Genomic DNA, 115,343 nt, shown 5'->3' with positions numbered 1-115,343 from the left:
CTTTAAGAGTATAGAAACCTTCTTGGAAAAAGATATCTATAAAATTCCAGTACCGGAAGAACTTGGTGAAGCTCCAGAATTCAAACCACGTTCCAATGAAAGGTACAAGAAATATGGAAACAGTAACCATGGAAATGGAAAAGGTAATTTCCGAAACAAGAACAGAAAAGGAGGCAAGCGGTCACCTACTAAAAAACAAGAATAAAATGAAGCGGATTTATTCCGCTTTTTTTATTTTCAACTGTTTGTCAAAACCGATAGTTATATCTATTAAATTGTATACAGAACTTTCCGGAATACGAAGAGTCGCCTGATAATGATAACCTTTATTGTTTATTCCCAGAAAATTCATATCAGCGAGAATCATCTGGTTTAAAAGTTCCACGGAAAAGATATCAGAAAAATCCTTTTTGATAATATCCTTTCCATAAAGCATCTGTTTGCCTTTGTAAACACAGATATGTATTACATTGTCATAATAGACGTTATCAACGCCAATACCATTTTCCGAATAAGAAGTACAGATAACCTTCATTTGGGAAGGATTAATATAGACATATCCGCGATAACGTTTACCACCATACATCACTACACTATCTTTCTTTGTCACCTCTGTAGTACCCGGTATTACTTCCACTTCCTGTTTAATAAAAGATAACGTATCTTCCACATTCTCTGATTTATGCAATTTTACAATATCATCAGCTAAAGAATGAAACCAGAAATTATCCCCAGTCTGCCGGTCTATTTTGTAGGCTACAGTTTGATTACCATATATGTATATAGTATCATGGATTACTTTAAATGCCACAGGGATATTTTGTGGATTAGTATAATAAATCGTATCTCCCTCGATACGCAATAAAGGCATATCGGTTTCATCATCTATCCAAATACCCTGAAGCAGAGTTTTGGCAGTAAAATCTTCCTCCGCAGATTTTGTATCCTTACTGTTGCTACAAGCAAATAGCAGTATGATGGAACATACTGCTATGATAAACTTTTTCATTGTTGATTTCTTCTTTTATTTACCTATACAATGATAAGTAAATCCAAGTTCTTCTATTTCTTTTTTGTCGTAAATATTTCGGCCATCCAATATTACTGGGAGCTGCATCGTTTTCTTGATGACTGCCCAAGATGGCAAACGGAATTCCTTCCACTCGGTCACCAGCATCAAAGTATCTGCATCCCAAACAGCGTCATACATATCTTTAGCATAATAGATAACATCTCCTATTCTCCGACGACATTCTTGCATAGCAGCAGGGTCATAAGCACGTATCTTGCATCCCGCATTCAACAATTTATTTATCAAAACCAAAACCGGAGCCTCACGCATATCATCCGTTTCCGGTTTAAAGGCCAATCCCCATAAAGCTATTATCCTCCCCTGCAAATCACCATTGAAATATCTTTGCAACTTCTCGAACAAAATACTTTTTTGTCTTTCATTCACCTCTTCCACAGCACGAAGTACACGCATTTGATAACCATTTTGCTCAGCCGTCTTAATTAAAGCTTTTACATCCTTCGGAAAACATGAACCGCCATACCCGATACCCGGGTAGAGAAACTTACGACCTATCCGGGTATCCGAACCAATACCACTACGTACCATATTTACATCTGCCCCTACCAATTCACAAAGATTGGCTATGTCATTCATGAAACTGATACGGGTAGCCAACATAGAATTTGCCGCATATTTTGTCATTTCAGCCGAAGGAATATCCATAAAGATAACACGAAAATTATTCAGTAAGAACGGCTTATATAGTCTAGTCATTAGCTTCTTGGCACGTTCAGACTCCACCCCTACCACTACCCGGTCAGGGCTCATAAAATCATTAATGGCATTACCCTCTTTCAGAAACTCTGGATTAGAAGCCACATCAAACTCAATTTGTACATTCCGTTTATCTAATTCTTCCTGAATGGCAGCACGTATTTTCTTCGCGGTACCTACGGGAACTGTACTCTTGGTAACTACCAAAATGTACTTCCGCATGTTACGACCTATGGTACGTGCTACCTCAAGCACATAGCTCAGATCTGCACTACCATCTTCATCAGGTGGCGTACCTACGGCGCTGAACACAACGTCTACTTCATCCAAACAGTTTGCCAAAGAAGTGATAAACTTTAAACGCCCGGCTTTCATGTTCCTGTTTACCATTTCTTCCAATCCATTTTCATAGATAGGAATAATTCCTTTCTCCAGTGCTTCAATTTTTGCACAGTTTGTATCTATACAAACAACGTTGACACCAATTTCCGCAAAACAAGTACCAGTCACTAAACCGACATACCCTGTACCGACAATGGCTATTTTCATATCTTATTCGAAATAAACCGCATCTTTAAAAGACACGGCATGTCCGTCTTTTAAAGATAATAAAAGTTGTTCTTCTGTAACAGGCCAGTCTATACCTATCGTTTCATCATTGAAACGGATAGAAGCTTCAACCTGCGGAGCATACATATTATCTACTTTATATGTAAAAATCGCTTCATCACTCAACACCAGGAATCCATGGGCAAAACCACGGGGAATAAAAAACTGGCGTTTGTTTTCTTCGCTCAACTCTACACTGACATACCTACCGAATGTAGGAGATGACTTTCGCAAATCTACAGCAACATCCAAAACCTTACCTTTAATAACACGCACCAATTTAGCCTGACTATATTCACCTTTCTGATAATGGAGTCCACGCAACACGCCAAAAGAAGACTTCGACTCATTATCCTGTACAAAATGTACATCTCCTATATTAGCACGAAACTCTTCCTCCTTGAATGCCTCCATAAAGTAACCACGGTCATCGTTAAACACCTTGGGCTCAATGACCCAGACGCCATCAATCTCTGTTTGTATATAGTTCATTGTTTCAGAATGTTTTATGTACCTTCAGTTGAAATCCTAAATTATCACCATATATATCTCCCATGTCCAAGGCAAGAGATACATTAAAATCCCATCCTTTCCATTTTTTCGGAGAATAATAGAACGAAGCATACGCCGAAAAGTTCTCCAATATATCCAATGTCGGTCTACCCGGAGTTCCCCACGTCCTGTTATGACTCAGTTTTGCCACATAACGCCATTCAGAACTGATATCTCCGCTCCATCCTACGTGTACAGCTTTTACACGGTTATAAATAAAAGACAAGTTCCCGTCTTCATTATAAATAGGTGATGCAATCAATGGATTGGCTATCATCATCCCCCAATGTGACCAACCGGGATATAAACCATTATTATAATAATTGTCAGAACCTCCAGTCTTATGTACGGGACCTTCTGACGGTTCATGTAAACCATGCAACGGTCCGCTCATATTCGTCGTCTGCAAATACTCCAGTACAACCGCATTGATTGGGCGAAAATACCTGAAATTAAATTCAAGTCCCCATAAACCATCCCAACCGTTCTGTTTACCCATAGCAGAAAAGTCATCAAAATGATTATGCAGATAGGCACTAACCGAGAAGTCTTTACTCCGATAGGTCATTCTCAAATATTCGCTACCTAAGAAGTTTCCTTGATAAAACATATTGTCGTTGGCGGGCTTGTCTTCATCACCTGCCCCCGGAATGAACACTCTGAAATAATCTTTCAACTTGTTACCCAAATCCGTTTCAGTAGCTCCGATTACCTGATAACCACCAAACTGAGTATCCAGCGTCATTCCCAAATCGAATTGCCATTTGCCTTCAGGGATACCAACACGGATAAAACCTTCTTTATGATGATATTTGATACCTTTCGTATACCAATACCCCTCACCCACTTTCTTCTTCTGATAATTATCATCCGTAAACCAGCCGTATGATATTTCCCCTTTTATAGCCAATCGGGGAAGTATATAAAGATATTCGGGAATACCTACCATTATTTGAGGAATAGGGCGCGCATTTCCCGACCAAGTCATTCCACCGCTACTCAGTGTATTATTCAGCAAGTTTGCCCATCTTTCTTTACTTCCTGCAAACAAGCCGAGCCATTTGTAGCGTACATCCACATACGCCTGCTGAATATAAATATCCTTATCGCTTTTAAAGTTCATACCGACGGCTGTCACCATATCCAGTTTCTCTTCAAATTTCCACTTACCCAAGTTATGTTTATAATCCACGCCTCCCCGTATGTAGGTGTTATTATAAATAGAACCGAGTCCTTGCTGATTGCTAACTTGCCAAAGCGGGGTATTGTCTCCCGTATGTACGGTTGCTCCATATTCTACGAAAGAAGAAACTTGTGCTGTGGCAACACTGCCTCCGGCGAACATAAGAGCTAATAAACAAATTGAGATACGCATAATAATTGATAATGTGTAAAAACGATGCAAAATTAGGAAAAAAATCCAATATATCCGGTTTTGAAGCAAATGAGTTTCCAAATAGTATATGAGTTGATAAATTGTTAATAAGAAAAAGTACATGAAAGTGGCGTATTTCCGATTAATCCGCTACTTTTGTGACATGATTGAATTAGCACAACACATAGAAGTATTGTTATTGGAGAATGATTGTGTCATTGTTCCGGGTTTGGGTGGATTTGTCGCCCATTATACTCCGGCAGTGAGAGTGGTTGAAGAAAATATATTTCTGCCACCAACCCGTATCATTGGTTTTAATCCCCAACTGAAGATGAATGACGGATTGCTGGTGCAATCATATATGTCTGTTTATGGAACAAACTTCTCCGATGCCACTAAAATTGTAGATAAAACGGTAGAAGATTTGCTTGTTGTTCTCCATGATGATGGTAAAATTGATTTGCCTAATGTAGGTGAATTGCGTTATTCTATTTACGACACTTACGATTTTATTCCTTACGACAATAAAATAACTACTCCTTATTTATATGGCCTCGATAGCTTTGAAATACAAGAGCTGTCTGAATTGCAGAAACCTACCGGAAAAACAATTCCTTTCAATGTGCCAGCAGTAGCTGAAACGAAAAAGCGTAGATTTGAAATTGGAATTAAACGTTCTTATTTGGTAAATACTGTTGCCACGATTGCAATCATCGCATTATTTTTCTTTTTTTCCACTCCGGTAGAGAATACGGAAGTAATCGAAGCCAATTATGCGCAGCTTCTTCCCGACGAACTTTTCGAGAAAATAGAGAAACAATCATTGATTATTACTCCGATAGTGGTTCATCAACAGAATAAAAAAGCGACATCTTCTCAATCGAAGCTTTCTCAAACTCCAAGAAAAAAGGTGATTGTTCCGGTTGCCGTCAAAGAAGTTAAGATAAACCAACAACAATCTCCGACAGCTGCTCCTCAACTCAAGGAAACACAATCAACACAGCCCGTACAAGTTACCCAAAAGTATTATCATATCATTATTGCCAGCGTAGGTACCGAAAAAGATGCTGAAATGATGGCCAAAAGGCTGATTGAAAATGGTTTCTCTGGTGCAAAAGCCATCATTGGCGACGGCAAGATGCGTGTCAGCATTCAGTCTTGTGCCACACAGGAAGAAGCATACCGAGCTTTAAATAAAATTCGCCAGAATGCAGCTTACCAGAATGCCTGGGTATTGAAAAAATAACAGGAAGCGAATTATCAATTATCAACTTTCAATTAATCTGCCGCATGAAACGTATCCGTTGTCCCAAATGTGAGAATTATCTAACCTTCGATGAAACTAAATACAGCGAAGGGCAGTCATTGGTATTCGTCTGTGAACAATGTAAGAAACAATTCAGCATCCGTTTGGGAAAAACAAAGATGAAAGTTCCCCAAAAAGAAGAAAAACCGGATGAGACAGAATTTCGGGAAGCTTTTGGCAGCATTACCGTCATTGAAAATGTATTTGGTTTCAAGCAAATATTGCCTTTACAGGAGGGTGACAATGTGATTGGTCGCCGTTGTGTAGGAACCGTTATCAATGTACCGATAGAAACTTCGGACATGAGTATGGATCGCCGCCATTGCGTCATCAATGTAAAGCGTAATAAACAAGGAATACTGATTTACACACTACGTGATGCCCCTAGTCTGACAGGTACTTTCCTGAATAATGAGATTTTAAACGATAAAGACCGCATCCGCATTGAAGATGGTGCGATTGTCACTATCGGCGCCACCACTTTCATTCTGCGTGCGGCAGAGTAAGAGAACTTCCCTGACGATTTTTCCACCAATAGCGGATAAAAAGTACGCCGGTAAACATCAGTGCCAAAGACAATCCGGTGTAAAACACAGATATAAAAGCATCGGGAAATAAATGAAAAGAACGTATCATGATACCGAACGTTATCATAAAAGCCATAACGATCCATCCTTTTACATCAAAGAAAGAAAAAGGGCAATTCTTGTCTTTTTTCCGTTCAATCCGTCTAGTATGCTTGTAATAGAGCTTTTTAAATACAAATAAAAAGAACAGGAGGAACACAATCGTAGCCTCTCCTATCTTGAAAAGCCAGTATTCGGAATCGCTGAGCCATGTCACTATACCAATCCGCAGAATGTTGGCACCCGCTATAATCCATACGATACCGGCTGTAATAAGTAAAACTTTTCTATTGACTCCGTATTTCATGACTTTACTTTTAACTATATTATTAGCATAGGCAACAAAAGTATAAAAAATTTGTTCGCAAATTTGTCTTGAGCTATTTTTCTGTTCGTCAGACATATACATATACCTAAAAATGCCACGTCCTGGTACGTCTTGTACCAACGGTTGATACGTCTTATACCTTACTATGATACGGCACATCCCACACTAAGGTACAAGACATACCATAGCAAGGTATATTGAATACCAACCGAAGGTATATTGAATATCCTGCAAGGGTATCCTACTTATCCCGATAGACAAACGTCATTTCACCGAAAGAGTAATATTTTATCGGTGTCACCAATCATATTCTTCCGTATAGCGATCGAACTTCACCTCCCCTTTCCATCCATGCCTCCGGCATACTTGGCAGATGATTTCCTGTTGCTGCGGGGAGAGTCCCAACTGCTGATTTCGGTACCGATAATAGGGAGAATGCCTGAAAATACCCTCCAAGTTCGAATGAACGGCACGTGAAACACGGGCAGGCATATCGTCATATAAATGCTTAAAGCCCCATGCTACACGTATTTTCTTGTCGGTACGAAAAAATGGACACTCTTTCCCTTTTTCGGGATAGCAGAGAGGATTAACGACAGACACATGAGAGATCTGTTTCGTATTGTATTGCATCAGATTGTGACGCAGGCAATTTTCCGCCTGTGTGCATTGGTTATTGAGACACAAAATGTATCGGGCTAATTTTTCGTTAAAGCCAGAATTGTTTTCCATCATTTACTTGGATTTTGATAAATATCGTTTTATCCGGTAAAGTTAGATGAAATAATCTTAAATCTACAATGTCTTATTACAAAAATAGGGCAAGACTTTCACCTTACCCTATTATCCTACTCATTTATGTTCGGTTTACAAAATACTTTTCACCGTCTCCAACATACCTTTCTCCTGAATGGAGTTCAGGAAACCGGCAACCAGTTCCGTCAATCCCGGAATCGCGTTCAAGTCACCATGTTCGCCCCAGATAAGGTCTTTGGCAGCCAACACGCCTTCAGCTACCTTGCGGGTATCTCCGGTTGCCCACAAATCTTTCAGCAACTGCATGATTTCGGGTGCATCGTTCGGAACGATTTCGGCACCATCGGCACGGACACCACCCTTATAATAGGTGATGATAGCTGCAAGACCGAGTACCAGACCTTTCGGCAGTTCGCCTTTGCGTTCCAGATAAGTCTTCAATCCCGGCAGATCGCGAGTCTGGAATTTCGGGAAGGAGTTCAGCATGATGCTGGTTACCTGATGTTCAACGTACGGATTGTTGAAACGCTCCAATACGTCACCGGCAAACTTCTTCAGTTCATCCATCGGCAAGTTCAGTGTCTGCATCAGCTCATCGAACTGCACCTTATGGATATATTTACCGATTACCGGGTGATTGCAAGCGTCACGCACAATGTTTACGCCACTGAGGTATGCCACCGGAGAGAGTACCGTATGCGGGCCGTTCAGCAATGTAACCTTTCTTTCGTGGTAAGGAGCTTCAGACTTCACGAAAAGCACATTCAGTCCGGCTTTGTTTGCAGGAAACTCTTCCGCCAGTTGGCGCAAAGAGAGGTTTTCAGCAGCTTCGATAACCCACAAATGGAAGATTTCGGCCTGTACAACGAGGTTGTCCGCATAACAGATTTTCTTCTGGATTTGCGCAATCTCTTTACGTGGGAAACCCGGAACGATACGGTCTACCAACGTAGCGCATACATAGCAATACTTCGTAAACCAAGTCTTGAATTTTTCATAATCTGCACCGAAGTCTTCTTTCCACAATTCGATGTACTGGTAGATACATTCTTTCAGATGATGTCCGTTCAGGAAAATCAGCTCACAAGGCATGATGATAAGTCCTTTGGTCTTGTCACCCTTGAAGGTTTTGAAACGGCGATACAGCAATTGGGTCAGTTTGCCCGGATAAGAAGATGCGGGGGCATCGGTAAACTTACAGCTTGCATCAAAAGCAATACCCGCCTCCGTAGTGTTGGAGATGACAAAACGAATTTCCGGTTGGTCGGCAAGCGCCATGAATGCGGAGTTTTGTGAGTAGGGATTCAATGCACGGCTGATGCAATCAATACGTGTCAGGCTGTTCACGGCTTCGCCGTTCAACCGGCCTTGCAAGTTGACGTGGTAAAGGCAATCCTGACCGTTCAACCATTCAGCCATACCTCTTTCGATAGGTTGAACCACTACAACACTACTATTGAAATCGGTCTTCTGATTCATATTGTACACAATCCAGTCTACAAACGCGCGAAGGAAGTTACCCTCGCCAAACTGAATAATTCTCTCGGGAGATACAGACTTAGGTGCCGTCTGCTTGTTTAATGCTTTCATCTTAAAAAATGATTTAAATGATTGATATGATTATTTTTATTCAAATTCAAAGTAGAAATCGATGTTCTCTTTCATCAGGATGTCAATGGGCATATACTTCGCAACCGCCACCTCCTGTTTGAAAACGATATGATTGCACAAAGCTTTCACTCCGCAGTAACCCTGCAATCCAGGACGTTGACCGATAAGATAGTTCACTTCACCGGACTTCAGGTAATCCACATTCTTCTGCAAAAGGTCGTAGCCTACAAAACCATTCAGTTTCAGTCCTCTCTCATGCAGATAGTCTGCCACATGATAGATGCGGGAGTTGAATACCGCCCCCAACACAGCTTGCGGATGCCCGGCAAAAAAGCAATCCAATAACCGCTTGTTAATGGAAGCGTCTTCTTTATGCAGCACAACATCATGTACCGTCAGATGCTTGTAGTCTTCAGCAAGATATTGCATGAAACCTTCCATGCGGCGTTGCATCTGTATTTCTGCGGGACTGTTCCTCCGGTTATGCAGGAAAAGTACAAGTTCTTGCCCTTCCTCGTAATGGCGCATCAGGATTTTGGCGGCGATATACCCGCTCCTCCGGGAATCTTGTCCGATGTAGCAGAGCGCATGCGTCTGTTCTATATTGAAATCGATAAATGCGTAAGGTATCCCCTCTTGTTCTAGACGGGCAGTCAGTCTCAGCGTCTCTTCCCTGAAATTAGGAGCAATCAGGACGGCGTCCGCTTTCAATTGTTCTAACCCGGAACACGCTTCTTCGTAAGAAATCCGGTCGGCATGGTTGTAGTACAAATAATCTACCCCTACATTGAACGGTTGCAACTCTTGTGCCGCCCGATTAATTCCACACGAAACCGCATGCCAGTAATCATTCTCTATATAATAAGGTATAATGCAAACAATGTGATAGCGTTTCTTGGCAGCCAGCCCGATGGCAAACATATTGGGGCGATAGTCTATCTCATCAAGGACTTTCTTCACTTTTTCACGACTCGCAGGAGAAACGTCTCCCCGGTTATGGAGTACACGGTCTACCGTTCCGGCAGATACACCTGCCATACGGGCAATGTCTTTGATGGTATAATTCTTGCTTTCCATATCGCTGCCCTTTCAGGGTGATTAAGGTTCGATGTTTTAAAACTTAAATATTATAAATATTTGCCGCAAAGATACGAATTATTTTGTTTCTCCAAGTAAAATTTCTACTTTTGTGTTCGATAACGGTTAATAAAAGCAAAAACCAATATCATGCCTATTAGCTTTACAATCAATACTATATAGGTACTATAAACGGAAAGTAATTTTTTTAGATACTTAAAACACAAGAAGATGAAAAACTTTATGGACGAAAACTTCCTGTTGCAAACAGAAACTGCTCAGAAGTTGTACCACGAACATGCGGCTAAAATGCCGATTATCGACTATCACTGCCACTTAATTCCTCAAATGGTAGCAGATGATTATCAATTCAAGTCATTAACTGAAATCTGGTTGGGAGGCGACCATTACAAGTGGCGTGCCATGCGTACCAATGGTGTGGACGAACGTTACTGCACCGGAAAAGACACGACAGACTGGGAGAAATTCGAGAAATGGGCAGAGACTGTTCCTTATACTTTCCGTAACCCGTTGTATCACTGGACTCATCTGGAACTGAAAACGGCTTTCGGTATTGATAAGATATTAAACCCGAAGACTGCCCGTGAAATCTACGATGAATGTAATGAAAAGCTAAAACAACCTGAATATTCTGCCCGTGGCATGATGCGCCGTTATCATGTAGAGGCAGTATGTACTACCGACGACCCTATTGATTCTTTGGAATACCACATCAAGACACGTGAAAGCGGTTTTGAAATCAAGATGCTGCCTACATGGCGTCCCGACAAAGCAATGGCGGTAGAAGTTCCTGCCGATTTCCGCGCATACGTAGAAAAGCTATCTGAGGTAAGCGGGGTATCGATCTCCGGTTTCGACGATATGGTTGCTGCGCTGCGTAAACGCCACGATTTTTTTGCAGAACAGGGTTGTAAGTTATCCGACCACGGTATCGAAGAATTCTATGCGGAAGACTACACCGATGCTGAAATCAAGGCTATCTTTAATAAGGTATATGGCGGTACGGCATTGAGTAAAGAAGAAATCTTGAAGTTCAAGTCTGCCATGTTGGTTGTCTTTGGCGAAATGGATTGGGAAAAAGGATGGACACAGCAGTTCCACTACGGAGCTATCCGCAACAACAACAGCAAGATGTTCAAGTTACTCGGCCCTGATACGGGTTTTGACTCAATCGGTGAATTTACAACGGCAAAGGCAATGTCCAAATTCCTCGATCGCCTGAACTCAGCGGGTAAACTGACGAAGACAATTCTTTATAACCTGAATCCGTGCGCAAATGAGGTAATCGCTACGATGCTGGGTAATTTCCAGGATGGTACTATTGCAGGAAAGATACAGTTCGGTTCAGGCTGGTGGTTCCTTGACCAGAAAGACGGTATGGAAAAGCAGATGAATGCACTTTCCGTTCTGGGTCTACTGAGCCGCTTTGTAGGTATGCTGACCGATTCCCGTTCCTTCCTCTCCTATCCGCGTCATGAATATTTCCGCCGCACCTTGTGTAACCTTGTAGGCCGTGATGTGGAAAATGGTGAAATTCCTGCATCGGAAATGGAACGTGTCAATCAGATGATTGAAGATATCAGCTATAACAATGCCAAGAAATTCTTCCAGTTCTAAGACAGAGCAAAACAATATTTCTTTTTAGTTAAACATAGAAAGGAGTGTTGTCGGGCAAACAAGTCCCCGACACACTCCTTTTGCTATTCCGGTGAATGTTACAGGAAGTCCGATACTTCCCTGATACTTTCCAGACGGATATAATTGGGATGCTGTACTTCTCCTTCATGGTGCTCGTATTGCCAAGTTACATCATGGGATACATGGGCCGCATATCCGCCCAGTTCCAATACAGGAAGGATATCCGACTTAACTGAATTTCCAATCATCAGAAACTCTTGCGGCCGACAGTTTATATGAGCAAGTAATTTTCTATAATCTTCTTCCCTTTTGTCACTCATAATTTCAATGTGACAGAAATACTGCTTTAACCCGGAGTTCGTTATTTTTCGTTTCTGATCGAATAAATCCCCCTTTGTTGCCAATACCAGCCGGTACTTTCCCTGAAGTTCCGACAACACTTCTTGCACACCCTCCAACAAAGCTACGGGTTTTCCCAAAAGTTCCTGCCCCAGCCGGATAACCTCATCCACACAATGGACGTCGGCATTTCCCTCCGTCACCCGGCACATCGTTTCAATCATACTGAGCATCATGCTTTTCAACCCGTATCCATACATGTGCAGGTTTTTCATTTCAGTCCTGAACAACTCCTGTGAAGCGGAATCGGCAGACAGGTACGGACTCAGCAGGTTACAGAACTTCTGCTCAAATTCCTGAAAATAAAGTTCGTTTTCCCAAAGTGTGTCATCGGCATCAAAGGCTATAAACTTGATTTTATCTTTCATACATCCTTTATTTTAGGGTTATTGTTTATCTTTGCGTGCAAAGTTACGTCAGTATCCAATTATAAAAAAGGACAAATGTCCTGAAACCGCCAAATGTTACGAACCAATATTCAGTTTTTGTCATTTATCGAAGAGCTCTATAACGAACCGGAGCAGAAGAACATCGTTCTGAGAACTTATCCCAAAGAGACTCTTTTGTACAAACAGGACGAGATGCCCCATAGGGTTTCAATTCTTAAGGAAGGATTTGTGAAATGTTTCAACAGCAAAGAAAACGGTAAGGATTATATCTTTGAATTCTTGGGAAAAGGAGAAATTATTGGAGAAATTGAAGCGTTGCGCAACATAAAATGCCTGTGCAGCGTAGAAGCAGTATCTGATACCCAGGCTTATACATTTGCCACTTCCTACTTTAAGTCCTTATTGGAGAAGGAACATTCATTCAGTAATCTGCTTCTCGATGAACTGGCGGAACGTATTTACAATACCAGCAGCAGAGCCGCCTACCAGCAATTATATACCATAAAATACGCAGTCTCAAAGCTGATTGAATTACAAGCCAAGCAAAATCTCCAATTATCAAAATCAGATATGGCTTCTTATCTGGGAGTGGATATCCGAAGCCTAAACAGAGCCTTGAAGGAATTAAAAGATTGACTATCCCCTTTTCCCCATACCTTAAAAACTTTTCAGGAAATGGCTTTATCTCCTCATAATATGAGAAAAGATAAGGTCGTTGTTGGCTTTTATAAATTATTCATTAACTTTGCAACGTCTTTAGGAATGTTCTAATATATTTCTAAGGATTTATAACATAAATAGTTAGAAGCGTTTACCATATTATTCTCGTCAAAGGAAATCGCCAATTTCAAAAATGATGTGAGAGTAATAGGCAACAAAACGCTCATGCTCGTTGTATATATCCACATATATACTTGGGCGTGGGCTGTTGTCTTTATTATCTACATCTGGGTGTTTGGCGATACCTCTTTGACAGATAGTGGCAACAGTTCCCACGCTTTTATTGTAATATAGATGTTGCATCCGGGAACTGTGACATCGGGATATAAACAGAGATGAGAATCATTACATCAGTTGTCTGTACAGTGTTGCTTGTGTGCACGTTTTGTTCCTCCTGTTCGTCGAGCAGGCAGGTTTCGTATTTACAAAAGTTGGGAGAAGAATTGCACGATACCCTCCAGACTTACGATGCGCGCATCAAGCCTAAAGACTTACTAACCGTCTCTGTCAGTTGTTCCGACCCGGAAGCCGCCCTTCCCTTCAATTTGATAATACCTGTATCTCAGGTAGATATCAATCCCACAAACCTTGTTTCACAACCCACTTTACAAAATTATCTGGTGAATAATCAGGGGGAAATAACCTTCCCCGTATTAGGAACCTTAAAGGTGGGCGGAATGACCACACAAGAAACCTCGGAAATGATTATCGGCAAGTTGGAACGTTACTTGAAGGAAAAGCCTATCGTCACAGTGCGTCTGGTTAACTATAAAGTCTCCGTTATTGGTGAAGTAAGCCGTCCGGGAGTATACACAGTGAATAACGAACAGATAAATATCTTTGAAGCCGTAGCCATGGCAGGTGACCTGACCATCTATGGGAAACGGGATAACGTACGTATCATCCGTAATGAAGGCGGACGGCAAAAGCTCATCACCCTAAATCTGAATGACGAGAACATTATCTATTCCCCCGATTTTTATTTACGGCAGAATGACATCCTCTATGTGGAACCCAACCAGGCAAAAAAGCAAAGCGCCAATATCGGTTCATCGACCAATCTGTTGGTTTCAATCACATCCATCCTGATATCACTGGCAGGATTGATGGTTAATATTTTAAGATAGCATACCCATTATAACTAATACTTTGCAACATGGATACTCAACGCACAGATAATAATCAGATACAAGAACAGGAAATAGACCTGATTGAACTATTCTATAAATTATTGGCACATTGGAACTGGTTCTTGTTGGCTACCGTGATAGCCCTTGCCGGAGCTTATGTCTATGTACATGTCACCATACCCGTATATCAGGCATCCGCTTCTGTAATCATCAAAGATTCGGAAGGTGGTAATAAGGTGATCGATGAGTTGTTTCAAAATATCGTTTCAAACCCATTGGCTGCCTCACACACCGAGATAGAGGATGAAATGGAGATATTACGTTCGCGCTCCATCTTGTTACAAGTGATTGACGAACTGAATTTACACACCAAGTATAAGGTAAAAAACGGACTGTTCTATGATGAAACCATCGCTCCTCCTCTCCATGCAGAATTGGATAAGGCTTCTATGGATACCCTGCCCGGAACTTTATTGCTGCAAATAGAGAAAAACGGCAACCGTTATACTGTGAGCAGCGCTGTAAATGATATTTGTGTGACAGAAGATTTCACCGGCTTTCCGGCTTTTATTTCTACGCCTGCAGGGCATTGTACTCTGAGGCTACAACCGGGAAAGAGTTTCTCCGAAACCATGAAAATCATTATCAGCCGTCCTGTCGATGCCATGAATTACTATTCAAAGCATCTCACCGTTAATACCACTTCAAAGAACACCTCTATCATCAGCCTGACATTTACAGATACGGACAAAAAGCGTGCGGAAGCTTTTCTTGTCAAACTGATAGAGGTCTACAACCGGGATGCCGTGAACGACAAAAACAAAGTGACCGGAAATACCCTCCTTTTTCTGGAAGAACGGCTGGATAGCATCAGCTACGAACTGGGATTTGTAGAAAAGCATCTGGAACAATATAAAGAACGGGAACGACTGAGCGACCTTAAAACCAATATAACGCTGGACTTGAATACAAACAATGAATATGAAAAGAAACTGCTGGATGTGGAAACACAGCTAAACATGACTGTCTATATATACAACTACTTACAGGATGAAAAACATTTGTTTTCGTTGTTACCCGTAAATACCGGCATTTCTGATATGGAGCTTATGCGCCTAATCAACGATTACAATAAAGAATTACTGGAACGTGAACGATTATTGAATACGATGAAAGCGGATAACCCTACGGTAGTAAACCAGGATATCAAAATCAGCGCGCTAAGAAAAAATGTCATAAGTTCCGTTGCCGGAGTTAAGGATGGACTCAATATTGCCCGAAATGACATTTTGCGCAAGACGAACTATTTCAATACCCGCATCGGCAACATGCCGAAGCAGGAAAGGGAATTTAAGAACATAGACCGCCAGCAGCAAATAAAAGCCAACCTTTACTTGATGTTACTGGAGAAACGGGAACAGGCGGCTATTTCCCTGGCTGCCACCATGAGCAAGGCAAGAGTGATTGACGAACCTCTTTCAGGAGATACGCCGGTTGCTCCGCGCAACATGATAATATATGCCGGCAGTATATTTCTGACTTGGGTGGTAACTGCCGGAATTATCTTGTTTGGCGGGATATTCCGTACCCGGATTTCTTCAATGGCTGAGGTGGAGAGTACACAGCTTCCCGTAATGGGGGTGATACCTTATATGGAAGGTAAAGACAACTGTGTGAAAGACGGGCAAAACGGCATCCTGGAAGAGACATTCCGGCGTTTGCGCAGCAACTTGCGTTTTCTTACAGAAGAAGACGGTAAGAAGTGTATCTTGATGACTTCCACTGTCAGTGGAGAGGGTAAAAGCTTTATCAGCATCAATCTGGCACTCACTTTTGCTTTTCTGGGGTGTCGGGTACTCATTGTCGGACTGGATATCCGCCGCCCCAGACTGGCAGAATATTTCGGAATTAAGAGCCGGTTGGGAATGACCGGCTATCTTTCGGGTAATGATGTAAACCCGGAAGATATCATTTTCCCATCGGGTATGCACCCACTGTTGTTTGTGGCGCCTGCGGGAATCATTCCTCCCAATCCGGCAGAACTGCTGGAAAGACCGAAGTTAAAGGAAGCCTTTACCTATTTTCGCCAGCACTACGATTATATAATTGTGGACTCCGCTCCCGTAGGGTTAGTGAGCGATACCTTTTGCCTGGGTAAAGTGACGGATATCACCCTGTATGTATGCCGCATGAATTATACGTATAAGAATGCTTTGCCGGAAATCATAAAAATGCAACGTCAGGAACAGTTAAGCCGGATTTCACTGGTAGTAAACGGAGGTGAACTGACAAAAAAGAAATACGGATATGGTGGAAAACATGGATATGGCTACGGATACGGTTATGGAAATACTGATAAAAACCACAAAAAATAGTCAGGGATATTTCTTCAAAACCACCACTTTTTCTTTTTTGTAACCATATTTTCTCCGGAATAAACATCGCGGAATGTCTTATGTTCCTTTATCATACGGTAGATTATCCCCCAATCGGGAAGACCGCCCAAATTACGGTCGTCAATGAAAATATCCGCTTTCAACTTGCGCGAAAAGCCCTTGTCTTGCAGCTTCTCTTCGGGATAATCACGATTGACCGCGTAAAACTCCAGCCCCCTTTCCTTGCACCATGCCACGGCTTCCTCCAGAAGTTTACCCTCGCGCACACTCCATAAGATGAGCCGGTGCTGCTCTTGTCGCAACATTTTTAGAGTATCTATTGCAAAAGGTATTTCCTTACCAATGCGCGGATAATCGTGCTCTACGATGGTTCCGTCAAAATCTACCGCTATTGTCATATTTTTGTTATGAAAGATTATTAAACAAAGATACAATTTTTCCGGCGATTACATATAAAGGGGTTGCATATAATACCCTAAAAATGTATTTTTGCAATCATTTTTCAATCAAACCATATAAAAAACAACGTAAAGGATGACCCAATCACCCCAAACTACGTCCAAAGGTTTTAGTAAAGCCTTTTGGGTAAGCAACACAGTAGAACTGTTTGAACGCATGGCATATTATGCCGTCTTTATTATTCTTACCATCTATCTTTCGAGTATTTTAGGTTTCAATGATTTTGAAGCGAGTATGATTTCCGGTCTGTTCTCGGGCGGACTTTATCTGTTACCCATATTTACAGGAGCGTATGCCGACAAGATAGGTTTCAGGAAATCTATGATTATTGCCTTTTCCTTACTTTCAATCGGATATCTGGGCTTAGGACTGTTGCCCACTCTGCTGGAAGCGGCGGGACTGGTAGAATATGGTGAAACAACCCGTTTTTCCGGACTACCGGACAGTAACGACCGCTGGATGATTGTCCCCGTATTATTTATAATTATGATAGGCGGTTCATTTATAAAGTCCATCATTTCGGCCTCCGTAGCCAAAGAAACAACCGAGGCTACCCGTGCCCGTGGCTATTCCATCTTTTATATGATGGTGAACTTCGGTGCATTCACCGGTAAAACCGTCGTAGACCCATTACGCAATGCCATCGGAGATCAAGCCTATATCTATATCAATTACTTCTCGGGCACGATGACCATATTGGCGCTGCTCTCCGTTATCCTTTTATATAAGTCGGCACATACGGCAGGCGAAGGAAAGAGCATGCGTGAAATCGGTAAAGGTTTTCTGCGTATTATCACCAACTGGCGTTTATTAATTCTGATCCTGATTGTAACAGGTTTCTGGATGGTTCAGCAACAGTTGTATGCCACTATGCCCAAGTACGTAATCCGTATGGCGGGCGAAACGGCAAAACCGGGATGGATAGCCAATGTCAATCCATTTGTGGTTGTTTGCTGTGTCAGTTTCATCACTCGGTGGATGGCAAAGCGCACCGCCATTACTTCTATGAACGTAGGTATGTTCCTCATTCCGGTGTCAGCCTTGCTGATGGCATGCGGCAACCTGCTGGGTAATGATGTAATTACCGGAATGAGTAATATCACTTTAATGATGATTCTCGGAATTGTTGTACAAGCTCTAGCAGAGTGTTTCATTTCGCCCCGTTATCTGGAATACTTCTCTTTCCAAGCTCCCAAAGGAGAAGAAGGTATGTATTTAGGGTTCAGTCATCTACATTCATTCTTATCCTCAATCTTCGGATTTGGTATAGCCGGGGTTTTATTAACCAAATACTGCCCCGATCCCGCCTTGTTCCCAACCCGGGAAGCCTGGGAAACTGCCAGTGCCAATGCACATTACATCTGGTATTACTTTGCGGGTATTGGATTAATAGCGGCAATAGCTCTGCTGATTTTCGCTAAAACCACCGAATTCATCGACAAAAAGAAGAAAGCATAGTTACTTATATTGTATATTTTACGTATATTTGCCGTCACTTTTTCTAAAAGTGACGGCTTTTAATTTAGGAGATTAGAATGAAAATAAGATTTATAAGCCTTGCAAGTGGCAGTAGTGGCAACTGTTATTATATAGGCACTGAAAAATACGGAATACTTATAGATGCAGGCATTGCAGTACGTACTATTAAAAAAGGATTGAAAGAGGTAGGTATTGGAATAGAAACTATACGCGCAGTATTTGTCACTCACGATCACGCCGATCATATTAAAGCAGTAGGTGGATTAGGTGAAAAATTGAATATACCTATTTACACAACAGCACGTATTCATGAAGGTATCAATAGAAGTTATTGTATGACGGAGAAGTTATATTCATCTGTTCGTTATCTGGAAAAACAGCAGCCTATGCAGTTGGAGGATTTTTGTATAGAATCTTTTGAAGTTCCCCATGATGGTACAGATAATGTAGGTTACTGTATTGAAATAGATGGAAAAGTATTTTCTTTCCTCACTGACCTTGGAGAAATTACCCCCACCGCAGCTGAATATATCCTCAAAGCAAATTATCTGATATTAGAAGCTAATTATGACGAAGAAATGTTACGTATGGGCACTTACCCGCAGTACCTGAAAGAACGTATTACCAGTCGTACCGGACACATGAGCAATATTGCTACTGCTGAATTTCTTGCTGAAAATATCACGGAACATTTACAATATATTTGGCTTTGCCATCTAAGTAAGGACAACAATCATCCAGAATTGGCTTACAAAACCGTAGAATGGAAATTAAGAGAAAAAGGCATAATCGTAGGGAAGGATGTTCATTTATGTGCTTTGAAACGTACCACACCATCTGAATTATATATATTTGACTAAAAACGTCGATTTCATCGAAAAAATACGTTGTTTTGTTTGGTTGGATAAAATTAAAGGGGTACTTTTGCACCCGCAAATAAAAAAAATAGGAATGCACTCTTAGCTCAGTTGGTAGAGCAACTGACTCTTAATCAGTGGGTCCAGGGTTCGAGTCCCTGAGGGTGTACAAAAGGGACAATGTTTTTTGCTCCCTATTTTTTTATTTCTCTATATTTTATCATATCAATGAGACTACAAAATGGTAGAAATGGGCTATATCTTATTCTATATCTACTCCTTTCATCTGTAACATTTCAAAGTCTTCCTCCCGCATCCCAATATCATTCAATGATCGAGCCTCATTATGATCATTCAAATAAACTCTCGGTCTTTCTGTAAATAAAATATTAGTAACGGAAAGAGAGTCATTACGATAAGGAGTTTCTATCCCACCCAATTCCAACATAGTCTGAAAAAAAGAGATACTTGAAGAAATGTTCTTCTGTACATTTAACTGGATGGCCTGCTGGAGTTCCGGATAAGACTTCCGATAGCTGTCGGACATCCATATCAAAAAAGGAACGTGTATCTGATAATAGGATGGCACAGGCGACGCATGCAGAAAAAGATGACGATTGTCATCAAATATATCCTCTCCATGATCAGAAGTGTAAAGCATAGCAGCGTCTATATCCTGTTCCTGTAATAGATATATGAGACGGGCTAGAAAATTATCTGTATAACGAATGGAATTATCGTATGCATTTATCAGATTATCTTTAAATTTCACTTCTGCATCTACAGGAAAATCAGGTAAAAAGAAAGCACTATCCGACGGATAACGTTCACGATAATTAAAATGGGAACCATAAGTATGCAATACAATAAATTGCTTAGAAGTACCTGTACCTTTCGCCAATTCTACAGATACAAGTTTCAACAATTCATCATCGGATGGATTGTAGCTGGAATTAGGAATATCTTCTTTAATAAAGTCATAAGTATCAGCCTCTTTACCAAAAAAATCGATAAAAGAATGATTATAACGCTGATTAGATAAAAAAGCAGTCTGAAACCCCGCCTCTTTGAATGCAGTTATTATACTTTTTTGATGATAGATGGAGTCAAAAGTACAAGCACTTACAGCAGAAAGTAACATCGGAACACTTTTATGCGTTGTATTGGACTCCGTCAGTACATGATTAAACGCAGTCAGTCCAAAAACTTTAGAGAGTTTCGGATTAGTATCACGGTTATAACCATATATCCCCCAGTTATTTGCACGAGAAGTCTCTCCTACTACCATTACATAAACTTCTTTTTTTCTCATCGGATGAATAGAGCTTGCATGAAAAGTGAAATCTTTCGATGAGTCCTGATAGTTCTGTGTTAAAACAGTCCTCTGAAAAGCCAACTCAATGTTATAACATACATTGGCAGGATATAATTCTGATTTTAATTCATAACGGTTATCCATTAGGTAAGTGGCACATAACGACAATAATCCTATTCCTAATCCCACCCAGGCATGTTTCCGTTCTCTACATAAAAAATTCTCAGATAATTTCTTTTTCTTCACAATAGATACCATCGCCAAAATTAAAGCGGGAATATAAAGAATAGCGACAATTATGATAGCCGGAATCAAATTATCCAACAATTCCAAAGCTTCACTTGAGTTTGTCGTCACCAAGTTCAGAAACATATCGACTGCAATAATAGATTGCCCGAAAAGATATAACAATACAATCTGGAAAGCTCCCAAAAAGATAAACGGGAATAATACCCAAAATGTTCTGCTGCAATTCCTTGACCAAGTCATTACGAAATAATAAACTGATAATGGTAACAGCACATTACATATCTTTGCAACCAATGATATCTGTTCTGTAAAACAAAGTACTATATTAGGTACTATCAAAATTCCCAAGAACAAATAAAACAAGTGTTCTTGGTTATCAAACCATTTCTTTATTTCCTTAAAAAGCTTCATTGATATTAAATATAAAACCAGTCTGACGTTTTCCAAATCCTAAATCTAAACGTACATTTACTCTTTTCTTAAATTCCCAACGATAACCGAAGCCATAGTTCGGGAGAATATGTTTTAACTTGAATTCCAATATTTCCGGAAATATGGTTCCTGCTCCCACCCATACCACCACTCCGTTTCGTTTCCATACATGTTGACGAAGTTCCACTTGGGCATCCATAGCACACTTATCACGATAACGTCCCTCATAATAGCCACGCATGGAGTACGAACTTCCCAAAGTAGCCATTAACCCCCAAGGAGGGTCACCATAATTTAATAAGGTATGAAACTGCCCTGCTAATATTCCACCATTCCAAATAGAATGATAATAATTTGTAGTTAATTCCGTGCTACTGAATGCATACTTATTTCCAAGGAAATTAGGACTAAAACGCTGATCTATTCTTAAATAATAACCTTTATAAGCATTCGTCAGAAAGTCACGCGAATCGTATAGCAATGAAAAGCCCAAACTAAAACTAATTGTTCGTGAATTCATTCCTTCCCAGAGTTCTGGTTTCTCAAAATCATATCCTTTCACATAATCGAACTCTACCATAGGACCTATATAGAAATTCTTTACCATTTTAAACATAAAATCCACCTTAAACTGAGCCTGAAAACGATCGTATTTACTTTCATTCGTATTGTCCACACCATTGGCATACCCTATGCCCCAATATAGACTTGGGAACGAATAGAAATATAGATTATAATTCAAGCGGTATTTATCTTTCGGAAAAAGATGATTACCTCGAACTCCCAACAGATAAAAACCGACAGTTGATATATCACCATACAATGATACATTAGAAGGAGGCAAAATTGTATCTCTCCGCTCAGTCCGATAAAGTCCGGCCGCCACCAATCCAAGTCCTAACTTTGTATCACTAGAATAATGAGGTCCCCCAATAATACTGAAATCAAACTTCTTGTTCTTATCTCCTTTATTAGCATCATTAAAGTAATCGAGGATTTTCTTGAAGATTTTTTTCTTTGCAGGAAGTAAATCCTGAGCAGAAACAGACAAACTATCTACCGAAGTATACGTTTCTGCTAAAAGAGTTTGTGCATTAACAGATGATTCTGTTATCACCAACAATATCGAAAATATCAATCTCGCTAATTTTGTGCTCATTAGATAGAAAACTTCAGTGACAAAGTTAGTTTTTATTATTTTGATTACAACAATGTTACGTCTCTTTTTGTTTTCGTTTCTTCTGTTTTAATGTTTTAAAATTCCCTTTATAAATGAATAATTTATTTGATTTACAAAACTACATATTTATATATTATACAATCTTGCAATAGAACATTCTTTCGTTTTCAGTGTTTCTTTAATATGAACAATGAACGACTTGAATATGAAAACAGCAATGGATATCCCAGATAAAGAAGGACGAAAACGATTAGTAATCGTCGGTGGCGGTTTTGGGGGACTAAAACTTGCTAGAAAATTAAAAAGTAATAAGTTTCAAATAGTTTTATTAGATAAGAACAATCACCATATCTTCCAGCCTTTACTTTATCAAGTAGCTACAGCAGGTATCGAACCGAGTGCTATTTCCTTTCCCTTTCGAAAAATCTTTAAAAGACGAAAACATTTTCATCTACGGATTTGCGTAGCAGAACGCATTATCCCCCAAAATTCCCTATTGGAAACATCTATCGGTACATTAGCCTACGATTATCTGGTAATTGCTACTGGATGTGACACCAATTATTTTGGTAACAATGATATGGCTAAACGAACTATGGCTTTAAAAAATACTTCGGAAGCTTTGTTTAATCGTAACCAAATATTAGAGAGTTTTGAACATGCTCAAAATACTAGCGATAAAGAAGAACGTAAACGACTCATGACATTTGCGATTGTAGGTGGCGGAGCCACAGGTATCGAACTAGCAGGTGCTTTGGCAGAAATGAAGAAATTTGTGTTACCACAAGACTATCCCGATTTGAATATCAACGAAATGCGTATTATTCTGATAGATGGTGCTTCCCGACTTCTATCTGCTTTTTCAGAAAGATCCTCAGAAGACGTAACTGATTATTTGAAAAAACGGGATGTTGAAATCAAGCTTGATGTACGCGTCAACAGTTACGAAAACAACCTATTGATGTTAGGTGACAACACTTCTATAGAAACTAAGAATGTCTTTTGGGTAGCTGGCGTAAAAGCCAATAGTCTCCAAGGACTACCTTCTGAAGTTTACGATCTAGGAAACAGATTAAAAGTCAATAGTTTCAATCAGTTAAATGATTATCCTAACATTTTTGCTATTGGAGATACAGCCCTTATGACCTCTACTGAATATCCTAAAGGGTATCCGCAAGTGGTACAACCCGCTATTCAGCAAGCCAAAAATCTAATATATAATTTACATCGTATAGTAGACGGGTTACCTTTACGGACATTCGAGTATCATAATAAAGGTTCTATGGCAACCATCGGACGTAATCATGCAGTAGTAGAGCTTAAGAAACTACGTTTCGGCGGTTTTATAGCATGGATAATATGGTTATTTATTCACCTGATGAGCATCGTGGGTGTGAAAAACCGTCTATTTATCTTCACAGACTGGATGTGGAGTTATTTCACATACGACCCATCCCTACGTATTATCATCAAACCACTGAAACGGGAATAAACATTTACTCATAAAAATTTGTTATAATACTATATCAACTTAAAAACAAATGAATATGTTTTATCGATTTTTATTTCCTACCAGACCGAATGAAACTTATATATCATTAATCTTATTAATAGTCAGAATTATATTTGGTGTACTACTGATGAACCATGGTATTGAGAAGTGGTCAAACTATCAAGAACTGTCCACTGTATTTCCCGATCCACTGGGTATAGGCGGTCCCCTGTCTTTGGGATTAGCTATTTTTGGAGAAATGGCTTGTTCTATGGCATTTATAATAGGATTCTTATATAGATTAGCAATGCTTCCCATGATATTTACAATGTGTATAGCATTTTTTGTCATTCATGGTAATGATCCATTTGTGGTGAAAGAGCTTGCCTTCATATATTTAGTAACATTTGTCCTTATGTACATAATAGGGCCAGGTAAATTTGCCGTAGATCATTGGATTGCTAAATCTGTGTTAGCAAAAAGAGAGAAATAAACTACTTTTATTTTACAAATAGTACATTTTGTACTTTCTTTGTGAGGCATTTTAAGAAATATATATATATTTGCAAATGTTTAAAACTACTAATGAGATATTAATCTCAATAAACACAGTAAAATAAAGAAAGTGATTATGAAAAAGTTCAATTTGAAAATGGCTGCAACTGTAATGGTTTGTGGAGCTTTTCTTTTCAGTTCTTGTATTGGTTCTTTCGGATTGCATAGCAAACTGGTAAATTGGAACCAGGGTATTGGTAATAAGTTCGTTAACGAACTTGTGTATCTTGCGTTCAACATCATTCCGGTATATGGTGTATGTTATTTGGCTGATGCTTTGGTCATCAACTCTATTGAATTCTGGAGTGGAAGTAATCCTATGGCAAGTGTAGGTGATGTGAAAAAAGTGAAAGGCGAGAACGGTAACTACTTGGTAGAAACTCTCGAAAATGGTTATTCCATTACTAAAGAAGGTGAAACTGTCTCTATGGAATTAATCTATGATAAGAACTTGAATACTTGGAATGTCGTTACTGATGGTATAAGTACTGAGTTGCTGCAAATGAACAATAATGGTACTGCACAAATAACTTTACCCAATGGCGAAGATTTAACTGTTACTTTGGATGCACAAGGTGTAGCTGCTGCACGTCAAGCAACAATGATTAATACTTATTATGCCGCAAGATAAATAAAAATTAGAAATTGAAGGCTACACAATGCTAATGAATTGCGTAGCCTTTATTTTTTAATCTTCATTTTTCATCAATTTCTCACTTTTTTAGAACGGATATCCCACTGCAAAATGGAAAGCAAAATCTCGACTGAATTTTGGATGAATAATGGGATAACGATCCTTTCCTGTCTCATAAACTGGATTGATGGCTTTCATACCACCGTCAAAGCGCAGAACAAAAAAATCAAGATCCAGACGTAATCCCAAACCATATGCTACAGCTATCTGCTTATAAAATTTATTAAACTTAAATTTACCACCCGGCTGATCTTTATAATCACGCAATGTCCAAATATTACCCGCATCTACAAAGACGGCACCTCTGAATTTCCAAAACAGACGCGTACGATACTCTACATTTACATCCAATTTTATGTCCCCCGATTGGTTCATGAAATTTCTATCCCCAGGAAAAGCACCCGGTCCCAAATCACGGACAGACCATCCACGTACACTGTTGGCACCACCTGAGAAATAACGCTTTTCAAACGGAACAATAGTTGCGTTACCGTAAGGAATAGCAATGCCCGCTCCTACATGAAACGCTATGGAATTACGATTATCGATAACTACATTTTTTGCAAAATCAAAATCACCTCTGAGGTATTGTGCGAATGGGATACTTAAAAGAGAATACTCTCCTTCACCGTTCTTCTTCATATTCGCCATTTTAGCAAATACATAAAGTAAATTACCCGCAGACTCAAAATTGAAACGGATGGAATAAGAATTACCGATAACTGTGTTATTCATCAATGCTTGTCCAGCACTATTATACGTAAAGCCATAACCTGTACGTACAATCAAACGATCATCATAGTTATATTTCAGAATATAGTTCTGTTCATTTTCTAAATATTTCTCACGAAACTCATTTGAAATGGAAGGCATGTACAAATAGTTTATATCCAGAATATCAATACGGTGTTGTGCACGTTGTCGTTGCAATCCCCACTTATAGCTCCAGTTCGCCGACGCTACTATACGTGAAAACTCCGGACGTATCTGATAATTGTATTGTACACCAAACTCGGTAGTAGCACGAATTTTCCTTCTAAAGTCATTAGATAAAAACGGAAATAAAAAACGTGGAAAGTTAATGGTAGCCTCTGCACCCAACTCAGTATAGTCTTCATGGTTATATCCACCTTGTATACCAGATACGGCTTCGTAAGCCCCACGCAGTTTCACCATAAAGGTTTCCGAACTCTTGAACATATTCCGATTTTGGAATGAAACAGATGCAGCGGCTCCTAGATCACCTGCAGAGTTAGTTCCTTCTAACTCAAATGATACAGATTTGTGCTTGCTTTTTGTCAACATCACATACACATTCAGTTTAGAAGTATCTCCTATTTGAGTTTCAGAAAAACGGATATTAGTATATTTCAAAGCCTGCAAACGCCCAAAATTAGAATATGTACGTTGTACATCTTGCTCATTATACAAACTGCCAGGTACAATACGAAGATTATTGGTCAATACTTTAGGACGTAGATACAATTTATCTTTGTAGTAGATAGGAAACCCTTTATAGTGCACAGAATCATTAACTTCTATACTACTCAAAGCAGAAGCTTCTAAGACATTATAGTCTGTTATAAAATTCACCTTATCAATATAGTATTGACGATGATTTTGGGGTACATCATCATTACGTTGTTTATAAGGCAATAAATGCATGGTCAGATCTACCAGATAAGTATTTTTGACTGTATCTGCCGTATAAGAAATATATTCCTTATTGAATTTATAATAACCATTACGCAGAAGATTATCGGTAATACGTTGGCGTTCTCCATCCAACAAATTTACATCAAAAAACATTCCTTCCGACAGATATGTTGCTGCAGAATCATGACACATGTATTCCTTGATTTTATCATCTTGGATATCATATCTTATAGAACGTATCTTATAAGGTTTCCCACTCGTTACTCTATAAATCAATTTTAACTTTTTCTTTTTGATATGCCGCACAGGTTCTACCGTAGCCCCCATATATCCCATGTTTTGTACGGCTTTCCTCATTTCCTCACCGGAACGATTAGTTTCTTCCTCATTATAGATTACTGGAGCATCTCCTAACTTACGCAAAGTACGGTTTATCCAACGTGTAGAGTCACTTCCCGACCAGTTGTAAACATACAACTGAGTCTTCATCAAACTGAACCATTTGGAATTAGGATTTTGACGGACATACATGGAAAGACTGGAAGGTTTAATTTCCTTATTATCTGTCTGTATACGCACTTCATCCAACAAATACGAACCCTCCGGCACGTATTTCGTGGCAGAACAAGATGCTAATAAAAGTACGACGGTTACAAATAGTACGTAGCGGAAACCTTTCTTCATATTCTGTGATTGATTGCGCATAAACTGCTACAAATATAGTCCTATTTTTTCTGTTCTCGAAATAAAAACACCGGAAGAGTGGAGAGTTTTTGATTATATAGAAATAATCGTGTACTTTTGTCAAACTATAACATTTTACTTTTATGGCACTAAGTAAGAACCGTATTAAATATATTCGTTCACTGGAATTGAAGAAAAATCGTAAAGCAGAAAAGGTATTTCTGGCAGAAGGTCCTAAATTAGTAGGTGATTTACTGGGACATTTTAATTGCCGTTTTTTGGTAGCCACAGCTGAATGGATTTCAGCTCACAGGGAATTACCAATAGAAGAAGTGAATGAGGTTTCAGAAGAAGAATTATCTCGTGTCAGCTTTTTAAAAACTCCTCAACAAGTATTGGGAGTATTTGAACAACCGGACGAGATATTTGATGTATCAGTTATTAACCATTCTCTCTGCTTGGCATTAGACGATGTGCAAGATCCCGGAAATCTCGGAACGATTATCCGTCTAGCAGACTGGTTTGGAATTGAACACATTTTCTGTTCTCTTAATACAGTAGATGTTTATAATCCTAAAACCATTCAAGCTACAATGGGAGGTATTGCACGGGTAAAATTATATTATACGTCCCTACCAGGACTGATCAGTTCATTAAAAGACACTCCCGTATATGGTACATTTCTAGATGGAGAAAACATATACTCTCAACCCCTTTCCGCACACGGTTTAATTGTGATGGGAAATGAAGGAAACGGTATTAGCAAAGAAATAAAGCGACTCATCAACCGGAAACTGTATATCCCTAATTATCCCTCAAACCGAGAAACTTCTGAGTCATTAAATGTTGCGATTGCTACAGCAGTTGTTTGCGCCGAGTTCCGAAGACAGGCTGCATCATTGTAATATCAAAATTAGAAATATAGACAGCAGATAATTTTTCTTCTGTTTGTACAAGATAAATAGCACCGGGAAGCCATTCTATATCTTCCATTTCTTCTGTCAATGGAAAAACATTCACTACATACCCATTTTCCACTTCCACCACATGTTGTTTCAAACAATCATGCTTTGGGAAAATTATAAAATGGGAAGCATATCTTTTCATTACTTACTCGTATTTTTACGTAGTTGCGGACGCAGACGCAACTCATTCCGTCGAATATTCTTTTCCTCCACGCTTTTTATTTCCAAAGGCTTCACCGACTTTTCAGCAAGTGTATCTTTTTTAGCGTTCTCTACTGCTATACTATCTTTTTTAACATTGAACAACGTATCTGTCGCATGATAACGCATCAACGAAATTTGGTCTACTAATAAAGATTGAACGGTTTTCTGCATGGGATAATAAATAAAACCACGAACCTCTTTTATCTTTCCAAATGTATCGGCAGTCAGAGTAAGGGTTTCTGTTATCGGTTCTTTTATTTTCAGTAAATCATTAATTGTATCTTTATCATAAAGGATCTGCATCGCCATCAACGGAGCAAGCACACTATCCGGTTTACCGTTATTAAAACGGAAACGAACTGTCCACTTCAAAGTATCTCTATCCTTAAAGTTAGTATCAACAGGAAGAATAAAAGCAATCTTATTATCCAAAGGCATTCCTGTCAACTCATAAACATGCTGCCATATCCACACGTCAATGCTATCACCGGGTAGTGATTCTTTGGGTTTATTATCACGTAAAGCGATTAGATGATTAATGCCATCCCTCTGACTTTTCAGCCGTTGGTTCACCTTTTCATAAACTTTGGTAAGAACATCCGGATGACGAGCATACCATACCATCGAAGTATCAAAATCAGCCTGAGTAATGCCATGTTTCTTATAAACTGACTCAATGTACAATACTCGCTTATAACTCTCACCATAAGGAATATCCTCCCCTAGTGCCTTAGCTATGTGGAAGTCATAAAGCACGTTTTCCATCTTGGCGTCCGACAAAACAGTCTTCGGTCTTTTCACCTGACAAGCTGTCAAACAGAACACCAAAAGAATTATACTACACCATTGAAATCGTTTTTTTCCTTTCATGATTTACTCACAACATGATAGGCCTCATTCAAATATTTACTGTAAAACAACAATAAAGCTATAATACCACAACTTATGGCTGCATCAGCAAAATTGAAAATAGGGCTAAAGAAAATGAAATGGTTTCCACCAACAAACGGCATCCATTGGGGCCATGTTGTGTCAATGATGGGAAAATAAAACATATCCACCACTTTTCCGTAAAACAATGGAGCATATCCACCACCTTCAGGCATAAATGTAGCCAACTGCGAGTAGGTACTTTCATTGAATAGCACACCATAGAATATACTATCGATAATATTGCCCAATGCACCTGTCAGAACAAGAGAAATACAGACTATAAAACCTGTTTTCAGACCTTTCTTTATAAACTTATACAGAAACCAGCCTATTATTGCTACCGCAACGATACGGAATAAAGTCAGGAATAATTTTCCGAATATCTCCATGCCAAAAGCCATACCGTTATTTTCGGTGAAGTAAATATAAAACCAAGTAGGAGGTTCCGCATCCACTATACCGAATTTCTCATAAATCCACTTGATAACATTTTCACTCTGATGCCAATACATCTGTGTCTTGACAACCACTTTAATTACCTGGTCGACAATCAACACCGAAAATATAACGAGTAAAGCAATCCGCCCTTTCGTAAAAAATTTCTTCATCCTTATTTCTTGCCGTTGTTTTTAGCTTCTATGCTTAGAGTAGCATGAGGCACTGCACGCAAACGTTCAGCAGGAATCAACTTACCGGTTTCACGACAAATACCATACGTTTTATTCTCAATACGTACCAATGCAGCCTGAAGCCCCTGAATAAACTTAAGCTGACGTTGCGCCAAACGTGTAGTTTCTTCTTTAGACAAGGTATTGGCCCCTTCTTCCAAAACTTTATACGTTGGTGATGTATCATCGGTATCATTACCGTCTGCACCTGTCAGGCTAGCTTTCAATAATTCATAATCACGTTGAGCCAACTCTAACTTTTCCATAATAATGGCGCGGAATTCTTCCAATTCAGCATCCGAATATCTTGTTTTTTCTGCCATAACAATGTGTTTTTAGTAGTTATTCTTTTACAACACTTACATATAACTTGAAATCGTCGAATTCTAATTCCACACCATTTTCTACGTTATCTGCCAATGTCAATGAGATCCCTAATACTTGGTTACAAATATAATCTTTATATTCGTTTACCGCATCATCTGTTTGCGGATTTTTCGATAAAGTAATCTTTATTTTATCCGTAATCTCGAAACCGCTTGACTTACGGATATTCTGAATACGGTTTACCATCTCACGTGCAATACCTTCACGACGAAGCTCTTCAGTAACGGTAACTTCTAAAGCAACAGTCAATTTCCCCTCATTAGCAACCAACCATCCCGGAATATCCTCACTGAATATTTCCACATCGGAAGTTTCTATAACAGCTTCCATACCATCCAGGTTTAATGTATAAGAACCTTTTCTTTCCAATTCAGCAATAGCTTCCTGTGACATTTCCGCTACAGCAGTAGCCACAGCTTTCATTTGCTTTCCGAATTTTGGGCCAAGTTTCTTAAAATCGCACTTTACTTTCTTAACTAATATACCCGCAGCACCATCTACGAACTTGATTTCCTTCACGTTCACCTCGTTCATGATAAGCGCTTTCACAGCTTCGATGTGAGCACGCTGTTCTTCGTCCACTACCGGTATCATGATACATTGCAGGGGTTGACGAACTTTGATGTTTACTTTACGACGCAATGCCAACACCATAGATGTAACGTCTTGCGCCATCTGCATACGGACTTCCAGTTCCTTGTCAATCATTTCCTCCTTATATTCGGGGAAAGTGGCAAGATGAACCGAAACTACATTATCACGACCTGTTGCTGCAATCAAGTCCATATACAGCTTGTCCGCATAGAACGGAGCGATGGGCGACATCAATTTAGCAACAGTTTCCAGGCAGGTATAAAGCGTTTGATAAGCAGACAATTTATCTTGTGTAAACTCACCGCCCCAGAAACGTTTACGGTTCAGACGAACGTACCAGTTAGAAAGATTATCATTCACAAAATCAGAAATAAGACGTCCGGCTTTTGTCGGCTCATATTCATTGTAGCAAGTATCTACTTCTTTCACCAGTGTGTTCAGTACGGAAAGTATCCAACGGTCTATTTCCGGACGTTCCGACATCGGCACATCAGCTTCTTTGTATTCAAATCCATCCACATTGGCATAAAGCGAGAAGAATGAATATGTATTATACAGGGTACCAAAGAACTTACGGCGCACTTCCTCTATGCCGTCCACGTCGAACTTCAAGTTATCCCACGGTGAAGAATTGGTTATCATATACCAACGCAACGGGTCGGAACCATATTTCTCAATGGTAGAGAATGGGTCTACCGCATTGCCCAGGCGCTTGGACATCTTGTTGCCATTCTTGTCGAGCACCAAACCGTTAGAGATTACAGCCTTGTAGGATACACTATCGAAAACCATCGTAGCGATAGCATGCAACGTGAAGAACCATCCACGCGTCTGGTCTACACCTTCGGCTATGAAATCGGCAGGATACACCTGATGGCTATCCAGCAATTCCTTATTCTCGAACGGATAGTGAATTTGCGCATAAGGCATGGAGCCGGAGTCAAACCATACGTCAATCAAGTCCGATTCACGCTTCATCGGCTGTCCGTCTTTAGAAACGAGAACGATATCATCCACGTAAGGACGATGAAGGTCTATCTTATCATAGTTTTTTTCGGTATATTCACCCGGTTGGAAGCCATTGTCCTTGTAAGGATTAGATTTCATCAGTCCGGCAGCCACAGCCTTCTCAATTTCATTATAAAGTTCTTCTACAGATTCGATGCACTTTTCTTCACTGCCATCTTCCGTACGCCAGATGGGCAACGGAGTACCCCAGTAACGAGAGCGGCTCAGGTTCCAGTCATTCAAATTTTCCAACCACTTGCCGAAACGTCCCGTACCGGTACTTTCCGGTTTCCAGTTGATGGTCTTGTTCAATTCCATCATGCGCTCCTTGCAAGCAGTACTGCGGATAAACCAACTATCCAACGGATAGTATAATACCGGTTTGTCTGTACGCCAGCAGTGCGGATAATTGTGCACATGCTTCTCTATTTTGAATGCCAGATTACCGGTCTTCATCATCATGCAGATTTCAATATCCAATGACTCGGCAGCTTGTGCAGCCTGCTCATCGTACTTTCCGTCTATCGTAAATTGCGGATCATAAGCGTTTTTCACCCACTTGCCTTGATAGGCTTGGTAAGCTTCTACATCGACGCATGCCTTTACAAAAGCCTCATCCAGCTCATCCAATAAATAGAATTTACCGGTAAGGTCTACCATGGGACGGGTCTCTCCTCTCTTGTTAATCATAAACAAAGAAGGTACTCCGGCAGCACGAGCCACGTTAGCATCGTCGGCACCAAAAGTTGGGGCAATATGCACGATACCCGTACCGTCTTCAGTCGTCACATAATCGCCGGGGATTACACGGAAACCTTTATCGCTGACACTCCAATTGCCATCTTCGGTAACGTTGATAGGTTTCACCCACGGAATGAGTTGTTCGTATTCCATGCCTACCAAATCCGTACCTTTATATTCGGCTACCACCTTAAACGGTATCAATTTATCACCGGGCTTATAATCCTCTAATGCAAGTTCTTCCGCTTTTTTATTGAAGTGGGTATAGAGCAATGGCTTTGCCAATACTACGGTCATTTTCTCACCTGTATATCCATTGTAAGTCTGCACGGCTACATAGTCAATCTTCGGACCTACGCAAAGCGCCGTATTTGAGGGCAATGTCCACGGAGTAGTAGTCCACGCAATAAAATAAGGAGTACCCCACTCTGCCATTTCAGGCTTCGGATTCTTCATTTTGAATTGTCCTACTACCGTTGTATCTTTTACATCCCGATAACAGCCGGGTTGGTTCAGTTCGTGTGAGCTCAATCCCGTACCTGCAGCCGGAGAATAAGGCTGTATGGTATATCCTTTATAAAGAAGTCCTTTTTTATAGAGTTGTTTCAGGAGCCACCACAAGGTCTCGATATACCGATTATCGTAGGTAATATAAGGGTTCTTCATATCCACCCAATATCCCATCTTGTGCGTCAGGTCTTCCCATTCTTTGGTAAATTTCATGACGTCCTTACGACAGGCGGCATTATATTCGGCAACAGAAATAGTCTTACCAATATCCTCTTTTGTGATACCCAGTGCCTTTTCCACACCCAGTTCCACAGGAAGTCCGTGCGTATCCCATCCGGCTTTACGCTTCACTTGAAAACCTTTCATGGTTTTATAGCGGCAGAAAATATCTTTAATGGAACGAGCCATTACATGGTGAATACCCGGCATACCATTAGCCGAGGGAGGTCCTTCGAAAAATACGAAAGAAGGACAACCTTCACGTTCTGTCATACTCTTGGCGAAAATCTGGTTTTCGTCCCATTTCTTCAACACTTCCTTGTTTACTTCCGAAAGGTCAAGCTTTGAATATTCGGCAAACTTCTTACCCATCTTTTTATTTATGATTTAACTATTTACGATTGAAGATAATCTTTATACTTTTCACACATAAAAGGCTATCCTTCTTATTTTAAGGGTGCAAATTTACAAAAAAGTTAGAGAAAAGAGATTTTTGAATAAATATTTTTATAATACTCAGTCCTCCCACCGCTACTTTCAGCATCCCGTTCTCCGATGACCAAGGAAAAAGACGCCTAACGTTAAATCGTTCCATCATGAAGGAACAAAACTTTCTCCATGGAAGAATAAAACTTTTCTCGTGGTGGAATGATTTAATGTTAGACAACAAAGACACTGATCCCTCCAAAAAACAACCAGATATTTACTGTATGTACGCTTAATAATCCTTCTGAATAATCCGTGTAGTCTGTAGTGAGGAAAACTCTCTATCTTTTCATTCGCACTTCATACAGGTCTCCTCTCCTGTCTTTCAAATTACGAACACTTCCATAAGTATGGAGTTCATTCAACAAATCCAAATCAACATCAGAAACAAGAATCATTTCAGTATTCGGGGTTGCCTCAGCACGCTTTCCATCTGTAGGAAATGCAAAGTCACATGGAGTAAACACTCCGGACTGGGCATACTGGATATCCATATTGTGTACACGCGGCAAATTACCAACGCTACCAGCTATCACCACAAAACATTCATTCTCGATAGCACGAGCATGAGCACAAACCTTCACACGAGAGTAAGCATTCTGAGTATCAGTAAGAAAAGGTACGAACAATATTTGCATGCCTTGATCTGCCATAATACGGGAGAGTTCAGGAAACTCTACATCATAACAGATCAGTACACCGATTTTAGCACAATCAGTATCGAATGTTTGTAAAGACTTGCCACCACTCAATCCCCAGCTTTTTATTTCATCAGGAGTGACATGTAGTTTCTCGTACATTTCATAACTTCCATCACGACGACAAAGGAAACCTACATTATAAAGAAGTCCGTCTTCTTTGATAAGCGGCATACTACCTGTAATGATATTGATATTATAACTGATAGCCAATTTCACAAAACGTTCTCTAATTTCTTCGGTATAAGCCGCCAGTCCACGGATGGCCTGAGATTCGCCTTCATTGTTAAACTTAGCCATCAACGGAGCATTGAAATATTCGGGGAAAAGCACGAAGTCACTTTTGTAATCCGACACTGCATCCACAAAAAATTCAACCTGCTCAAATAAGTCATCGAGTGTTTTATAGGTACGCATTTGCCACTGTACCAATCCCACACGTACAGTAGTTTTAGGATTTACATATTCTTGCGTAGGTGCTTGATAGTAAATATTGTCCCATTGCAACAGGCAAGCATAATGCTTGGATTCTTCGTCATTAGGAAGATAATTACGCATTACCTTGCGTACGTGAAAGTCATTACTCAACTGGAATGTCAACACAGGATCGAATATCTCTTTCTGTCTTACCTTATCTATATATTCCTTAGGACGCATTTGGTCAGCGTACTTATAATAATTAGGGATACGTCCGCCAAACATAATAGCTTTTAGATTTAGTGTCTCGCAAAGTTCCTTACGGTATTCGTACATACGGCGTGCTAAACGCAAGCCACGATATTGGGGATGAATAAAAACCTCAATACCATACAATATATTACCTTTTGGGTTATGTGTATTAAAAGTTTCCTTACCGGTTACCTGCGCATAAGTATGATCGTTTTTTACATCATTATAATTCACAATGATAGAGAGTGCGCAACCAACAATCTTTTCATCTACTACCGTTACAATCTGTCCTTCGGGAAAAATACGAATTAACTTTTCTATCTGTTTGTGTGTCCAAAACACATCGCTACCGTCTGAATAGACGCGCGTAAATGATTGTGCCAACTGGTCGTAATCTTCTATTTGCAGATTACGTATTTGCACCTTATTAATTTTCATTTCATCCATTACTTTCTTGCTTCCTGATTAAAAAACATCGCAAAGTTACGGTTTATACCTACATGTTGTCTTCCAAGACTTGAATTTTCTTATTTCAAAAGAAAAAGGTGTAACCGATACATATCCAGATACACCTTTTTTCAGAATAAAACATCTGTTTTTTTATTTTCTATTCTTCCATAATTTGGTCATATCTTCCAATGTCTTGCCTTTCGTTTCAGGAACAAGTTTCCAAACGAAAATGGCAGCCACCACACAGATAATACCATATAAAACATAAGCAAACATATGCCCGAACTTATCACCCATTTCTCCGAGACGCATATTGTACATCGGTAGGAAAGTAGATGAAACAATGAAATTAAAAATCCATTGGAAAGCAACTGCTACAGCTACTGCCGCACCACGAATGGTATTCGGGAATATTTCTGCAATCAACACCCAGCAAATCGGTCCCCAGCTGAACATGAAAGAAGCGCTATAAATCATAATACTGACGACTGATATAATAGGTGGAAATCCTATCACAATGTTGCAAAGAGCCACACCGAATGCACCAATTGCCATACCGATAGAACCGGAAATAAGTAACGGCTTACGTCCCCATTTCTCTACAGTGAAAACAGCCAACAATGTGAAGAGAATATTAACAATCCCCATAAATACAGTCTGTACCATTGGAGTTGCCATACCCATTGTATCGAAAATACGTGGAGCGAAATAAAGTACAGCATTAATACCGACAGCCTGTTGGAATACACTCAACATAATGCCGATAAAGATAACCATCCATCCGTAAGTAAAGAGTTTTTCTGTCTTCTCTTCAGTAGTAACTTTAATCTGAGCCAGAATAACTTTTCCCTGGGCAAATCCGTTGATACGACTCAATACATTCAATGCCTTTTCATCTTTACCACACATAGCAAGATAACGCGGCGTTTCAGGAACGAATAATACCAATAATGCAAATAAGCCGGCAGGAACAGCTTCGCTGACAAACATCAGACGCCAACCTGTTTCAGTAGTCCAAGCGGCAGCTTCAGGGTTCATAATCTGATTTACTCCATTTACCAAATCAATAACAGGATTGACATGACTACCCAAAATCAAGAAATTTACAAAATACACCACCAACTGACCGAAAATGATAGCAAACTGATTCCAGGAGACCAATGTACCACGGATATTACTCGGTGCAATCTCTGCAATGTACATCGGGCAGATGGCTGATGCCAGGCCAACACCTATACCTCCCAACACACGATAGAAATTGAAAGCTATTAAAAGAGAATAAGACGGAACACCATAATCGAAAAATAAGAATTCCGGCCAATATGAACCTAATGCCGACAAAAAAAAGAGAATACCAGCCATAAAAAGAGATTTCTTACGACCAAGCCTGGATGCAAAGAAACCTGAAACAGCACTACCGATAATACATCCGATCAATGCACTGGATGAAGTGATGCCATGTATTGCGTCTGTATATTCAAAATCCGCTCCGATGAAGAAAGCCTGAAGTCCCTTTTCAGCACCGGAGATAACAGCCGTATCGTAACCGAAAAGCAAACCACCGATTACAGCTACAAGTACGATAGAAAAGAGATATATTTTGCTACCTTTTTCTGTATAATTCATAATATTGATTTAATTTGCAATTAACAATTGACGGTTGATAATGAAAGACTAAATAATTAAACCATTATAACCATATGGTAATTACTAATTATCCATTATCAACTATCTATTAATTTTAGCAATACATATTCACAATTGCCTCATACAATTCTTGTTTACCACTGATTTGTTTCGGTTCGCCATTGACTTTTGCATAAGCAACAAGATCCTCCAAGGTCAACTTACCCTCTTCAAACTCTTTACCCTTACCGCTGTCAAAGGATGCATAACGTTCTGCCAGCATCTTCTTATAGGGAGATTCTTCCAGCAACTTGGCCGCACTTTCCAATGCACGTGCCATAGCATCCATACCTGCGATGTGAGCAATGAAGATATCTTCAAGATCAGTAGAATTACGGCGAGTTTTAGCGTCAAAATTCGTACCACCATTGCCCAAACCACCGTTACGAATAATCTGCATCATGGCTTGAGTCAGTTCATAGTTATCAATGGGAAATTGGTCTGTATCCCAACCGTTTTGATAATCACCACGATTAGCGTCAATAGAACCCAGCATACCGTTGTCGACAGCCACTGCCAGTTCGTGTTCAAATGTATGACCGGCTAATGTTGCATGATTTACTTCAATATTTACTTTAAAGTCTTTATCCAAAGCATGAGCTTTCAAAAAACCGATAACAGTTTCTGTATCTACGTCATATTGATGTTTGGTTGGTTCCATCGGTTTCGGTTCAACCAAGAATGTACCTTTGAAGCCACGGGCACGGGCATAGTCACGGGCAATGGTCAGCATTTGTGCAAGATGTTCTTTCTCACGTTTCTGATCAGTGTTCAGCAAAGACATATAACCTTCGCGTCCACCCCAGAACACATAGTTTAAGCCACCTAGTTCAATGGTAGCATCAATTGCATTCTTAATCTGAACAGCAGCACGGGCTACAACATCAAAATCTGGGTTGGTAGCCGCACCATTCATATAGCGTTCATGACCGAATACATTGGCAGTACCCCACAATAATTTGATACCTGTTTCTACCTGCTTTTGCTTTGCGTAAACTACGATTTCTTTCAAATTAGCTTCGTATTCTTCAATGGTATCAGCTTCCGTGCAGAGGTCTACATCGTGAAAACAATAGTATTCGATCCCCATCTTCTGCATAAACTCAAAACCGGCATCCATCTTGTTTTTAGCAGCCTGAATTTTATCAGTATAGTCGTTCCAGGGGAAACTCTTTGTACCGCCACCGAATTGGTCACCGCCTTCTGCACAAAGTGTATGCCACCACGCCATTGCAAACTTCAACCAATCTTTCATTCTCTTACCCATGATAACTTTTTCTGCATCGTAGTAACGGAATGCCATCGGGTTTTTACTCTCTTTTCCTTCAAATTTAATCTTTCCTATTCCAGGAAAATACTCTTTTGTTGCCATAATCTTAAATATTATTTAAAAACTAATTATATAATTGATAATTCCAAATAAGTCTTCCATCTTGCATAAGCATCCGCATAAGCCTCACAATCAGCCAATTTCGGTTCTATTACCTCCAGTTTTTCAAGCGTGGCAAAAGCTTCATTATTATCTTTATAGATACCGGCACCCATACCGGCACCTTTGGCAGCTCCCACTGAACCGTCAGTATCATAAAGCTCAATCACAGCCCCCGTAACACCAGCCAAAGTTTCACGGAACAACGGACTCAGAAACATATTAGCTTTTCCCGCATGAATTTTCTGTACGGGAATGCCCATTTGTTCCATAATATCGATACCATACTTAAAGGAAAATACAATACCTTCCTGTGCCGCACGAATGATGTGCTGTTTTCCATGCAGGTTAAAGTTGACGCCATGAAGGGAGCAACCTATCTCCTTGTTTTCTAACATACGTTCAGCACCATTGCCGAAAGGTAAAATACTGATCCCCGCACTGCCGATAGGAACTTGTGCCGCCAATGTATTCATATCATTATATGATATTCCTTCGGGGGCAACCGTACGCTTCACCCAAGAATTCAAAATACCTGTACCATTTATACAAAGCAGAACTCCCAAACGGGTTTGTTCAACCGTATGGTTGACATGAGCAAATGTATTAACACGCGATTTCGGATCATAGTCTATTCCACCATTTACCCCATAAACAACCCCTGATGTTCCTGCGGTTGATGCTATTTCTCCGGGATTAAACACATTTAAAGAAAGCGCATTATTGGGTTGATCTCCTGCACGATAAGTAATCGGAGTACCTTCTTTCAATCCCAACTCTTGAGCCGCAATGGCATTTACACGTCCTTGTTCGGAAAAGGTAGGTTTGATATCTGCTATCAGGGATTTGTCGAAACCATAATAATCCATCAGGAAACCAGCTAATTGACCGTTCTTGAAATCCCAAAACATACCTTCTGACAATCCGGAAACTGTAGTACAGATAGTACCACTCAGTTTCATGGCGATATAATCGCCCGGTAACATGATTTTGTATATTTTTTCGTAGATAGCAGGTTCGTTCTCCTTTATCCACGCCAGTTTAGAAGCAGTAAAATTACCCGGAGAGTTCAACAAACGGGAAAGGCAAGCCTCCTCTCCCAACATTTCAAAAGCTTTTTGTCCGTAAGGAACAGCTCTCGAATCACACCAGATAATGGCAGGACGTAATACCTGTTGATTTTTATCTACACATACCAATCCATGCATTTGATAAGAAATTCCGATTGCCCTTATATCCGCCGCATTTACACCTGAATCATTCAAAACTGCTTGTGTAGCCAGTCTAAGGTTATCCCACCAATTTTCAGGATTTTGTTCCGCCCAACCCGGTTTCATAGCTATAATCTCCGCCTCTGTCTTAGGAAAGAAAGCAGAAGAAACACATTTACCGCTATCGGCATTTATCAAACTCGCTTTGACAGACGAACTGCCGATGTCATAACCTAATAAATACATATTAATTACAAATTACTGATTATAAAATTCTTCATCGTCGTACCTTATTATATATCTTCTTATCGAAACGATAATAACGAGCCGCCCGGTGAGCTACTCCCTGTTGGCGTTCCTCCAAAGGAACTACGTACTCCATTAAAGCTATCTTCTTATGAAAATTGCGCACATCTATCTGTTTCCCGTATAGCAATTCATATAGAGTACGCAACTGGGCCGCCGTAAATTTGCGAGGTAATAAATCGAACAAACAAGACGGATTGATTTCTACATACTGGCGTATATACGTCATAGCCTCCTTGATAATCAGATTATGGTCGAACGCCAAGATTTTAATATCCTGCATTGCTACCCAGCAAGCCTGATAATCATCCAATGCGCGACTCAATGCTCGGTCTATTTTTACCAAGGACAAATAAGCTATGGTAACAATACGTTCCACTTTGGATTGCATGGCACGCTCCAACCAATGTACATCTTTAGGATCTTTTGTACGGTCTTTAGAACCGAATGCCTTAAATTGCATGAGATTTACATTTTTCAGCCCGGTCAATTCGTTCAACACTCTTTTGGCTGCCTCATCTAAATCTTCATCCATATAAATTAAACTTCCGGGCAACTTCATATCATGGAATATTTCCCCTTCCTCTTCCCCCACACGTTTAATCAACAGAACTCTGAGTTGTTCTCCGTCAAAACCAATCACTACACAATCTACCGATATATGGTTGTTCGCCAATGGTGTTATCTGTTCCATGTTTTGCATAATATCTATATTTAAACGTTACAAATATAAATAGGTTTTTCAAATAACCAATATATAAAAATATATTTTTATTGTGTTATAAAACATTATTTATCAAATAAGTACATATCATATAAAATACAATATCATATTTACGTGTTATCATATAAAATACAATATGTATTTTAGCAATAGAAAAGAGGTTGCTATTGTATTGTACGTAACAAGTATGAAGTACTTTATTTATAAGGATTTCAATAAGCAACCATTATATCTGAAAGATTGTAGGGATATTGTATTATTAATGCATCTCCAACCCTATATTGCACAAAAAACTCTATTTGTGCGGTGAATATCAGAAAAACCTTTACCTTTGCGACACTTTTTAATTAAACACTAAAAAACAAGTAAAATGAAAGCATTTGTATTTCCGGGTCAAGGTGCCCAATTTGTAGGCATGGGAAAAGACTTGTACGAAAACTCGGCTTTAGCCAAAGAACTTTTTGAAAAAGCAAATGATATCCTGGGATATCGCATTACAGATATTATGTTCAACGGTACAGACGAAGATCTGCGCCAGACTAAGGTTACTCAACCTGCCGTATTCCTTCATTCCGTTATCTCCGCACTTTGCATGGGCGATGACTTTAAACCGGAAATGACTGCTGGACATTCACTGGGTGAGTTCTCCGCATTGGTTGCAGCCGGTGCTTTGAGTTTCGAAGACGGCTTGAAGTTGGTTTATGCCCGTGCCATGGCAATGCAGAAAGCTTGTGAAGCACACCCTTCTACCATGGCGGCCATCATAGCCCTTCCGGATGAAAAAGTGGAGGAAATCTGTACTCAGGTAAATACCGAAGGCGAAGTTTGCGTAGCCGCCAATTACAACTGTCCGGGACAAATTGTTATCTCCGGTTCAATGGAAGGTATCAATAAAGCTTGCGAATTGATGAAAGTAGCCGGTGCAAAACGTGCTTTACCTTTAAAGGTTGGCGGCGCTTTCCACTCTCCGTTGATGAATCCTGCTAAAATAGAATTGGAAGCAGCCATTAATGCGACTGAAATTCATGCTCCCCAATGTCCTGTATATCAGAATGTAGATGCACTGCCCCATACTGACCCGGAAGAAATCAAGAAAAACCTCGTTGCCCAGTTGACAGCTTCTGTACGCTGGACTCAGACTGTGAAGAACATGGTGGCTGACGGCGCTACAGAATTCACAGAATGCGGTCCCGGCGCAGTGCTTCAAGGTCTTATCAAAAAAATTGCTCCCGAAGCAAATGCTCATGGCATTGCATAACTTTTAAACATACCATTATAATGAAGGTTGCTTTCCTTTTGGAAAGTGGCCTTTTTTTTATACCTATCTCTGCCGAAAGATTGAGAACCATGAAAAATATAGATAAATTCAGAAACGCATTGGATGTATCCATCAATAAGTTATCTATAGATGCATTAGTACATGAAATCTGTAATAAACCGGAATACCTGAAAGACATGCATCAACTGATATCTGATGAAAAGCAAGCCGTCTCATGGCGAGCCATCTGGGTATGTGAGAAAGTGAGCGAATTGTACCCCAGCTGGTTTGCTCCATTATACAATGACATACTTCAAAGATTATTAGTTTGTCGGCACGAGGGTTCCAAACGCTTATTATTATCCATACTTTACAATATACCCGCCCCTACTCCTATTCCCGTCGATTTACTAAATTATTGCTTAGACCACATGTTGTCGCCCAAAGAAAGTATAGGTGTACAAGCATTATCCATCCGAATGGCATATAAACTTTGCAAGTTAGAACCGGAACTCCTGAAAGAGTTGCAACTTATACTTGAGAACACCGATACAGAGTATTATTCTAGCAGTGTCAGGAGCGCCATACGAAACATTTTTAAGAAAATAAAGAAGTAGTAGTTTCAGGAAACAAATTGTAATTCGATAAATAAAAAAAATCGGTTCTTTTGTTTTTTATGTCTGTATTTCCCTTACCTTTGCCATTGTAAAGACAAAGGGGTGCCCGGTCCGGGCTGAGATTATACCCTCGAACCTGATGCAGTTAGTACTGCCGTAGGAATTGAACATTATATTCTTCATATTTCCGCCTTAGCGGCGCTTCTTTGTATTTACTTCCATTATTGATTATTTACAATAAACAGAAAATGAAAGTATTAATAAACAACAAAGAAGTGGAAACAGCCGCTGTTACCCTTTTACAACTAACAGAAGAACTTTCCTTACCAGCGCAAGGTATTGCAGTTGCCGTAAACAACCGTATGATACCACGCACAGAATGGACAGACTATGTATTGTCCGCAGGTATTTCCATTGTCATCATAAAAGCCGCTTGTGGAGGATGAGGAATATGAAAAGTAAAAAAAACGAAATGAGAAACGGAACCCTACAGTTCATTACTCATTATACAGAACAATATACATATCTAGACTCCGTACGTATGGCTTTGGAAGGTGGATGCCGATGGGTCCAACTACGCATGAAAGACACTCCTATTGAAGAGATTCTCCCCATAGCCATAGAAACGAAAAAGCTATGTGAAAGCTATGACGCCACATTCATTATCGATGACCATGTAGAACTGATACAAGAAGTTCAAGCCGAGGGTGTACATCTTGGAAAAAAAGATGTGCCTATCGCCGAAGCACGCCGTATTCTCGGAAATAAATATATAATAGGTGGTACGGCAAATACATACGAAGACGTCAAAAACCTCTATTCTGCCGGAGCCGATTATATAGGTTGTGGTCCTTTCAGATATACCACCACTAAAAAGAACCTTAATCCGATACTGGGACTGGAAGGATACAAAAGCATCATACAACAAGCGAAAAAAAACTCTATCAACCTCCCTATCATTGCCATCGGCGGAATAACCGTCGAGGACATTCCTGCCATAATGGCCACAGGTATCAATGGAATTGCCCTGTCAGGTAGCATCTTGCGGGCAAGTGACCCAATAGAAGAAATGAAAAAAATCATTTCAATCATCAAAAAGGAAGCAAGACAATAAACGAATTATACAGACATGGAAAAATTAATCATTGCGGGACGTGAATTCAGCTCGCGCCTGTTCTTAGGAACCGGAAAATTCAATTCAAATGAAGTGATGAAGCAATCGATATTGGCATCTGGCACAGAAATGGTGACGGTAGCCATGAAGCGTATCGAACTGGACAACCGGGAAGATGACATGTTGATGCATATCAAGCATCCTCATATCCAACTTCTACCCAACACCTCGGGAGTACGTAATGCCGAAGAAGCCGTATTTGCCGCCCAGATGGCGCGCGAAGCGTTTGGTACCAATTGGTTGAAACTGGAGATACATCCCGATCCGCGTTACTTACTTCCCGATTCCGTAGAAACCCTGAAAGCCACTGAAGAGTTGGTTAAACTAGGATTTGTAGTGCTTCCTTATTGCCAAGCAGACCCTACCTTGTGTAAACGTCTAGAAGAAGCTGGTGCGGCTACCGTCATGCCGTTGGGAGCCCCCATCGGTACCAATAAAGGATTACAGACCCGTGATTTTTTGCGTATCATCATAGAACAGGCCAATATTCCTGTTGTAGTGGATGCCGGTATCGGTGCACCGAGCCATGCCGCCGAAGCTATGGAAATGGGAGCTTCCGCCTGTCTGGTAAATACCGCCATAGCAGTGGCTGAAGAACCGGTAAACATGGCACAAGCCTTCAAGCAAGCCGTAGAAGCAGGACGCATGGCATACGAAGCGGGACTAGGATTGCAGGCTACTGATTTTGTGGCGGAAGCCAGTTCGCCGCTGACTTCTTTCCTGAATAAATAGAAGCCGATTATTTGATAAATAAGACTTTAAATTGTATCTGATATGAAACAAAAAATAAAATTCCCCCGTTCAGAAAAAGTGTATCTGTCGGGCAGTATTTATCCGGAACTTCGCGTGGCAATGCGTAAGGTAGAACAAATACCGAGTACAACATTCGTCAACGAAGAAAAAGTAATCACTCCCAATCCGGATATTTACATCTACGATACCAGCGGTCCATTCAGTGATCCAGCAATAAATATCGACTTAAAAAAGGGATTACCACGCCTACGCGAACCGTGGATACTCAGTCGCGGCGATGTAGAACAACTTCCAGAAATCACCTCTGAATACGGACGTATACGCCGTAATGATAAAAGTCTCGACTCCCTCCGTTTCGAACATATTACCCTACCATATAGAGCCAAAGAAGGAAAATGTTGTACACAAATGTATTACGCCAAGCAGGGCATTATCACGCCCGAAATGGAATACGTAGCTATCCGCGAAAACATGAACTGTGCCGAACTGGGTATAGAAACGTATATCACACCCGAATTTGTTCGCCGGGAAATAGCAGAAGGACGTGCCTTACTACCTGCCAATATCAATCATCCGGAAGCCGAGCCGATGATTATAGGACGCAGTTTTCTTGTGAAAATCAATACGAATATAGGAAACTCCGCCACCACATCGAGCATTGAGGAAGAAGTGGAAAAAGCACTTTGGAGTTGTAAATGGGGTGGTGACACGTTAATGGATCTCTCTACCGGTGAAAACATTCATGAAACTCGTGAGTGGATTATCCGTAATTGTCCTGTTCCCGTAGGTACTGTACCTATCTATCAGGCATTGGAGAAGGTAAACGGAAAGGTAGAAGACCTCACCTGGGAGATTTACCGGGATACTCTCATCGAGCAGTGTGAACAGGGAGTAGATTACTTCACCATCCACGCCGGCATTCGTCGTCACAACGCACATCTAGCGGATAAACGTCTGTGTGGAATTGTTAGCCGAGGTGGAAGTATCATGAGTAAGTGGTGCCTGATGCACGACCGGGAAAGTTTCCTTTACGAACATTTTGATGATATTTGTGATATACTGGCACAATATGATGTAGCAGTATCTTTGGGAGACGGATTGCGTCCAGGCTCTATATACGATGCCAATGATGAAGCACAATTTGCGGAACTCGATACGATGGGTGAACTCGTACTGCGCGCATGGGTAAAAAATGTGCAAGCTTTTATCGAAGGTCCAGGACATGTCCCCATGCACAAGATTAAAGAAAACATGGAACGCCAGATAGAGAAATGCCATAATGCCCCTTTCTATACCCTCGGTCCACTGGTTACGGATATTGCTCCTGGTTATGACCATATCACTTCAGCCATCGGTGCAGCGCAAATAGGTTGGTTAGGTACTGCAATGCTATGTTACGTCACTCCCAAAGAGCACCTTGCACTGCCCGATAAGGAAGATGTACGTGTAGGAGTTATTACTTATAAGATAGCTGCACATGCTGCTGACCTGGCCAAAGGGCATCCAGGTGCACAAATCCGGGACAATGCATTAAGTAAAGCTCGTTATGAGTTCCGTTGGAAAGATCAGTTTGACCTTTCTTTGGATCCAGAACGTGCCCAAACGTATTTCCGTGCAGGACATCATACAGATGGGGAGTATTGTACCATGTGTGGACCCAATTTCTGTGCAATACGATTGAGTAGAGATTTAAGGATGAAAAAGAGTAAGTAAATGGGGTAGTTTTCTTTCACTACAGAAGATACAAAGAATGAAAAGAATTATTCAAATTTAAACCATAATACAATATGTTTTCAGACGAATTAGAAAAAATATCGTGGGAAGCGACAACGGAACGTATTCACACTAAAACAGATGCAGATGTACGCCGTGCTCTTTCCAAAGGATATTGTGATGTAGAGGATTTTATGGCACTTATTTCACCTGCCGCCATCCCCTATTTGGAAACAATGGCACGCTTAAGTAAAAAATATACAGAAGAACGTTTCGGTAAGACAATTTCCATGTTTGTACCTTTATATATAACAAACTCCTGTATCAATTCTTGCGTATATTGTGGTTTCCATATCAGTAACCCCATGCCGCGTACCATACTGACGGAAGAAGAGATTGTAAACGAGTACAAAGCCATCAAAAAACTAGCTCCTTTTGAGAACCTGCTACTGGTTACCGGAGAAAACCCGGCAAAAGCAGGGGTACCCTATATTGCTCGTGCCCTTGATTTGGCAAAACCTTATTTCAGTAATTTAAAGATAGAAGTAATGCCTTTGAAGGCAGAAGAATATGCCGAACTAAAAAAACATGGTATGAACGGTGTCATCTGCTTTCAGGAAACTTACCATAAAGCCAATTATAATATCTATCATCCTCGAGGCATGAAATCGAAATTTGAATGGCGTGTAAACGGTTTCGACCGTATGGGACAAGCTGGAGTCCATTCCATCGGTATGGGAGTACTTATCGGTTTGGAAAAAGAATGGAGAACAGACATCTGCATGATGGCGTACCATTTGCGTTATCTTCAAAAACATTATTGGAAAACAAAATACAGTGTCAATTTCCCCCGAATGCGTCCTTCTGAGAATGGAGGCTTTCAGCCGAATGTAGTCATGAATGACCGTGAACTGGCACAAGTGACCTTTGCCATGCGGATATTTGACCATGACGTAGATATCTCCTATTCTACCCGTGAACCGGCTGAGATAAGAGACCACATGGCTACCTTGGGGGTAACGACCATGAGCGCGGAAAGTAAAACGGAACCAGGCGGATATTACACATATCCACAGGCCCTCGAACAATTCCATGTGAGTGATGAGCGTAAAGCTGTAGAAGTAAATGCCGCATTAAAACGTTTAGGGCGTGAACCGATTTGGAAGGATTGGGATGTAAGTTTCGATTTAAAGAAATATGCAAGAAAATAATAAAATAATGAACCGATACGACAGACAAATCACCCTTCCTGAAATAGGTGAAGAAGGACAAAGGAAGATACAAAATGCACGTGTCTTGATAGTAGGTATAGGAGGACTTGGCTCTCCTATCGCACTATATCTGGCCGGCGCCGGCGTAGGAACCATCGGATTGATAGATGAAGATACCGTCAATCTCAGCAACCTCCAACGCCAGGTTTTATATATCGAAGATGAGATTGGGCAGTCTAAAGTAAAATGCGCTACACGCAGACTACAAGGTTTGAATAGTGACATCAAGATAGAAGCTTATCCTTTCCGGCTAACTGAAGAAAACGCAGATTTACTGATTGCGAACTATGATATCATTGTGGATGGATGTGACAATTTTACAACTCGCTACTTATTGAGCGACTCTTGTGCTAAAACAAATAAGCCATACGTCTATGGAGCTATTCAAGGTTTCGAAGGCCAAGTCTCCGTGTTTTGTCATGATAGTGTTTTCAGAACTTATCGTAATCTCTATCCGGATGAAACAATAACATCGCAAATGCCGCCACCCAATAAATCTGTTATCGGAATCACTCCGGCTATTGTCGGGAGCATAGAAGCCAACGAAACACTGAAACTGATTTGCGGTTACGGTAATTTACTGGCTGGTAAACTATGGACTATTGATTTACGAACCATGCAATCGTATATTATTGACTTTTAAATTTCACCAATAAAAGTACTATAACTCCTATTACAGAATATGAAATTAATAGTTATCACTACCCCCTGTTTTTTCGAAGGAGAAGCTGAAGCTATCACTGCGCTATTCCATTCTGGATTACAAACTTTACATCTGCGCAAACCCGATGCTTCGATAGTAGAGATTGAAAGTCTTTTAAACAAGTTACCCCCTCAATACATGGAGCGTATCGTTACCCATGAACATTTTTGCTTGGTGTCCGATTATCATTTAAAAGGTATACACTTGAACAAGCGCAACCCACATATTCCCGAGAATTATTCAGGGCATATAAGTTCTTCCTGCCATTCTTTAAACGAGGTTGTACAACGTAAATCGACTTGCAATTATGTTTTTCTCAGTCCCATTTACGATAGTATTTCCAAAGCAGGTTATATTTCCGCCTATACACACGACAGTCTCCTACGAGCCTGCCAATCTCAAATTATCGATTCTCAGGTAGTGGCGTTGGGAGGTATCTCTGCAAAACATTTTCCAGAAATTCAATCTTTAGGTTTTGGAGGTGTAGCTATATTGGGTGATATTTGGAGCAGGACAGGAAATGATTTTATCAAATACTTCCAAAATCTCAGACGTCTCTCCTTATCTTATTAATAATATTCAATTCACAACTGATATAATAACGATGACTCCTCCCATCATACTTACCATTGCAGGTTCTGACTGTTCAGGTGGTGCAGGCATACAAGCCGACATAAAAACTATTTCTACACTGAAAGGCTATGCAGCTTCCGTTATCACTGCCATAACTGCACAAAACACAGTGGGCGTACAAGCGGTATACCCTCTTCCCGCTGATATAGTTAAAGCACAGATTAAATCTGTAATGGATGACTTACACCCTCATACTATTAAAATAGGTATGGTACACAATAGTTCAATAGTGTATGCCATTTCCCAATGTTTACAAAAGTATAAACCTGAAATTATAATTTATGATCCTGTTATGATTTCTACTAGTGGACGCCGCCTCATGACAGAAGAGACCATTCAGACTATCAAAGACAAACTCTTCCCCCTCTGTACTCTAATAACTCCAAATCTGGACGAAACAAGTTTCTTGTTGAATCAAACAATCACGGATATTAAGACAATGGAAAACGCAGCTTGCCGATTATCAGATAACTATCACACCTCGGTATTAATAAAAGGTGGACATTTAATCGGCAATGAAATGTGTGATATACTATATAACGAGGGACATATCCACCGGTTTAAACATCAAAAAATAGAAAGCCAGAATCTTCATGGAACAGGATGTACGCTTTCTTCTGCAATCGCTACTTTTCTTGCCAAAGGCAAAAGACTTGAAGAGGCTGTCCACCAAGCTAAAACTTACATAAATATTGCTATCAGTAATGGTAAAGAACTGCAAATCGGCCAAGGAAATGGTCCATTAGGACATTTTACATTTGAAGAATAACCTGTTTTATATTTTTATCCACTGTATTCATTAGCTTTTTAGTTACATACCTATTATTATTTAATTTTATCTATTATTTTTGCAGAAGCTATCACTATAAATAGGTATAATATGGAAAAAGCAAAAGTATATTTTTCAGACTTACGCACCTCTCCTACCTCTAATCTTTTGGATAAAATGGAACGCTTACTGAAGCGTGCAGGTATCGGTGAACTCCCTTTAAAGGACAACTTTGTAGCCATTAAAATTCATTTCGGTGAACCGGGAAATCTCTCTTATATTCGTCCCAACTATGCTGCACGAATGGCTAACCTACTCCGTAGCTACGGAGCCAAGCCGTTCCTTACGGATTGTAATACACTCTATAGCGGACGTCGTTCCAATGCGGTAGACCATTTACAAAGTGCCATGGAAAATGGTTTCAATCCCATATCTGCACAGTGTCAGGTAATTATCGGCGATGGTTTAAAAGGAACTGAGTATCGTGAGATCCCTTTGAATGGAGAATATTGTCCGGCACCTAAAATCGGTGCAGCCATTGCTGATGCCGATGTCGTTATCAGTATGAATCATTTCAAGGGACATGAACAAGCCGGTTTCGGAGGTGCCTTAAAAAATCTTGGAATGGGCTGTGCCAGCGTGGGTGGAAAGTTGGAGTTACATGCATCCTCCCAACCTAAGATTGATACCGGAAACTGCATCGGTTGTAATATATGCGTAAAGCATTGTGCCCATGATGCCGTGCATATGAATGCAGAACGGAAAGCGGAAATAGACTATGCGAAATGTGTAGGATGCGGTCAATGTGTAGCCCTCTGCCAACATGATGCTGCTGTAGTAAGCGATTGGGATACGTCCGAACGATTGAATTATAAGATTGCCGAATATTCTCTTGCCGTAGTAAAAGATAAGCCACACTTCCATATCAGTTTTATCATGAATGTTTCTCCAGAGTGTGATTGCTGGAACCATAATGACGCAGCTATCGTTCCCGACCTTGGAATTCTGGCATCAGCAGACCCGGTAGCTTTGGATATGGCATGTGCAGATATGGTTACCCAAGCTCCTATTTTGCATGGGAATAATGTTTTGGGTGAAGGTCATGAACATGAGGATCTACGTGGCTGTGATAAATTTCATATAATACATCCCGATACTGACTGGTTGGCAGGGCTTCGCCATGCTGAAAAGATAGGATTGGGAACTATGGAATATGAATTGGTAAAAATTTAAACCTTTTAAAGTTTATAAAGTCATAATTGAGTAGCGAGATACAAAAATTATAGGGTTTGAGACAAATCTGTAAAGAAGATGTCCGTTCATCCCTTAATTTTGTATTCTAATTAAAATAACGAATAAAAATTAACTCATATCATTGTACAAATGGAAACATCTGCTAAACTTTATTCTTTGCCCTTCGGCAACGTAAGAACTTATTTATTTGCTCTTTTATTTATTGTTGGAAATATTGCCCTACCGCAACTTTGTCATTTAGTACCGACAGGTGGCCCAACATTGTTGCCTATTTATTTTTTCACATTGATAGCTGCTTATAAATATGGCTTCCAAGTAGGTCTGCTGACTGCCATATTATCTCCGGTAATCAATCATCTGTTATTTGCAATGCCTGCCGTAACTGTGTTACCGGCTATTCTGATAAAGTCTGGTTTGCTTGCAGGAGCAGCTGCACTTGCTGCACGTCATGTAAAAAGTGTTTCGCTGTTGGCTTTATTGGGAGTAGTCCTCTCTTATCAGGTTATCGGTACTGCTTTTGAATGGGCTTTGTGTGGTGACTTTTTCCTTGCTGTTCAAGATTTCCGTATGGGTATTCCGGGTATGTTAATTCAGTGGTTCGGTGGCTATGCATTACTGAAAGTAATAGCTAAAATCTAAAAAATAATTTAACCCATAAATTCAATGGCTAAGACAATGGAGGAAGTGTTGGAACGTTTCCGCACCATCGAGTTTCACGATGATTTTGATATGATTGTGGCAATTGCAAATGGCGGAATCGTTCCGGCAGGTATCATTAACCAACGTTTACAAAAGGAAGTACATCTACTCCGTATCAACCTAAGGGATGAATATCAACATCCTAAGTATGATGCACCTCAGTTGTTGGCACCCGTTGACTTTGAATTTAGAGGGAAAAACATACTACTGGTAGACGATCGCATAAAGACTGGTTCTACTATTCGGTTAGCGTGCGAATTACTAAAAGATGCTCATATGATTAAAACATTCGCAGTAAATGGAACGGCAGACTATGCTTTGTTTGACGAAACATGTTTTAAATTTCCGTGGATATTGTAGAATAAAAAGAGAATTTAAAGTTAAAAAGGATATGGACAGAAGAGATTTCCTGAAAACATTGGCAGTTACGGGAGCAGCTATGACTATACAACGCATAGAAGCGATGGATATACTGACACAAACGCTAACAAATACCGGTGATAATAAGGTAGACCTCGTAGCTGTAATGGGGGGTGAACCGGAAGTAATGTTTCGCCGTGCCATTACCGAACTGGGTGGTATGAAAAATTTCATCAAACCGGGACAGAAAGTAGCAATAAAACCTAATATCGGTTGGGATAAAGTACCGGAACTGGCAGGAAATACAAATCCTAAATTAGTTGCCGAGATTGTAAAGCAATGCTTTCAAGCTGGAGCCAAAGAGGTTACCGTATTCGATCATACCTGTGATGACTGGCAGAAATGTTATAAGAACAGCGGTATTGAAGCAGCTGCCAAAGCCGCGGGAGCCAAAGTAATGCCTGCACATCTGGAAAGTTATTACCGTGCGGTATCTCTACCTAAAGGTAAAAAAATGAAAAGCGCCAAGGTACATGAAGCAATCTTGAATAGTGATGTGTGGATCAATGTTCCAATTCTAAAAAATCACGGTGGTGCCAATCTGACTATATCCATGAAAAACCATATGGGTATTGTATGGGATCGTGGTTATTTCCATCAAAACGATTTGCAACAGTGTATTGCCGATATCTGTACATTACAGAAAAAGGCTGTACTGAATGTGGTAGATGCTTATCGCATTATGAAAACCAATGGTCCACGTGGACGTTCTGCATCTGATGTAGTATTGACTAAAGGTTTGTTTATCTCTCAAGACATCGTTGCTGTAGACACGGCTGCAGCCAAATTTTTCAATCAAGTTCGTGAAATGCCTCTTGACAAGGTAAGACATCTGGTTAATGGGCAGGCATTGAATGTAGGTACAATGAATTTGGATAAGCTCAATATCAAACGTATCAAGATTTAATTAAGACAGTACATACTCAAAAGATAGCAGCTTATGTTGAAAAAAGTAAGAATTGTATTATCTGTTTTAATCTTTGGGCTGATAACATTTTATTTTCTGGACTTTGCAGAATTACTACCCAACAAATTTCATGTATTGGCACATATCCAGTTTGTTTCGGCATTGATGTCATTTAGTTTCATTGCATTGGTTATACTAATTGTATTAACACTTTTGTTGGGACGTATTTATTGTTCGGTGATCTGTCCGATGGGGGTCTTGCAGGATATAATAAACTGGATATCCCAAAAGACTGTAAAGAAAAAGAAACGTTTCCGTTTTTCTCCGGCAAAGAATATAGTAAGATGGAGTGTATTGACCATCGCTGTTTGTTCATTCTTATGTGGATTTACTGTGTTATTAGGATTGTTGGATCCATACAGCGCATTCGGACGTATTATTACTAATATATTCAAACCTGTCTATATGATAGGTAATAATCTATTGGAGTCCATTTTCTCCCGGTTTGATAACTACACATTCTATCAAGTAGATGCTTCTTTACTCAGTATTTCTTCATTTATTATCGGATTGGTTACTTTCCTTATAATCGGTTATTTAGCCTGGAAACATGGAAGAATGTGGTGTAATACGATATGTCCCGTAGGAACGTTACTGGGATTTGTAAGCCGTTTCTCGCTTTTCAAAATCCGTATAGATGAGAATAAATGTACACACTGTATGGTTTGTGGTACTAAATGCAAGGCATCCTGTATTGACAGTAAAAATCAAAAAATAGATTATACACGCTGTGTAGATTGTTTTGACTGCTTGGAAAGTTGTAAAGAAGGTGCATTAGTCTACTCCTTGCCTTCTTCTACACTGAAAAAAGGCCAACAGTTAGTTACATCTGACACTTCAAAACGTCGTTTTCTATTCATAGGTATGGCCACCGCAGTAACTACCCCCAAAGTAATGGCACAAACACAATCCGTACTCGCCACAGTTGCCGGCAAAGTGAGCGATAAACGTAAGACACCTATAATTCCTCCGGGCTCTATTAGTCTCACACATTTCCAAACACATTGTACATCGTGTCATTTATGTGTTAGCAAATGTCCATCACATGTATTGAAACCTGCTTTTATGGAATATGGTATTGCCGGAATGATGCAACCTACTATGTTTTTTGAGAAAGGTTTTTGTAATTTTGACTGTACGGTTTGCGGTGACGTTTGTCCCAATGGTGCTATTAAACCATTAACTATCGAACAAAAGCATTTAACACAAATGGGAAAGGTAGTATTTACAGAAGAGAATTGTATTGTATACACTGATGGTACTAGTTGTGGTGCCTGTTCAGAACATTGCCCCACCCAAGCACTTTCTATGATACCTTACAAAGACGGATTGACTATTCCACATGTTGATACGAATATTTGTGTAGGCTGTGGAGGTTGCGAATATGTATGTCCTGCCCGTCCCTTCCGTGCCGTACATATTGAAGGGAATAAGGTACAACAGGAAGCTCATCCATTTACTGAAATAAAAGAAGAAAAAATAAAAGTTGATGATTTCGGCTTTTAAAAACATATAAGGGGTATTTTATTATCCAAAATATAACAAAGGATCTACTTCTCTTATAAAAGAAAAAGTAGATTCTTTTTTATAAGACCAATCGTTGAACATTTTTCCTCTATTTTCCTTTCTTCCTTCAATAAAATAACTAAATTCGTGCCGAACAATATGGAAGATTTTGACATGGAGGTAACAACTAATAACTGGTTCACAAAAAAATATCCGATAGGTTATGCTTTGAGTGGAGGCTTTATAAAAGGATTTGCCCATTTAGGGGTTATGCAGGCTTTACTGGAACACGATATCAAGCCTGATATACTTTCTGGTGTCAGTGCAGGTGCATTGGCAGGAGTATTTTATGCTGATGGTAATGAACCACACAAAGTACTCGATTATTTCTCCGGACATAAGTTCCAGGATCTTACCAAGTTGGTTATCCCCAAAGTAGGTTTATTTGAATTATGTGAATTTATCGACTTTCTTAAAACCAATCTGAAGGCAAAAAAAATGGAAGATTTACAAATACCGCTGATCATCACTGCTACAGATCTGGATCATGGACGTCTGGTACATTTTCACAAAGGCGATATTGCAGAACGCATAGCGGCATCTTGTTGTATGCCTGTATTGTTCGCCCCAGTCAATATTGACGGTACCCATTATGTAGATGGTGGACTATTAATGAACCTACCGGTGACCACTATCCGACGTATATGCGAAAAAGTAGTAGCAGTAAATGTCAGCCCTCTAATGGCTACAAAATATAAAATGAATATTGTGAGTATCGCCTTGCGATCTTATAATTTCATGTTCCGTTCCAACAGTTTTGCCGAACGCGAAAAGGCGGATTTATTAGTGGAACCTTACAATCTGGAAGGTTATAGCAATACGGAACTAGAAAAGGCAGAAGAAATCTTCATGCAAGGTTATAATACTGCCAATGATGTTTTGAAAAGGCTTTTGGTAGATAAGGGAAGTATCTGGAAAGAATAAAAAAACAACTATATTCTAAATAAAAAAGAAATGAATGACGAAAACAAACTAATAATTTATCAAGTGTTTACCCGCTTATTCGGGAACAATAATAACCACTGTATCAATAACGGAAGTATCGCAGAAAATGGATGTGGTAAAATGGCCGATTTTACGACAAAAGCATTAAATGAAATAAAAAAAATAGGGATCACTCACATTTGGTATACAGGTATCATTGAACATGCTACCCAAACTGATTATCGCCGATATAATATCTGTCCTGACCATCCGGCTATTGTGAAAGGGAAAGCAGGTTCACCATACGCCATCAAAGATTATTATGACATAGACCCGGATTTGGCAAAAGATGTTCCGGAACGGATGAAAGAGTTTGAAAACCTAGTACAACGTACCCATCGTAGTGGTTTGAAAGTTATCATCGATTTTGTCCCCAACCATGTAGCCCGTCAATATCACTCAGATACCCAACCTGATGGTACATCACAATTGGGTGCTAATGATGATACAAATTATGCATTTAGCCCGTATAACAACTTCTACTATATTCCTCAGTCGGAGTTACATGGACAGTTTGACATGAAAGCTTCTGCTACTGAACCTTATAAGGAATTTCCTGCTAAGGCAACGGGAAACAATCGTTTCGACGCCTACCCTAATATTTATGATTGGTATGAAACCATAAAATTAAATTACGGAGTCGATTACCAAAATGGGGGAACTTGTCACTTCAACCCCATTCCGGATACATGGCCTAAGATGTTGGATATTATGCTGTTCTGGGCAGAAAAGAATATTGATGGATTTCGTTGCGATATGGTAGAAATGGTTCCTGTCGAGTTTTGGGAATGGGCCATTCCGCAAGTAAAGATCAAACACCCTTCTCTCCTATTCATTGCTGAAGTTTATAATCCAAGAGAATATAATAACTATTTGTTCCGTGGTAAGTTCGATTATCTATATGATAAGGTAGGTCTTTATGATACACTCCGTGCAATAGTCTGCGGAGATGAATCGGCAACCGCCATCAGTCGCTCCTGGCAAAGTTTAGGTGGCATAGAAAAACGCATGCTGAATTTCCTTGAAAATCATGATGAACAACGTATTGCCTCCGACTTTTTTGCCAGTAATCCACGTAAAGCTGTTCCTGCATTAATTGTATCAGCTTGCATGAATACCAACCCAATGATGATTTATTTTGGTCAAGAATTTGGTGAGCTCGGAATGGATAGTGAAGGTTTCAGCGGTAGAGACGGGCGTACTACAATTTTTGATTATTGGAGTGTAGATACAATCCGCCGCTGGCGTAACGGAGGTAAATTCGATGGAAAGATGCTGACGGAAGATCAAAAACACCTATATGGCATCTATCAACGGATATTGACTCTTTGTAATGAAGAAAAGGCTATTTCAAAAGGTGATTTCTTTGACCTGATGTATGCCAACACCAATGGTTGGCGTTTCAATGAACATAAACAATATACATTCTTACGTAAATATGAAAGAGATTTACTATTTTTCGTTGTAAACTTCGATCATATTTCTGTAGATCTTGCTATCAATATTCCCTCTCATGCATTTGATTTCCTGCAAATACCGCAGATGGATCAATATAAAGCGGTAGATTTACTTACCGGAAAAAGTGAAAACATCAGTTTATTACCTTATAAAGCCACAGATATTTCAGTAGAAGGATATAGCGGAAAAATTCTGAAAATAAAATTATAGAACTATATCTTAATAGTTATAACGAAGCGAAGAAAATTTTCTCTTCATTCAAGTAATGAGATCACATTCTTCGTTTCGTTTTATTATATCATATCTTATTCTCCTTTCTCCATTTTTTCTTTCAGGCGATACAACCGAGTAATAGCCGGATTATAAAATTCATCCGGATAATGTACATTTATATCACTTAAATTAGCAAAGACATATCGTTTTACATTCATAATATTTTCTGAATCACTTAAAACGATCTGTTGTGGGAAAGTCGTTGTCTTTGCCCATTCAATCAACATCTTAACGCTTTCTTCATCATATTTATACTCTTCCATATTTCACATATTTTCTTGCAAAGATATAACAATTGCTAAAGTTATCCTTACCCAAGTGAACAAAATCCGAATAAGCCGTGTTATATATCTGTGTTTTTCATAGTATTAGATATAAGATTAATTAAAGGAGACGTACCCGCTTGTGATAAGTAAGTACATCAAAAAACAGAAGCGTCTGTTTGATTGATAAATGTGTAAGGAGCATCGGTTTACCAGAGCCGATGCTTTTTTTACCCTTCTTTGTAGTATGTTAGAAATATTATCCGTAAATTTGGCAGATAATAAGGAAAATATGATATGAACATCCCTGTTATATTCCAATTCTTAAAAGAACTGTCCGCAAACAATAACCGTGAATGGTTTAATGCGCATCGGGGTCTATATGAAACAGCCCGTAATGAGTTTGAAAACTTGTTGACAGTAATTATTTCCCGTATATCCCTGTTTGATGAAACTATTCGAGGCATAGAAGCAAAAGACTGTACGTACCGGATTTATCGCGATACGCGGTTCTCAGAAGATAAGACTCCATATAAAACACATTTTGGAGGTTACATCAATGCAAAAGGAAAGAAATCTGATCATTGCGGATACTACATTCATCTGCAACCGGACAATTGCTTGTTAGCAGGAGGTAGTTATTGTCCTCCCCCTCCCATATTGAAGGCATTACGCCAAGCTGTTTATGATAATATAGATGAATTTCGTGACATTGTCGAAGATCCGGTTTTCAAACAATATTTTCCGGTTATCGGAGAAAATTTCTTAAAGACTGCTCCAAAAGGATTTCCCAAAGATTATCCATATCTAAAGTACTTACAATGTAAAGAATACACTGTGTCTTGCTATCAGCCTGACTTTTTTTTCCTTACACCGGATTTTCTAGAACGTACGGATGAAATCTTCAAGCAAATGAAACGATTTTCTGATTTTGTAAATTATACAATAGACGACTTTGAATAATTTCCTAATAATAACTAACTTAAAACATTCTGATTATGGTAGTAGATAAACTTGAAAACATTGAAAAATATGCTTCTTTGAATCCTTTATTCGCACAAGCCATCGATTTCTTGAAATCACATGATCTGGATACATTAGAAATAGGCAAAACCGAATTAAAAGGTAAAGATCTGTTGGTAAATGTAGCTCAGACTAAGCCAAAAACCAAAGAAGATGCCAAGCTCGAAACACACAAGGATTTTATCGACATACAAATACCACTTTCGGGAACAGAAATTATGGGTTATACCGCAGCTAAGGACTGCATACCTGCCGATGCTGTTTATAATGCCGAAAAAGATATTACTTTCTTCGAGGGATTGGCTGAAAGTTATATTAAAGTTAAACCTGGAATGTTTGCTATTTTCTTTCCACAAGACGGCCATGCTCCCGGTATTACTCCTGACGGCGTGAAGAAAGTTATTGTGAAAGTTAAAGCATAAATACATCAAATCCCCAAAACTCATCCTATTATGGAAACATTGAATTTGATTAAGAATGATCCTTGGTTGGAGCCCTTTGCCGACGCCATTAAAGGACGTCATCAGTACGCTCTTGATAAAGAGGCTGAACTGACTGACAAGGGAAAGAAAACGTTGTCTGACTTTGCTACCGGATATCTTTATTTCGGTTTGCATCGTACAGAAAATGGTTGGATTTTCCGTGAATGGGCACCTAATGCGAGTCAGATATTCCTTGTTGGAACTTTTAACGACTGGAAAGAAGAGAAGAAATATAGTCTTAAACGTAAGGTAAATGGTAATTGGGAAATTAAACTTCCAGTTGATGCCATAAAACATGGAGACTTATACAAACTGATGGTACATTGGGATGGTGGTTGTGGTGAGCGCATTCCTGCATGGACTACCCGGGTAGTACAAGATGAGCAAACAAAAATATTCAGTGCACAAGTATGGGCACCTGAAAAGCCATACAAAATGAAAAAACGAAATTTTAAACCGGCTACTGATCCGCTGTTGATTTATGAATGTCATATAGGCATGGCACAGCAGGAGGAAAAAGTAGGCAGTTATAAGGAATTTCAAGAAAAAATTCTTCCACGTATTGCTAAAGACGGATACAACTGCATACAGATTATGGCTATTCAGGAACATCCTTATTATGGTAGTTTTGGATATCACGTATCAAGTTTCTTTGCAGCATCATCCCGTTTCGGTACTCCGGAAGAATTGAAAGAGTTAATTGATACTGCTCATGGAATGGGAATTGCAGTTATTATGGATATTGTACATTCACATGCTGTAAAAAATGAAGTGGAAGGTCTGGGTAATTTTGCTGGCGATCCTAATCAATATTTCTATCCAGGTGGACGCCGTGAACATCCGGCATGGGATTCTCTTTGTTTTGACTACGGAAAGAATGAAGTCATTCATTTTTTGTTATCCAACTGCAAGTTCTGGATGGAAGAATATCATTTTGATGGTTTCCGTTTTGATGGTGTCACTTCAATGTTATACTATAGTCATGGTTTAGGCGAAGCATTCTGTAATTACGGAGATTATTTTAATGGCCATCAGGATGATAATGCCATTTGCTACTTAACGCTTGCCAATCGTTTAATTCATCAGGTCAACCCTAAAGCTATCACTATCGCTGAAGAAGTATCAGGTATGCCCGGTTTAGCAGCTAAATATGAAGATGGTGGCTATGGTTTCGATTACCGCATGGCAATGAATATTCCAGATTACTGGATTAAAACCATTAAGGAAAAGATCGATGAGGATTGGAAACCCTCCAGTATGTTCTGGGAAGTAACCAATCGTCGTCAAGACGAAAAAACTATCTCGTATGCAGAAAGTCATGATCAAGCATTAGTAGGTGATAAAACGATTATCTTCCGTTTGATCGATGCTGATATGTATTGGCATATGCAGAAAGGAGATGAGAACTATACCGTAACCCGTGGTATTGCCCTTCACAAGATGATCAGATTGCTCACGGCAAGTACCATCAATGGTGGTTACCTAAACTTCATGGGCAATGAGTTTGGACATCCGGAATGGATCGATTTTCCCCGCGAAGGTAACGGTTGGTCATGTAAATATGCCCGTCGTCAATGGGATTTAGTAGATAATCAGAACTTGACTTATCACTACATGGGAGACTTCGATGCTGCTATGCTTAGTGTTATCAAGAGTATTAAGAATTTCCAGTCTACTCCTGTTCAGGAAATATGGCATAACGACGGCGATCAGGTATTTGCCTATATGCGTAAAGATTTAGTATTTGTATTCAACTTTAACCCAAAGCAATCTTTTACAGATTATGGTTTCCTTGTTCCGGCTGGAAGTTACGAAGTAATTCTGAATACAGACAATCCCTCATTTGGCGGTAACGGACTTACTGACGATACGATAAAACATTTCACCATTTCTGATCCATTGTATAAAAAGGAAAAGAAAGAATGGCTGAAACTTTATATTCCAGCGCGTACAGCAGTTGTGTTGAGAAAGACTAAATAATTAAGTATAAATAGAAAGAGGCAGGTATCTTTAAAACACCTGCCTCTTTCTTTTACATTAATTCATAGTTCTTATTTCAACTGAGAATCTATAAAATTCAACATGGTTTTAGCATTATCCATCATTTTCTTTTGAGCCGGACTGCCAGCTGAAAGCAAAGGGATGAGTTTATCCAAATACTCTTTAGCTTCCTTGAATTCTACTTTAGCTTTCTCGGCATCAGTCTTTAATGTATTGGCTCCCTGACTGTAATACAATGAGCCCAAACTATTTAAAGCATTAATATTTTCAGGTTGAATTGTAAGGGCTTGTTTGAATGCCTCTTCTGCCTCGTTAACCTTCTTTGATCTTTGCGCCAAAATGCCTTGATTTACATAATAAGTGGCATACATCTTAGTCAAAGTCTTATTACCAGGATTTGCTTCCAATCCTTCTTTCAAAGTAGCAACATACTCCTCATTTTTCTTCAAATCTTTTAATGCACCAGCTTTACCGATATAAGCATTTGCCAAATTATATTTTTTCTGAACAGCAATATCGAAATATTTTAATGCTTCAGCCGGTTTCTTTATTTTATCGGCACAAACACCACAGTTAAAAGCAATAACAGAATCTTGATTGTTAGTTTGTGTAAGATAAGTACTGAACTTTGTGTATGCTTCTTGATAATTTTTAGCCTCAAGAGCGGCTTTACCTTCATTGACCAATTGAGCAGGGTCAGCATTCTGCGCGAAGAAGTTAGTAGCTGCACAACATAGTGCAAGAGATAAGATTAATTTTTTCATTGCTTTATTTATTTTAAAAGTTGATATTTCAAAGTTAGTGGGCTATTGCATAGCAACAAAACCTTTTTACCTTTTTTGAGTTTTTTAGGAGAGTAGTAACAAGTGTTATTTTACGTAAACACAAACAATTCTTAATTATTCCACCAATTTTAATTTTCAATATTCTTATTCTATTCATCCGTTTCGGGCATCTAAAACTTTGTCATTCAATCACCCATCAATTCCATTCCCCAAAAGTTAAACAGTTTATCTACCGACAAGAATATTTTTTAGATATAAATATTTGCAGTTTACATAAAAAAGCGTACCTTTGCACCGCAATTAAGGCTGGTTCCGTAGCTCAGCTGGATAGAGCAACGCCCTTCTAAGGCGTGGGTCTTGCGTTCGAATCGCAACGGAATCACAACGATAAGGCAAGTAGTCGATAAAAAGACTGCTTGCCTTTCGTCGTTTATCTGGGTATCAACAACTTACTACCTTTCCAATTTCGAGTTTGATATTCACACTAAAATGGCAAGGGACCATCCATACCCACTCCACCAAAAGGATTATCTGTTTGAGCCGGAAAATCAGCAGCAGTTGGTGGCGGAGGTGTAGAAGGACTGCCAATAGGTGCATTCATACGCGAACCAAAAGTTGCTCCTCCTCCACCTTCCGTAGGAGGAGGAATAACCATATCGTCTTCCGGATTGGCAAAACGAGTATATTGGCCAATAAACCGGAGACGAACATCACCTACCGCACCATTACGATGCTTGGCTATGATAATTTCTGCCATACCGCGTAAGTCGCTACCATCAGCAGAAGTATAAATCTTATAATATTCGGGACGATGAATAAAACAAACCATATCGGCATCTTGCTCAATAGCACCAGATTCACGAAGATCACTCAATTGTGGACGTTTACCCTCCTCACCCTCACGGTTTTCCACACCACGATTCAACTGTGACAAGGCAATAATCGGTATATTCAACTCCTTGGCCAATCCCTTCAATGAGCGCGAAATGGTACTTACCTCTTCCTGGCGGCTACCAAATGACATACCACTTGCATTCATCAACTGAAGGTAGTCAATGATAATAATCTTCACGCCATGTTCGCGTACCAAACGACGAGCTTTAGTACGAAGTTCAAAGACCGACAACGAAGGAGTATCGTCAACATAAAGCGGAGCATCAAGCAGATCACGTAATTTATAGTCCAACTGTTGCCATTCGTAGTCGGCAAGCTGTCCACTCTTGATTTTCTCACTCGGGATTTCACATACATTAGAGATCAGACGATTCACCAACTGCACGTTACTCATTTCAAGAGAGAACAAAGCAACAGGATTACGAAAATTCACGGCTATATTTTTAGCCATAGAAAGGACGAAAGCCGTTTTACCCATAGCAGGACGAGCAGCGATAATGATAAGATCGGACTTCTGCCAGCCAGAGGTCATTTTATCCAATTTGGTATAACCACTTTCAAGACCACTCAAACCATCGGTACGGGCAGCCGCCTTTTGAATAAGGTCATAAGCTTCAGCGATAACCGGATTAATCTGTGTATAATCCTTCTTCATATTCTGCTGCGAGATTTCAAACAACTTGCCTTCAGCTTCTTGCATCAAGTCATCAACATCCAAAGTCTCATCGAACGCTTTACTTTGAATATTACTGGTAAAGGTTATCAGTTCGCGTGCCAAAGCTTTCTGAGCAATAATACGAGCATGATACTCAATATGCGCTGAAGAAGCCACTTTACTACTCAACTGAGTGATATAGAACGGACCACCTACTTCTTCCAAATCTCCACGTTTGGAGAGTTGTTCTTTTACAGTAAGGATATCTACCGGTTTCTGATTAGCCACCAAATCGGTAATTGCAGCATATATCAATTGATGGCGATGTTCATAAAAAGATTCCGGACGAAGAATTTCACTTACCAATGAGTAAGCATCTTTCTCAATCATCAAAGCACCAAGTACAGCTTCTTCCAATTCTGGTGCTTGCGGCTGGATACGTCCGTAGTCATTAACGGGCTGAGGTGTTTTTCCTTTGGGAGTACGAGTTATTCTTCTTTGTTCTGCCACTTTATTTATCACAAATTATTAATTACAAATCATCAAATAGAAATTATGAGCACAAGCTCTTCTAACATTAACGGAAGGACAAAGATAAACGATTTTATTCATTGGATATCACAATCTATGGTTAAGTTTTCAATCTATTATAAACAGAATTTATTAACTTTGTCTCCATAAGTGCAATTTATAACTCGTAATTTGTTATTCATATCATGATTATATTTCCAAATGCTAAAATAAACTTAGGACTGAATATCACAGAGAGACGTTCTGACGGATATCACAATCTGGAAACGATATTTTATCCATTACCTATCGAAGATGCATTAGAAGTGAATGTATGGAACAAAGGAACAGGAAAATTCCGCCTGTATCAGTCCGGTTTAGAAATAATCGGAGAAACTGAGAATAATCTGGTAGTGAAAGCATATAAAATGCTGGATGAGGAATTTAATCTTCCTCCTGTAGACATTTACTTGTTCAAACATATTCCATCGGGAGCCGGTCTAGGTGGAGGATCGGCCGACGCAGCCTTTATGTTGAAATTACTGAATAAAAAATTTTGCCTGAACCTTACCGATGAAGTTTTGGAAGAATATGCTGCCCGTTTAGGCGCAGATTGCGCTTTCTTCATAAAAAATAAACCCACCTATGCCGAAGGTATCGGAAATATATTTTCCCCTATTCCATTGTCATTAAGAGAGTATAAGTTCTTATTGGTAAAACCGGATATCTTTGTCTCTACGCGTGATGCCTTTTCAAAAATAAGGCCATGTCATCCTCAAATATCTTTAAAAGAAATCGTACAGTTACCCATTGAAGAATGGAGGAAATATATGTTCAATGATTTTGAAGAAAGTGTCTTCCCACAATTCCCAGTTATAAGAGAAATAAAGGAAGAATTGTACAAACTGGGGGCAGTCTATGCATCAATGAGCGGTTCCGGTTCTTCTGTTTACGGATTGTTCAAGCCAGATACCCTACTGCCGGAAATAAGTTTGGGGAAAAATTCACTCTTTTATAAAGGAGAACTGACTATATAGCAAAACAAGGTAACCTTACTAAACAAAAAATAATCAGCATTGTTTTAATAGAACTTAAAAACAACCTGATTATGAAAAAAAATAGATTTTACTTATTGACAAGTTTACTGTTAGTACTTTCTACAACAGCCTTTGCCGATAGTCTTCCTCTAAAGGTAAAGACTGCATTTAGAAATATGTATCCCAAAGTTTCCAATGTGGAATGGGAACAAATTGGCGGATATTATACCGCAGATTTTGTGATGGATCATCATGAAATAGATGTGTGGTTCGATACTAACGGAGAATGGGTGATGACTACAAATGATGTTGAATCGTTGGAGAAAATCCCTGTTCCCGTCGCAGAAGCATTTATGAAAAGTACTTGGTCTTCTATGAGACTAAAAGATGTAAGAATTGTGACTTTTCCTAAACATCCCACTGTAATTCTTATAGAAGTAGAAGGGTATAATTCCGATGAAGAGTTCCAATTATTCTACTCATCGGATGGTAAGTTGGCAAATAGTATAAATACGAGTGAACTAGGAGGAGAAATCTACCCCGGACTGTTTGAATAATACATTTCGGGTGCAAATTTCACAGATAACACGAATTTATTTGTTTTCTCTATGGAATTGCACCTGAAATAAATATATCCCTCTTCAGTATACTTTAATACACTTCTACTTTCGCTGCGATCTTTTTAGTTTTGTCACGCAACACATCAAGATCATCCCCCAATGGTGCATAACAAAGTACAACTCCCATACGGCGGTTTAAACGGGTAGTAGGTTTACCAAATATACGCAGATAAGTATCTTCTTCTTTCGTCACTTCTTCCAAACCACGATAGTTGGGATGTTCCTGACTGGCAATAGGAGAAAGAATAACCGCACTCGCTCCCATACGTTCCTGCTTGATACCCGGGATAGGTAAACCTAAGACAGCACGCAAATGAAGTTCAAACTCATTGAGATTTTGTGTTCCTGCCAAAGTAACCATACCTGTATCGTGCGGACGTGGTGACAATTCGGAGAAATAAACCCCATTCTCATGACTGAGAAAGAATTCCACTCCCCAAAGACCGGCACCTGTTAAAGCACGGGTCACTTTTTCCGCCATCTCTTGCGCTTCTTTCAAGTGGGCAGGATCGATATGCGCCGGTTGAAAACTCTCTCGATAATCTCCCCCCTTCTGTACATGCCCGATAGGAGGACAGAACAGAGTAGGACCATTCTTCTGGGTAACAGTGAGCAAAGTTATCTCACTATCAAACTTGATAAACTCTTCAATGATAAGTTCTTTGATATCACCACGACTACCATTACATCCATATTCCCATGCATGTTCCAATTCATCGGCACTCTTCACAAGCGACTGTCCTTTACCGGAAGAAGACATTAACGGTTTTACCACACAAGGAAAACCAATTTTTTCGGCAGCAGCCTTCAATTCATCCAATGATTGGGCATAGAAATATTTAGCAGTTTTCAACCCCAGCTCTTTAGCAGCAAGATCCCGGATAGCCTTACGGTTCATCGTAAAATTAACGGCCCGCGCACTGGGAACTACCTGAATACCTTCCTTCTCAAAATCATATAAACGTTCTGTACGGATAGCTTCTATTTCCGGTACAATAATATCCGGCTGATGTTTATGAACCACACGTTCTAATGCATCGCCATCCAGCATACTGAACACTTCGTATTCGTCTGCCACCTGCATGGCGGGTGCTCCGGCATATGAGTCACAAGCAATGATGTATTGACCTTTACGTTGGGCAGCAATTACAAATTCCTTACCCAATTCACCGGAACCTAAAAGTAAAATCTTTTTCATTTCAGTATCAGTTTTTATAAAATTATTGCAAAGATAGGGAGAAAAAACGAGATAAAAGAAATACGGGAAGTTAACTTCATCCACTATATAAAGTTAACTTCCCGTAATTATGATATTAACATATTAGCACCCCTTCAGTTAACTTCATTCCAACAATAAAGTTAACTCACTGCCAGTCCCTCATTGATGTTGTTCTCTCAACAAATCATTCACCGTCTTAACCGGATTGAATGTACTCAAAGGAACTTCTACAAATACCGTATTCCAATCGCTCATGGCACCATTCCAAAGTCCGGGAAGTTCAAGAGCTTTCAAGTCTTTACCATTCTTGGACTTATAGGATATGAAACCTGTCGCTTTATCTACATATTTTACGAGATCAAATTTATGTCCTTTATAATCGCGTACCGCACAAACCAAATCCACAGGATTAAAATGCGTACCTTTCTCAAACATTTCTTTCTTTTCTGCGTCATCCATGTCAATCTGAGAGCTTTCCAAAATTTGCAGAGAAATGGTACCATCACTGTTGTAAGCGAGGAACGGACCGCCACCGGGTTCTCCCACATTCTTCACCATACCGCAAACACGCATCGGGCGATTCAACTTCTGCTTCAAATAAATCACCAGTTCAGCATCTTCCAAATTCTTTGTCTCCGGATTTTTACAGAATAACTTCTTTTGCAGGAACTGCAAAATCTCAAGAATTTGCTCATGTGTATATTTACCGCTATCCAATAATTGCAAATAGGCAAAAGCCTGTTGCTGCAAACTAACAAGTACACCAGCAATCAGTTTTTTATATAGCACAGTATCACCTTTCAGTTTGTCAGGTACTACATTATCTATATTTTTAATGAAAATCACATCAGCATCAAGGTCGTTCAAGTTCTCAATCAGTGCACCGTGCCCACCCGGGCGGAACAAGAGCTTACCATTGTCACGGAAAGGTTTGTTCTCCATATCGGCAGCAACCGTATCTGTACTGGGTTTCTGTTCTGAGAAACTGATATTATAGTCTACGCCATATTTCTTAGCGTAAGAAGCAGCCTTCTCATCAACCAACGCTTTGAATAAAGCACGATGTTCGGGAGACACCGTAAAATGAACATTCACTTTTCCATTCTTATTGGCAGCATAAAGCGCACCTTCCACCAAATGTTCCTCCAGTGGAGTACGGCTTCCGTCTTCATACTTATGGAATTTCAACAACCCTTTCGGTAACGCTCCATAATTCAGTCCGGCAGCTTCTAGCAAAGCGGCAACTACAGCCTTATAATTACCTTCAATCAACAACATAGGAATATCTTTTCCAGTTGTCTGACGACACGCTGTATTCAAATCATCATAAAAAGCAAATTTCTCGATTTTCTCAAAGAATTTTTTTTCAAAATCAGTCTGAGGTATATCATAATCAGCTCCAAGAAATTCAAACATATTCTTGAACATACGACTTGCTGCACCTGATGCAGGAACAAACTTAACAACTATTTTATCCGTTTGGGTATATACTTCCCAAGCATCCAAATATTTCTTTTGCTCGTCAACATCAGGAGCCAATATACCTTGTTTTAGAGATGCAGCGGCAAATAACTTCAAATACGGGAAACCTTTTTCAAAACAAGCCAACTGTTCGACAATCTGTTGTTCACTGATCCCCTTTTTGGCAAGTAATTCTTTGTCTTGGAGTGTTATCATAATATCTAATTTTATTAATTGATGCCCAAAAATACAAAAAAACCACAACCGCCCTCAAGAAAAAGAAGAAAAAAACTACCTTTACAGCATAAAATACGGACGATTATGGAAACAGATGAATTTTTCACTACCGGAGAAAAGGACCTACTCTTTTCTCTCTATCGAAAATTATTGCAGCTTTCCGGAGAAACGTTACTGAAAGGCGACTGCAGAAAATTGAAAACACATCTTGTCAATTCTATACAAAACAACCGCATACAACGGGATACCTTTGGTCTGAACCCAGTAATAAAAGATATGCAGACCGCAGTTATCGTAGCGGAAGAAATCGGAATGAAACGTGCGTCCATTCTTGGACTTATGCTTCATGACTCCGTGCGTTGCGGCACTTGTACTACTGAAGAAGTAGAACATATTTATGGTGAAGATGTAGCAGGCATCATTCGAGGATTAATTCGTGTCAATGAACTTTACTCTAAAAGCCCGACTATCGAATCCGAGAATTTCCGTAATCTGTTACTTTCTTTTGCCGAAGATATGCGGGTTATTCTCATTATGATTGCCGACCGTGTAAACATTATGCGGCAAATTAAAGATTGTGAAAATGACGAAGCACGTCGACAAGTCGCTAATGAAGCGGCTTATCTCTATGCTCCCCTCGCCCATAAGCTCGGTTTGTATAAACTAAAATCTGAACTTGAGGATCTTTCTTTGAAATATACCGAAAAAGAAGTATATTATCATATTAAAGAGAAACTGAACGAGACGAAAGCTTCGCGTGACAAATATATCGCAGCTTTCATTGCTCCGGTACAGAAAAAATTGCAAGAAGCAGGACTGACTTTTCACATCAAGGGACGTACAAAATCCATCCATTCCATCTATCAGAAGATGAAAAAGCAAAAATGCCCTTTTGAAGGTGTGTACGACTTATTCGCAATCCGTGTGATACTGGATTCCCAACTAGAGAAAGAAAAGTTAGAATGTTGGCAGGCATACTCTATTGTGACAGACATGTACCAACCCAATCCAAAACGCTTACGCGACTGGCTCTCTGTTCCTAAAAGTAACGGATATGAATCTCTGCATATCACCGTGATGGGTCCCGAAGGCAAATGGGTGGAGGTACAAATACGCACCGAGCGCATGGACGACATAGCCGAACGTGGTCTAGCAGCCCATTGGCGCTATAAAGGTGTAAAAGGTGAAAGCGGACTGGACGAATGGTTAACTTCCGTACGGGAAGCTTTGGAAAATTCTGACAGTAACGGGTTGGAAGCTATGGATCAGTTTAAATTGGATTTATATGAAGATGAGGTTTTCGTTTTTACACCCAAAGGAGACTTATTCAAACTCGGCAAAGGAGCTACGGTACTGGATTTTGCTTTCCACATCCATAGTAAATTAGGATGTAAATGTATTGGCGCCAAGGTAAATGGAAAAAATGTACAGCTGAAACAAGTACTGAATAGTGGAGATCAGGTAGAAATAATGACTTCCAATACACAGACTCCGAAACAAGATTGGCTGAATATCGTAACTACTTCAAAGGCCCGCACAAAGATAAGACAAGCGCTGAAAGAAATGGTTTCGCGCCAACATGCCTTTGCCAAAGAAACACTGGAACGTAAATTTAAAAACCGGAAGATCGAATATGATGAAGGTACAATGATGCGCCTTATCAAACGTCTCGGATATAAAGTGGTAACAGATTTCTACCAGAGCATAGCTGACGAGACTCTTGATGTAAATGACATACTTGATAAATACATTGAGCAGCAAAAACGGGAAAACGATACACGTGACGATATTATTTATCGTAGTGCAGAAGGGTACAATTTACAACCGGTTTTACCGGAAGAGACATCAGCCAAAGAAGATGTACTTGTCATTGATCAGAATCTGAAAGGATTGGATTTCACTCTTGCCCGTTGTTGTCATCCTATTTATGGAGATGAGGTCTTCGGTTTCGTCACTGTAAGTGGAGGTATCAAGATACATCGCAAAGATTGCCCTAATGCAAGTGATCTGCATCAACGTTTCGGATATCGTATTGTGAAAGCCCGTTGGGCAGGAAAATCGCAAGGAGCACAATACCCCATTACTTTACGTATTGTAGGACACGACGATATCGGTATTGTTACCAATATCACATCTATTATTTCAAAAGAAACAGCCATTACCCTGCGAAGTATCGGAATTGATTCGCATGATGGTTTATTCTCTGGCACTTTGACTGTGTTGGTTGGTGATACGGGAAGACTTGAAACACTTATCAAAAAGATAAGAACGGTAAAAGGAGTGAAGCAAGTTTCAAGAAATTAAGTGATAATTTCTATTTATAAAGTTCTACGGCTAATTATGAAGTATAATTTAAAAAAACAATTACGAAGTTTCGGTTATGCCTGGAAAGGTATTAGAAGTTGCGTAGGGAAAGAACAAAATTTAAGCTTCCATCTCATTACCTCGGCGATAGTAATTATTGCGGGACTTATTCTAGATATCACACAAATGGAATGGATCATTATCGCTCTGTGTATCGGCATTGTAATTACCGCAGAGTTATTCAATACAGCTATTGAAAGATTAGTGGACTTGGTATCTCCTGAACAACATCCTATTGCTGGACAAGTTAAAGATATTGCCGCTGGAGCAGTATTGATATGTGCTACCACAGCGGCAATCATAGGACTTATTATATTTATACCGTACTTTATAAATTTATAAAATCATCTGATCCGTTTCCTCTTGTAATAGGGATAAGTCAACAAAACAAAGAATAACAAAGCAAGGATAGTAGCTACAAAGGCAACATGATGTAACAAAGCTATATCCATCTTATGACAAGCTACTACAAGACCGGCCAATACTCCCATTTCCATCGCTAAATGACAAGTTGTATTAGCCGTACCGCGTTGGCAATGATGAGAAAACTTGACAAACATTTTTATAGAAGGGATTGTCAGGAATGCTAAAACAACCAATGTCAAAAGTGATATATACTCTCCCACAAACAGCAACGGCAATAATATACCCGGTATAAATGCAATAAGCATCATGTTTATCGCAGGCAACCATGCACGTGGTAATAAAAAGCGATCAAGATTGCAAAACGACATACCAATAGGCGCCCGAAAAGCGACATAGACTCTTGATGCAAAAAATACGCTGAACATTCCCACTATTACCGCCCCATAAACTACCATCGGAAAGCCATAAAAACGGAATAACAATACACCCAACCCGGCACCAATCAGCATACCCAACCGCGCCGCCCATGCATATACCATATTTCCGGAACTACGACGAGCAGAAGTAGTGATATCAATAGCCACCGTAATACCTGCCGTTGTAGCAAGTCCGAAAGAGGCTCCCTGAACAGTTGCAAGCATCAAAAGTTTTATATAACTATCAACGAACGCATATCCCAACATTGACGCCAACATAATAAGAGTAGAATACAGAAGTACATGCTTTCTTTTATAGGTATCACCCAGATAAGCATGAAACGGACCAACCATCAACATTGCCACTGCAAACATAATGAACATACCTCCCGTTTGCGGAATGGAAATATCCAACTGCACTCCCATAATAAAAGGTAGCAGCGGAAACAGCATGTAAACAGACGTGAACAGCAATAGGTTTGCTACACATATCCGCCAGAAATTGAGCGTCATAAGTCCATTAGTACTGTTCCTTTTCATTCGGGAAATCTAAGTTCTTCACATCGGATATATAATGGCTGATTGCATCAGTCATTATTGTATGAAGATCAGCATAACGACGCAAGAAACGCGGACGAAAACCATTATTCATACCCAACATATCTTGAATAACCAATACTTGACCATCTACACCTCCACCGGCACCGATACCAATAATAGGAATAGTCAATTCGTTCGCCACACGCTCGGCCAATACTGCGGGAATTTTTTCCAATACGATTGCAAAACATCCGGCTTCTTCCAGCAAATGAGCATCATGTATCAACTTCTCGGCTTCGGAATCATCCTTGGCACGAACTGTATAAGTCCCATATTTATTAATGGATTGCGGCATTAATCCCAAATGTCCCATTACAGGAATGCCGGCACTAAGAATGCGCTTTACCGTACCTATAATTTCTTCCCCGCCTTCCATCTTCAATGCATCCGCATGACTCTCCTTCATTATGCGAATGGCAGAAGCCAAACCTTCCATTTCATTTCCCTGATAAGAGCCAAAGGGCATATCTACTACTACCATCGCACGCTTCACTCCACGCACAACAGATTTAGCATGATAAATCATCTGATCAAGAGTGATAGGTAACGTAGTCACATTTCCCGCCATCACATTGGAAGCAGAATCACCAACAAGGATTACATCCATACCAGCACCATCTACAATCTGCGCCATGGTGTAATCGTATGAAGTTAACATCGATATTTTTTCACCTCTTTGTTTCATTTCTACGAGGCGATGTGTAGTCACTTTACGGGTATCATCCGAAATATATCCAGCCATAATTTATTATATGTTTTTAGTTTACGTGCAATACAGAAAATAAGATTTTAATTCACTGCCGCAAAGGTAGTGCTTTTTCCTATTATTTGTGCACTTGGAGCATTTTATCGTATGTGAAACCCTGGAAATCTTCCAAAACATGATGGCACAAAGGAGCTATATCCATATAACTATTAGTAGTTGCAAGTCCAATTACATTGGCTCCAGACGCCATTCCAGCCTTCAAACCATTAAAAGAATCTTCGAATACATATGTATTTTCAAGAGTAGTACCAAAAATCTCCATGCCGAGCAAGAAACAATCGGGTGCAGGTTTGGAAGCAACAAACATCTCAGCAGTGAGAATACGGTCGAAAAGCGTCTTTATTTCAGGATGAACACGATATACAGCTGCCATCTTAATTTCGTTTGAGCTGGTCACTACCGCCGTCTTTACACTATGACGATGAAGGTCAGAAATGAAATCGAGTACACCGGGAATAAAATCAAATGTCATTTTTTCCTCAAAACTATTCAGAAGTCCGGTGATTTCAGCCTGCTCCTTCGTCATGCCGGAAAAAAAAGTATCGTAGATATACGTCAAAGTCTGCCCTTTCACACGGTTTTCCAATTCTTCCATACCTAAATAATTGACCCCTATCTTGTGCCAGAAGATACTGTATTGCGTCTCTGTATCCACTACTACTCCGTCAAAATCAAATAAGACAGATATTGTTTCCATTGTCTCCATAAACATTCTTTCACCTAAATCTGTTAATATCATTACTATACCGGGGACAAAGGTCTGAATTATCCTCGAACCAAACAAATTTTTAATATCTTTGTAGTCTCTAATTGACTCATATCAATGAATAACCCGCATATTTTAGGAACCGAGCGTATTGGTAAATTACTTTTGCAGTACTCCATACCTGCTATTATAGGTATGACTATAACTTCTTTGTATAATATTATCGATAGTATTTTCATTGGTCATGGCGTAGGTGCCATGGGTATTGCCGGACTTGCCATTACTTTTCCTTTGATGAACCTTGTAGTTGCTTTTTGTACTTTGGTTTCAGCCGGTGGTTCCACTATTTCATCTATACGTTTGGGACAGAAAGACCTTGACGGGGCAACAGAAGTATTGGGAAACACGTTGATGTTCTGTCTTATCAATGCATTTGTTTTTGGAGGTATCTCTTTTATATTTTTGGATGATATTCTACGTTTTTTCGGTGCCAGTAACGATACATTACCTTACGCACGCGACTTTATGCAGGTAATTTTATTGGGTACTCCTATCACCTATACCATGATTGGCCTGAACAACATTATGCGTGCTACCGGATATCCCAAGAAAGCGATGTTGACCTCTATGGTAACAGTCGTTTGCAACATCATCCTTGCTCCAATTTTTATATTCCATTTCGAATGGGGTATTCGGGGGGCTGCTACAGCAACCGTCATATCACAATTCATCGGTATGGTATGGGTAATCAGCCATTTCTTTCAGAAAACTACCCTTGTACGTTTCCAATCGGATTTTTGGAAAATGAAGAAACGGATTATAACCAGTATATTCTCCATCGGCATGTCCCCATTCCTGATGAATGTAACGGCATGTGTCATCGTCATTATCGTAAACAACAGTCTACAACATTACGGTGGTGATATGGCTATCGGTGCGTACGGTATTATGAACCGTTTGCTGGTACTCTATGTAATGATTGTATTAGGATTGACAATGGGTATGCAACCTATAGTAGGCTATAATTTCGGGGCACAGAAGCACGACCGGGTAAAAACGACTTTAAAGTTGAGCATTATTTCGGGAGTATGTATTACCAGTACCGGTTTCATCATCTGCGAATTATTCCCTCATGCTGTATCCGCCATTTTCACCAGCGATGAACAATTGATAGATATGGCATCAAGAGGCGTCCGTATTGGTATAGCTATGTTTCCGTTGGTAGGTGCACAAATTGTGATAGGTAACTTTTTCCAAAGTATAGGAAAAGCTAAAATCAGTATTTTCTTGTCGCTCACCCGCCAACTGCTGTATCTACTTCCTGGGTTACTAATTTTTCCCCATTATCTAGGTTTAGACGGAATATGGACATGTATGCCAGTGTCAGATTTCTTTGCGTTCGTTACAGCGGTCATTGCCCTATGGATATACGTGAAAAAGCTAAAGAGATTAACTTCTCCTCAGCCTTGATTATTCTGTTTCCTACTATTCGCTCTTAATACTGTTTATAGGATTTTCATAAATAATAGTAATCTCCTTACTATGACGGCGTACTTCATCGTTGATATACCCTAACAAACCCATTAATGTAATCAAATATATTGAAAAACTCGCCAGTAATACAGCATTACGAAAACGGCGAACATCGGCATACTGTTCATCCAATATACTTGCCAAAGGGGTAAACGCTACATAATCAGACGGAAATATTTCCTCCATCTTATGGTTCAACGCAATTTGATTTTGCATAAATTATAATACTTTGATAATCAATAGTAATATATAGGTAAACAATCCATGCGCAACAAATTTGCAACAAACAAATGGAGAAATATTGTTCTTACGGTAGAACATAGGAATTAACAACATGGAAGTTCATTACCATTATGAATAGGGAGGCGACAAGTCTCTACTTACCTAAATCATTGATTTAGGCATGGAATTTCGTTTCTTTCCACGGAACAACAACCCGGAAGTTGTGCAATTTCAAATATTTGTGCTACCTTTGCAACTGAATTAAGCAATGTAATCGTTTCAATGAATACAGTGACATACAAGATGCCTTGCGGAATTTTGGAGACTGAATCGCAGACAATCAAATCCGGTCAGGATAAAAGGGATTGGACGCAATACTCACGAGCTATTGCCGCCCTTATGTCAAAGCGGATGTTGGAACTCGGCTTGACACAGAAAATGCTTGCCGAGAAAATGAACTGCACCCAGCAATATATATCCAAGATGCTGAAAGGACAAAAGAATATGTCGTTGGAAACTATATGTAAGATAGAAAACACATTGGGCATCGAAATTATCAAAGGTCTGAACGAAAACGAGCAATAAAGCAGGACTATGGCCGGCGATGGAGAGGTCTGTGGCGGTATATAGCTCAAAAGCCGGGCGGTATTTTGCTTCCGTCTCCGGCTTGCAGTCTCTTGTGCGATTACAGGGGTGTACGGTCATGGCTGAGTCGGTTGCTTTATTGATACCGGACGAATACCGAAACCGTCTGTATTATAGAAATCCTCATAAGGGGCTATCAGGTTCAGCCCATCTCCGCCTCGATTTTTCCAACCGTCATCACCTGTACCCTGAATATCGTTGCGGTGGTATTTCAAATGGTAAGAACGGGTCACACCATTCGCGCCATTGAACCATACATAACCTTCATATTCTCCACTCGCCTGCGGATATTTAACGACTGCGGCTTTGTCATCATAATCACGATAACCTGTGATCGGGAAAGTGATGGATTGAATTTTCCGTGTGTCCGTATAAAGTTCCAAAACCTGTCTGTTTACCGAGATGTCTGTTGAGTAATAATCTTGCGGCATATTGCTCTCAAGTACATCATACCAATCGTAAGGGAACTTAGCAGATTGCCCGTGAGTCGTAAATCCGGTGAAAACAGATTTATCGCCTACCTGATATCCCGGTGGGCAGGGGTCATAGACCGTCTTGCCACCGGCATTCGACCATAGGTCTGTGGGTGATTCATTAGTACTATAAAAACCTTGTGTAAAATCAGTTGGTACATTAGGTTGTCGCGGTGCGTTATGCCATTTGTCAGGGTTCTTGACAAGCACATCAAGGCACTCCTTGGTGTGTTTTCGGTTTATGTTATTCAAAAATTCTTTCGGTTCATTATAAAGACGGGGAGGGTTATAATCACTCCATTCATAATACTTGATAGACTTAGTTCCGTCATAAGTCCATCTGGGTTTGTTTCCAAAAGCCAAATTTGATCCGACAAACGGGTCCTTACGCCCCCACTGGTAGTAAGGATGGTCGCCACGGGGAAGGACAAAATGAGGATACTGTTCAATAGTCCTGATTATCTCGTGCTCTCCTACCTTGAATTTTATATCACACTTGCGACGTTTATAATACTTTATCGCCTTGCCTCCCGAACACCATCCGAGATTGACAGGCATGACATCAAATGCTTCCTCTTCATGGTTGAGAATCCGGATGTCCTTCTCGAAATCTTCAAAACCGAAACGGGTAGCCCAAATGTGCCAGCTCCAGATAGCTTTTGTGCTTCCGCTTTTCCCGTATATCTTACCTCGGTCTATATCGACATAATCATCTTCCTTAGCACTATTGTCAATCAAGGCTATCACGGCATTTCCTTCCTGTATGTTACTTATGTGGAATTTTATTCCGCCATTACCGCCAAAAAGAGTAGAATCATATTTTATCTCACTTGGTATGATAAGATTTTCGGCATCCTGCCATATAAGTTTCACACTGACATCGGAGAGACTCACATTATTATCTTTAATATAAGGTGCAGAAATTTTATTCTTAAGATGGTTTACCATGTGTGATGATGAATATGCCATCGCGTTTGTACTTTCACCTGTGATTGCATTTCCATACACGAGAGGGAAGCAATACCAGCCGGAAGCCCCCACCATATAGCAGTTAGCGGTATTCTCCACAGAGCTTCCTCCATCTTTGCTGGAAAGATTATACGGGGAGCCTTCAGTACCTTTGCTTGCAGCAGGAAACAAGTTATTGATAGTGGATTCAGTCGGATCTGTCATGGAGGCAACAAATGTATATGGCGTTTGTGACCTGTCATCGCTAAGAGTACCCTTGGTAAGTGTAAGCCATCCGGAGGTAGTGTTGTCTATATCCCACACCCCGACCTGCTCATTATATGAATAGTAAGTATAGCTGATTTCCGGCTCTATCCATTCTTTGTCCATGCCGTTCGTTGCATAGCTGGTCACCGTGATTACATTCTGATTATTGAAAGTATGACCGGCATTTGCCATATTAGCTTGATAGTCATTATCTGGCACAAAGAATTTGCCCTGATAGTTCACATCTTCGGGGTAGGTGACATCCAAATACTTCTCGACATACTCGATGTGCCAGTCTATGTCATTGCCATAGTCCTTGAAATTCATTGTAATCTTGTAATGGTGGTTACGGACTAAATCGAAATTATTTGTCGCATTATTCCCAAGCATGAAGCGGTAGATGATTTTACCCTCTGATTTATACTCAGGCCGATTGGCGACATAATATCCTTCCACTTCGAGGTAGGTGCCGTTATCAACCCCGTCTTTTGTCTTGGAGTCAATGATGCCGTCTCCGTTGGTGTCTTGAAGTTTGGATTTGTCTTCATGTGTACCTTGCATATTTTCATAGCAAGGAAGTGCTTTGGCATTGTCGTCATGGAAAGTTGCAATACTCTGCTCTTTCCATATATCCGATGGTGAGAATGCTTTTGTTTTTGTCACCGTAGGCCAGACGTTGTGGTCTTCACCCTCTCCGTAGGTAATGGAATAATCCGATGTGATGCAGGTAAGGTCATTCTCTCCGACGGCTGAGGAGGCTCCGAGAAGAGCACCGGATGTAATGTCTTTCAGCACGGCGTTTTTTATATATACAGTTACTCCCTCTTTCAGATTTGTTCCGTCGAAATCCACGGTTACTTTCGACACCGCCCTGCGTACCCAGGAATGCAGGCTGTTCCGGTCCGGAGTAATAGTAAGGAGAACATCCTCTTCAAAATTCTCATTACCGGGAACGGAACCTGTTTCCTTGTCATAGTCCTGCTGGAACACACCGAACATCTCAAGGTCATTCTCGATGTTGCCGTTCCAAACGAGTTTGAAATTTCTAAGGTCTTCGATGGATGTTACGCTCGTAAGATCACTTTTCTGGGTATCAGATATATTGGCAATGGCATAGACATAATAACGTCCTGCCCGTACTTTCTTTTTGAATGTAATATGTTCATGCGTAGAGCCTTCCGAGGGTGCGGGAGTGAAATCCACGTTTCCGCTGTATTCCGTTACGGGTTTCCTCTCGGAATCAAAGAAGAAAACATACAGGGACTTTATACCCTTGTATTTGCCTCCTTCAGGTGCTTCGGCACGTGTTTGTACTGCCGTCGGTACAAGTGGTTTGAAAATCACTTCGCCTTTGAATTCAACTTCTGCGTCAGGAATATCTACAGGTCCGTCTATAAAGTCATCCGTGCATCCGGCAAGTATGACAACCACCATAGCCAGAAATGCCAGTATGATTGAAAAATTGATGCTATATTTCTTATTATGCTGTGACATAATTGCTCATAAATTTTAAAGTGTCAAGTATGTTGCAAACTCATTCAAGGTATTGTACCCATTCTCCGAGTTTGTTTTTTCTCTTTGCATCTGTATCTCCTTCCGACCAGGGATAGCGGTTGCCGAGAACGTCAAACCAGTATTTCGGATATATTCCTTTCTCACCCCACCAGCGTGCTTTATTCCAGTCCAATCTGTCCCATTCGTACAGGATGTGACAACACTTCAAATTCAATCCTACATTCTGCAAAGCTGTGTAGATTGCTTGGGCATCAGCGTTTCCATTGGGATCTCCACCGGAATCGAGCCACACGCGTTGCTGTAATTTATTGAGATACATATCATTCCCGTATTTATATCCGGTTATACTTTCCGGAGTGAGAAGATATTTCTTCCGGGTCTCCTTTTCGAAAAAATGGTCAAGTTTTGCCGCTGTCCGTTCGTAATCCGCATACACAAGCAGATACTCCTTGTTGTTGATGGTCACAAACTTTCCCGGATTATCTTTTGGACCGAGATACAATGGAACCGCTGTCACGGGGTCGTAATAATTGCCATCATACCAACATTTGTTGCCATTTTCATCCTTTCCCACAACGTAGCCAGTGAAGTCCTCTTTGCCCAGACCGTAATCGGGCGTTACATTTACCGATGTGAACGGGATGACATCCACCACCATTTCCAGATTCTTGTACATGGTGATGTTCACCACGACATTCGTATTACGGAAAAGCGCCTTCAAGTTGGGCAGCTTGCGGACGAAAGGATCGGAGTTCCCGACTATATTGAGCGTCAAAGTGTATTCCTGCTCGCCGTCTGCCGCATCCGCCTTAGGGTTCTTGCTCTCGGGCAGATAGAATGCTTCCGATGCCGTGCCCGGTTTTATGTCATCAAGATTGTTTTCGTCAAACTCCGCCGCTGCCACAGTGACAGGAAAAGGGAATGTATATACCACTTGCTTATTCGCCTGTGCAGGCAGCCTGTAATCCTTCAACCAGCCGGCGGCTTCCGTAGTGGCATAATCGTCGTTCTCCGACGAGGTTTCGGAAACCTCTCTCAGCCAGTCTATCCAGCTTTTCCCGTTGAAAAGCTGCCGGTTCTGTTCGCTGTCATTGACATGCGCCATCAAGAAGTTCTTGTCAGCATGGCTCGCTATGGTAAAATTTCTCACGGTTACATTCTCTCCGCGCCAGTTCATGAAGTTCATCGTGAACTTGGTGGCGACACGCACCACGTAGAAAGTCTTTTCGACGACTCCTTTTTCTGGAATATCTATCTCGTACATGGACGACATCGGGATGGGGTTCCCGTCCGAATAATCCGGGGTGAAATAAAGGCCGTTCACGGTTTCTTCAAAGCCGGACGCTCCCTCGCCATAGCTATCGAAGAACGCGGACAACGTACTGTTTACACCCACTACGCCCTCCACCGCAGACTCGCTCTCCTCATTGGCGAAGAGGTATATCTTTTTCTTCTCATTGGGTGTCACCTTGAGCAGAATGAGGTTCTGCTCTTCCGCACCGTCCAAAGCATAGAACTTGTTGTGTTCCACCGTCCCGTCAGGATGCAGTATGATGACACGCACGCTGTACATCTTCTCGTTGTCGGGCAGCGTTGCCGTTGCCGCCCTCGTCAGCCCGATCGGCTCTATGTTCAAATATAGGGTAGCTTCCGAAATCTCCTCCGGCAAGGATTCTTCCTGACTGTTGCACGCCACCATAACCGGCAGCAGTGCCGCCAGGCAAATTACGATGTTATGTATAATGTTCGGTTTCATCAGTCAAATCCTTCTTTCCGGTTATTCAATTTCAACGTTGCTCAATACCACACGCCATGACAGGATCTGGATGACGCTGCTCACCCATCTGTGGTTCTCGTCGAGAAAGAGGGTCATCACACACTCGTCCAAACGGTCGAGGTACTCCCGCTCGTCCATCGGGTAACGGTATTCATTCTCGTAGTACTCTTTTCCCATCAGGGCGTAGTCTATCACCGGGATGCGAGCCACTTGCTTGCCGTCCTTGGTGTCAATGGCAAGTATCATTTTCTCGCGGTGCGTCTCTATCAGGCGCCCCACAGTGAAGTCGGCGACGACTCCTTTCACGTTGCTGATGACAGGGGTACCGTCCCTGCCAATGCCCGCCTCGACCTCCTGTATGTTCCACGGGCGGTAGTTGATGTTCTCGTCGGCAACCAGCTCGTTGTCGTGTGCCATCAGACCGTTCTCGTCATCAATGCGGAAGGTGAAGTCCGCTTTGTTCACATCCTCGCCCGAGAGGTGCTGCAGGATGACACGGACGTGGTTGGTGTTCTTCGTCAGGGGCATGGTGTACTCGTAACTGCCGCCGTCGTCGTTCACGGGCAGCGACACGTCCAGAGTGCCGTGGAAGAGGCGGTACAAGTGGGCTTCGCTGTAGGCTCCTGCCTCGTCGTGCCGACAGTTCAGGGCGCACTGCAACTGCTCCATGCGGGTCTCGCCAACACGAGCTTCAGGCACGGAGAAGGATTCTTCGCGTTCACCGTCATTCTGAAGTCCGCACCAGGCAAGCAAGTTGTAGTCATCGGCGGGAAGGTCGAGCAGCATCGAATAGTTTTCCGCTGTCGCAGGGTCTACCTGTTCCGCTTTTTGCCATACCAGTACACCCGAGGGGTCGAACGCATACACATGAACCGACGAGACCTCGTTGGCGAAGGCGTCCGCCCATTTCAGGTTCTTGTCGTAGCGGAACTTGAGGCGGTAGGTCACGGAACAGTCGCCTTCGTAGTCATAGACAAAACTGTCACATGACACAAAAGCGAACAATGGCAGTACCGCCATCGCCGTCACCCATGCTCGCAATGCCTTTCTCTTTATATAAGCCTTTATTTTCATGCCGTTTATATTCCTATATCTGTTTTATATATGTCGGTTGCGGGTTTTATCCCGCAAAGAATTTCCTTAACAAGTGGGAGTGCCTCCATATGGGACTCCATGGCCGCGCACCTCTCTTTGCACCGGTACGGAAGTGCTTTCTCATTACTATTTGAGGACGGGGAGAGAGTTCCTTTGGGGGGTCCCTCCCCGTCCGATGATTTGTTTATCAGTCTTTCATCATGCCTGTATGTCATCCGCATACGCGGGTATCACACATCTCCACCATTTTTTACCAATCGAGTACCACATTGCTGTTAACTACGCGCCAAGAGAGGATGTTGATACGGGCTGCGATGAATGTGTCGTCGGATTCATCCGGTTTTTCGGGATAGATGACTTCTTCCGGATCATACACCGGCGTGCCGAGACCTGCCAGTTTAGTGATTGTTGCGTCATAAATATGGTTACGCACAACACCTATCTTGTTGCCAAAGTGATTGATGTCAAAGTAGTAATAGGTATAACCGTTTTTCCATACTTTTGCAGAGCCGAGCTTCTTCAGTTGCTCATTGGCGGCTGCGGCGGTAATGGCAGTAGCATTTTCGGCGTTTGAGGCATACCATTTACCATCCTCATCGGTTGCCAGCTGGACGTATGATTTGTAACGGCCCGGCTCGGTAATATCCGGTTTGCCGTCTGCAGTACTTGTTTCACCAGCTGCGGTAGCAGTTTTTACTGTCAGTTCTTCCGGAGTAATCTTGACGAATTTTATTGCTCCATCCACGGTTTCCTTTTTATAGAGACCGCAGTTGTTTGCGAACAGGTCCTTCAGGCCGTCGATAGTAGTTCTTGTCGAACCGTACTCGGCAAATTCGAGTGCGTTGCCGTCTTTATCAACAAGCTGGGCTGAAATAATAACCTTGGTGGGTGTTGAAGCATCACCGCCCGTCGATGTTGTGATGTCGGAAGCGTATGGCGATGCGTTTTCGTTTACATAAACCCAGTCTTTTCCGTCAAATTTTGTCTTGGCCTGAGCCTGGAACTTGTTGCCGTCAATTTGTTTCGATTCTGTATCCGGAACAAAAGCACCATACTCGTAACTTACATTGTTTGCATTGATTGCCCAAAAGCAACGGCAGTAGTCCGACCAGTTCCACGGAGTAGCACCGGCACCGAACAGAGTGGCGCTCCATCCCGGATTGATTTCTTTAACAAGACGGGATCTGTTGGAAACGGCGGTGGTATTCCAGCCGAGGAACTTGACATAGATTTCTTTCGTAACATTGTTTTCTGTCACTTCCTGTTTTTTTTCGTCAGTCGAAGTCTTGAAAATGTTGGTTGTGCCATCAAGTGGCGTCAGGGAACTGTTCAGGCGGACTTTTGCTACGGCACGCTCAACGTAAATTTCCACGGGGTCATTCAGAGCTTCGCCCGAGGTCTTCTTGATTTTACCTTCTACACTGACTGCCATTTGCTTTACGTTGTCCTTTGCATAGGTGGAATTGCTCATCAAGAATTTACCACTGGTGGTGTTTGCTTTAGCGTTGTGTGTTACAGTGGCAAGAGTTCCAAGGGTACGCTCAGAGCTCGCAGATTCTAACATAGGATTGATAATCGCAACAATTTGGGACGGGGCTTGATCTCCTTCAGGAGACTCGATAATCAACTGTGCTGTGAGGATTTTTTCCACATTAGGTGTATTATTTCCTTCCTCCGTGACGTTGGTCCACTCCAGATAGTTGACCATATCGTTACCGACTTTTTTTACGAAGGCAGCACTACCGTCTGCGTTGAAGAAGTAGAAGCGCACCTTCGTTACCTTGTTCTCCGCATCGAGACCTTCTTCGTATGTGGAATTGTTGTTAGGGTCACCTGTGTGCTGGTCACCGGCAGCACGGGTACCACGGGTTCCATTAGTCGGGTTGGTTACAAGGTTTACCGTCAGGAACTGAGGCTCGCCTAACTCACCGCCGTTGTTGCCGGGGGCGATGTCTTCCTCGCTGGAACAGCCAACGAACGCCAGTCCGGCGACCATTGACAAGAATAGAGATCTAATTCTCATGTTGTTAAAAATTAAAAATTATTACTAAGTTTTATCTCTTTCGCCTTTTGTTCAATTCATTCAGCGTGGCGGCTGCCTGTCCCAGACTCATGTCACGCGCCTTCTCCAGATATTGCCGTGCCGTTTCGTAATCCTCCTTGCGAATGGCAAGCGCGGCACGCGCATAGATCGCCTCGGCGGAGTCGCCCGCCTTGTCAAGATACCTGCGTGCCGCTCCGAAATCATCCCTGCGGATGGCAGCATTGGCGGCATTGAGGTTCGCAATCTCATCGTTGGGGAACATACGCACGGCCGTGTTAAAGACCTCGGTAAACTCGTCCGTACCGGGTTCATATTTTCCGGCAACAAGGTAAAACTCGTTCAGACTCAGCTTCTGCGGCTGCTCTTCCATAATACGGCGGATTTCGTCTGTCTCGCTGAACGTGCGGATGTTGTAGTCGATGCGGTAATCCGTATGGCGTAATGCCGGGTAGAAGTTCAGCAGCATGAAGCGGTACTCCTGCGGATAGGTACACTTGATTTTCGCTTCTTTGGCATCCGGTTCCATGTCGCTGTCTATCATCGCCAGAATCTCCGTGCGGTGGTCGATGTTTGACTGCTCCACATAGCGACGCAGGCCTGCCCAGTCCTCCGGCTCGTAATCGGTCTGGATAATGTTGTCTGCGAAGTGGTACAACTGGCCTATGTGTTTCTTGAGTGCGGCTGTACGCCCGATGGCAAGGTCGGTATTGTGTTTGTAGGGGCTTTCGGGCGAGGCAAAACCTTTCAGCCACACGGACGTAATGGTGATGTCCTTGTCATTACGCACGGAGTCGATGGTCGCCTGTATTTTGCCCAGCTCGACCGTGTTGCGGCGGTAGTCTGGATAGATTACCGTCTGGTCCACCGGAAAGTCGATGTATGCCGAACCGGACAGGGAACGGCTCTTCATGACTTCGGCCTTGGGCTGCACGAATACCAGTTCGGGGAAGAACGCCTCGCGGTGTCGTCCCAACAATCCATCGTATTCCGCCAATATCTCCTGACAGCAGCCCCAGTCGCTGCGGTGAAACTTGAGTGTGGCCCCGTCCATCCATTTCTCGTAGGGAATATGGTTGTCATACTCCAGTTGTTCCGGTTTGTTCGATGCCTTGTATGATTTTTCCGTCTCACCCGAAATGGTGCTGATTCCATTCCTTATATAATAGTAATATCTGCGGTGTCCGTAGATGCCTATCGACGGCAAGTCGATCGAATCCGTCCCATTGACCAATCGCGGGGTGAGCAGTATGGCACGGTTGGAGTTCACATCAAGCTCCGACAAATCTATACCCATCGTAACGGTCAGGTACTTGCCATTGCGATTCATGTTGAAGTTTTCAACGGATACACCGGGCAGAATGTCCTTTGTGTCCTGAGCCACCGCTTTAGTCATATCTGTCATGCCAAGCAGGGTTGCCAGTATGAATATCGTCCTTTTCATTTCACTGTAAATTAGAATAGATAAACCAAGTTAATGGCCGCTTTCGTGGGACCCACGTAGTGATGCGGCTTGTCCGTTTCAACCTTCTTTCCGCATCCTGTACACCGGAAACGGTCGTAACGGGTGTAGGAATAACCGATACCTATTTCCGTTTCCAGGTTCCAATGCCGGCCAAGTACAAAAGCGTAACCGTATGACACACCGCCTCCGATGAACCACCCCTGATAGCGGGTGTCCTTCAGTTTACGGAAGTCCGTTCCAAGAAAATTTACATTGAGATTGATGCCGCCGACATTATATTGTCCGCCATGCAAATAGGTTCCGAAATAGGAGCCACCAAAGCGGTCACATAGCCAATACCTGACTCCGGGCTGCACTGACCAATGCTTCCAGCGTTTGTCGTTTGAGATTGTCCACGCATTGAACTGGCCATCCACTTCCAGTGTCCACTTGGGAGCAAGACCTACCTCCAATCCTATATTGGGATTCAACGTAAAATCTGCCGCCAGATTGGTTTTCACACCCACCTTCTGCGCACAAAGTTCCTGCGAGACACAGGAGACGACTATCATAAATAATAAAAGCGCACGTTTCATTTCCTATTTATATTTATTTCAGTTTCACTCTTTATCCGCAACATCTCTCTATAAGAGAATGACTGCATGGAAAGAATTGCGTGATTTATAGGTGATAACCGTATCAAAACGGATGTTGCTTTCGAATTGTACAGTTGCTATGCTTAACAGAGTCTGTATAAATTAGCATTCTCTGTCGAAGAACAATTCCTGTTTATCAATCAGTTGAATCCTATTTCACGTATTCATATTTCTCTTATAGAGAGAATGAAGCTACTACCCAACAACTATATATTTTGAGAAGCACTTCTTTTAACCATGTTTCATACGTCTTTCAGGAACCACTCAAAGAAATTGACACCCAATCCTCTTTCGTTCCTATTTTGAGAAACGCGAGTGTGTCCCTGTAAACGTCTGCCCATTGATACATCTCCTTTTAAGAGAATTAGGGATTTTATTGTAGATTGATAATCAAGTGTTTTATATCATAAAAACAGTGTGAAAAGCCTAATATCGCTTGACATCTTTAGGTTTAGATGAAGAAAATCATCATATTACCGATTATTTTGTTTTCATTTGTTTGGCGGTTTCTTGCATTTTTCAGTACTTTTGTGGCATAAAATAATTCTCTTAAAAGGAGATTTAGGGATTTGCACAATAGATTTTTGTCCGATTTTACTTATCCGGCTGTATCAAACTGAAGCAGATTTTCATCCTATCATAGTCCTTACAGAGCCTTGAGTATCTGGCTGTTTGCCTTGTCAACGGCAGAAGTATCCAACGAAGCGAGATAGATGCGCGTGGTCTTTTCGGAATCGTGTCCCATCGCTTCACTGATGATTGGAAGCGGAATGTTCTTACTCCGGGCAATGGAAGCCCAACCGTGACGCGCCACGTATGTGGTCAACGGAATTGCCAATCCCAGTTGTTCGCCCAACTTCCTCAACTTGTCGTTGACCAAATGAGCCGCATTCTTGTACTGTCTTCGTGCATCCACTTCCATATTCTTGATAATAGGCAACAGATAGAGAGTGTCCGCGATGTCGTATTTGTCGATGATTTCCTGCATGGGTTTCTCCCATTTAATGGAGAGCTGCTGCCCGGTTTTTTGTCTGCGATAAGAGAGTATTCCGTTCTGAAGGTCTTTTTTCTTGAGAAATGCCATGTCAATGAATGACATTCCACGTGTGTAGAACGAGAACATGAAGACATCCCTTGCCAAATCGGTCGCCGGAGAAAGAGTCAAGTCCAAATCACGGATCTGACGGATAATATTCAGCGGAACAGCCCGCTTGACCGTCTTGTCGATACCCGTATAAACGTGTCTGAACGGAGAGCGTTGTACGGTCAGTTCCTTTTCGACGGCCCGGTTGTAGATGGCTCGCAAGCCACGCATATAATAGGATGTGGTATTGGGACACACCCCTGCCGCTTTCAGGAAGTTTTCATAGCGTACCATCAAATCGGAATCAACTTCATCGAGAAACACATCATTTTCGCCACAAAAACGCTCGAAACTTCTGGTGACAACCGTGTACCGTTCTGCAGTACGGGGTTTCCCGATCTGTCCCATCTGCCGGATAACTTCACGGGCAAAAGAAATGAAGCCCTTGCCCTCCGAAGGTGTGAGATAGCATTTCAGCACGTCTTCGGCAGTATAGTCCTCACCGGCACGCTCCAGACGTGCGATTATATTCCTGAACCGTTTGGTGTTCGCATACAAAATCTCTTTCAATGATGCAAGATAATTGCTGCGGCTATCCCCGATGCCGGGCGGAAAAACGATTTCCGCATGAGCGGAATCCCATTCACAGGGATATACCTTGTAACCGGTGTTAACTTGACGTGCTACACGTCCGTGAACCACTTGATAGAATAATGTGCCTTCTTTCGTTGAAATAGAAGATGCACGAAATTTAACTTTCATTGTTGCCATATATAATCGATTTAGTGTTTCCACTTATAAAAGATAAAGGAGACTGTAGCTAATGTGATGGCGATCAATCCGGCATATACAACTGTTATTTCGCTCAAAATCTCTGAATGGAGCAGTTTCATGTTTGCGAAAATGATAAGGGCAAAAAATGAATGGAAAATATAAAGTCGGTTGACCCACTATTATAAAATCCATTTGCCCCACCTTTATAATCGCAACTGATCCACTGAAATTATAATAAAAATTGACCCCTATAGAATACTTATATTCCAATCTTGTTTTTTTACTTTAAAAAAAGCATTTTAACCCGGTATAATTTACCAAATAATTTTTTAAAGAATGAAAATAAGAATCAAGCACATACTTCGTTGCTATCAGTCAGGAATGAGTATCCGAAGTATCAGTTCTTCTCTTCTGATTTCACGTAATACAGTCAAACGGTATATCCGTATATATGAAGATATGGGTATAGAACTGGATCGTTTGTTGAAAATGGACGAACAGCATCTGCATGAACTTTTTGGTGCAGATATTGATAATGAAACAGTCAGATCTGCAGAGTATAAGTATCTTGAAGAACATATACCTGAGTACATTAAACGACTTAAATCCCGTGGAACAACAAGAAGGTCCTTGTATGAGGAGTATCTGAAAAATCGTCCTCAAGATTACAGCTATTGTTCTTTTTGCCTATATCTCAGACGTGAAAGAGAAGTAAAAGTGCCCGTTGGGCGCATAGACCATATAGCCGGTGATCAGATGTATGTGGATTTTGCCGGTGACAAACTTTATCTTTCAGACGAAAAGACAGGTGATAAGGTTCCCGTAGAAGTTTTTGCTGCCATACTTCCGTGCAGCCAGATTACTTATTATGAGGCTGTACCATCGCAGAAGAAAGAATATCTTATCCAGGCATGTGAAAATGCTTTCCATTATTTTGGAGGTGTACCCAATGCCATAGTTCCCGACAATCTCAAGTCTGCCGTAACAAAGCCCGGAGGGATTGAACCTGTAATCAATGACGACTTTGCTGCATTTGCAGACCATTATGGTTGTGTTGTCTTTCCGGCAAGAGTACGTAAGCCAAAAGACAAGGCTCTGGTTGAGAATGCCGTAAGACTGCTCTACAGGGAGGTCTATTCAAGAATGACGGGATTGAAATGTGATGATTTTGAAGCCCTGAACATAGAGATAATGAAACATACGGATGCGTTGAACAGCCGTAAGATGTACAATCGCAGTTACAGCCGCAGGGAACGTTTCCTTGAAGTCGAGAAAGACAGGCTGCACACTTTGCCCGCCACAAGGTTTATATCAAAAAACAGGAAAACGGCAACTGTCATGAGAAACAGTTATGTATCGCTTAACAATCACTATTACAGTGTCCCTAAAGAGTATATCGGCGATACTGTAGAATTACTATATGATGGAGATACAGTGGAAATATATCATAAATTCAGGCACATAACGACACACCGCAGGGATGATACACCTTTCACGTATTCGGAAAAACCGTCCCACAAACTTCCGGGAGTACTACATGAATACAGAAGCAGAATGGATGATATATACCGTAAGGCACGTGAAATCGATTCGGTAGTGGAAGAGTACATAAAACTAGTGGCCGTTGCCAAAAAATATCCGATTCAAGCCGTACGTTCAGCCGATGGTATATTAAGTCTTGTTGAACGTTTCGGACACGACAGAATGGTTCTTGCATGCCAGATAGCAATGGAATCCAACATGTTCGGATACAATGAACTTGAAAGTATTCTGATAAACAGGGAAGATGAAAAGTATCATGTCCAAATGGAAGGATAGGTTCCTGAACTTACTCCTAAACATAAAAATCTCAGAGGTAAGGATTATTTTAACTCTAAAAACAATGATGAAAATGACAAGTAACAATAAAATAAACAGAACTGTCGGAAAAAATATGGACAGAATAATGGAACTACTCTCCAAATTACGTTTTTACGGCATGCTTGAAACATACAGAAACGACTGCAGGACTACATCCTCTGATGGTATGACAAACGATGAGTTCCTTAAATGGCTTCTAGAAAGCGAGTATGATTACAGACACAATGTAAGTATTGAGCGACTAATAAGGTCGGCAAACTTCAGATATAAGGCATATATGGAGAAAATAGACTATACAATAAAACGTAGCCTTGACCGGAACCAGCTCGAGAGACTTGCCTCTCTAGATTTTATAAGAGACGGACAAAATATTTTATCACAGGCAGCTCCGGAACAGGCAAAAGCTATATAGCTTCAGCCATAGGATATGAAGCGTGTAAAAATGGAATCAGAACTGTATATTCCAATGCGTCAAAGCTTATGGGACAGCTTAAAATAGCCAAGAACAAGGGAACTATAGAATCTGAGATGAAAAAAATTGAAAAGTGCCCACTGTTGATTCTTGACGATCTGTTTCTTATAGGGCTGGACGCGAAGGAAAGGTCCATTCTTATGGAAATAATAGAAGACAGACACGGATTAAAATCAATCATAATAACATCACAGATTCCCGTTGAAAACTGGTATGATGCAATTGGTGATCCTACCGTAGCTGATGCAATCCTGGACAGGATTGTACATACTGCACACAAAATTGAACTTACAGGAGATTCTGTAAGAAAGATGAATGCAAAAAAGAAGTAACATCTACTGTAGATAATTATAATTGAAACTAACCCGGGTTAAAATGCATTTTTCTTTCCATAAATCCAATGTTTTTTTGATGGATCAATTGGGAATATAATAGTGGGTCAACCGACTTTATATTTTCCACACACGCAACAACATCAATACACTATAATAGAGTTGTCTCATAAGGTATCCTTCAGATTAAACGCAAGTTTCCTGTGCCACTATACTTGCCGCCACACTACCATCAAACAAATGTATCGTACGATGCGCAAAACTGGCATCATGCCGAGAGTGTGTCACCATGATAATTGTAGTACCTTCCTTATTCAGTTCTGTCAATAAATTCATAACTTCGGCACCATTCTTGGAGTCCAAATTACCAGTCGGTTCATCAGCAAGTATCAGTTTCGGATGGGTAACTACTGCACGGGCAATAGCCACACGTTGTTGTTGCCCTCCAGAGAGTTGCTGGGGAAAATGCTTGGCACGATGGCTGATGTTCATACGTTTAAGAATATCTTCTACCATACGTTTACGTTCACTCGCTTTCACACCTAAATAGGTAAGAGGAAGCTCTACATTCTCATATACATTCAGTTCATCTATCAGGTTAAAACTTTGGAATACAAATCCCAATTTTCCCTTACGAACACGGGTACGTTCTTTTTCTTTTAAATTACCCACTTCCTGGCCTAACAGTTTATAACTGCCTTCCGTAGGATTATCCAGTAAACCGAGAATATTCAGCAAGGTCGACTTGCCACACCCCGATGGTCCCATAATAGCTACAAATTCTCCCTCCTTCACCTCAAGGTTTACGTGGTTCAATGCTACTGTTTCTACTTCTGAAGTACGAAATACTTTACTGATGTTGTCAATTTCAATCATAATATCATTTTTTTATTCCTCCTTTCCCTTCAGGAAGGCAAGAATAGTTTATTATTTCAAATATCATTCACTCTTAATACTGTTTACGGGATTCTCATTCGCAATCCACCATGATTTCCACAGAACACAACCAAGAATGATTGCCAGATTGCCAATCAGTACCAACGCATATACAATCCAACCGAGCGGAATTTGTTCCGTGAACTGTTCCATCCAAAGCGTATTGACATACCAAGCGGCAATGGTACCGATGAATACTGCCGGAACAGCTACATAGAGTATATCACGTGAAAGAAGTTCCAGTATCATACTTGCTTCAGCTCCGTTCACCTTGCGAATGGCAATTTCCTTTGAACGGCGATATACCTCATCGGTTGTATAACCTATTAATCCCATTAGCATAATGAAAAACATGGTCATTGCTGCCATCAATGTAGCATTGCGGAATACACGAACACTATTATATTGATCCGTTATCACTTGTTGGTAGTTACCAAAATCAATAGTCTTATCAGGGAAAGCCTCTTTGGCTGCCTTATTCAGTTTTTGGAGATTATCGATAAAAGGCTCTTTCAGGCGAAGATGCACTACACCGTAGAAAGGTTTCTTACCTATCGCCATAAAAGGTTTTTTTTCACTTGTAAAAGTCTGTATCTGAAAATCTTTCAGTAGCCCAGTCACTTTGAAATTCTCTCCGCCTGTAGAAATAGTACGTCCCACTACATCATTCCCCCAATGCATCCATTCAGCAAAAGTCTCATTCACTACCGCTTCATCACCGGTACGAGCCATACGCCCTGCTTTGAAAATCATTCCCATCAATGCCGGATAATCTTCGCGCATATAATAGCAATAACGGGTGGAAAATAATGAATTACCCGTTTCATCATTGATAAAGTTACCACTATAACCATAAATGGGGGTACCTTCAGCACTACTCACCGCCTCTACATAAGGTAATCCTTTAAAAAACTGATAAGCGGCATCACGTGCTCTTTCTTCCCCTAAATAAAGTTCGCCTATTGCCAAACGCCGAGGATTATAACCCATATCTTTATTCAACATATAGTTATATTGCGCCATCACCACGCACATCAATCCACAAATAAAAGCCACACCTGCAAACTGGATGAAAAGTAACGGCCGCTTCCAACCTTTTTTACTTTCAGAATAACGATGAAAGACCTGCGAAACGGGTATACGTGAAAATAAACGTCCCGGTAATACACCACCTACAATAAATAGTATACCCACTACTATGAACGGTACCCAGATACGCTCCGGTGCAAATAACATGGAAAGTTTTGCTACTGCAGTATCTTCCACAAAATCACGAAAATTCAATAACAATAACACCATTATTAATAAAGCACCCAAAATGATAACTACTGTCTCCAAAAGAAACATACAGAAAACAGTACCGTTACCGGCACCACTACATTTGTGTATACCTATTGACTTGGCACGATGGCTCAGAGAAGAAATAGCAATAAGTACATAATTCAATGTAGCAATGAAAAGAATAGCAAATCCCAGAATACTCATAATACTTGTCATGCGGCGCACGTCTTCATATCCGCGATAAGTATCACGGATAGGCTGAATGAAAGCAGTATAGCCAAATACTTTCTTATCTTCTGCCGGACGATATTTATCAATCATCGCATCAATTCGCTTATTTACTACCGAGTGATCTGCACCTGGACGGAAACGAATATATTCTTTCCAACTATCTCCACCACTCCACGAATAATTTCCCCAGCCACGGCTCCAGATAGTGGGCAGAGATATGACCCCTTCGGGATTCGCGGTAGCGTTCTCCGGCAATGTAACATATGTACCTTTCACTGTCAAATCTATACGATGGTCATAACTAAGTACTTTCCCAATAGGATTCTCATTACCGAAAATCTTTTTCGCAAAACGTTCACTCAGGAAGATAACGTCAGGCTGAATCAAGTCACGTTCCGGATTGCCACTCAATACCTCAATTCCCATAGTACGAAAAAAGAGCGAATCAGCCACTACTTTCTGGTCATCAAAGCGTATACTACCGTTATAAAGCGGTTGTGCAACCGGCCATTCAGCCATACTACAAGCAGATTCCACTTCTTTAGAAAAATTTTCAAGTATAGCTCCCGCTACCGGACCACAGTTTGCCTGTGACGGTTCATGCTTCTCACCATTAGTCGTGAAGACCGACCATATCTGATACAAATTATCATAATCATGATAACATTTATCGAAACTTTGTTCATAAACCACACGAGCAAATAGTAAAATACTCATTGTCAGCCCCAATCCCAAAGAAATTACCTTGATAATGTTCGAACTACGTCCATGAAGTAACGTTTGGATTACATAATAGATTTGTTTCATTTTTTATATTGTTTTATCACTTTCCTGCTTTAATTTAATGCAGAAAGTATGCCAAAACAGATATCACATTGATTTTCAAACATAAACACGATTTTTATAAAATGAAATATGTCTAATTATTAGACAATACCGTCTAAGATTTAGACATAAAAAAATGACAAATTACTGGCATTACACCGGAAAATTATCATTAAAGAACAGAAAAAAAGAAAATACGGCAATTAGCATATAGAAATAAAACTCTATCTTTACCGCCAGTTTTCTTAAACACACACATATATATGAAATTAGTCCACTTCATGTTATTTTTCACTTTCTACCTATTTATGGGTAGCTGTGATTTGATAGACTATCATCCCTACGATGTCCGCATTACAGGTGAAACAGATGTAAATACTCATAACATCATCCAAATAGAAGAAAATTGTAAAGGTAAAACAACACTCCGTTTTGTAACGATGGGCGATTCTCAACGTTGGTATGACGAAACTGTAGATTTCGTAAATAGCCTAAATGCACGAGATGACATAGATTTTGTTATCCATAGCGGAGATATGAGTGACTTCGGACTTACAGACGAATTTCTTTGGCAACGCGATATTATGAACAAACTTAAAGTTCCGTACGTAACTCTTATTGGCAATCATGACTGTTTGGGTACAGGTGAGGAAGCATATCGTGCTATATTTGGTGATCCGAACTTCTCATTCATTGCCGGACAAGTAAAATTTGTATGTCTGAATACCAATGCAATGGAATTTGACTATTCATGTCCCATTCCTGATTTTACTTTCATGGAAAAAGAGATTACCGAACGACAAAGTGAATTTGATAAAACAGTTATATCCATGCATGTTCGTCCTTACGCTGATCAATTTAACAACAATGTGGCACGGGTATTCCACCGTTATATAACCGAATATCCCGGTATACAATTTTGCACTGCTGCCCACGAACACCGACTATTTGAGGAAAACCTCTTCGGAGACGGAATTATATATTATATGAGCGATTGCATGAAACATCGTAGTTATTATATATTCACCCTGAAACCAGACGGATATGAACGCGAAGTGGTGTACTATTAATATATATAGGATAATAGGTATCTTAACCTGCCTGTTATTATTGGAATGCATGCCTTTATTTGCACAAGAAAAAGATACAGTCTTTATTATAAAGTATGATACAATATGGATGAAATATAATAAAGCGGATACTATTATGACAACTCCTATCCGCCATAATCGCTACGATCGTCGTGTACATCGCTATCGTAAACATTGGGAAGCACTCATTCCAACACATACCAAAATACAATTTGCCGGAAATATGGGTTTGTTATCCTTCGGTACAGGATGGGATTATGGAAAGCATAACCAGTGGGAAACAGATCTTTTCTTGGGTGTCCTTCCCAAATATCAATCCAACCATACAAAAATGACTTTTACCCTGAAACAGAATTATATTCCGTGGAGTCTTCAGATCAAGGAAAGCCGTTTCTCCGCCGAACCACTCACATGTGGTATGTATCTAAATACCGTATTCGGTGATGAATTCTGGACACACGAACCAGACCGTTATCCCAAAGGTTATTACGGTTTTTCATCTAAAGTACGTTTCCATATATTTCTTGGCCAACGTATCACATATGACATTGATCCGCATCGCAGATTTACAGCAAAAGCCATTACTTTCTTTTATGAATTTAGTACCTGCGACCTATATGTCATAAGTGCTGCCACCAATAAATATCTAAAACCGAAAGATTATCTGAGTTTATCTTTCGGATTAAAATTGCAATTACTGTAGTCTGTGTCTATATGTGAAAAAGAAAAACTTATTTAACTTTTTTATTTTCCCAAAAACATAAAGTATATTTGTCCTTACAAATATAATTCCTCATATATGAAAAAATCCGGAAATATTCTTATCGTTGATGATAACCGGGGCGTACCGACTGCTTTACAACTCTTGTTAAAGCCCTATTTTGCCAAAATTGCTGTCCTTTCGTCACCTATTACCCTTTCAAACATGTTACATGAAGAAGAATGGCAAGTCCTGTTACTCGATATGAATTTTACCTCCGGCATTAATACCGGTAACGAAGGATTATATTGGTTACATGAAGTCAAAAAGCAATGCCCTTCATTACCTGTTGTTCTTTTCACCGCATACGCTGATATAAATCTCGCCGTACGCGGTATTAAAGAGGGAGCTACTGACTTCATTGTAAAACCCTGGGATAATCAAAAATTAGTAAAAACGTTGTTGAATGCAACGGAAAATTCTAATAAACCCGGTATACGGAGAATTACCGGGAAACAAGATACCATACCATCTTCCATGTACTGGGGTGAAAGTCCCGTTATGCAACAACTCCGTTTGCTGGTAGAGAAAGTGGCTATAACAGATGCCAATATTCTCATCACAGGCGAAAACGGTACCGGTAAAGAAATGCTTGCCCGGGAAATTCATGCCCTTTCTTCACGCAAAGGGCAGAAAATAATAAGTGTGGATATGGGAGCAATCACCGAAAGTCTTTTCGAGAGTGAACTGTTCGGACATTTAAAAGGTTCCTTCACCGATGCCCATACCGACCGTACCGGAAAATTTGAAGCAGCCGACCACAGTACACTCTTCCTTGATGAAATCGGTAATCTTCCCTATCATTTGCAAGCTAAATTACTGACTGCTATACAACACCGGAGCATCGTACGTGTAGGCAGTAATACCTCTATTCCAATAGATATCCGCCTTATCTGTGCCACTAACCGTAATTTGCAAGAAATGGTAGTTAAAGGAGAGTTCCGAGAAGATTTACTTTATCGAATCAACACCATTCATTTGGAGATACCAGCCCTTCGCGAACGCCCAGAAGATATCATTCCTCTTGCTGAACGTTTCATTGCACATTTCTGTAAACAATATAATAAAATTCCCGCTAATCTAGAAAATTCCGCTAAAGAAAAATTGATACATCACCCATGGTATGGTAATATCCGAGAATTGGAACATACCATTGAAAAAGCAATTATCATTTGCGATGGTGCTTTTCTTACGCCAGAGTTATTCCAATTATCGCATCGGAATAATAGTTCTGAAATTTCCGCATCCACTCTCGAAGAAATGGAAATACAAATGATATGTAAAACATTAGATAAATGTAACGGTAATCTTTCCGCTGTTGCAGCACAGTTGGGTATCACACGCCAAACGCTATATAACAAGATGAAAAAATACGGACTTTGAATAGCCGATATAAAATATGAAATTCAGAGACATAAGGCAATATTACATTTTCCGAACCACCATCAGTTTGCTGGTTGCACTTTTGGCAGGAATGATGTGGACACTTGTTATTCTCGAAACCACCGAAACCAAAGGACTTGGTGATCCACTATTTTGGGCAATCTTTACTACAGTACTTTTACCTCTCGCCATACGTTGGCAGCAACATCTCTATCAACATCATACCCGGAAGGTGCTTTTTATGCTCGATGCCATTGAAAACAACGATAGCTCAATCCATTTTTCCGAAACCGACGAAACTGCCGATACCCGTCTCGTAAATCGTGCTCTGAATCGTGTAGCACATATTCTGTATAATGTAAAAAATGAAACAGCTCAACAAGAGAAATACTATGAACTTATCCTTGATTGTGTCAATACTGGTATTCTCGTTTTGAACGACAGTGGATCGGTTTATCAAAAGAACAGTGAAGCTTTGCGACTACTCGGACTAGATGTCTTTACTCACATCCACCAACTGAGTCGTATAGATATGCACTTGATGGATATACTTGCTCATTGCTGTCCCGGGGACAAGCTTCAAATAAATATTAATAATGAACGAGGAACAATCAACCTTTCCATTCGCGTCAGTAATATAACTGTTCATCAGGAACATTTACGTATTCTTGCACTGAACGACATTAACTCTGAACTAGACGAAAAAGAGATTGATTCCTGGATACGACTTACTCGTGTATTGACCCATGAAATCATGAACGCCGTTACTCCTATAACTTCGTTGAGTGATACACTATTAGGGCTTAGTAAAGAGCGTAAAGCAACAGAGGAAATACAAAACGGTCTGCAAACTATCAGCAGTACAGGTAAAGGTCTATTATCCTTTGTAGAGTCCTATCGCAAATTTACCCGTATCCCTACACCCGAACCCTCTTTATTTTATGTAAAAGCTTTTATCAACCGTATGGTCGAACTGGCACATCATCAATACCCCAATTCTCCTGTTACCTTCCATACTCATGTCATGCCTGATGACCTCATACTTCATGCTGATGAAAACCTAATTTCACAAGTTGTAATCAATTTACTAAAAAATGCAATACAAGCTATCGAAACTTCTCCTGCCAAAATTGAAAATGGTTATATTAATATCCGCGCCTATTGTAATGAAGCAGAAGCAGTAGTTATAGAAATATCAAATAATGGTCCTGTTATTTCCCCCGATATAGCAGAACATATTTTCATTCCATTTTTCACAACTAAAGAAAATGGTAGTGGTATAGGTCTGAGCATTTCACGCCAAATTATGCGGCTATCTGGTGGAAGTATTTCATTAATACCCAGTAAGGAAACCACCTTTGTCCTAAAATTTAATTGAACTATTTGGTATTTGCATTTGTTAATAATATTGGCTATCTTTGTCCAATAAGATATACAATTCATCGTATTACAAACTTTACAATACAGAACATATGTTATTCACAGCAGAAAACATTCTACTTGTTGGTTCTATTTTGCTTTTCGTCAGTATCATTGTAGGAAAAACCGGTTATCGTTTTGGAGTTCCCGCCTTATTGCTTTTTCTTGTAGTAGGCATGTTGTTTGGTAGTGACGGTCTCGGTTTGCAATTCCATAATGCCAAAGAAGCACAGTTTATCGGTATGGTAGCCCTTAGCATTATCTTATTTTCCGGTGGTATGGATACTAAGTATACGGAAATCAAACCGATCCTTGTACCGGGTATTGTACTTTCCACTGCTGGCGTACTACTAACAGCACTATTCACCGGACTTTTTATCTGGTGGCTTTCCGGAATGAGTTGGACAAATATACAACTGCCTCTCATTACCTCTTTACTATTGGCATCTACTATGTCGTCAACAGACTCCGCTTCGGTATTTGCCATACTCCGTTCGCAAAAGATGAATTTGAAGCATAATCTGCGTCCTATGTTAGAATTAGAAAGTGGTAGCAATGATCCAATGGCATATATGCTTACAATTGTACTGATTCAATTTATCCAATCTTCTGGAATGGGTGTAGGAAATATTTTAGGTTCTTTCATTATCCAATTCATTGTAGGGGCTGTTGCCGGTTATTTGTTAGGTAAACTGGCTATACTCATGCTGAATAAACTGAATATAGACAATCAATCCCTCTATCCTATTCTATTGCTTGCATTCGTATTTTTCACTTTCTCTATAACAGATTTGCTAAAAGGTAACGGTTATCTTGCCGTATATATTGCCGGTATGATGGTAGGTAACAATAAAATCATGTATCGTAAAGAAATATATACATTCATGGACGGATTGACATGGTTATTCCAAATTATTATGTTCCTCTGTCTCGGATTACTTGTCAATCCCCACGAAATGCTGGAAGTAAGCGTTGTTGCATTACTCATCGGTATATTCATGATTGTTATCGGACGTCCACTCAGTGTATTTCTTTGCTTACTTCCTTTCGGCAAAAAGATAACGATGAAATCACGTTTGTTCATATCATGGGTGGGATTACGTGGAGCAGTCCCCATTATTTTTGCAACTTATCCGGTAGTAGCCAATGTACCTGGTGCCCATAGTATTTTTAATATTGTATTCTTCATCACTATTGTTTCTCTCATAGTCCAGGGTACTACCGTTTCATGGGTAGCCCGTATATTGGGACTTTCCACACCATTGGAGAAAACAGGAAATGACTTTGGTGTTGAATTGCCTGAAGAAATAGATTCTGATTTACGTGACGTGACTGTCACAGAAGAAATATTAAAAAAAGGAGAAACTTTGAAAGATATGAATCTCCCCAAAGGCACACTTGTGATGATAGTGAAACGCGGTGATGAATATCTCATTCCTAATGGTACGTTAAAGTTACATGTAGGAGATAAGTTACTTCTGATTTCAGAGAAAAACAAAGAATAAGAAAAACAGAAGAGTATTCCACTAAGAAAAAAAAACAAAACCACTTGTTTTGCATCACTATAAGCTCTATATTTGCGCAGTTTTAACTAAAGTGTGCAAATTTAACGAATGGAACAAAAACCACTATTCATCGACTACATAGAACAAAGCATCATAAAGAACTGGGATCGAAATGCTCTGACAGACTACAAAGGAATTACCTTACAATATAAAGATGTAGCTCGTAAAATAGCTAAGTTTCACATTGTACTGGAAAGTGCCGGTATTAAACCTGGAGACAAAATAGCTGTATGTGGACGTAACAGTGCCCATTGGGGAGTATGTTTTCTCGCAACTCTCACATATGGGGCTATCATTGTTCCTATCCTCCATGAGTTTAAAGCAGATAATATCCACAATATCGTCAATCACTCCGAAGCCAAGCTACTTTTTGTAGGAGATCAAGCTTGGGAAAGTCTGAACGAAGATGCGATGCCATTATTGATGGGAATTGTATTGTTGACTGATTTTACTCCGGTTGTATGCCGTAATAAGCAACTTATGGAAGCTTTCGAACATCGTAATGCTATCTACGGTGCACATTATCCTAAGAATTTTCGTCCTGAACATATCTGTTATCGTAAGGAACAGTCACCTGAAGAATTGGCGGTTATTAACTATACTTCCGGTACAACAGGGTACTCCAAAGGAGTTATGCTTCCCTATCGTAGCCTATGGTCAAATATAGCTTATTGTCATGAGATGCTTCCTGTACGCCCAGGCGATCATATTGTTTCCATGCTTCCTTTGGGACACGTATTCGGTATGGTATATGATTTCCTGTATGGATTTTCTGTTGGCGCACATTTGTATTTCCTTACACGGATGCCTTCACCCAAAATTATTGCCCAGTCATTTTCTGAAATCAAACCACGTATTATATCTTGTGTACCGCTTATTGTGGAAAAAATTATCAAAAAAGATATCTTGCCCCAAATTGACAATAAAATTGGCAAATTATTGTTGCGCATGCCTATCGTTAATGATAAAATAAAGGCTGACATGCGCAAAAAGGCAATGGAAGTCTTTGGTGGAAACTTCGATGAGATTATCATTGGTGGTGCACCTTTTAATGCTGACGTAGAGCGTTTCCTCAAACAAATAGGATTTCCCTATACCATCGCATATGGTATGACAGAATGTGGACCTATCATTTGCTCCAGCCGATGGGAAACATTGAAACTTGCCTCTTGTGGTAAAGCTACTACTCGGATGGAAGTGAAAATAGACTCTCCTGATCCACAAAATGTAGCAGGTGAAATAATCTGTCGAGGTGCTAACCTGATGTTGGGGTACTATAAAAATCCCGAGGCTACTTCACAAATCATTGACGTTAATGGTTGGCTTCATACGGGTGATCTTGCCACCATAGATATTGATGGTTATGTTACCGTACGTGGTCGCAGTAAAAATCTTTTGCTCACTTCAAGTGGACAAAACATTTACCCCGAAGAGATTGAAAGTAAGCTGAACAATATGCCATATGTGTCCGAATCGCTTATCGTCCTGCAAAACGATAAACTTGTTGCCCTTGTTTACCCCGATTTTGATGACGCATTTGCCCATGGCTTACAACAAAATGATATTGCAAACGTAATGGAAGAAAACCGTAAAGAACTGAATCAACTATTACCTTCATACTGCCAGATTACTAAAGTAAAAATCCATTTTGAAGAATTTGAAAAAACAGCTAAAAAGAGTATCAAGCGCTTTATGTATCAAGAAGCTAAGGGTTGAAACTCTTAAAAAAAATATAGTGAAGAAGTTTTTTTTATAATAAGTGTTATAAAACACATCTTTTTTCTTGGTTTATTTGCAGATTTCCTGGAAGTCCGTATCTTTGCAATGTGTTTTTCATAGTATTAGATTTAAGGTTAACAAAGGTTGGAGTACAGCGGTACTCCTTTTTTTATTTATAACCGTCAAGTATACAAATTCCAGAACTTATCATTACCTTTACTTCCAAATTTAAAATACGACTTTTATGGATATACGTACATTCATAACCAATTATTACGAAGCATTCTGTAAACAAGCTGAACTTCCTATCGCTTTTTGGTATTCAGACCAATTAGAAGCAGAAACAGAAAAAGTAAACGGTTGTTTCTTTAAATACATACAACAAGTCAGAGAGGGAAAAATCATCAGTCTCAATGCTGAAACAATAGGTTGTGGAGGGGGTAAATTCTATACGGGATTTACTGATATGCCAGAATATGTTCCCAGTTTCGTATCTCTGAAAGAAAAATATAAAAAAACTCCCGAAATGGTAGCCGACTTCATTAATGAGATCCAAATCCTCAAAACAAACAAAAAATTTCTTCATTTCGCACGTATCGACCAGATAAATTCTTTAGATGAAGTTGAGGGACTTTTTTTTCTGGCTACCCCGGATATACTAGCCGGACTAACAACCTGGACTTTCTTTGATACAAATACAACAGATGCTGTATGTAGTCCTTTCGGCTCAGGTTGTTGTTCTATTGTGACACAAACAATTCTCGAAAACAGAAAACAAGGAAAACGTACTTTTCTGGGATTTTTTGATCCTTCCGTACGTCCGTATTTTGAAGCAAACTTGTTAAGCTTTACCATTCCGATGTCCAGATTCAAGGAAATGTACAATACTATGCGTGAAAGTTGCCTTTTCAATACCCATGCTTGGGAAAAAATCAAAGAAAGAATAACATCCGGGCAATTACCAGTAGTTATTCAAAAAGATACTCCGGTATCATTCCCCATTCTTCCAAACATAACTTTACGCGAAGTAATGTTGAAAGATGCAGCAGCCATCTATCACGCAATAAACACCCATCGGGATTATATGCGAATATGGCTGCCTTTCGTTGACAATTTGAAATCTGTGGCAGATGAAGAAATGTTCCTCAAATCCATCCTCTCCGCCCCTGCTGAGAAATATGAACCCATATTTACCATTCGCAACGGACAAGATGAAGTATGTGGACTCATAGGATTTCATTTTTCTGATTTTGACAATCATCGCACTGAAATAGGTTATTGGTTGTTACCTGAATATCAGCATCAAGGTATCATGACCACTTGTGTACATAAGCTCTGCCAATGGGCTGTAGACGAAAAAGGAATAAAACGAATTCAAATCCGCTGTGCCATAAATAATATTGCAAGCAATCAAATTCCCCTTCGTTTAGGATTTCACCATGAAGGCACGGAACGGGCAGGAGAATTATTATCATCAGGAGAATATACGGATGTCCATGTATACAGCATTCTGGCAGAAGAAATACGAGCATCGTTCTAAGATAAATATATAAAGATAGAATTTACTAACTTTATTTGATATACGTATGAAAAAAATCTTATTACTATTCAGTCTACTTTTGATACCGACAATTATGTCGGCTCAAACAATCACTCCACAAACAGTCATTGCGACTTAATGGTATATGAAAATAAAAACGGTGGAGAAAGTCAAGTCTATTTTGATATCAGCCGTTCCATGGAATACATGTCTGAATTGTTTGATAAAAAATAATATATGGAAGAAATCATACTCAACGATCATAACAAGCAGGAGTACCCTCCTATGCACACTTGCGAACACATCATTAACCAAACCATGATTCGTTTATTCGGTTGCGGACGATCAATTTCAGCACACATTGAGCGAAAAAAAAGTAAACTGGATTACAGATTGGAAACATGTCCAACGGAAGAAGAGGTAAAGAAGTTAGAGCAAACAGTTAATGAAGTGATAGCTCAACATTTATCAATTATCACAGAGTTTATAACTCAAGAAGAAGCCAAAGGACGTTTTGATTTGGCACGATTACCCGAAGATGCCTCGAAAACCGTAAGAGTTGTGAAAGTAGGAGATTATGATGAATGTCTGTGTATTGGTATTCACGTAAACAACACTTCAGAGATTGGTACTTTTAAAATCATCAGTCATGATTGGAATGAAGAAAATAAGTGTTGGAGAATACGTTTTAAATTAGTCTAAATTTCAATCAAAATTAAATAAAAAGATAGCATTTTGTCACTAAACAGGTAAAATAGTCAGCCAACAAATGACAATTAGTCAATAAAGTCAAGTAAAACCAACTGGCATAAGATTTGCAAAGTAGTTAGTGAGCAACGGTTTAGATACCGGATGGTAAGAATTAAAAAAACGATATCTGAAGATATCAAACCGAGCTCAAAGCGAAACTGAATGTATAACTTTTAAAAAATAGGAGACTATGATTATGATGCCTGTAAGAAGATCTCAGAATTGGTTACCAAGTATCTTTAACGATTTCTTTGATAATGACTGGATGGTAAAAGCTAATGCAACTGCTCCTGCCATCAATGTATTTGAAACTGAAAAAGAATACAAAGTAGAATTAGCTGCCCCTGGTATGACAAAAGAAGATTTCAACGTTCATATCGATGAAGAAAACAACCTTGTTATCAGCATGGAAAAGAAAACGGACAACAAGGAAGATAACAAAGATGAAAAGAAAGAAGGTCGCTATCTGCGTCGTGAGTTTTCATACTCTAAATTCCAACAGACTATGATTCTTCCTGAAGATGTCGATAAGGACAAGATTTCAGCTAGTGTAGAAAACGGTGTGTTGAACATCAACCTGCCAAAATTCACCGAACAGGAAAAGGAAAGAAGTAAAAAATTCATTGACGTAAAATAAGATAATCGACAATTAATAAAATGGAAAGTAAGTAAACGAATGGAAGATTATTTATAAAATAAATGCCTGAACACTTGACATCACCTTCGTGATGTTGTATATTTGTAAGGTGAATTTATAGATACTTCAATTTTAAATTAAGATAAACGGAGAGGCATTGCTTCTCCGTTTTTTGTTTTCCCTCCAAGATAAAAGTATTGCATACAATGCTTATTTGCAATAATATATAATAATGTTTACTATTGTAAGTAACGAAATAGTAACAATACAAAATGTTATATGCGACAATTTGTGGGGACAAGGGTAGAAATGACTATTTGAGTGTATATGAAAAAGTCGATGTGTATAATAAATAATGCCGTATAATCTACAATTCAAGGATTATACGGCATCAATTATCTTACCGTTTGTTTACTTTTGAAAGAAGTCTAAACCGATAGCTTTTCATTGGATTCAGCTTTAAATGGGCATGTTTTATGTCTAAGAATTAGTTCGTCTAACCGAGAGAGGATGGCTTCTTTGGGCATGTAATCAGCACATTTAAAACAAAAGTATTTTTCTTCTTCTGTTATTCCTTCAACATTGTTTTCCACATAAACATTACCATCATTGGACTCCATCAGATATACATAATCTGTTCGATACCATTGAAAATTATGCTGTTTATAGCGAAAATTAATATTCCATCCATATAATAAAGAAGTATTGGGAATTTTTGCGGAGTCATCGACTTGGATGCCATCCGAGTTTAGTAAGAACTCATCTCTAACAGATGCATTTAAGAAAACACCTGTAGAGCTTGGGTAAATTGCTTTATGGTTAGAATAGTTTCTAATCCACGAATTACACATTCCCTTTCTGACATAATCAAGCAATCCGGTATGAGTAAGAAGATACAGTGTGTTTTTTGCAAAATCGTCCAGAGAACTTTCCGCCCATTGAGTACTACGAGAGTATCCAAGCAACAAATAATGTACGGGATAATACAAGTCAGGTGAGAGAAGATAATACATCCAAGTATTTGACTTATTATTGAATGTACGGTAATGCCACCATAAATTCTTCCAGAAATTTTCTGTAGAAAATCGGCTAAATAGCGTTTTAAGCAATTCTGTATTATGATAGCCCTCATTCATTACGCTGCTCTGATTTTCGTTTCTTACAAAGAAACGTTGTACGGTATTCCACTTGTCATCAAACATCGTCCAATCAGTTCTTCCTTCTTCATCTTGAAACAGAAAACGTATTGATCCGTGAAAGAAAGAATAATCTTCTGCTTCAATGATTCGATTTTCCCAATCTGGATTTTTATCTATTTGAAGAGCCTTAGCTATTTCTTCATTCCATCTGCGGGTTAATACGGAAGTTGCTGACTCTCCACCTTCTGTAGCATCCATTTTCTTGGATGCTAAACTATAAATTACATTGTGACTGTCAATGGAATCAAGATAGGATATGGCTTTTCTCACAGTCTCAACATCACGAATCTCCGGGCTACCTGTCCTGTCGGTTCCTGAAATTAAATTATACACGACTCGCATCCATCTGCTCAACGACTGTTGATTGGGAACACCTTCACTGAAATACTTACATACTGCAAAGAAAACGATTCTTTGCAGTTGATTGATGCCTGAAATTTCTTTTTTCTCATCTTTACTATTTTTGTTATTCCTATAAGTGGGTATGAAATCGAATCCTTTCATCCATCTTGGTGACGGAATGATACCTTGAAATGAAGAATAATTATCAAGAATGATTTCGAGTTTTTCAAAAAATGACACAGGGATAGAATCTATATAATATTTATATGGGTCAAAACCTATATATCTATCTGAGTCATCGGCATTGAAATACTCGTATGAAGGATTTTTCGATACAGATGATAAAGTCAAAATATAATCTCCATTGTCATTCTTAGCTGTAAACAACTCATTCCAAAAGAATCTATTGACAAAAGCAAAGAATATTTCATCAATTTTATGGTCTTCTGAGCGATTGTTCCAAAAAAGTTGATTCCATTCCGTGTCAATCTTGATAGGTATTCCGTTCCTGATATCAAGCAAATTTTTCCATCTCTTATTCAAGATTTCATCTTGTTCGGAATCTCTTTCTCGTTCTCGAAGATAGCCTATGAGGTCAGCCTTAAGGTTTTCAAAGGAAGTCAACTGTTTACCACGAGCATTCATTTTAACATAAAGGTCATCAGATAGTCCAAAATCTTCAAGTGGTTGTTGGTAGAAGGCTATTGCGTCAGTCTCCGTAAGACGTTCCCAATATTTTTCAAAAACATCTTTCTTTGTATGGATAAACAATTCCTCCAATCCGTCAACAATATCTTCTCCGCTCTTATCTCCAATGTCTGTTCCTTTAATCATTCGAAGCATTGAAGATATGGTAGGATCTTGATTCCATGCAGAATAATACCAAGTCGCATCCTTGATGAATTTTACAACATCCTTTTTATCGAAGCTTGTAAAATTTTCAGGATGGCAAAGGTTCTGTATAAATTCTCGGGAAGATATTCGCGTCTCGTACGAAAATCTGGCAAGGATATTAAAAGCTTCTTCATATTTGTCCGCAAACAAAGCTATATACCAATGGAGCAACCATAATGTGGTAAGACGCTGCTGGCCATCCAAAGGTTGGAGTGTATTGTTTTCAACCGAGCCATACACAAAATCCAGTTTTAGAGTTTCTCCATCTAAAGCTTGTTTTAAACTCGTAAGGAAATTCTTGCGAAGATATTCTTTTCCAGTTCTTCCTTGTGCATAATCTCGTTGTACTATGGGTATTTCTATATTGTTATTCTGTAGCAGTTGCCAAAATGTAATTTTATTTGTCGCCATGATTTTCTTTTTCTATTGTTGTAGGTTTACTTAATTGCTGTATACAATGTTTAATGTCCGCCAGATAATATTTCGCATCAGGAATCGTCCAATAATTATTTTCACTTACGGAAGGAGAATAGTATTTGAGGAAGACATTCTTGGTGCATGGTGGTACAAAAGAAGATTTGCCTTTATTGGCATCAACCATAGCAAGCCCTTCTGCTGTAATTTTAGGTATTTTCAATAATTCACCTTTATCCTTTCCTATAATTATGCGGCGTTTTGCAGAAAAAATGGCATTCCCATAGCCACGATTGGTTGAAGAATCCAATAGAGTATAGTTCCATATTTGGTTCTTTTTCTCCTGTGACCAATCGTTGATTGATGGTATTAAAGACTTTATCTCGGAATATATTGTTTCTTTTTTTTGCTCATTGGTAATAGTGAAGTACTCTTTAATTTTCTCCTGACTTTCGGCTGAAAGGCTTAGATAGATATTCGTTAGCCATTCTTTACGAGTAGCAGAGTCTCCCTCTGGATTTGTAGTATTTGAATTAATGTGTTCCACATCCCATCCTTCCAATTTGTACAAATGGAATGGGAACTTATAGAATACAGCCAATTTGTATTTGTCGTTTTCTTTTTGTGCGATATTACTATTGATAACTGTTTGTATATTATGAAATAACAAGATTGGACGGCATTTCCATTTGTCTTTACCATCCTCATCGTATTGATAACAAAGAGGTATCTTTGTCACAATCTCTCTGATTTGTTCTTTCAAATCATCTATAAATGAAGATTTTGTTGAAGATCTATCCCATTTTTCACTCAGTGTATAAGCATCACTACCTTGAGAAATCAAGAATCCTATGTAGTGATAAAGATATATGTCATCATACCATTCTTTGAATGTATTGAAATATCTCTTGACTTTTCCCCAGCAAGTATTCACATCACTATTCCTTAGTTTGAAATATTCATAGAAATAGCGAAAAACACGGTCTTTGTCATTCCCAATTTGTTTATATATTTCTTCTCCAAGATGCAATATGTTATTTTCACACATGAGATTGAATATATAATCTATTCGGGTTGGATTTTCATACCCAGGCTTATTCAAAAAGAGCCAAAATTCATCTTTTTGAAGTTGGTATTCTATGGCATCCCATTCACTTGCTATTTCTTGTTGACGTAAGGTTATTTCGCTGATACTTTTCTTTGTGAAATTATGCCGATTTAATATCATCGCCTTTATCAGCTCTGCATTTGTCAATGATATTTTACCGATATTAAGACGGGTAAATACTTTGATTGGATTTTCATCAACAGATTCATACCAAATGAAACGCACATTGTTTGCTTTGTCACGCCCATCTTCATCTATATCACAACTTATAAGTGTTTCTAATAATTTTGTATCAAAATCCCAATATTTGCCTATCCAGGATTCTACCGTTGTGTAGGCATTGGAGATATGGTAAAGATCTATTTCAGAATCATTTATCTGCGGATTTTCAAAAAAGGCCTCAACTTTGTTATTTCGTTGATATTTGAGTGAATATAACTGAGGGAAGTGCTTTTTATTTAATTCTTCTTTTAATGCACGAAGTATAAGATATATTGTAGTAAGACGCTGCTGTCCGTCTATTACCTCATACCATATACCTTCACCTAATTTTTTTTCACTTGTTTCAACATCGGACATCTTTCGTACAACTAATGGTTGTACACAATAAAACTGATAATTCTGAAGATTATTCGATTTGAAATCTTTGATATCATTCAATAAATCCTCGACTTGTTGCGATGTCCAACGATACCCGCGTTGATAATCAGGAATAAAGAAATTTAGCCCAAGTAATTCTCTGACTGACTTAAGACCAATAATATTTTCTGCCATACTACTTATTTTATTAATTTCATTGCTATCCATGCGCAGGCCTCCGCATCAGCGAGGGCATTGTGATGGTTCTCCATGTTATAGCCGCAAGCAGCAGCCGACAGATGAAGCTGATGACTGGGAATATCAAGACACCTGCGTGATGCAGCTAGGGTACAGTAAAACTCATAATCGGGATATTCCAATCCATATTCTTCAAATGCCGCTTTCAGACAACTTTCATCAAATGGTCTGTTGTGTGCTACCAACGGAAGTCCTGCTATTTTATCTTTAATTTGCACCCAGACTTCCGGAAAAATTGGTTGCCCATCGGTATCTTGACGGGTAAGCCCATGGACTTCAGTAGTCCAATATGTATAGTAATTTGGAGAAGGTTGTATCAGACTATAAAATCTGTCAACAATTTCACCTCCACGCACTATCACTACACCTATACTGCATACACTGGAACGTCTTCCGTTGGCAGTTTCAAAATCTATAGCTGCAAAATCCTGCATGATTAATCGTTTTTATACAAATTATACATATCAGAAATCCACCCTTTCATTGTTTTCCTGAGTGAAGTTGGAGAAATTACTTCTATCATTGCCCCAACATGAAGCAATCTCATAACAAAGTCATATGTCGGAGCAAGAAATAATTCAAAATCAGCATACTCGCCATTGTCCTCCAATACTCTTTGGCTATGATGAAGCGGAAGGGATTTTAAATATGGAATATGATCCCGATATGCTCGAATGACTATTCGTTCCGGCTTTAAGTCATAACTTGTTACAACCCCATAATAAGAAGAGAAATACTCTGCCGCAGAAAAATCTTTCGGCAGACAGAATTTTTCATCCGTAATTATCAATTTTTCTATGCGGTCAAGGCCGTATATCCTGATGTCATTGTATGTGACATTATGTGCCAATACATACCAGCGATTCTCGAATAATTTAACACAATATGGCTCAATTGGAAATGTATAACTTTTTGCTTTGTTGAATGCACAATAGGTTATTGTGACAACACGGTTTGCTTTCATTGCTTCAAGCAATGTTGCAAAGTGCTCACGGGCTGACGGAATCTGATTGACTATAATCCTGTCTTTCAATGAAAGATTCTCGCTAATCAGATTACTTACAGCAAATGAATCAAGCATCCATTTCTTGAGTTCATCTTCATCTATATCCTCCGGATTTTCTATATAATAAAGGTAGCCGCCAGTCCTTTGGCAAGAGATGATTATTCCAAACTGACTGAAAATGGCATCTTTCCAACGATTGAATGTGGCACGACTCAAAGGCTTGTAATCACTCAACTCTTTGTTACGTTCCCAACGGTCAGAAATATCTTCAAGTGAAATCCTACCGGCTCGCCGAATAGTGTCAATCAGCCATGTGTATTTTTGCAGTTGAATCATAGTTACATTGTTAATTGCTGCAAAGTTACGAAAAACTTGTCGCATTGAGCGATACAGCACAATCTGTTTTCGTCATGAACTTTTAGTTCGGATAGGTTGACTGCCTTATTACATAGCCTTAAAATTGAAAACCGGTCGAATAATAGTCTCAACAGTAACGGTTTCTCTTATATTATCAATGATTGCTTCAGCAGGCTTATAAACCATAGGTGCTTCATCCCGAGTAAATTCATTTATGGATTCGGAGTAAATCCCATTCATAGAGGATTCAAAATCTTCCATGGTAATTTGTTCGTATGCCTGACTGCGGCTAAGTATTCTACCTGCACCATGTGGAGCAGAACAGTTCCAATCGGTATTGCCCTTTCCTGTACATAACAAAGATCCGTCACGCATATTGAGCGGAATAATGCACCGTTCTCCTTTTGCAGCAGAAATTGCACCTTTGCGAATCATATTGTCATCTGATATATAATTGTGGACTGATTCAAATTCATTCTTTATCTTGACTTCCTTAAAGAATTTGAGTAAAAGAATGGAAATCAATTTGCGGTTCAATACTGCCCATTGCTGACAGATGCGCATATCGTGCAAATAGTGTTCTCGAGCTTCACCTTCCACATAACAAAGTTCAGCGGGAAGAGCAGGTTCGATGTGTTGTTGTTCTTTACGCATTTTCTTTATGATATCCTGAAGCTCATTTCTTCTACCGACAGCCTTGTATTCTTCAATTATTTCTCTGATGCGTAATTCCAAATCATCGGATCCGTCTGTCAGATGTTTTACAGCTTTCTCCTGATAAATGTTCGCCACCTGCAAGCCAAGATTTCGTGACCCGGTGTGAATCACGAGGTAGACATTTCCAATATCATCTTTGTCCAACTCAATAAAATGATTACCACCACCGAGCGTCCCGATAGACTTTTGAATACGGCCAGTATCTTTCAATTCACGATAACAATAAAGTCCTTTTATCAGTTCTTTGGCTTCACGGTATACTTCCATTTCCTCTCCAATAAGCGGTTTGAAGCCGAACTTATCTTCCCGGGCAATTTTCCCGGAAGGAACACTTGCCCGAATATATTCATGGAATGCGTGATAATCAATATCATTGACATCCCCAAGGTTTAATACTCTCATGCCGCAGCCTATATCAACTCCTACTATATTAGGAATCACTTTTTCGCCAAGATCTCCGGTAAAACCGATTACACAACTGGCACCGGCATGTACGTCAGGCATAATCCTGATCTTTTTGTCTGCAAAGACATTTATAGATAAAAGCTGCTTGATTTGCCCTATGGCATTTTCATCAATCATATCCGTGAAAATTTTCACATTATGTCCTTCTATTGTCTTCATATCTACTCTGTTTTGATAATATAGGTACAAAAGTACTAACTGCCTTGTATCATATTGCGATACAAGGCTGATAATTTGTTGGATTGCATTATTATTTGCTGTTTTATATCAGTTGTATCAAAAAAATGAGACACCAATGCAGTAATTTTGTATATTGAATTATTCATGCTCTAAAATAACGGGATTGATTATGACAAAACAATATCAAAAAATGGTGTTTAGGTCGAAAGAAAAGCGGCATCATATAAAGCTTATCAAGAATAAGTTTTTTGGCAATGACAAAGGCTACGGATATTTTGGAAAGGATAAAAAACGATATAGTTTTGTTTTAGAAGATGGGGTTAACAATCTATATGAACCTATTCGGAACGAAGTTTTAAAATACTTTGAAGAAAATGTTATTGAATGGTGGGGAGACAATCCCGATTATCCTACAGGGCATACAGTGTCTTCCCAGATAGCCTGTTTGAACCATTTGATGTTCTTACGACAAAAGCCTACGGAAGTATTGTCACTGATTAATGGATTGGGACAGATTGAGTTTACAAAAGTCCTTCCCGTACCATGCGATGCGGACATATCATATATTGCTTTTGAGGTTATAAGTGATAATTCCTATCTTAATGAACCGGAACACATTAGAGGCTCGTATTGCACTTCTATTGACGCTTTGATATATGCAGAGGATATAAATAATAAGAAATGGATTATTCCTATTGAGTGGAAATATACAGAGGCATACGGTGATTCCTCAGAAGATGACAAGTCGCTTGAAGATTACAAATGGCGCAAGGGAGAACATGGAAAGGGAAAAGAACGCATGAGGCGATATAATGGACTTATTACTAAATCGCAGCAATTGAAATCTTTGAAGAATTATGAAAGTTCAGCATACTACTTTGAACCGTTCTATCAACTTATGCGTCAAACCCTATGGGCAGAACAAATGATAAAAAATAAAGCAACGGAAAGAATTAAAGCAGATCACTATCTACATATTCATGTGATTCCCAAAAACAATGTGGATTTACTGCAAAAAACATATAAGTTTTCCAATCAAAACATGGAGGTGACATGGCGTAGTATGCTAAACGAGCAATCAAAGTATATCATAATTGATCCGCAAGAGTTGATAAGTCCGATAAAAAGCAGATTTCCGGAATTATATAATTATTTGAAAACACGTTACTATGGCGAATAAAATTCTACATATCTCAGATACACACGGTTGTCATCATAGGCTCTGTGATTTACCTGATGCAGATATATTGGTACATTCGGGAGATTTTACCATGAACGGCAGCGAGCAGGAGACAATTGATTTTTTGAATTGGTTTTGCGACCTTGATTATCAGCACAAGATATTTATTTGCGGTAATCATGATAATTGTTTGTATGGAGCAAATATAGATGGGCTTGATATCAATGTACATTATTTATGCAACTCAGGCATAGAGCTGAACGGTATTTACTTTTATGGCGTTCCAATGTTTATGGAGGATTGTATTACAGAACGTCAAAATCGGAATTATGAACAAATACCGGTTGATACGGATGTGCTGATAACACATACTCCTGCATATGGTATCCTCGACTATGACGACAATATTCATTATGGTTCGGAAGAACTTTTCTCTCGTATATCAGCTGTAAATCCTCGTTTGCATCTTTTCGGTCATATACATTCCCAAAACGGAATAGTAAAAAGGAATTCCACAACATTTTCCAATGGAGCTATCATGAATGCCGATTATACTAACCTGAATAGTCCTAACCTTATAGAAATAAACGATTAATCAACAACAAACCGAGTGCGACCAAACTTGTTCAGATCGCCGAGGTGCGAAAGAGAAAAGCGAAGATAACCCGAGCGCAGAACCAAGTTTCAACTTTATATTTATTGTTTTTATATCCTGTATCATCAAATGATACATCATAAACATATCTTTGTACCGAAATACTAAAAGAGGTAATACAAATGAAAGAGCATT

The 115,343-nt window shown here is 39.9% G+C and carries 98 protein-coding genes, 2 tRNA genes, 1 pseudogene and 1 riboswitch (2 of these 102 cut by a window edge); of the genes and pseudogenes, 55 read left to right on the top strand and 46 right to left on the bottom strand.

Features of this window, described 5'->3' with window-relative positions; genetic code table 11:
* Positions 1 to 205, top strand: partial view of a DEAD/DEAH box helicase gene (locus DXC10_RS10870; RefSeq protein ID WP_101542840.1) — the end only. The gene continues 1,064 nt to the left of window position 1, outside the view; 205 of the gene's 1,269 nt are visible here — the last part of the coding sequence; its start codon lies beyond the left edge, outside the window; its stop codon occupies positions 203 to 205.
* A 12-nt stretch (positions 206 to 217) separates the two neighbouring features.
* Here DXC10_RS10870 and DXC10_RS10865 read toward each other — a convergent pair whose 3' ends face one another.
* From DXC10_RS10865 to DXC10_RS10850, 4 genes are read right to left on the bottom strand one after another with little or no spacing between them, the layout of a single operon-like run.
* Complete coding sequence (locus tag DXC10_RS10865) at positions 218 to 1,009, bottom strand: DUF4738 domain-containing protein (protein ID WP_101542841.1); 792 nt, start codon at positions 1,007 to 1,009, stop codon at positions 218 to 220.
* Between the two features lie 15 nt (positions 1,010 to 1,024).
* Positions 1,025 to 2,338: a UDP-glucose/GDP-mannose dehydrogenase family protein gene (locus tag DXC10_RS10860; protein ID WP_101542842.1), complete on the bottom strand. Its 1,314-nt coding sequence runs from the start codon at positions 2,336 to 2,338 to the stop codon at positions 1,025 to 1,027.
* A gap of 3 nt (positions 2,339 to 2,341) precedes the next feature.
* Complete coding sequence (gene rfbC / locus DXC10_RS10855) at positions 2,342 to 2,890, bottom strand: dTDP-4-dehydrorhamnose 3,5-epimerase (protein WP_101542843.1); 549 nt, start codon at positions 2,888 to 2,890, stop codon at positions 2,342 to 2,344.
* A gap of 4 nt (positions 2,891 to 2,894) precedes the next feature.
* A complete protein-coding gene (locus DXC10_RS10850) occupies positions 2,895 to 4,325 on the bottom strand; it encodes a capsule assembly Wzi family protein (RefSeq protein WP_101542844.1) in 1,431 nt (476 codons plus the stop codon).
* A gap of 163 nt (positions 4,326 to 4,488) precedes the next feature.
* Here DXC10_RS10850 and DXC10_RS10845 point away from each other — a divergent pair, with 163 nt between their 5' ends.
* Together DXC10_RS10845 and DXC10_RS10840 are read left to right on the top strand one after the other, a co-directional pair.
* Positions 4,489 to 5,571 (top strand): SPOR domain-containing protein, encoded by a 1,083-nt coding sequence (locus tag DXC10_RS10845; RefSeq protein ID WP_101542845.1) that lies wholly within the window; start codon positions 4,489 to 4,491, stop codon positions 5,569 to 5,571.
* 44 nt (positions 5,572 to 5,615) lie between these two features.
* Complete coding sequence (locus DXC10_RS10840; protein WP_101542846.1) at positions 5,616 to 6,137, top strand: FHA domain-containing protein; 522 nt, start codon at positions 5,616 to 5,618, stop codon at positions 6,135 to 6,137.
* Here DXC10_RS10840 and DXC10_RS10835 read toward each other — a convergent pair.
* The 4 genes from DXC10_RS10835 to DXC10_RS10820 all read right to left on the bottom strand — a co-directional run bounded on the left by DXC10_RS10835 (position 6,115) and on the right by DXC10_RS10820 (position 10,029).
* Positions 6,115 to 6,564: a hypothetical protein gene (locus DXC10_RS10835; RefSeq protein WP_101542995.1), complete on the bottom strand. Its 450-nt coding sequence runs from the start codon at positions 6,562 to 6,564 to the stop codon at positions 6,115 to 6,117. The two genes, DXC10_RS10840 and DXC10_RS10835, sit on opposite strands and share 23 nt — an antisense overlap.
* Positions 6,565 to 6,882: 318 nt before the next feature.
* Positions 6,883 to 7,320, bottom strand: coding sequence for a DUF6078 family protein (locus tag DXC10_RS10830; protein WP_233519919.1), 438 nt, complete (start codon positions 7,318 to 7,320; stop codon positions 6,883 to 6,885).
* 132 nt (positions 7,321 to 7,452) lie between these two features.
* On the bottom strand, positions 7,453 to 8,931 hold the full coding sequence (locus DXC10_RS10825; protein WP_101542847.1) for a tagaturonate reductase: 1,479 nt from the start codon (positions 8,929 to 8,931) through the stop codon (positions 7,453 to 7,455).
* Positions 8,932 to 8,967: 36 nt separating this feature from the next.
* Positions 8,968 to 10,029 (bottom strand): substrate-binding domain-containing protein, encoded by a 1,062-nt coding sequence (locus DXC10_RS10820; protein WP_101542848.1) that lies wholly within the window; start codon positions 10,027 to 10,029, stop codon positions 8,968 to 8,970.
* Positions 10,030 to 10,260: 231 nt separating this feature from the next.
* On the opposite strand from DXC10_RS10820, the gene uxaC reads away from it, so the two are divergent.
* Positions 10,261 to 11,667 carry a glucuronate isomerase gene (gene uxaC, locus DXC10_RS10815; protein ID WP_101542849.1) on the top strand — a complete coding sequence of 469 codons (1,407 nt, stop codon included), beginning with the start codon at positions 10,261 to 10,263 and terminating at the stop codon, positions 11,665 to 11,667.
* 98 nt (positions 11,668 to 11,765) lie between these two features.
* On the opposite strand, the gene DXC10_RS10810 is transcribed toward uxaC, so the two are convergent.
* Entirely contained in the window at positions 11,766 to 12,455 is a 690-nt protein-coding gene (locus DXC10_RS10810) for an HAD family hydrolase (RefSeq protein ID WP_117737872.1), read from the bottom strand.
* A 93-nt stretch (positions 12,456 to 12,548) separates the two neighbouring features.
* Between DXC10_RS10810 and DXC10_RS10805 the strand changes: the two genes are divergently transcribed.
* From DXC10_RS10805 to DXC10_RS10795, 3 genes are all read left to right on the top strand, one after another.
* Positions 12,549 to 13,112: a Crp/Fnr family transcriptional regulator gene (locus DXC10_RS10805; RefSeq protein ID WP_117737871.1), complete on the top strand. Its 564-nt coding sequence runs from the start codon at positions 12,549 to 12,551 to the stop codon at positions 13,110 to 13,112.
* 419 nt (positions 13,113 to 13,531) lie between these two features.
* Positions 13,532 to 14,323 carry a polysaccharide biosynthesis/export family protein gene (locus DXC10_RS10800; RefSeq protein ID WP_117737870.1) on the top strand — a complete coding sequence of 264 codons (792 nt, stop codon included), beginning with the start codon at positions 13,532 to 13,534 and terminating at the stop codon, positions 14,321 to 14,323.
* A 29-nt stretch (positions 14,324 to 14,352) separates the two neighbouring features.
* Complete coding sequence (locus tag DXC10_RS10795; RefSeq protein WP_117737869.1) at positions 14,353 to 16,701, top strand: tyrosine-protein kinase family protein; 2,349 nt, start codon at positions 14,353 to 14,355, stop codon at positions 16,699 to 16,701.
* A gap of 14 nt (positions 16,702 to 16,715) precedes the next feature.
* Here the strand turns inward: DXC10_RS10795 and DXC10_RS10790 are convergent, their stop codons facing one another.
* Positions 16,716 to 17,120 (bottom strand): BT0820 family HAD-type phosphatase, encoded by a 405-nt coding sequence (locus DXC10_RS10790; RefSeq protein ID WP_101542854.1) that lies wholly within the window; start codon positions 17,118 to 17,120, stop codon positions 16,716 to 16,718.
* Between the two features lie 136 nt (positions 17,121 to 17,256).
* On the opposite strand from DXC10_RS10790, the gene DXC10_RS10785 reads away from it, so the two are divergent.
* From DXC10_RS10785 to DXC10_RS10775, 3 genes are all read left to right on the top strand, one after another.
* A complete protein-coding gene (locus DXC10_RS10785) occupies positions 17,257 to 18,639 on the top strand; it encodes a peptide MFS transporter (RefSeq protein ID WP_117737868.1) in 1,383 nt (460 codons plus the stop codon).
* Positions 18,640 to 18,716: 77 nt separating this feature from the next.
* Positions 18,717 to 19,520: an MBL fold metallo-hydrolase gene (locus DXC10_RS10780; protein WP_101542856.1), complete on the top strand. Its 804-nt coding sequence runs from the start codon at positions 18,717 to 18,719 to the stop codon at positions 19,518 to 19,520.
* 93 nt (positions 19,521 to 19,613) lie between these two features.
* Positions 19,614 to 19,686 (top strand) — tRNA-Lys (locus DXC10_RS10775).
* Between the two features lie 93 nt (positions 19,687 to 19,779).
* Here the strand turns inward: DXC10_RS10775 and DXC10_RS10770 are convergent.
* Positions 19,780 to 21,492, bottom strand: coding sequence for a lipid A phosphoethanolamine transferase (locus tag DXC10_RS10770; RefSeq protein WP_117737867.1), 1,713 nt, complete (start codon positions 21,490 to 21,492; stop codon positions 19,780 to 19,782).
* Positions 21,479 to 22,672: a BamA/TamA family outer membrane protein gene (locus DXC10_RS10765; RefSeq protein ID WP_101542858.1), complete on the bottom strand. Its 1,194-nt coding sequence runs from the start codon at positions 22,670 to 22,672 to the stop codon at positions 21,479 to 21,481. The genes DXC10_RS10770 and DXC10_RS10765 overlap by 14 nt, the downstream gene beginning before the upstream one ends.
* 226 nt (positions 22,673 to 22,898) lie before the next feature.
* Between DXC10_RS10765 and DXC10_RS10760 the strand changes: the two genes are divergently transcribed.
* The 3 genes from DXC10_RS10760 to DXC10_RS10750 all read left to right on the top strand — a co-directional run bounded on the left by DXC10_RS10760 (position 22,899) and on the right by DXC10_RS10750 (position 25,371).
* Positions 22,899 to 24,185, top strand: a complete 1,287-nt coding sequence (locus DXC10_RS10760; RefSeq protein WP_117737907.1) for an NAD(P)/FAD-dependent oxidoreductase — start codon at positions 22,899 to 22,901, stop codon at positions 24,183 to 24,185.
* Between the two features lie 55 nt (positions 24,186 to 24,240).
* Positions 24,241 to 24,678, top strand: coding sequence for a DoxX family protein (locus DXC10_RS10755; RefSeq protein WP_117737906.1), 438 nt, complete (start codon positions 24,241 to 24,243; stop codon positions 24,676 to 24,678).
* A gap of 138 nt (positions 24,679 to 24,816) precedes the next feature.
* Positions 24,817 to 25,371, top strand: a complete 555-nt coding sequence (locus tag DXC10_RS10750) for a DUF3332 domain-containing protein (RefSeq protein ID WP_101542862.1) — start codon at positions 24,817 to 24,819, stop codon at positions 25,369 to 25,371.
* A gap of 90 nt (positions 25,372 to 25,461) precedes the next feature.
* Here the strand turns inward: DXC10_RS10750 and DXC10_RS10745 are convergent, their stop codons facing one another.
* Complete coding sequence (locus DXC10_RS10745; protein WP_101542863.1) at positions 25,462 to 27,774, bottom strand: BamA/TamA family outer membrane protein; 2,313 nt, start codon at positions 27,772 to 27,774, stop codon at positions 25,462 to 25,464.
* A 143-nt stretch (positions 27,775 to 27,917) separates the two neighbouring features.
* Here DXC10_RS10745 and DXC10_RS10740 point away from each other — a divergent pair, with 143 nt between their 5' ends.
* The gene (locus DXC10_RS10740; RefSeq protein ID WP_101542864.1) at positions 27,918 to 28,679 is read left to right on the top strand and encodes an RNA methyltransferase; all 762 of its coding nucleotides are present in this window, start codon (positions 27,918 to 27,920) and stop codon (positions 28,677 to 28,679) included.
* Here DXC10_RS10740 and DXC10_RS10735 read toward each other — a convergent pair.
* The 10 genes from DXC10_RS10735 to DXC10_RS10690 all read right to left on the bottom strand — a co-directional run bounded on the left by DXC10_RS10735 (position 28,630) and on the right by DXC10_RS10690 (position 41,641).
* Positions 28,630 to 28,881, bottom strand: coding sequence for a hypothetical protein (locus DXC10_RS10735; protein ID WP_101542865.1), 252 nt, complete (start codon positions 28,879 to 28,881; stop codon positions 28,630 to 28,632). The two genes, DXC10_RS10740 and DXC10_RS10735, sit on opposite strands and share 50 nt — an antisense overlap.
* Positions 28,881 to 29,813: a DUF4296 domain-containing protein gene (locus DXC10_RS10730; protein WP_101542866.1), complete on the bottom strand. Its 933-nt coding sequence runs from the start codon at positions 29,811 to 29,813 to the stop codon at positions 28,881 to 28,883. The genes DXC10_RS10735 and DXC10_RS10730 overlap by 1 nt, the downstream gene beginning before the upstream one ends.
* Positions 29,810 to 30,484, bottom strand: a complete 675-nt coding sequence (locus DXC10_RS10725; protein WP_101542867.1) for a lipoprotein signal peptidase — start codon at positions 30,482 to 30,484, stop codon at positions 29,810 to 29,812. The genes DXC10_RS10730 and DXC10_RS10725 overlap by 4 nt, the downstream gene beginning before the upstream one ends.
* 2 nt (positions 30,485 to 30,486) lie before the next feature.
* Positions 30,487 to 30,867 carry a TraR/DksA C4-type zinc finger protein gene (locus DXC10_RS10720; protein ID WP_004290962.1) on the bottom strand — a complete coding sequence of 127 codons (381 nt, stop codon included), beginning with the start codon at positions 30,865 to 30,867 and terminating at the stop codon, positions 30,487 to 30,489.
* A gap of 19 nt (positions 30,868 to 30,886) precedes the next feature.
* A complete protein-coding gene (gene ileS, locus DXC10_RS10715) occupies positions 30,887 to 34,375 on the bottom strand; it encodes an isoleucine--tRNA ligase (RefSeq protein ID WP_117737866.1) in 3,489 nt (1,162 codons plus the stop codon).
* A 395-nt stretch (positions 34,376 to 34,770) separates the two neighbouring features.
* Positions 34,771 to 36,303 (bottom strand): carbon-nitrogen hydrolase family protein, encoded by a 1,533-nt coding sequence (locus tag DXC10_RS10710; RefSeq protein ID WP_101542869.1) that lies wholly within the window; start codon positions 36,301 to 36,303, stop codon positions 34,771 to 34,773.
* 153 nt (positions 36,304 to 36,456) lie between these two features.
* The gene (gene xylE / locus DXC10_RS10705) at positions 36,457 to 37,932 is read right to left on the bottom strand and encodes a D-xylose transporter XylE (protein ID WP_101542870.1); all 1,476 of its coding nucleotides are present in this window, start codon (positions 37,930 to 37,932) and stop codon (positions 36,457 to 36,459) included.
* Between the two features lie 115 nt (positions 37,933 to 38,047).
* Entirely contained in the window at positions 38,048 to 39,364 is a 1,317-nt protein-coding gene (xylA, locus tag DXC10_RS10700; protein WP_101542871.1) for a xylose isomerase, read from the bottom strand.
* A gap of 26 nt (positions 39,365 to 39,390) precedes the next feature.
* Positions 39,391 to 40,878 (bottom strand): xylulokinase, encoded by a 1,488-nt coding sequence (locus DXC10_RS10695; RefSeq protein WP_101542872.1) that lies wholly within the window; start codon positions 40,876 to 40,878, stop codon positions 39,391 to 39,393.
* A 31-nt stretch (positions 40,879 to 40,909) separates the two neighbouring features.
* Positions 40,910 to 41,641: an NUDIX domain-containing protein gene (locus DXC10_RS10690; RefSeq protein WP_101542873.1), complete on the bottom strand. Its 732-nt coding sequence runs from the start codon at positions 41,639 to 41,641 to the stop codon at positions 40,910 to 40,912.
* Between the two features lie 391 nt (positions 41,642 to 42,032).
* On the opposite strand from DXC10_RS10690, the gene fabD reads away from it, so the two are divergent.
* From fabD to DXC10_RS10605, 17 genes are all read left to right on the top strand, one after another.
* Complete coding sequence (gene fabD / locus DXC10_RS10685; RefSeq protein WP_101542874.1) at positions 42,033 to 42,920, top strand: ACP S-malonyltransferase; 888 nt, start codon at positions 42,033 to 42,035, stop codon at positions 42,918 to 42,920.
* Positions 42,921 to 43,009: 89 nt separating this feature from the next.
* Positions 43,010 to 43,537, top strand: coding sequence for a hypothetical protein (locus DXC10_RS10680; protein WP_101542875.1), 528 nt, complete (start codon positions 43,010 to 43,012; stop codon positions 43,535 to 43,537).
* Positions 43,538 to 43,625: 88 nt separating this feature from the next.
* A riboswitch (TPP riboswitch) is annotated at positions 43,626 to 43,717 on the top strand.
* A gap of 68 nt (positions 43,718 to 43,785) precedes the next feature.
* On the top strand, positions 43,786 to 43,983 hold the full coding sequence (gene thiS / locus DXC10_RS10675) for a sulfur carrier protein ThiS (RefSeq protein ID WP_117737905.1): 198 nt from the start codon (positions 43,786 to 43,788) through the stop codon (positions 43,981 to 43,983).
* 26 nt (positions 43,984 to 44,009) lie between these two features.
* A complete protein-coding gene (locus DXC10_RS10670; RefSeq protein WP_117737904.1) occupies positions 44,010 to 44,651 on the top strand; it encodes a thiamine phosphate synthase in 642 nt (213 codons plus the stop codon).
* Between the two features lie 15 nt (positions 44,652 to 44,666).
* On the top strand, positions 44,667 to 45,443 hold the full coding sequence (locus DXC10_RS10665; protein ID WP_117737865.1) for a thiazole synthase: 777 nt from the start codon (positions 44,667 to 44,669) through the stop codon (positions 45,441 to 45,443).
* Positions 45,444 to 45,485: 42 nt separating this feature from the next.
* Positions 45,486 to 47,177, top strand: coding sequence for a phosphomethylpyrimidine synthase ThiC (thiC, locus tag DXC10_RS10660; protein WP_117737864.1), 1,692 nt, complete (start codon positions 45,486 to 45,488; stop codon positions 47,175 to 47,177).
* A 74-nt stretch (positions 47,178 to 47,251) separates the two neighbouring features.
* Positions 47,252 to 48,388, top strand: a complete 1,137-nt coding sequence (gene thiH / locus DXC10_RS10655; protein WP_117737863.1) for a 2-iminoacetate synthase ThiH — start codon at positions 47,252 to 47,254, stop codon at positions 48,386 to 48,388.
* Positions 48,389 to 48,395: 7 nt separating this feature from the next.
* The gene (locus tag DXC10_RS10650; RefSeq protein ID WP_117737903.1) at positions 48,396 to 49,091 is read left to right on the top strand and encodes a HesA/MoeB/ThiF family protein; all 696 of its coding nucleotides are present in this window, start codon (positions 48,396 to 48,398) and stop codon (positions 49,089 to 49,091) included.
* A gap of 39 nt (positions 49,092 to 49,130) precedes the next feature.
* Positions 49,131 to 49,724: a thiamine phosphate synthase gene (locus DXC10_RS10645; RefSeq protein WP_117737862.1), complete on the top strand. Its 594-nt coding sequence runs from the start codon at positions 49,131 to 49,133 to the stop codon at positions 49,722 to 49,724.
* A 31-nt stretch (positions 49,725 to 49,755) separates the two neighbouring features.
* A complete protein-coding gene (gene thiD / locus DXC10_RS10640) occupies positions 49,756 to 50,553 on the top strand; it encodes a bifunctional hydroxymethylpyrimidine kinase/phosphomethylpyrimidine kinase (protein ID WP_117737861.1) in 798 nt (265 codons plus the stop codon).
* A gap of 111 nt (positions 50,554 to 50,664) precedes the next feature.
* Positions 50,665 to 51,786, top strand: a complete 1,122-nt coding sequence (locus tag DXC10_RS10635) for a DUF362 domain-containing protein (protein WP_117737860.1) — start codon at positions 50,665 to 50,667, stop codon at positions 51,784 to 51,786.
* A 150-nt stretch (positions 51,787 to 51,936) separates the two neighbouring features.
* A complete protein-coding gene (locus DXC10_RS10630; protein ID WP_117737859.1) occupies positions 51,937 to 52,446 on the top strand; it encodes an ECF transporter S component in 510 nt (169 codons plus the stop codon).
* A gap of 24 nt (positions 52,447 to 52,470) precedes the next feature.
* Complete coding sequence (locus DXC10_RS10625; RefSeq protein WP_101542883.1) at positions 52,471 to 52,866, top strand: phosphoribosyltransferase; 396 nt, start codon at positions 52,471 to 52,473, stop codon at positions 52,864 to 52,866.
* Positions 52,820 to 53,833 (top strand): DUF362 domain-containing protein, encoded by a 1,014-nt coding sequence (locus tag DXC10_RS10620; protein WP_370448215.1) that lies wholly within the window; start codon positions 52,820 to 52,822, stop codon positions 53,831 to 53,833. The genes DXC10_RS10625 and DXC10_RS10620 overlap by 47 nt, the downstream gene beginning before the upstream one ends.
* A gap of 33 nt (positions 53,834 to 53,866) precedes the next feature.
* Positions 53,867 to 55,399, top strand: a complete 1,533-nt coding sequence (locus tag DXC10_RS10615; RefSeq protein ID WP_117737857.1) for a 4Fe-4S dicluster domain-containing protein — start codon at positions 53,867 to 53,869, stop codon at positions 55,397 to 55,399.
* 174 nt (positions 55,400 to 55,573) lie between these two features.
* On the top strand, positions 55,574 to 56,383 hold the full coding sequence (locus DXC10_RS10610) for a patatin-like phospholipase family protein (RefSeq protein ID WP_117737902.1): 810 nt from the start codon (positions 55,574 to 55,576) through the stop codon (positions 56,381 to 56,383).
* A 30-nt stretch (positions 56,384 to 56,413) separates the two neighbouring features.
* Entirely contained in the window at positions 56,414 to 58,111 is a 1,698-nt protein-coding gene (locus DXC10_RS10605; RefSeq protein ID WP_117737856.1) for an alpha-amylase family protein, read from the top strand.
* A 95-nt stretch (positions 58,112 to 58,206) separates the two neighbouring features.
* On the opposite strand, the gene DXC10_RS10600 is transcribed toward DXC10_RS10605, so the two are convergent.
* Positions 58,207 to 58,437: a hypothetical protein gene (locus DXC10_RS10600; RefSeq protein ID WP_117737855.1), complete on the bottom strand. Its 231-nt coding sequence runs from the start codon at positions 58,435 to 58,437 to the stop codon at positions 58,207 to 58,209.
* Positions 58,438 to 58,734: 297 nt separating this feature from the next.
* On the opposite strand from DXC10_RS10600, the gene DXC10_RS10595 reads away from it, so the two are divergent.
* Genes DXC10_RS10595 through DXC10_RS10585 form a run of 3 tightly spaced genes read left to right on the top strand, consistent with a single transcriptional unit; the run spans position 58,735 to position 61,922 of the window.
* Complete coding sequence (locus tag DXC10_RS10595) at positions 58,735 to 59,400, top strand: DUF2461 domain-containing protein (protein WP_101542888.1); 666 nt, start codon at positions 58,735 to 58,737, stop codon at positions 59,398 to 59,400.
* 35 nt (positions 59,401 to 59,435) lie between these two features.
* Positions 59,436 to 59,882: a YhcH/YjgK/YiaL family protein gene (locus DXC10_RS10590; protein ID WP_101542889.1), complete on the top strand. Its 447-nt coding sequence runs from the start codon at positions 59,436 to 59,438 to the stop codon at positions 59,880 to 59,882.
* A gap of 30 nt (positions 59,883 to 59,912) precedes the next feature.
* Complete coding sequence (locus DXC10_RS10585) at positions 59,913 to 61,922, top strand: alpha amylase C-terminal domain-containing protein (protein WP_187120678.1); 2,010 nt, start codon at positions 59,913 to 59,915, stop codon at positions 61,920 to 61,922.
* A gap of 71 nt (positions 61,923 to 61,993) precedes the next feature.
* Here the strand turns inward: DXC10_RS10585 and DXC10_RS10580 are convergent, their stop codons facing one another.
* Positions 61,994 to 62,707: a tetratricopeptide repeat protein gene (locus DXC10_RS10580; RefSeq protein WP_101542891.1), complete on the bottom strand. Its 714-nt coding sequence runs from the start codon at positions 62,705 to 62,707 to the stop codon at positions 61,994 to 61,996.
* A gap of 329 nt (positions 62,708 to 63,036) precedes the next feature.
* Here DXC10_RS10580 and DXC10_RS10575 point away from each other — a divergent pair.
* Positions 63,037 to 63,110 (top strand) — tRNA-Arg (locus DXC10_RS10575).
* Between the two features lie 102 nt (positions 63,111 to 63,212).
* On the opposite strand, the gene dnaB is transcribed toward DXC10_RS10575, so the two are convergent.
* Complete coding sequence (dnaB, locus tag DXC10_RS10570) at positions 63,213 to 64,787, bottom strand: replicative DNA helicase (protein ID WP_117737853.1); 1,575 nt, start codon at positions 64,785 to 64,787, stop codon at positions 63,213 to 63,215.
* A gap of 206 nt (positions 64,788 to 64,993) precedes the next feature.
* Here dnaB and ispE point away from each other — a divergent pair, with 206 nt between their 5' ends.
* The gene (ispE, locus tag DXC10_RS10565) at positions 64,994 to 65,824 is read left to right on the top strand and encodes a 4-(cytidine 5'-diphospho)-2-C-methyl-D-erythritol kinase (protein ID WP_117737852.1); all 831 of its coding nucleotides are present in this window, start codon (positions 64,994 to 64,996) and stop codon (positions 65,822 to 65,824) included.
* Between the two features lie 71 nt (positions 65,825 to 65,895).
* On the top strand, positions 65,896 to 66,381 hold the full coding sequence (locus DXC10_RS10560) for a PepSY-like domain-containing protein (protein ID WP_101542894.1): 486 nt from the start codon (positions 65,896 to 65,898) through the stop codon (positions 66,379 to 66,381).
* A 94-nt stretch (positions 66,382 to 66,475) separates the two neighbouring features.
* Here DXC10_RS10560 and purT read toward each other — a convergent pair whose 3' ends face one another.
* Complete coding sequence (gene purT / locus DXC10_RS10555; RefSeq protein ID WP_101542895.1) at positions 66,476 to 67,642, bottom strand: formate-dependent phosphoribosylglycinamide formyltransferase; 1,167 nt, start codon at positions 67,640 to 67,642, stop codon at positions 66,476 to 66,478.
* Positions 67,643 to 67,822: 180 nt separating this feature from the next.
* Complete coding sequence (locus DXC10_RS10550) at positions 67,823 to 69,340, bottom strand: DUF4301 family protein (RefSeq protein WP_117737851.1); 1,518 nt, start codon at positions 69,338 to 69,340, stop codon at positions 67,823 to 67,825.
* Between the two features lie 105 nt (positions 69,341 to 69,445).
* On the opposite strand from DXC10_RS10550, the gene DXC10_RS10545 reads away from it, so the two are divergent.
* Positions 69,446 to 71,665, top strand: coding sequence for a bifunctional (p)ppGpp synthetase/guanosine-3',5'-bis(diphosphate) 3'-pyrophosphohydrolase (locus DXC10_RS10545; protein ID WP_117737850.1), 2,220 nt, complete (start codon positions 69,446 to 69,448; stop codon positions 71,663 to 71,665).
* A gap of 36 nt (positions 71,666 to 71,701) precedes the next feature.
* Positions 71,702 to 72,067 carry a diacylglycerol kinase family protein gene (locus DXC10_RS10540; RefSeq protein ID WP_101542898.1) on the top strand — a complete coding sequence of 122 codons (366 nt, stop codon included), beginning with the start codon at positions 71,702 to 71,704 and terminating at the stop codon, positions 72,065 to 72,067.
* A gap of 2 nt (positions 72,068 to 72,069) precedes the next feature.
* On the opposite strand, the gene DXC10_RS10535 is transcribed toward DXC10_RS10540, so the two are convergent.
* From DXC10_RS10535 to DXC10_RS10525, 3 genes are all read right to left on the bottom strand, one after another.
* On the bottom strand, positions 72,070 to 73,047 hold the full coding sequence (locus tag DXC10_RS10535; RefSeq protein WP_117737849.1) for an MFS transporter: 978 nt from the start codon (positions 73,045 to 73,047) through the stop codon (positions 72,070 to 72,072).
* A complete protein-coding gene (gene panB / locus DXC10_RS10530) occupies positions 73,028 to 73,849 on the bottom strand; it encodes a 3-methyl-2-oxobutanoate hydroxymethyltransferase (protein ID WP_101542900.1) in 822 nt (273 codons plus the stop codon). The genes DXC10_RS10535 and panB overlap by 20 nt, the downstream gene beginning before the upstream one ends.
* 82 nt (positions 73,850 to 73,931) lie before the next feature.
* Entirely contained in the window at positions 73,932 to 74,579 is a 648-nt protein-coding gene (locus DXC10_RS10525; RefSeq protein ID WP_101543004.1) for an HAD family phosphatase, read from the bottom strand.
* A 117-nt stretch (positions 74,580 to 74,696) separates the two neighbouring features.
* Here DXC10_RS10525 and DXC10_RS10520 point away from each other — a divergent pair, with 117 nt between their 5' ends.
* Positions 74,697 to 76,049 (top strand): MATE family efflux transporter, encoded by a 1,353-nt coding sequence (locus DXC10_RS10520; protein ID WP_101542901.1) that lies wholly within the window; start codon positions 74,697 to 74,699, stop codon positions 76,047 to 76,049.
* Between the two features lie 15 nt (positions 76,050 to 76,064).
* On the opposite strand, the gene DXC10_RS10515 is transcribed toward DXC10_RS10520, so the two are convergent.
* Complete coding sequence (locus tag DXC10_RS10515) at positions 76,065 to 76,328, bottom strand: hypothetical protein (protein WP_117737848.1); 264 nt, start codon at positions 76,326 to 76,328, stop codon at positions 76,065 to 76,067.
* 288 nt (positions 76,329 to 76,616) lie between these two features.
* On the opposite strand from DXC10_RS10515, the gene DXC10_RS10510 reads away from it, so the two are divergent.
* Complete coding sequence (locus DXC10_RS10510; protein ID WP_101542903.1) at positions 76,617 to 76,919, top strand: helix-turn-helix transcriptional regulator; 303 nt, start codon at positions 76,617 to 76,619, stop codon at positions 76,917 to 76,919.
* Between the two features lie 116 nt (positions 76,920 to 77,035).
* Here the strand turns inward: DXC10_RS10510 and DXC10_RS10505 are convergent, their stop codons facing one another.
* From DXC10_RS10505 to DXC10_RS10475, 7 genes are all read right to left on the bottom strand, one after another.
* On the bottom strand, positions 77,036 to 80,161 hold the full coding sequence (locus tag DXC10_RS10505; RefSeq protein ID WP_101542904.1) for a DUF4906 domain-containing protein: 3,126 nt from the start codon (positions 80,159 to 80,161) through the stop codon (positions 77,036 to 77,038).
* A gap of 40 nt (positions 80,162 to 80,201) precedes the next feature.
* A complete protein-coding gene (locus DXC10_RS10500) occupies positions 80,202 to 81,938 on the bottom strand; it encodes a hypothetical protein (protein WP_101542905.1) in 1,737 nt (578 codons plus the stop codon).
* 21 nt (positions 81,939 to 81,959) lie between these two features.
* The gene (locus tag DXC10_RS10495) at positions 81,960 to 83,033 is read right to left on the bottom strand and encodes a FimB/Mfa2 family fimbrial subunit (RefSeq protein WP_117737847.1); all 1,074 of its coding nucleotides are present in this window, start codon (positions 83,031 to 83,033) and stop codon (positions 81,960 to 81,962) included.
* A 271-nt stretch (positions 83,034 to 83,304) separates the two neighbouring features.
* Positions 83,305 to 85,077 carry an Mfa1 family fimbria major subunit gene (locus DXC10_RS10490; protein ID WP_101542907.1) on the bottom strand — a complete coding sequence of 591 codons (1,773 nt, stop codon included), beginning with the start codon at positions 85,075 to 85,077 and terminating at the stop codon, positions 83,305 to 83,307.
* A 31-nt stretch (positions 85,078 to 85,108) separates the two neighbouring features.
* On the bottom strand, positions 85,109 to 86,539 hold the full coding sequence (locus DXC10_RS10485; protein ID WP_101542908.1) for a DUF3868 domain-containing protein: 1,431 nt from the start codon (positions 86,537 to 86,539) through the stop codon (positions 85,109 to 85,111).
* An 11-nt stretch (positions 86,540 to 86,550) separates the two neighbouring features.
* Entirely contained in the window at positions 86,551 to 87,135 is a 585-nt protein-coding gene (locus DXC10_RS10480) for a DUF3575 domain-containing protein (RefSeq protein WP_101542909.1), read from the bottom strand.
* A gap of 706 nt (positions 87,136 to 87,841) precedes the next feature.
* A complete protein-coding gene (locus DXC10_RS10475) occupies positions 87,842 to 89,050 on the bottom strand; it encodes a site-specific integrase (protein WP_101542910.1) in 1,209 nt (402 codons plus the stop codon).
* Positions 89,051 to 89,389: 339 nt separating this feature from the next.
* Between DXC10_RS10475 and istA the strand changes: the two genes are divergently transcribed.
* Positions 89,390 to 90,871, top strand: a complete 1,482-nt coding sequence (gene istA, locus DXC10_RS10470; protein ID WP_233519917.1) for an IS21 family transposase — start codon at positions 89,390 to 89,392, stop codon at positions 90,869 to 90,871.
* A gap of 73 nt (positions 90,872 to 90,944) precedes the next feature.
* Positions 90,945 to 91,717 (top strand): annotated as a pseudogene (istB, locus tag DXC10_RS10465) (IS21-like element helper ATPase IstB).
* 186 nt (positions 91,718 to 91,903) lie between these two features.
* Here the strand turns inward: istB and DXC10_RS10460 are convergent.
* Positions 91,904 to 92,593 carry an ABC transporter ATP-binding protein gene (locus DXC10_RS10460; RefSeq protein WP_117737846.1) on the bottom strand — a complete coding sequence of 230 codons (690 nt, stop codon included), beginning with the start codon at positions 92,591 to 92,593 and terminating at the stop codon, positions 91,904 to 91,906.
* 63 nt (positions 92,594 to 92,656) lie between these two features.
* A complete protein-coding gene (locus tag DXC10_RS10455; protein ID WP_117737845.1) occupies positions 92,657 to 94,972 on the bottom strand; it encodes an ABC transporter permease in 2,316 nt (771 codons plus the stop codon).
* Positions 94,973 to 95,253: 281 nt separating this feature from the next.
* On the opposite strand from DXC10_RS10455, the gene DXC10_RS10450 reads away from it, so the two are divergent.
* The 9 genes from DXC10_RS10450 to DXC10_RS10410 all read left to right on the top strand — a co-directional run bounded on the left by DXC10_RS10450 (position 95,254) and on the right by DXC10_RS10410 (position 105,854).
* Positions 95,254 to 96,060, top strand: a complete 807-nt coding sequence (locus DXC10_RS10450; protein ID WP_233519915.1) for a metallophosphoesterase — start codon at positions 95,254 to 95,256, stop codon at positions 96,058 to 96,060.
* The gene (locus DXC10_RS10445) at positions 96,035 to 96,784 is read left to right on the top strand and encodes a hypothetical protein (protein WP_117737843.1); all 750 of its coding nucleotides are present in this window, start codon (positions 96,035 to 96,037) and stop codon (positions 96,782 to 96,784) included. Before DXC10_RS10450 ends, DXC10_RS10445 begins: the two co-directional genes overlap by 26 nt.
* Positions 96,785 to 96,880: 96 nt before the next feature.
* Positions 96,881 to 98,224 carry a sigma-54 dependent transcriptional regulator gene (locus DXC10_RS10440; RefSeq protein WP_117737842.1) on the top strand — a complete coding sequence of 448 codons (1,344 nt, stop codon included), beginning with the start codon at positions 96,881 to 96,883 and terminating at the stop codon, positions 98,222 to 98,224.
* A 16-nt stretch (positions 98,225 to 98,240) separates the two neighbouring features.
* Positions 98,241 to 99,602, top strand: a complete 1,362-nt coding sequence (locus tag DXC10_RS10435; RefSeq protein WP_117737841.1) for a PAS domain-containing sensor histidine kinase — start codon at positions 98,241 to 98,243, stop codon at positions 99,600 to 99,602.
* A 94-nt stretch (positions 99,603 to 99,696) separates the two neighbouring features.
* Positions 99,697 to 101,148 carry a potassium/proton antiporter gene (locus DXC10_RS10430; protein WP_101543005.1) on the top strand — a complete coding sequence of 484 codons (1,452 nt, stop codon included), beginning with the start codon at positions 99,697 to 99,699 and terminating at the stop codon, positions 101,146 to 101,148.
* Between the two features lie 108 nt (positions 101,149 to 101,256).
* Complete coding sequence (locus tag DXC10_RS10425; protein WP_101542918.1) at positions 101,257 to 102,924, top strand: long-chain fatty acid--CoA ligase; 1,668 nt, start codon at positions 101,257 to 101,259, stop codon at positions 102,922 to 102,924.
* A gap of 247 nt (positions 102,925 to 103,171) precedes the next feature.
* The gene (locus DXC10_RS10420; protein WP_117737840.1) at positions 103,172 to 104,467 is read left to right on the top strand and encodes a GNAT family N-acetyltransferase; all 1,296 of its coding nucleotides are present in this window, start codon (positions 103,172 to 103,174) and stop codon (positions 104,465 to 104,467) included.
* A 237-nt stretch (positions 104,468 to 104,704) separates the two neighbouring features.
* Positions 104,705 to 105,169 (top strand): hypothetical protein, encoded by a 465-nt coding sequence (locus DXC10_RS10415; protein WP_101542920.1) that lies wholly within the window; start codon positions 104,705 to 104,707, stop codon positions 105,167 to 105,169.
* A gap of 244 nt (positions 105,170 to 105,413) precedes the next feature.
* Positions 105,414 to 105,854, top strand: coding sequence for an Hsp20/alpha crystallin family protein (locus DXC10_RS10410; protein ID WP_101543006.1), 441 nt, complete (start codon positions 105,414 to 105,416; stop codon positions 105,852 to 105,854).
* A gap of 428 nt (positions 105,855 to 106,282) precedes the next feature.
* Here the strand turns inward: DXC10_RS10410 and DXC10_RS10405 are convergent, their stop codons facing one another.
* The 5 genes from DXC10_RS10405 to DXC10_RS10385 form a co-directional block, all read right to left on the bottom strand.
* Positions 106,283 to 108,700 (bottom strand): DUF262 domain-containing protein, encoded by a 2,418-nt coding sequence (locus tag DXC10_RS10405; protein ID WP_117737839.1) that lies wholly within the window; start codon positions 108,698 to 108,700, stop codon positions 106,283 to 106,285.
* Positions 108,687 to 110,585 (bottom strand): DUF262 domain-containing protein, encoded by a 1,899-nt coding sequence (locus DXC10_RS10400; protein WP_117737838.1) that lies wholly within the window; start codon positions 110,583 to 110,585, stop codon positions 108,687 to 108,689. The genes DXC10_RS10405 and DXC10_RS10400 overlap by 14 nt, the downstream gene beginning before the upstream one ends.
* A 5-nt stretch (positions 110,586 to 110,590) precedes the next feature.
* On the bottom strand, positions 110,591 to 111,082 hold the full coding sequence (locus DXC10_RS10395) for a 3'-5' exonuclease (RefSeq protein ID WP_117737837.1): 492 nt from the start codon (positions 111,080 to 111,082) through the stop codon (positions 110,591 to 110,593).
* A gap of 2 nt (positions 111,083 to 111,084) precedes the next feature.
* Positions 111,085 to 111,990, bottom strand: coding sequence for a YafY family protein (locus tag DXC10_RS10390; protein WP_117737836.1), 906 nt, complete (start codon positions 111,988 to 111,990; stop codon positions 111,085 to 111,087).
* A gap of 108 nt (positions 111,991 to 112,098) precedes the next feature.
* Entirely contained in the window at positions 112,099 to 113,352 is a 1,254-nt protein-coding gene (locus tag DXC10_RS10385; RefSeq protein ID WP_117737835.1) for an RtcB family protein, read from the bottom strand.
* Positions 113,353 to 113,542: 190 nt separating this feature from the next.
* On the opposite strand from DXC10_RS10385, the gene DXC10_RS10380 reads away from it, so the two are divergent.
* The 3 genes from DXC10_RS10380 to DXC10_RS10370 all read left to right on the top strand — a co-directional run.
* On the top strand, positions 113,543 to 114,553 hold the full coding sequence (locus tag DXC10_RS10380; RefSeq protein WP_147331304.1) for a hypothetical protein: 1,011 nt from the start codon (positions 113,543 to 113,545) through the stop codon (positions 114,551 to 114,553).
* Entirely contained in the window at positions 114,543 to 115,148 is a 606-nt protein-coding gene (locus tag DXC10_RS10375; RefSeq protein WP_117737833.1) for a metallophosphatase domain-containing protein, read from the top strand. The genes DXC10_RS10380 and DXC10_RS10375 overlap by 11 nt, the downstream gene beginning before the upstream one ends.
* A 182-nt stretch (positions 115,149 to 115,330) precedes the next feature.
* Positions 115,331 to 115,343, top strand: partial view of an AAA family ATPase gene (locus DXC10_RS10370; protein WP_117737832.1) — the 5' portion only. It continues 1,691 nt past the right edge of the window; 13 of the gene's 1,704 nt are visible here — the first part of the coding sequence; the start codon lies at positions 115,331 to 115,333; its stop codon lies off the right edge, out of view.

The sequence above is a fragment of the Bacteroides sp. OM08-11 genome (assembly GCF_003438665.1).
In the GTDB taxonomy this organism is placed as follows: Bacteria; Bacteroidota; Bacteroidia; order Bacteroidales; family Bacteroidaceae; genus Bacteroides; species Bacteroides cutis.
Note: the sequence above shows the minus strand (reverse complement) of the source record. Positions and strands in the feature narration are given on the sequence as shown.

Excerpts from the sequence above, each read along its gene's own strand:
- DXC10_RS10865 (WP_101542841.1), bottom strand. The coding sequence starts at position 1,009 with ATGAAAAAGTTTATCATAGCAGTATGTTCCATCATACTGCTATTTGCT.
- DXC10_RS10860 (WP_101542842.1), bottom strand. The coding sequence starts at position 2,338 with ATGAAAATAGCCATTGTCGGTACAGGGTATGTCGGTTTAGTGACTGGT.
- rfbC (WP_101542843.1), bottom strand. The coding sequence starts at position 2,890 with ATGAACTATATACAAACAGAGATTGATGGCGTCTGGGTCATTGAGCCC.
- DXC10_RS10850 (WP_101542844.1), bottom strand. The coding sequence starts at position 4,325 with ATGCGTATCTCAATTTGTTTATTAGCTCTTATGTTCGCCGGAGGCAGT.
- DXC10_RS10845 (WP_101542845.1), top strand. The coding sequence starts at position 4,489 with ATGATTGAATTAGCACAACACATAGAAGTATTGTTATTGGAGAATGAT.
- DXC10_RS10840 (WP_101542846.1), top strand. The coding sequence starts at position 5,616 with ATGAAACGTATCCGTTGTCCCAAATGTGAGAATTATCTAACCTTCGAT.
- DXC10_RS10835 (WP_101542995.1), bottom strand. The coding sequence starts at position 6,564 with ATGAAATACGGAGTCAATAGAAAAGTTTTACTTATTACAGCCGGTATC.
- DXC10_RS10830 (WP_233519919.1), bottom strand. The coding sequence starts at position 7,320 with ATGATGGAAAACAATTCTGGCTTTAACGAAAAATTAGCCCGATACATT.
- DXC10_RS10825 (WP_101542847.1), bottom strand. The coding sequence starts at position 8,931 with ATGAAAGCATTAAACAAGCAGACGGCACCTAAGTCTGTATCTCCCGAG.
- DXC10_RS10820 (WP_101542848.1), bottom strand. The coding sequence starts at position 10,029 with ATGGAAAGCAAGAATTATACCATCAAAGACATTGCCCGTATGGCAGGT.
- uxaC (WP_101542849.1), top strand. The coding sequence starts at position 10,261 with ATGAAAAACTTTATGGACGAAAACTTCCTGTTGCAAACAGAAACTGCT.
- DXC10_RS10810 (WP_117737872.1), bottom strand. The coding sequence starts at position 12,455 with ATGAAAGATAAAATCAAGTTTATAGCCTTTGATGCCGATGACACACTT.
- DXC10_RS10805 (WP_117737871.1), top strand. The coding sequence starts at position 12,549 with ATGTTACGAACCAATATTCAGTTTTTGTCATTTATCGAAGAGCTCTAT.
- DXC10_RS10800 (WP_117737870.1), top strand. The coding sequence starts at position 13,532 with ATGAGAATCATTACATCAGTTGTCTGTACAGTGTTGCTTGTGTGCACG.
- DXC10_RS10795 (WP_117737869.1), top strand. The coding sequence starts at position 14,353 with ATGGATACTCAACGCACAGATAATAATCAGATACAAGAACAGGAAATA.
- DXC10_RS10790 (WP_101542854.1), bottom strand. The coding sequence starts at position 17,120 with ATGACAATAGCGGTAGATTTTGACGGAACCATCGTAGAGCACGATTAT.
- DXC10_RS10785 (WP_117737868.1), top strand. The coding sequence starts at position 17,257 with ATGACCCAATCACCCCAAACTACGTCCAAAGGTTTTAGTAAAGCCTTT.
- DXC10_RS10780 (WP_101542856.1), top strand. The coding sequence starts at position 18,717 with ATGAAAATAAGATTTATAAGCCTTGCAAGTGGCAGTAGTGGCAACTGT.
- DXC10_RS10770 (WP_117737867.1), bottom strand. The coding sequence starts at position 21,492 with ATGAAGCTTTTTAAGGAAATAAAGAAATGGTTTGATAACCAAGAACAC.
- DXC10_RS10765 (WP_101542858.1), bottom strand. The coding sequence starts at position 22,672 with ATGAGCACAAAATTAGCGAGATTGATATTTTCGATATTGTTGGTGATA.
- DXC10_RS10760 (WP_117737907.1), top strand. The coding sequence starts at position 22,899 with ATGAAAACAGCAATGGATATCCCAGATAAAGAAGGACGAAAACGATTA.
- DXC10_RS10755 (WP_117737906.1), top strand. The coding sequence starts at position 24,241 with ATGTTTTATCGATTTTTATTTCCTACCAGACCGAATGAAACTTATATA.
- DXC10_RS10750 (WP_101542862.1), top strand. The coding sequence starts at position 24,817 with ATGAAAAAGTTCAATTTGAAAATGGCTGCAACTGTAATGGTTTGTGGA.
- DXC10_RS10745 (WP_101542863.1), bottom strand. The coding sequence starts at position 27,774 with ATGAAGAAAGGTTTCCGCTACGTACTATTTGTAACCGTCGTACTTTTA.
- DXC10_RS10740 (WP_101542864.1), top strand. The coding sequence starts at position 27,918 with ATGGCACTAAGTAAGAACCGTATTAAATATATTCGTTCACTGGAATTG.
- DXC10_RS10735 (WP_101542865.1), bottom strand. The coding sequence starts at position 28,881 with ATGAAAAGATATGCTTCCCATTTTATAATTTTCCCAAAGCATGATTGT.
- DXC10_RS10730 (WP_101542866.1), bottom strand. The coding sequence starts at position 29,813 with ATGAAAGGAAAAAAACGATTTCAATGGTGTAGTATAATTCTTTTGGTG.
- DXC10_RS10725 (WP_101542867.1), bottom strand. The coding sequence starts at position 30,484 with ATGAAGAAATTTTTTACGAAAGGGCGGATTGCTTTACTCGTTATATTT.
- DXC10_RS10720 (WP_004290962.1), bottom strand. The coding sequence starts at position 30,867 with ATGGCAGAAAAAACAAGATATTCGGATGCTGAATTGGAAGAATTCCGC.
- ileS (WP_117737866.1), bottom strand. The coding sequence starts at position 34,375 with ATGGGTAAGAAGTTTGCCGAATATTCAAAGCTTGACCTTTCGGAAGTA.
- DXC10_RS10710 (WP_101542869.1), bottom strand. The coding sequence starts at position 36,303 with ATGGATGAAATGAAAATTAATAAGGTGCAAATACGTAATCTGCAAATA.
- xylE (WP_101542870.1), bottom strand. The coding sequence starts at position 37,932 with ATGAATTATACAGAAAAAGGTAGCAAAATATATCTCTTTTCTATCGTA.
- xylA (WP_101542871.1), bottom strand. The coding sequence starts at position 39,364 with ATGGCAACAAAAGAGTATTTTCCTGGAATAGGAAAGATTAAATTTGAA.
- DXC10_RS10695 (WP_101542872.1), bottom strand. The coding sequence starts at position 40,878 with ATGTATTTATTAGGTTATGACATCGGCAGTTCGTCTGTCAAAGCGAGT.
- DXC10_RS10690 (WP_101542873.1), bottom strand. The coding sequence starts at position 41,641 with ATGCAAAACATGGAACAGATAACACCATTGGCGAACAACCATATATCG.
- fabD (WP_101542874.1), top strand. The coding sequence starts at position 42,033 with ATGAAAGCATTTGTATTTCCGGGTCAAGGTGCCCAATTTGTAGGCATG.
- DXC10_RS10680 (WP_101542875.1), top strand. The coding sequence starts at position 43,010 with ATGAAAAATATAGATAAATTCAGAAACGCATTGGATGTATCCATCAAT.
- thiS (WP_117737905.1), top strand. The coding sequence starts at position 43,786 with ATGAAAGTATTAATAAACAACAAAGAAGTGGAAACAGCCGCTGTTACC.
- DXC10_RS10670 (WP_117737904.1), top strand. The coding sequence starts at position 44,010 with ATGAGAAACGGAACCCTACAGTTCATTACTCATTATACAGAACAATAT.
- DXC10_RS10665 (WP_117737865.1), top strand. The coding sequence starts at position 44,667 with ATGGAAAAATTAATCATTGCGGGACGTGAATTCAGCTCGCGCCTGTTC.
- thiC (WP_117737864.1), top strand. The coding sequence starts at position 45,486 with ATGAAACAAAAAATAAAATTCCCCCGTTCAGAAAAAGTGTATCTGTCG.
- thiH (WP_117737863.1), top strand. The coding sequence starts at position 47,252 with ATGTTTTCAGACGAATTAGAAAAAATATCGTGGGAAGCGACAACGGAA.
- DXC10_RS10650 (WP_117737903.1), top strand. The coding sequence starts at position 48,396 with ATGAACCGATACGACAGACAAATCACCCTTCCTGAAATAGGTGAAGAA.
- DXC10_RS10645 (WP_117737862.1), top strand. The coding sequence starts at position 49,131 with ATGAAATTAATAGTTATCACTACCCCCTGTTTTTTCGAAGGAGAAGCT.
- thiD (WP_117737861.1), top strand. The coding sequence starts at position 49,756 with ATGACTCCTCCCATCATACTTACCATTGCAGGTTCTGACTGTTCAGGT.
- DXC10_RS10635 (WP_117737860.1), top strand. The coding sequence starts at position 50,665 with ATGGAAAAAGCAAAAGTATATTTTTCAGACTTACGCACCTCTCCTACC.
- DXC10_RS10630 (WP_117737859.1), top strand. The coding sequence starts at position 51,937 with ATGGAAACATCTGCTAAACTTTATTCTTTGCCCTTCGGCAACGTAAGA.
- DXC10_RS10625 (WP_101542883.1), top strand. The coding sequence starts at position 52,471 with ATGGCTAAGACAATGGAGGAAGTGTTGGAACGTTTCCGCACCATCGAG.
- DXC10_RS10620 (WP_370448215.1), top strand. The coding sequence starts at position 52,820 with ATGCTTTGTTTGACGAAACATGTTTTAAATTTCCGTGGATATTGTAGA.
- DXC10_RS10615 (WP_117737857.1), top strand. The coding sequence starts at position 53,867 with ATGTTGAAAAAAGTAAGAATTGTATTATCTGTTTTAATCTTTGGGCTG.
- DXC10_RS10610 (WP_117737902.1), top strand. The coding sequence starts at position 55,574 with ATGGAGGTAACAACTAATAACTGGTTCACAAAAAAATATCCGATAGGT.
- DXC10_RS10605 (WP_117737856.1), top strand. The coding sequence starts at position 56,414 with ATGAATGACGAAAACAAACTAATAATTTATCAAGTGTTTACCCGCTTA.
- DXC10_RS10600 (WP_117737855.1), bottom strand. The coding sequence starts at position 58,437 with ATGGAAGAGTATAAATATGATGAAGAAAGCGTTAAGATGTTGATTGAA.
- DXC10_RS10595 (WP_101542888.1), top strand. The coding sequence starts at position 58,735 with ATGAACATCCCTGTTATATTCCAATTCTTAAAAGAACTGTCCGCAAAC.
- DXC10_RS10590 (WP_101542889.1), top strand. The coding sequence starts at position 59,436 with ATGGTAGTAGATAAACTTGAAAACATTGAAAAATATGCTTCTTTGAAT.
- DXC10_RS10585 (WP_187120678.1), top strand. The coding sequence starts at position 59,913 with ATGGAAACATTGAATTTGATTAAGAATGATCCTTGGTTGGAGCCCTTT.
- DXC10_RS10580 (WP_101542891.1), bottom strand. The coding sequence starts at position 62,707 with ATGAAAAAATTAATCTTATCTCTTGCACTATGTTGTGCAGCTACTAAC.
- ispE (WP_117737852.1), top strand. The coding sequence starts at position 64,994 with ATGATTATATTTCCAAATGCTAAAATAAACTTAGGACTGAATATCACA.
- DXC10_RS10560 (WP_101542894.1), top strand. The coding sequence starts at position 65,896 with ATGAAAAAAAATAGATTTTACTTATTGACAAGTTTACTGTTAGTACTT.
- purT (WP_101542895.1), bottom strand. The coding sequence starts at position 67,642 with ATGAAAAAGATTTTACTTTTAGGTTCCGGTGAATTGGGTAAGGAATTT.
- DXC10_RS10550 (WP_117737851.1), bottom strand. The coding sequence starts at position 69,340 with ATGATAACACTCCAAGACAAAGAATTACTTGCCAAAAAGGGGATCAGT.
- DXC10_RS10545 (WP_117737850.1), top strand. The coding sequence starts at position 69,446 with ATGGAAACAGATGAATTTTTCACTACCGGAGAAAAGGACCTACTCTTT.
- DXC10_RS10540 (WP_101542898.1), top strand. The coding sequence starts at position 71,702 with ATGAAGTATAATTTAAAAAAACAATTACGAAGTTTCGGTTATGCCTGG.
- DXC10_RS10535 (WP_117737849.1), bottom strand. The coding sequence starts at position 73,047 with ATGAAAAGGAACAGTACTAATGGACTTATGACGCTCAATTTCTGGCGG.
- panB (WP_101542900.1), bottom strand. The coding sequence starts at position 73,849 with ATGGCTGGATATATTTCGGATGATACCCGTAAAGTGACTACACATCGC.
- DXC10_RS10525 (WP_101543004.1), bottom strand. The coding sequence starts at position 74,579 with ATGGAGACAATGGAAACAATATCTGTCTTATTTGATTTTGACGGAGTA.
- DXC10_RS10520 (WP_101542901.1), top strand. The coding sequence starts at position 74,697 with ATGAATAACCCGCATATTTTAGGAACCGAGCGTATTGGTAAATTACTT.
- DXC10_RS10515 (WP_117737848.1), bottom strand. The coding sequence starts at position 76,328 with ATGCAAAATCAAATTGCGTTGAACCATAAGATGGAGGAAATATTTCCG.
- DXC10_RS10510 (WP_101542903.1), top strand. The coding sequence starts at position 76,617 with ATGAATACAGTGACATACAAGATGCCTTGCGGAATTTTGGAGACTGAA.
- DXC10_RS10505 (WP_101542904.1), bottom strand. The coding sequence starts at position 80,161 with ATGTCACAGCATAATAAGAAATATAGCATCAATTTTTCAATCATACTG.
- DXC10_RS10500 (WP_101542905.1), bottom strand. The coding sequence starts at position 81,938 with ATGAAACCGAACATTATACATAACATCGTAATTTGCCTGGCGGCACTG.
- DXC10_RS10495 (WP_117737847.1), bottom strand. The coding sequence starts at position 83,033 with ATGAAAATAAAGGCTTATATAAAGAGAAAGGCATTGCGAGCATGGGTG.
- DXC10_RS10490 (WP_101542907.1), bottom strand. The coding sequence starts at position 85,077 with ATGAGAATTAGATCTCTATTCTTGTCAATGGTCGCCGGACTGGCGTTC.
- DXC10_RS10485 (WP_101542908.1), bottom strand. The coding sequence starts at position 86,539 with ATGAAAAGGACGATATTCATACTGGCAACCCTGCTTGGCATGACAGAT.
- DXC10_RS10480 (WP_101542909.1), bottom strand. The coding sequence starts at position 87,135 with ATGAAACGTGCGCTTTTATTATTTATGATAGTCGTCTCCTGTGTCTCG.
- DXC10_RS10475 (WP_101542910.1), bottom strand. The coding sequence starts at position 89,050 with ATGGCAACAATGAAAGTTAAATTTCGTGCATCTTCTATTTCAACGAAA.
- istA (WP_233519917.1), top strand. The coding sequence starts at position 89,390 with ATGAAAATAAGAATCAAGCACATACTTCGTTGCTATCAGTCAGGAATG.
- DXC10_RS10460 (WP_117737846.1), bottom strand. The coding sequence starts at position 92,593 with ATGATTGAAATTGACAACATCAGTAAAGTATTTCGTACTTCAGAAGTA.
- DXC10_RS10455 (WP_117737845.1), bottom strand. The coding sequence starts at position 94,972 with ATGAAACAAATCTATTATGTAATCCAAACGTTACTTCATGGACGTAGT.
- DXC10_RS10450 (WP_233519915.1), top strand. The coding sequence starts at position 95,254 with ATGAAATTAGTCCACTTCATGTTATTTTTCACTTTCTACCTATTTATG.
- DXC10_RS10445 (WP_117737843.1), top strand. The coding sequence starts at position 96,035 with ATGAACGCGAAGTGGTGTACTATTAATATATATAGGATAATAGGTATC.
- DXC10_RS10440 (WP_117737842.1), top strand. The coding sequence starts at position 96,881 with ATGAAAAAATCCGGAAATATTCTTATCGTTGATGATAACCGGGGCGTA.
- DXC10_RS10435 (WP_117737841.1), top strand. The coding sequence starts at position 98,241 with ATGAAATTCAGAGACATAAGGCAATATTACATTTTCCGAACCACCATC.
- DXC10_RS10430 (WP_101543005.1), top strand. The coding sequence starts at position 99,697 with ATGTTATTCACAGCAGAAAACATTCTACTTGTTGGTTCTATTTTGCTT.
- DXC10_RS10425 (WP_101542918.1), top strand. The coding sequence starts at position 101,257 with ATGGAACAAAAACCACTATTCATCGACTACATAGAACAAAGCATCATA.
- DXC10_RS10420 (WP_117737840.1), top strand. The coding sequence starts at position 103,172 with ATGGATATACGTACATTCATAACCAATTATTACGAAGCATTCTGTAAA.
- DXC10_RS10415 (WP_101542920.1), top strand. The coding sequence starts at position 104,705 with ATGGAAGAAATCATACTCAACGATCATAACAAGCAGGAGTACCCTCCT.
- DXC10_RS10410 (WP_101543006.1), top strand. The coding sequence starts at position 105,414 with ATGATGCCTGTAAGAAGATCTCAGAATTGGTTACCAAGTATCTTTAAC.
- DXC10_RS10405 (WP_117737839.1), bottom strand. The coding sequence starts at position 108,700 with ATGGCGACAAATAAAATTACATTTTGGCAACTGCTACAGAATAACAAT.
- DXC10_RS10400 (WP_117737838.1), bottom strand. The coding sequence starts at position 110,585 with ATGGCAGAAAATATTATTGGTCTTAAGTCAGTCAGAGAATTACTTGGG.
- DXC10_RS10395 (WP_117737837.1), bottom strand. The coding sequence starts at position 111,082 with ATGCAGGATTTTGCAGCTATAGATTTTGAAACTGCCAACGGAAGACGT.
- DXC10_RS10390 (WP_117737836.1), bottom strand. The coding sequence starts at position 111,990 with ATGATTCAACTGCAAAAATACACATGGCTGATTGACACTATTCGGCGA.
- DXC10_RS10385 (WP_117737835.1), bottom strand. The coding sequence starts at position 113,352 with ATGAAGACAATAGAAGGACATAATGTGAAAATTTTCACGGATATGATT.
- DXC10_RS10380 (WP_147331304.1), top strand. The coding sequence starts at position 113,543 with ATGACAAAACAATATCAAAAAATGGTGTTTAGGTCGAAAGAAAAGCGG.
- DXC10_RS10375 (WP_117737833.1), top strand. The coding sequence starts at position 114,543 with ATGGCGAATAAAATTCTACATATCTCAGATACACACGGTTGTCATCAT.